The 115343-nt window shown below is 66.3% G+C and carries 101 protein-coding genes, 1 tRNA gene and 1 pseudogene (2 of these 103 only partly in view); 45 read left to right on the top strand and 58 right to left on the bottom strand.

Annotation, left to right across the window (positions count from 1 at the left end; genetic code table 11):
- From lexA to ASF16_RS09495, 3 genes are all read left to right on the top strand, one after another.
- A protein-coding gene (lexA, locus tag ASF16_RS09505; protein WP_056165640.1) for a transcriptional repressor LexA crosses the window boundary here: on the top strand, positions 1-594 show its 3' portion. Its footprint begins 81 nt before the window's first position; the window shows 594 of its 675 coding nt (coding positions 82-675); the start codon falls outside the window, past its left edge; the stop codon is at positions 592-594.
- 485 nt (positions 595-1079) lie between these two features.
- Positions 1080-1235: a hypothetical protein gene (locus ASF16_RS26085; RefSeq protein ID WP_156372012.1), complete on the top strand. Its 156-nt coding sequence runs from the start codon at positions 1080-1082 to the stop codon at positions 1233-1235.
- A gap of 300 nt (positions 1236-1535) precedes the next feature.
- The gene (locus ASF16_RS09495) at positions 1536-2543 is read left to right on the top strand and encodes a D-2-hydroxyacid dehydrogenase family protein (RefSeq protein WP_056165636.1); all 1008 of its coding nucleotides are present in this window, start codon (positions 1536-1538) and stop codon (positions 2541-2543) included.
- 362 nt (positions 2544-2905) lie between these two features.
- Here the strand turns inward: ASF16_RS09495 and ASF16_RS09490 are convergent, their stop codons facing one another.
- The 4 genes from ASF16_RS09490 to ASF16_RS09475 form a co-directional block, all read right to left on the bottom strand.
- Positions 2906-4033 carry a branched-chain amino acid ABC transporter substrate-binding protein gene (locus ASF16_RS09490; protein WP_056165634.1) on the bottom strand — a complete coding sequence of 376 codons (1128 nt, stop codon included), beginning with the start codon at positions 4031-4033 and terminating at the stop codon, positions 2906-2908.
- 130 nt (positions 4034-4163) lie between these two features.
- On the bottom strand, positions 4164-4481 hold the full coding sequence (locus tag ASF16_RS26710; RefSeq protein WP_235507311.1) for a hypothetical protein: 318 nt from the start codon (positions 4479-4481) through the stop codon (positions 4164-4166).
- Between the two features lie 446 nt (positions 4482-4927).
- The gene (locus tag ASF16_RS09480; protein WP_056165632.1) at positions 4928-5362 is read right to left on the bottom strand and encodes a DNA polymerase III subunit chi; all 435 of its coding nucleotides are present in this window, start codon (positions 5360-5362) and stop codon (positions 4928-4930) included.
- A 21-nt stretch (positions 5363-5383) separates the two neighbouring features.
- A complete protein-coding gene (locus ASF16_RS09475) occupies positions 5384-7009 on the bottom strand; it encodes a leucyl aminopeptidase (RefSeq protein WP_056165631.1) in 1626 nt (541 codons plus the stop codon).
- A 45-nt stretch (positions 7010-7054) separates the two neighbouring features.
- Here ASF16_RS09475 and lptF point away from each other — a divergent pair, with 45 nt between their 5' ends.
- The 6 genes from lptF to ASF16_RS09445 all read left to right on the top strand — a co-directional run bounded on the left by lptF (position 7055) and on the right by ASF16_RS09445 (position 12416).
- The gene (gene lptF / locus ASF16_RS09470; RefSeq protein WP_056165630.1) at positions 7055-8161 is read left to right on the top strand and encodes an LPS export ABC transporter permease LptF; all 1107 of its coding nucleotides are present in this window, start codon (positions 7055-7057) and stop codon (positions 8159-8161) included.
- A complete protein-coding gene (gene lptG, locus ASF16_RS09465; protein WP_056166470.1) occupies positions 8158-9264 on the top strand; it encodes an LPS export ABC transporter permease LptG in 1107 nt (368 codons plus the stop codon). The genes lptF and lptG overlap by 4 nt, the downstream gene beginning before the upstream one ends.
- 29 nt (positions 9265-9293) lie before the next feature.
- The gene (locus ASF16_RS09460) at positions 9294-9671 is read left to right on the top strand and encodes a sirohydrochlorin chelatase (RefSeq protein ID WP_056165628.1); all 378 of its coding nucleotides are present in this window, start codon (positions 9294-9296) and stop codon (positions 9669-9671) included.
- 71 nt (positions 9672-9742) lie between these two features.
- Positions 9743-10684, top strand: a complete 942-nt coding sequence (locus ASF16_RS09455) for a CysB family HTH-type transcriptional regulator (protein ID WP_056165626.1) — start codon at positions 9743-9745, stop codon at positions 10682-10684.
- A gap of 153 nt (positions 10685-10837) precedes the next feature.
- A complete protein-coding gene (locus ASF16_RS09450) occupies positions 10838-11989 on the top strand; it encodes a pyridoxal phosphate-dependent aminotransferase (protein ID WP_056165624.1) in 1152 nt (383 codons plus the stop codon).
- Positions 11990-11999: 10 nt separating this feature from the next.
- A complete protein-coding gene (locus ASF16_RS09445; RefSeq protein WP_056165622.1) occupies positions 12000-12416 on the top strand; it encodes a hypothetical protein in 417 nt (138 codons plus the stop codon).
- Between the two features lie 114 nt (positions 12417-12530).
- Here ASF16_RS09445 and ASF16_RS09440 read toward each other — a convergent pair whose 3' ends face one another.
- The 3 genes and pseudogenes from ASF16_RS09440 to ASF16_RS09430 all read right to left on the bottom strand — a co-directional run bounded on the left by ASF16_RS09440 (position 12531) and on the right by ASF16_RS09430 (position 15555).
- Positions 12531-13382, bottom strand: a complete 852-nt coding sequence (locus ASF16_RS09440; protein ID WP_056166468.1) for a DMT family transporter — start codon at positions 13380-13382, stop codon at positions 12531-12533.
- Positions 13383-13539: 157 nt separating this feature from the next.
- Complete coding sequence (locus ASF16_RS09435) at positions 13540-14493, bottom strand: LysR family transcriptional regulator (protein WP_056165620.1); 954 nt, start codon at positions 14491-14493, stop codon at positions 13540-13542.
- An 88-nt stretch (positions 14494-14581) separates the two neighbouring features.
- A pseudogene (locus tag ASF16_RS09430) lies at positions 14582-15555 on the bottom strand (quinone oxidoreductase).
- Between the two features lie 487 nt (positions 15556-16042).
- On the opposite strand from ASF16_RS09430, the gene kdpF reads away from it, so the two are divergent.
- Genes kdpF through ASF16_RS09395 form a run of 7 tightly spaced genes read left to right on the top strand, consistent with a single transcriptional unit; the run spans position 16043 to position 24487 of the window.
- On the top strand, positions 16043-16141 hold the full coding sequence (kdpF, locus tag ASF16_RS09425; RefSeq protein WP_235507310.1) for a K(+)-transporting ATPase subunit F: 99 nt from the start codon (positions 16043-16045) through the stop codon (positions 16139-16141).
- Positions 16138-17931, top strand: a complete 1794-nt coding sequence (gene kdpA / locus ASF16_RS09420; protein ID WP_056165618.1) for a potassium-transporting ATPase subunit KdpA — start codon at positions 16138-16140, stop codon at positions 17929-17931. The genes kdpF and kdpA overlap by 4 nt, the downstream gene beginning before the upstream one ends.
- A 28-nt stretch (positions 17932-17959) precedes the next feature.
- On the top strand, positions 17960-20026 hold the full coding sequence (gene kdpB / locus ASF16_RS09415; RefSeq protein ID WP_056165616.1) for a potassium-transporting ATPase subunit KdpB: 2067 nt from the start codon (positions 17960-17962) through the stop codon (positions 20024-20026).
- Between the two features lie 32 nt (positions 20027-20058).
- Positions 20059-20772: a potassium-transporting ATPase subunit KdpC gene (gene kdpC, locus ASF16_RS09410; protein ID WP_082516821.1), complete on the top strand. Its 714-nt coding sequence runs from the start codon at positions 20059-20061 to the stop codon at positions 20770-20772.
- A complete protein-coding gene (locus ASF16_RS09405; protein ID WP_056165614.1) occupies positions 20769-20978 on the top strand; it encodes a hypothetical protein in 210 nt (69 codons plus the stop codon). Before kdpC ends, ASF16_RS09405 begins: the two co-directional genes overlap by 4 nt.
- Complete coding sequence (locus tag ASF16_RS09400; protein WP_056165612.1) at positions 20956-23757, top strand: DUF4118 domain-containing protein; 2802 nt, start codon at positions 20956-20958, stop codon at positions 23755-23757. Before ASF16_RS09405 ends, ASF16_RS09400 begins: the two co-directional genes overlap by 23 nt.
- A gap of 10 nt (positions 23758-23767) precedes the next feature.
- A complete protein-coding gene (locus tag ASF16_RS09395) occupies positions 23768-24487 on the top strand; it encodes a response regulator (RefSeq protein ID WP_056165610.1) in 720 nt (239 codons plus the stop codon).
- 52 nt (positions 24488-24539) lie between these two features.
- Here ASF16_RS09395 and ASF16_RS09390 read toward each other — a convergent pair whose 3' ends face one another.
- On the bottom strand, positions 24540-25511 hold the full coding sequence (locus tag ASF16_RS09390) for a YafY family protein (RefSeq protein ID WP_056165608.1): 972 nt from the start codon (positions 25509-25511) through the stop codon (positions 24540-24542).
- A gap of 97 nt (positions 25512-25608) precedes the next feature.
- Between ASF16_RS09390 and ASF16_RS09385 the strand changes: the two genes are divergently transcribed.
- On the top strand, positions 25609-26217 hold the full coding sequence (locus ASF16_RS09385) for a glutathione S-transferase family protein (protein ID WP_056165607.1): 609 nt from the start codon (positions 25609-25611) through the stop codon (positions 26215-26217).
- A gap of 170 nt (positions 26218-26387) precedes the next feature.
- Here the strand turns inward: ASF16_RS09385 and rng are convergent, their stop codons facing one another.
- From rng to ASF16_RS09350, 7 genes are all read right to left on the bottom strand, one after another.
- Positions 26388-27875 carry a ribonuclease G gene (rng, locus tag ASF16_RS09380; protein ID WP_056165604.1) on the bottom strand — a complete coding sequence of 496 codons (1488 nt, stop codon included), beginning with the start codon at positions 27873-27875 and terminating at the stop codon, positions 26388-26390.
- 175 nt (positions 27876-28050) lie between these two features.
- Complete coding sequence (locus ASF16_RS09375) at positions 28051-28665, bottom strand: nucleoside triphosphate pyrophosphatase (RefSeq protein ID WP_056165602.1); 615 nt, start codon at positions 28663-28665, stop codon at positions 28051-28053.
- Positions 28666-28769: 104 nt separating this feature from the next.
- Positions 28770-29237, bottom strand: a complete 468-nt coding sequence (rlmH, locus tag ASF16_RS09370; RefSeq protein ID WP_056165599.1) for a 23S rRNA (pseudouridine(1915)-N(3))-methyltransferase RlmH — start codon at positions 29235-29237, stop codon at positions 28770-28772.
- Between the two features lie 55 nt (positions 29238-29292).
- Entirely contained in the window at positions 29293-30240 is a 948-nt protein-coding gene (gene rsfS / locus ASF16_RS09365; protein ID WP_056165597.1) for a ribosome silencing factor, read from the bottom strand.
- Between the two features lie 216 nt (positions 30241-30456).
- Positions 30457-31437: an oxygen-dependent coproporphyrinogen oxidase gene (hemF, locus tag ASF16_RS09360; protein ID WP_056165595.1), complete on the bottom strand. Its 981-nt coding sequence runs from the start codon at positions 31435-31437 to the stop codon at positions 30457-30459.
- Entirely contained in the window at positions 31437-32717 is a 1281-nt protein-coding gene (gene purD, locus ASF16_RS09355; RefSeq protein WP_056165593.1) for a phosphoribosylamine--glycine ligase, read from the bottom strand. The genes hemF and purD overlap by 1 nt, the downstream gene beginning before the upstream one ends.
- Positions 32718-32943: 226 nt before the next feature.
- A complete protein-coding gene (locus ASF16_RS09350) occupies positions 32944-33663 on the bottom strand; it encodes a YebC/PmpR family DNA-binding transcriptional regulator (RefSeq protein WP_056165591.1) in 720 nt (239 codons plus the stop codon).
- A gap of 238 nt (positions 33664-33901) precedes the next feature.
- Between ASF16_RS09350 and ASF16_RS09345 the strand changes: the two genes are divergently transcribed.
- The 3 genes from ASF16_RS09345 to ASF16_RS09335 all read left to right on the top strand — a co-directional run bounded on the left by ASF16_RS09345 (position 33902) and on the right by ASF16_RS09335 (position 37529).
- Positions 33902-35440, top strand: a complete 1539-nt coding sequence (locus ASF16_RS09345) for a helicase HerA-like C-terminal domain-containing protein (RefSeq protein WP_056165589.1) — start codon at positions 33902-33904, stop codon at positions 35438-35440.
- Positions 35441-35767: 327 nt separating this feature from the next.
- Positions 35768-36610, top strand: a complete 843-nt coding sequence (locus ASF16_RS09340) for a hypothetical protein (RefSeq protein ID WP_056166458.1) — start codon at positions 35768-35770, stop codon at positions 36608-36610.
- Positions 36611-36638: 28 nt separating this feature from the next.
- Positions 36639-37529 carry a LysR substrate-binding domain-containing protein gene (locus tag ASF16_RS09335; protein ID WP_156372011.1) on the top strand — a complete coding sequence of 297 codons (891 nt, stop codon included), beginning with the start codon at positions 36639-36641 and terminating at the stop codon, positions 37527-37529.
- A gap of 63 nt (positions 37530-37592) precedes the next feature.
- Here ASF16_RS09335 and ASF16_RS09330 read toward each other — a convergent pair whose 3' ends face one another.
- Positions 37593-38546, bottom strand: a complete 954-nt coding sequence (locus ASF16_RS09330) for an EamA family transporter (protein ID WP_056165586.1) — start codon at positions 38544-38546, stop codon at positions 37593-37595.
- Between the two features lie 369 nt (positions 38547-38915).
- On the opposite strand from ASF16_RS09330, the gene ASF16_RS09325 reads away from it, so the two are divergent.
- The 12 genes from ASF16_RS09325 to ASF16_RS09270 all read left to right on the top strand — a co-directional run bounded on the left by ASF16_RS09325 (position 38916) and on the right by ASF16_RS09270 (position 51235).
- A complete protein-coding gene (locus ASF16_RS09325; protein ID WP_056165584.1) occupies positions 38916-39764 on the top strand; it encodes an enoyl-CoA hydratase-related protein in 849 nt (282 codons plus the stop codon).
- Between the two features lie 443 nt (positions 39765-40207).
- Positions 40208-41200, top strand: a complete 993-nt coding sequence (locus tag ASF16_RS09320) for a threo-3-hydroxy-L-aspartate ammonia-lyase (protein ID WP_056165583.1) — start codon at positions 40208-40210, stop codon at positions 41198-41200.
- A gap of 215 nt (positions 41201-41415) precedes the next feature.
- Entirely contained in the window at positions 41416-42060 is a 645-nt protein-coding gene (upp, locus tag ASF16_RS09315) for a uracil phosphoribosyltransferase (protein WP_056165581.1), read from the top strand.
- A gap of 247 nt (positions 42061-42307) precedes the next feature.
- Positions 42308-43318, top strand: coding sequence for a BMP family protein (locus ASF16_RS09310; RefSeq protein ID WP_056165579.1), 1011 nt, complete (start codon positions 42308-42310; stop codon positions 43316-43318).
- Between the two features lie 312 nt (positions 43319-43630).
- Entirely contained in the window at positions 43631-44533 is a 903-nt protein-coding gene (locus ASF16_RS09305; protein WP_056166455.1) for a 5'-methylthioadenosine/S-adenosylhomocysteine nucleosidase, read from the top strand.
- A 203-nt stretch (positions 44534-44736) separates the two neighbouring features.
- On the top strand, positions 44737-46278 hold the full coding sequence (locus ASF16_RS09300) for an ABC transporter ATP-binding protein (protein WP_056165576.1): 1542 nt from the start codon (positions 44737-44739) through the stop codon (positions 46276-46278).
- Positions 46279-46489: 211 nt separating this feature from the next.
- On the top strand, positions 46490-47551 hold the full coding sequence (locus ASF16_RS09295; RefSeq protein WP_056165574.1) for an ABC transporter permease: 1062 nt from the start codon (positions 46490-46492) through the stop codon (positions 47549-47551).
- Positions 47552-47653: 102 nt separating this feature from the next.
- The gene (locus ASF16_RS09290; RefSeq protein ID WP_056165572.1) at positions 47654-48577 is read left to right on the top strand and encodes an ABC transporter permease; all 924 of its coding nucleotides are present in this window, start codon (positions 47654-47656) and stop codon (positions 48575-48577) included.
- Entirely contained in the window at positions 48578-49216 is a 639-nt protein-coding gene (locus ASF16_RS09285) for a LysE family translocator (RefSeq protein ID WP_056165570.1), read from the top strand. It abuts the gene before it with no gap.
- Positions 49217-49219: 3 nt separating this feature from the next.
- Complete coding sequence (locus tag ASF16_RS09280; protein ID WP_235507309.1) at positions 49220-49876, top strand: DUF4230 domain-containing protein; 657 nt, start codon at positions 49220-49222, stop codon at positions 49874-49876.
- 132 nt (positions 49877-50008) lie between these two features.
- Positions 50009-50482 (top strand): hypothetical protein, encoded by a 474-nt coding sequence (locus ASF16_RS09275; RefSeq protein ID WP_056165568.1) that lies wholly within the window; start codon positions 50009-50011, stop codon positions 50480-50482.
- A 15-nt stretch (positions 50483-50497) separates the two neighbouring features.
- Positions 50498-51235: a helix-turn-helix domain-containing protein gene (locus ASF16_RS09270; protein WP_056165566.1), complete on the top strand. Its 738-nt coding sequence runs from the start codon at positions 50498-50500 to the stop codon at positions 51233-51235.
- Positions 51236-51289: 54 nt separating this feature from the next.
- Here ASF16_RS09270 and ASF16_RS09265 read toward each other — a convergent pair whose 3' ends face one another.
- Positions 51290-51691, bottom strand: a complete 402-nt coding sequence (locus ASF16_RS09265; protein WP_056165564.1) for a VOC family protein — start codon at positions 51689-51691, stop codon at positions 51290-51292.
- Positions 51692-51943: 252 nt separating this feature from the next.
- On the opposite strand from ASF16_RS09265, the gene ASF16_RS09260 reads away from it, so the two are divergent.
- Positions 51944-53218, top strand: coding sequence for an amidohydrolase family protein (locus ASF16_RS09260; protein WP_056165562.1), 1275 nt, complete (start codon positions 51944-51946; stop codon positions 53216-53218).
- Positions 53219-53254: 36 nt separating this feature from the next.
- On the opposite strand, the gene ASF16_RS09255 is transcribed toward ASF16_RS09260, so the two are convergent.
- On the bottom strand, positions 53255-55369 hold the full coding sequence (locus ASF16_RS09255) for an NAD(P)/FAD-dependent oxidoreductase (RefSeq protein ID WP_056165561.1): 2115 nt from the start codon (positions 55367-55369) through the stop codon (positions 53255-53257).
- A gap of 150 nt (positions 55370-55519) precedes the next feature.
- A complete protein-coding gene (locus ASF16_RS09250; protein WP_056165558.1) occupies positions 55520-57049 on the bottom strand; it encodes a winged helix-turn-helix domain-containing protein in 1530 nt (509 codons plus the stop codon).
- A gap of 150 nt (positions 57050-57199) precedes the next feature.
- Here ASF16_RS09250 and ASF16_RS09245 point away from each other — a divergent pair, with 150 nt between their 5' ends.
- The 3 genes from ASF16_RS09245 (at position 57200) to ASF16_RS26075 (ending at position 59724) form a co-directional block, all read left to right on the top strand.
- Positions 57200-57727, top strand: a complete 528-nt coding sequence (locus ASF16_RS09245; protein WP_235507308.1) for a hypothetical protein — start codon at positions 57200-57202, stop codon at positions 57725-57727.
- A gap of 249 nt (positions 57728-57976) precedes the next feature.
- On the top strand, positions 57977-58276 hold the full coding sequence (locus ASF16_RS26080; RefSeq protein ID WP_156372010.1) for a hypothetical protein: 300 nt from the start codon (positions 57977-57979) through the stop codon (positions 58274-58276).
- A gap of 44 nt (positions 58277-58320) precedes the next feature.
- Positions 58321-59724: a hypothetical protein gene (locus ASF16_RS26075; protein WP_156372009.1), complete on the top strand. Its 1404-nt coding sequence runs from the start codon at positions 58321-58323 to the stop codon at positions 59722-59724.
- 181 nt (positions 59725-59905) lie between these two features.
- Here ASF16_RS26075 and ASF16_RS09235 read toward each other — a convergent pair whose 3' ends face one another.
- The 7 genes from ASF16_RS09235 to ASF16_RS09205 form a co-directional block, all read right to left on the bottom strand.
- Entirely contained in the window at positions 59906-60568 is a 663-nt protein-coding gene (locus ASF16_RS09235; protein ID WP_082516819.1) for a DUF1569 domain-containing protein, read from the bottom strand.
- A 210-nt stretch (positions 60569-60778) separates the two neighbouring features.
- Positions 60779-61951: a GGDEF domain-containing protein gene (locus tag ASF16_RS09230; RefSeq protein WP_056166447.1), complete on the bottom strand. Its 1173-nt coding sequence runs from the start codon at positions 61949-61951 to the stop codon at positions 60779-60781.
- A 489-nt stretch (positions 61952-62440) separates the two neighbouring features.
- The gene (locus tag ASF16_RS09225) at positions 62441-63730 is read right to left on the bottom strand and encodes a hypothetical protein (protein ID WP_056165553.1); all 1290 of its coding nucleotides are present in this window, start codon (positions 63728-63730) and stop codon (positions 62441-62443) included.
- A 102-nt stretch (positions 63731-63832) separates the two neighbouring features.
- Positions 63833-64597, bottom strand: a complete 765-nt coding sequence (locus tag ASF16_RS09220) for a hypothetical protein (protein WP_056165551.1) — start codon at positions 64595-64597, stop codon at positions 63833-63835.
- Between the two features lie 145 nt (positions 64598-64742).
- Positions 64743-65321 (bottom strand): hypothetical protein, encoded by a 579-nt coding sequence (locus ASF16_RS09215; RefSeq protein WP_056165549.1) that lies wholly within the window; start codon positions 65319-65321, stop codon positions 64743-64745.
- On the bottom strand, positions 65318-65638 hold the full coding sequence (locus ASF16_RS09210; RefSeq protein WP_056165547.1) for a J domain-containing protein: 321 nt from the start codon (positions 65636-65638) through the stop codon (positions 65318-65320). Before ASF16_RS09210 ends, ASF16_RS09215 begins: the two co-directional genes overlap by 4 nt.
- Before the next feature lie 89 nt (positions 65639-65727).
- On the bottom strand, positions 65728-66441 hold the full coding sequence (locus ASF16_RS09205; protein ID WP_056165546.1) for a YebC/PmpR family DNA-binding transcriptional regulator: 714 nt from the start codon (positions 66439-66441) through the stop codon (positions 65728-65730).
- A gap of 312 nt (positions 66442-66753) precedes the next feature.
- On the opposite strand from ASF16_RS09205, the gene ASF16_RS09200 reads away from it, so the two are divergent.
- Together ASF16_RS09200 and ASF16_RS09195 are read left to right on the top strand one after the other, a co-directional pair.
- A complete protein-coding gene (locus ASF16_RS09200) occupies positions 66754-67983 on the top strand; it encodes a nucleoside recognition domain-containing protein (protein ID WP_056165544.1) in 1230 nt (409 codons plus the stop codon).
- Between the two features lie 8 nt (positions 67984-67991).
- Positions 67992-68459, top strand: coding sequence for a lysozyme inhibitor LprI family protein (locus ASF16_RS09195; RefSeq protein WP_162241064.1), 468 nt, complete (start codon positions 67992-67994; stop codon positions 68457-68459).
- A gap of 382 nt (positions 68460-68841) precedes the next feature.
- Here the strand turns inward: ASF16_RS09195 and ASF16_RS09190 are convergent, their stop codons facing one another.
- From ASF16_RS09190 to sbcB, 8 genes are all read right to left on the bottom strand, one after another.
- Positions 68842-69795, bottom strand: coding sequence for a ZIP family metal transporter (locus ASF16_RS09190; RefSeq protein ID WP_082516817.1), 954 nt, complete (start codon positions 69793-69795; stop codon positions 68842-68844).
- A gap of 100 nt (positions 69796-69895) precedes the next feature.
- Entirely contained in the window at positions 69896-70519 is a 624-nt protein-coding gene (locus ASF16_RS09185; protein ID WP_056165540.1) for a superoxide dismutase, read from the bottom strand.
- A 91-nt stretch (positions 70520-70610) separates the two neighbouring features.
- Entirely contained in the window at positions 70611-71111 is a 501-nt protein-coding gene (locus ASF16_RS09180) for a hypothetical protein (RefSeq protein WP_056165539.1), read from the bottom strand.
- Positions 71112-71820: 709 nt separating this feature from the next.
- A complete protein-coding gene (locus ASF16_RS09175) occupies positions 71821-72585 on the bottom strand; it encodes a CPBP family intramembrane glutamic endopeptidase (protein WP_056165537.1) in 765 nt (254 codons plus the stop codon).
- Between the two features lie 22 nt (positions 72586-72607).
- Entirely contained in the window at positions 72608-73279 is a 672-nt protein-coding gene (locus tag ASF16_RS09170) for a permease (RefSeq protein ID WP_156370496.1), read from the bottom strand.
- A 191-nt stretch (positions 73280-73470) separates the two neighbouring features.
- Positions 73471-74802, bottom strand: a complete 1332-nt coding sequence (locus tag ASF16_RS09165) for a protein kinase (RefSeq protein WP_056165532.1) — start codon at positions 74800-74802, stop codon at positions 73471-73473.
- A gap of 51 nt (positions 74803-74853) precedes the next feature.
- A complete protein-coding gene (locus ASF16_RS09160) occupies positions 74854-76101 on the bottom strand; it encodes a cystathionine gamma-synthase family protein (RefSeq protein ID WP_056165530.1) in 1248 nt (415 codons plus the stop codon).
- A gap of 146 nt (positions 76102-76247) precedes the next feature.
- Complete coding sequence (gene sbcB, locus ASF16_RS09155) at positions 76248-77693, bottom strand: exodeoxyribonuclease I (RefSeq protein ID WP_056165528.1); 1446 nt, start codon at positions 77691-77693, stop codon at positions 76248-76250.
- Between the two features lie 280 nt (positions 77694-77973).
- Here sbcB and ASF16_RS09150 point away from each other — a divergent pair, with 280 nt between their 5' ends.
- Positions 77974-79455 carry a lytic murein transglycosylase gene (locus ASF16_RS09150; RefSeq protein ID WP_369817132.1) on the top strand — a complete coding sequence of 494 codons (1482 nt, stop codon included), beginning with the start codon at positions 77974-77976 and terminating at the stop codon, positions 79453-79455.
- 57 nt (positions 79456-79512) lie between these two features.
- Here ASF16_RS09150 and ASF16_RS09145 read toward each other — a convergent pair whose 3' ends face one another.
- The 4 genes from ASF16_RS09145 to dnaE form a co-directional block, all read right to left on the bottom strand.
- Entirely contained in the window at positions 79513-79770 is a 258-nt protein-coding gene (locus ASF16_RS09145) for a DUF2789 domain-containing protein (RefSeq protein WP_056165526.1), read from the bottom strand.
- A gap of 418 nt (positions 79771-80188) precedes the next feature.
- On the bottom strand, positions 80189-82537 hold the full coding sequence (gene clpA, locus ASF16_RS09140; RefSeq protein WP_056165524.1) for an ATP-dependent Clp protease ATP-binding subunit ClpA: 2349 nt from the start codon (positions 82535-82537) through the stop codon (positions 80189-80191).
- Between the two features lie 57 nt (positions 82538-82594).
- Positions 82595-82963, bottom strand: a complete 369-nt coding sequence (clpS, locus tag ASF16_RS09135; protein ID WP_056166438.1) for an ATP-dependent Clp protease adapter ClpS — start codon at positions 82961-82963, stop codon at positions 82595-82597.
- Positions 82964-83042: 79 nt separating this feature from the next.
- Positions 83043-86588 carry a DNA polymerase III subunit alpha gene (dnaE, locus tag ASF16_RS09130; RefSeq protein ID WP_056165521.1) on the bottom strand — a complete coding sequence of 1182 codons (3546 nt, stop codon included), beginning with the start codon at positions 86586-86588 and terminating at the stop codon, positions 83043-83045.
- A 218-nt stretch (positions 86589-86806) separates the two neighbouring features.
- Between dnaE and ASF16_RS09125 the strand changes: the two genes are divergently transcribed.
- Entirely contained in the window at positions 86807-87604 is a 798-nt protein-coding gene (locus tag ASF16_RS09125) for an outer membrane protein assembly factor BamD (protein WP_056165519.1), read from the top strand.
- On the opposite strand, the gene ASF16_RS09120 is transcribed toward ASF16_RS09125, so the two are convergent.
- Positions 87567-89618 (bottom strand): ATP-dependent DNA helicase, encoded by a 2052-nt coding sequence (locus ASF16_RS09120; RefSeq protein ID WP_056165517.1) that lies wholly within the window; start codon positions 89616-89618, stop codon positions 87567-87569. The genes ASF16_RS09125 and ASF16_RS09120 overlap by 38 nt on opposite strands.
- Before the next feature lie 304 nt (positions 89619-89922).
- Here ASF16_RS09120 and ASF16_RS09115 point away from each other — a divergent pair, with 304 nt between their 5' ends.
- Positions 89923-90729, top strand: a complete 807-nt coding sequence (locus ASF16_RS09115; protein ID WP_056165515.1) for a PP2C family serine/threonine-protein phosphatase — start codon at positions 89923-89925, stop codon at positions 90727-90729.
- 174 nt (positions 90730-90903) lie between these two features.
- Here ASF16_RS09115 and ASF16_RS09110 read toward each other — a convergent pair whose 3' ends face one another.
- The 5 genes from ASF16_RS09110 to ASF16_RS09090 all read right to left on the bottom strand — a co-directional run bounded on the left by ASF16_RS09110 (position 90904) and on the right by ASF16_RS09090 (position 98726).
- The gene (locus tag ASF16_RS09110) at positions 90904-91641 is read right to left on the bottom strand and encodes a hypothetical protein (protein WP_056165513.1); all 738 of its coding nucleotides are present in this window, start codon (positions 91639-91641) and stop codon (positions 90904-90906) included.
- Positions 91638-92735 carry a cell division protein ZapE gene (gene zapE, locus ASF16_RS09105; RefSeq protein ID WP_056165510.1) on the bottom strand — a complete coding sequence of 366 codons (1098 nt, stop codon included), beginning with the start codon at positions 92733-92735 and terminating at the stop codon, positions 91638-91640. The genes ASF16_RS09110 and zapE overlap by 4 nt, the downstream gene beginning before the upstream one ends.
- 84 nt (positions 92736-92819) lie before the next feature.
- On the bottom strand, positions 92820-94247 hold the full coding sequence (lpdA, locus tag ASF16_RS09100; protein WP_056165507.1) for a dihydrolipoyl dehydrogenase: 1428 nt from the start codon (positions 94245-94247) through the stop codon (positions 92820-92822).
- A gap of 258 nt (positions 94248-94505) precedes the next feature.
- Positions 94506-95789, bottom strand: a complete 1284-nt coding sequence (gene odhB / locus ASF16_RS09095) for a 2-oxoglutarate dehydrogenase complex dihydrolipoyllysine-residue succinyltransferase (RefSeq protein WP_056165505.1) — start codon at positions 95787-95789, stop codon at positions 94506-94508.
- 57 nt (positions 95790-95846) lie between these two features.
- Complete coding sequence (locus ASF16_RS09090; protein WP_056165503.1) at positions 95847-98726, bottom strand: 2-oxoglutarate dehydrogenase E1 component; 2880 nt, start codon at positions 98724-98726, stop codon at positions 95847-95849.
- A gap of 242 nt (positions 98727-98968) precedes the next feature.
- On the opposite strand from ASF16_RS09090, the gene ASF16_RS09085 reads away from it, so the two are divergent.
- Complete coding sequence (locus ASF16_RS09085; RefSeq protein ID WP_056165499.1) at positions 98969-100033, top strand: AI-2E family transporter; 1065 nt, start codon at positions 98969-98971, stop codon at positions 100031-100033.
- Positions 100034-100206: 173 nt separating this feature from the next.
- The gene (locus ASF16_RS25375; RefSeq protein ID WP_082516815.1) at positions 100207-100812 is read left to right on the top strand and encodes an IPTL-CTERM sorting domain-containing protein; all 606 of its coding nucleotides are present in this window, start codon (positions 100207-100209) and stop codon (positions 100810-100812) included.
- Positions 100813-100932: 120 nt separating this feature from the next.
- Here ASF16_RS25375 and ASF16_RS09080 read toward each other — a convergent pair.
- From ASF16_RS09080 to tolB, 5 genes are all read right to left on the bottom strand, one after another.
- Positions 100933-101008 (bottom strand) — tRNA-Lys (locus tag ASF16_RS09080).
- A 49-nt stretch (positions 101009-101057) separates the two neighbouring features.
- Complete coding sequence (locus ASF16_RS09075) at positions 101058-101876, bottom strand: ThiF family adenylyltransferase (protein WP_056165497.1); 819 nt, start codon at positions 101874-101876, stop codon at positions 101058-101060.
- A gap of 5 nt (positions 101877-101881) precedes the next feature.
- Positions 101882-102673 (bottom strand): tol-pal system protein YbgF, encoded by a 792-nt coding sequence (gene ybgF, locus ASF16_RS09070; RefSeq protein WP_056165495.1) that lies wholly within the window; start codon positions 102671-102673, stop codon positions 101882-101884.
- On the bottom strand, positions 102673-103215 hold the full coding sequence (gene pal / locus ASF16_RS09065) for a peptidoglycan-associated lipoprotein Pal (protein ID WP_056165493.1): 543 nt from the start codon (positions 103213-103215) through the stop codon (positions 102673-102675). The genes ybgF and pal overlap by 1 nt, the downstream gene beginning before the upstream one ends.
- A gap of 44 nt (positions 103216-103259) precedes the next feature.
- Positions 103260-104579 (bottom strand): Tol-Pal system beta propeller repeat protein TolB, encoded by a 1320-nt coding sequence (gene tolB, locus ASF16_RS09060; RefSeq protein WP_056165491.1) that lies wholly within the window; start codon positions 104577-104579, stop codon positions 103260-103262.
- Positions 104580-104816: 237 nt separating this feature from the next.
- Between tolB and msbA the strand changes: the two genes are divergently transcribed.
- Positions 104817-106607, top strand: coding sequence for a lipid A export permease/ATP-binding protein MsbA (gene msbA, locus ASF16_RS09055; protein WP_056165489.1), 1791 nt, complete (start codon positions 104817-104819; stop codon positions 106605-106607).
- 136 nt (positions 106608-106743) lie between these two features.
- Here the strand turns inward: msbA and ASF16_RS09050 are convergent, their stop codons facing one another.
- From ASF16_RS09050 to mltG, 6 genes are all read right to left on the bottom strand, one after another.
- Entirely contained in the window at positions 106744-107508 is a 765-nt protein-coding gene (locus tag ASF16_RS09050) for an ankyrin repeat domain-containing protein (protein WP_082516814.1), read from the bottom strand.
- Positions 107505-108311: a TatD family hydrolase gene (locus ASF16_RS09045; protein ID WP_056165487.1), complete on the bottom strand. Its 807-nt coding sequence runs from the start codon at positions 108309-108311 to the stop codon at positions 107505-107507. The genes ASF16_RS09050 and ASF16_RS09045 overlap by 4 nt, the downstream gene beginning before the upstream one ends.
- A 153-nt stretch (positions 108312-108464) precedes the next feature.
- On the bottom strand, positions 108465-108824 hold the full coding sequence (locus ASF16_RS09040; RefSeq protein ID WP_056165485.1) for a PilZ domain-containing protein: 360 nt from the start codon (positions 108822-108824) through the stop codon (positions 108465-108467).
- Positions 108821-109858, bottom strand: coding sequence for a DNA polymerase (locus ASF16_RS09035; protein WP_056165483.1), 1038 nt, complete (start codon positions 109856-109858; stop codon positions 108821-108823). Before ASF16_RS09035 ends, ASF16_RS09040 begins: the two co-directional genes overlap by 4 nt.
- Positions 109855-110529, bottom strand: coding sequence for a dTMP kinase (tmk, locus tag ASF16_RS09030; protein WP_056165481.1), 675 nt, complete (start codon positions 110527-110529; stop codon positions 109855-109857). Before tmk ends, ASF16_RS09035 begins: the two co-directional genes overlap by 4 nt.
- Positions 110526-111512 carry an endolytic transglycosylase MltG gene (gene mltG / locus ASF16_RS09025; protein ID WP_369817131.1) on the bottom strand — a complete coding sequence of 329 codons (987 nt, stop codon included), beginning with the start codon at positions 111510-111512 and terminating at the stop codon, positions 110526-110528. The genes tmk and mltG overlap by 4 nt, the downstream gene beginning before the upstream one ends.
- 45 nt (positions 111513-111557) lie before the next feature.
- Between mltG and ASF16_RS09020 the strand changes: the two genes are divergently transcribed.
- Positions 111558-112472, top strand: a complete 915-nt coding sequence (locus ASF16_RS09020) for a folate-binding protein YgfZ (protein ID WP_056165477.1) — start codon at positions 111558-111560, stop codon at positions 112470-112472.
- A 107-nt stretch (positions 112473-112579) separates the two neighbouring features.
- On the opposite strand, the gene ASF16_RS09015 is transcribed toward ASF16_RS09020, so the two are convergent.
- The 3 genes from ASF16_RS09015 to ASF16_RS09005 all read right to left on the bottom strand — a co-directional run.
- Positions 112580-113437, bottom strand: coding sequence for a YbgC/FadM family acyl-CoA thioesterase (locus ASF16_RS09015; protein ID WP_056165475.1), 858 nt, complete (start codon positions 113435-113437; stop codon positions 112580-112582).
- A gap of 33 nt (positions 113438-113470) precedes the next feature.
- Positions 113471-114391: an alpha/beta hydrolase gene (locus ASF16_RS09010; RefSeq protein ID WP_082516855.1), complete on the bottom strand. Its 921-nt coding sequence runs from the start codon at positions 114389-114391 to the stop codon at positions 113471-113473.
- A 117-nt stretch (positions 114392-114508) separates the two neighbouring features.
- On the bottom strand, positions 114509-115343 hold the 3' portion of the coding sequence (locus ASF16_RS09005) for a 2-keto-4-pentenoate hydratase (protein ID WP_056165471.1). 44 nt of this gene lie beyond the right edge of the window; only the last 835 of its 879 coding nucleotides appear in the window; the start codon falls outside the window, past its right edge — the gene reads right to left on this strand; its stop codon occupies positions 114509-114511.

Genomic DNA, 115343 nt, shown 5'->3' with positions numbered 1-115343 from the left:
CCCCCCACCCGCGCAGAAATCGCGGCCGAGCTGGGCTTCAAGTCGGCCAATGCCGCTGAAGAGCATTTGCAGGCACTAGCCCGCAAGGGTGTCATCGAGTTGGTCAGCGGCACATCGCGCGGCATTCGCCTGCGCAGCGACACGGTGCGCTCCATCAACGCGGCACGCGGCAACCAGTTCAGCCTGCCCATTCCGGGCCTGTCGCAGCTCGTGCTGCCCTTGGTCGGCCGCGTGGCGGCGGGCTCGCCGATTCTCGCGCAAGAACATGTCGACCAAACCTACAGCGTGGAAAACAGCCTGTTCCACCACAAGCCCGACTATTTGCTCAAGGTGCGCGGCATGTCCATGCGCGACGCCGGCATCATGGACGGCGACCTGCTGGCCGTGCAGTCCACCCGTGAGGCGCGCAACGGCCAGATCATCGTGGCCCGCCTGGGTGAAGACGTCACCGTCAAGCGCTTGCGCCGTACCGCTACCGCCATCGAGCTGCTGCCCGAGAACCCCGACTACCCGGTCATCGTGGTCCAACCCGGCGAGCCTTTCGAAATCGAAGGCCTGGCCGTCGGCTTGATCCGCAACACCATGCTCATGTAGAGCATTCCCTTAGACCGCACCGCAGGTGGCGGGCGTTTGGTGTGCCGGTAACGTCGGTACGCCAGCCCTGCGGTGCCCGGTTGTCATTGCAATCCTGCCTATGTCCAACCCCCGACCTTCGGAGTTTTCACATGGGAATTGCCTTGTCCACCCTCTCTTCCGCCCTGCCCCATTCGCTTCAACAACTGGCGCGCTGGTTGCACAACCTTGTCCGCCTGGAAGAAGCACCACGCGTGGGCGCTGCGACATCGCCCCCCCCCGGTCAAAGCCACCAGCCGAGCGACCAGCACACAGCTGGCGACAAAGGCGGCATGGGCAGTCAGCGCCCTGCCGGGTCCCCGGGTCTGCGCCCGCTGCGCGGCAATTGGCCGTTCACCGTTCAACCGCCCGCACCTGAGCCCAAGGCGGTGGTGGCTCGCCCCTCGCTTGCGGCCAACCGGTCTTCTTTTCTCGGCACAGCTGGGGGCAGCAACCGCGACGCATTCATGGCGTCGATCGCATCCGGCGCATTGCCTCAGCGTTCGTCCTCTGCAGTGCGCAAGGTGTCCCATGCCAGCGGCCGGCTGGTGATCGCTGGCCGCATGGCCGATGTGTGTGCAGAGCTGGACCGCATGGCCGCCTGCGAGGCATTGCAGGCCTGACGCTACGTCACAGTCGGAATGCACGTGCGGGCCGAACTTGGGGCCGGGCCCGCATGTGGGCAGTACAGGCCGGATGTGCTGGGTGCTGCCCTGCGCACGGCTGAACGCTTTCACGGCTGCATGACTGCATGACTGCATGACTGGATGACTGGATGGTGTAGCCAATGTGCCGCTGCTGCAGCGACTCTGTGCGGCGTGCCAACGGCGAAGACCACAATCCGTCACCAAAAGCTGACCTTTTGGCGCACCGCAACACCTCCCGGTGCAATGCGGCGCTTCCTGCCAAGGCACAATGTCGGGATGAACATCGTGATTCTCGACGACTACCAGGATGCAGTGCGCAAGCTCCATTGCGCCTCCCGGCTCGACGCATACACAGCCAAGGTCTACACCAACACCGTCAAAGGGCTGGGACAGCTTTCCGTGAGACTCAAGGATGCGGACATCATCGTCCTGGTCCGAGAGCGCACGCAGATCACGCGGCAGCTGGTGGAAAAGCTCCCCCGGCTGAAGCTGATTGCACAAACCGGCAAGGTAGGCAGCCACGTGGATGTGGCCGCCTGTACCGAGCGCGGCATTGCCGTGGCAGAAGGCATCGGATCGCCGGTGGCGCCAGCGGAGTTGACCTGGGCACTGGTGATGGCTGCCATGCGCAGGCTGCCGCAGTACATCTCCAACCTAAAGCACGGTGCCTGGCAGCAGTCGGGCCTCAAGGCGGCGTCCATGCCGCCCAACTTCGGCCTCGGCACGGTGCTGCGTGGCAAGACCCTGGGCGTATGGGGTTACGGCCGCATTGGCCAGCTGGTGGCGGGCTACGGGCGCGCCTTCGGCATGAACGTCCGCGTCTGGGGCCGCGAGGCATCGCGCGCTCAGGCGCTCACCGATGGCTATCAGGCAGCCACGACCCGAGAAGAGTTCTTTGCACAGTGCGATGTGATCTCGCTGCACCTGAGGCTCAATGATGAGACCCGCGGCATCGTCTCGCTCGAAGATCTATCGTGCATGAAGCCCACAGCACTGCTCGTGAACACGTCGCGCGCAGAGCTGATCGAGCCGGACGCCCTGATCGCCGCACTCAATCGCGGCCGGCCTGGCATGGCTGCGGTCGACGTTTTCGAGAGCGAGCCGATATTGCAAGGGCACGCCCTGCTGCGGCTCGAGAACTGCATCTGCACGCCGCACATCGGGTATGTGGAACAAGACAGCTACGAGCTCTACTTCGGTGCTGCGTTCGACAACGTGGTGAATTTCATCAAGGGCACGCCCACCAACATCGTGAACCCCGGTTCGCTGCAAGTGCGCCGTTAAGCCATCGAGGCAAGCCAGACTGGCGCCGAGAGCCCTGGCCTGTGCTTGGCTCGTGCCTCTACCACTGGCGCTTGCACCACCACTGGCGCTTGCACCCCTCAGGGTTAGGTATCCTGCGGCCGTACACACACCCTGTGGACTTGAGGTAGGAAGTCGCTCTGGATGCGCGCAGCACCAGAGCATTCTGGCGCTGACTCAGCGTTGCTCGAGCACCGCAGTGCAAAGCAACTCCGTGCACCCCGTCAGACTTGCTGGCCTATCACCAACCACGCCCCTTGAATAAAAAAAGGCTTCCTTGCAGGAAGCCTTTTTGCTTTTGACGCAGCACCGAAGCGCTGCACCAAAAAGGAAGCCGCTCTGAATTACAGAGGCGTCTTCTTGCCGTCCTTGTAGTTGTACAAGGTGATGGCAGGGTTCTTGATTTCGCCGTTGGGTTCGAAGGCGATCGTGGAGGTCACGCCCTTGAAGTTGGACTTCAGCAGCTCGGGGGTGTAGACCTTAGGGTCCACCGAGTTGGCGCGCTTCATGGCGTCCACGATCAGGTACGTGGCATCGTAGGTGTAGGGGCTGTACACCTGGAATTGGTTGGGGTACTTGGCATCGTACTTGGCCTTCCAGGCCGTGCCGCCAGGCATCTTGGCCAGCGAGGAGCCGCCTTCAGCGCAGATCACGTTGGCCAGGGTCTTGGCACCAGCGGCCAGCTTGGCGACTTCCGACGTGCAGACGCCGTCACCACCGAAGTACTTGACGTTGCCCATGCCCAGCTGTTCCATCTGGCGCAGCATGGGGCCGGCTTGAGGGTCCATGCCGCCGAAGAACACGGCGTCGGGGTTCTTGGCCTTGATGGCGGTCAGGATCGCCATGAAGTCAGTTGCCTTGTCGGTCGTGAACTGCTCGTCCACCACCTTCATGCCCTTGGCAGCTGCGGTCTTCTTGAACACGTCTGCCACGCCTTGGCCGTAAGCGGTACGGTCATCGATGATGGCAACCGTCTTGAGCTTCAGGGTGTCGACAGCATAGAACGCCAGGCCAGCGCCCAGGGCGTTGTCGTTGGCGATGATGCGGAACGTGGTCTTGTAGCCTGGCTTGGTCAGGTTGGGGTTGGTGGCAGCACCGGTCACGTGCGGGATGCCGCAGTCGTTGTAGACCTTGGACGCAGGGATGGTAGTACCGGAGTTGAGGTGGCCCACAACGCCTGCAACCTTGGAGTCGCACAGCTTTTGTGCGGCTGCGGTGCCTTGCTTGGGGTCGGCAGCATCGTCTTCGGCCTGCAGCTCGAACTTGATCTTCTTGCCACCGATGGTGATGCCTTGAGTGTTCAGCTCTTCAATGGCCATGCGGGCGCCATTTTCGTTGTCCTTGCCGTAGTGGGCTTGGGCGCCGGAAACCGGAGCCACGTGGCCGATCTTGACCACCTGCTCTTGTGCAGAGGCCACACCAGCAGCAGCTGCGATAGCAGCAACCACGGTCAGTTTCAACTTCAATTGCATATCAATCTCCAGTAAAGATAAACGCTGAGAATGTTCTTGTGTCTCAACGCAGGGGAACATATCGCAATTTACGGGCCAGATCATTAGGGAACACGATTAAATGTGGGGGAAACCACAGGGGAATACCCTGTTAACCCTTTGGCTTCCCAGGCGCTCCACTCGCCAACTCATCGGCCACGGCCTCGTACACCGCGTGGCGAACCACTGATTCGATCTCTTCGCGCAGGCGCGGCAGCACCGATCTTGTCTGTTCTTGCACCACTGTGGCGATCGCTTCGCGCAGACGTTGATCCAGCACAACGTCCACGCGCTGCATCACGCGATGCACCATGTATTCCTCAAAGCCATCGGGCAATGCACGGGCGGCAGGTGCCGCAACTGCAGTCACTGCGCGCGGCGCGGCGGCGGGTGACGGCACCGCATCCACGGCAGGCAAGCGACGGGTCAACACCCCTGCGTTGGCAGCGGCGCCCAGCGGGCTCGCTGCAGCATTCACCGGCGCAACTGGCGGTGATGCCGCCACGTGCGACGCACCAGACACAGGCGCTGGTGGGGGTGAAGGTGAAAGTGCAGGCGCCACTGCAGGAGCAGTTGCAGCGGCAGGTGCTTTCACCGCGCCCGGCAACGGTGCGTGCGCCTGCGCAGGCCGCTGGGCCATCACCGCGGGCGGTTGTGCACTCGGCAAGGGTGGGCGCACTGCAGACACCTGCACTGCGGGCGCACCGCCTCCAGCAGCGGGCCGCACCACCGGAGGCAAGGGCGACAACATCACCGTGGTGCGCCCGGCTGCAACGGGTGCAACAGGTGCCCCGAGTGCAGGCACGGAATCCGGCGTTTGCACCACTTCGGTGAGCGTGGGAACAAACCGAGGCGGCGTGCGGGGAGGTTGTGCCATCAGCCTGCCTTCAGCACCAGGTCGTGGCGGGTGATAGCGTAGCCGCGCGATGCATAGTGCTTCCAGCGCGCGCGCGCTTCAGCGCGGTCCGTCTCATCCTGCGCGCTGACCACTTCGACCAATCGGTCAAACCGGCCAAAACCTTCCGGCACTCCCGCGTGCAGATTGAGCAGCACCTCATGGTGTGCAGCGGTGCGTGCATCGGTGGCCAGCAGCACAGGAGATGCGTGCACCAGTTCTTCGTCCGCATCGTCCCGGCAGTGCGCCACGAAGTCCTGGGGCGCCAGAGCCCAGAGCATGCGGTCCAGCGCCACCAGGGTGTCGGCGGGCGCCGAGATCACCAACCGTGCTCCGCTGCGCTGCACCTTGCGTGCAAACCGGCAGGCGTAAGCCAGCTTGTCCGGCGCATTGAAGTGAAAAGCGACTTCGGTCATGGGGCTGTGGCCTTGAACGACTCAGACGCCACCGGCCTGGGCCGCGCGCCTGGCCGCGGCAGGCTTGGCGCCTGCAGCGCGTGCGGGCGCTGCAGCACCCATAGCAGCGGTAGCTGATGCAGTCTTGACTCCCTTGACTCCCTTAGCGGCGCTGGCGACCTTGGCCACCTTGGAAGTCTTGGACGCCTTCGCATTGGCACTGGGATTCGCGCCGGCCGCATCCAACAGGTACTGCACCAGAAGGCCCACAGGCCGGCCTGTGGAGCCCTTGGCCGCCCCGCCCTTCCAGGCTGTGCCGGCGATGTCCAGATGGGCCCACGGCAGGTCGCCCACGTACTTCTGCAAGAACTTCGCCGCCGTGATCGCGCCGCCTGCACGGCCCGCCACGTTGCCCATGTCCGCAAAATTGCTCTTGAGCCCGTCGGCGTAGTCGTCGTCGAGCGGCATGCGCCAGCACAGGTCCTGCGCCGTGTCGCCCGCAGTTTGCAGCGCGTTGGCCAGCGCATCGTTGTTGGCAAACAGGCCGCTGCGCACGCCGCCCAGGGCGATCACGCAAGCACCGGTCAAGGTGGCGATGTCCACCACAGCGGCGGGCTTCAAGCGCGCGGCGTAGGTCAGTGCATCGCACAGCACCAGACGGCCTTCGGCATCGGTGTTCAGGATCTCGATGGTCTGGCCGCTCATGCTGGTAACCACATCGCCGGGCTTGACCGCGCGGCCGTCGGGCATGTTCTCGCAGGCCGGAATCAGGCCGACCACGTTGATGTCGGGCTGCAGCTCGCCCAGCGCGCGGAACACGCCCAGCACGCTGGCGGCACCGCACATGTCGAACTTCATTTCGTCCATCTCGGCCGCGGGCTTGATGGAGATACCGCCGGTGTCGAACGTGATGCCCTTGCCCACCAGCACCACCGGGGCCTTTTCCTTGGCGGCGCCGCTATAGCGCAGTTCGATGAACCGCAGCGGCTCTTCGGACCCCTGCGCCACGGCCAGGAAGGCGCCCATGCCCAGGCGGGCCACTTCTGCCGGGCCGTGCACCTTGCACTGGATGCGCGGCTGCTTGGCCAGGGTCTTGGCGGCGTCTGCCAGCAAGGTGGGCGTGGCGTGGTTGGCGGGGCGGTTGCCCCATTCCCGCGCAAACTCGACACCCGCCACCAGCGCCACGCCGGTATCAAAAGCGTCGCGCACGTCGGCCGCGCTGTGCACGCCCACCACGCAGCGGCTCAGGGCGCGCGCCTCTACCTTGGACTTGGTGGTGGTGTAGACATAGCTGGCCTCGGCCACGGCCTGCACGGCGGCGTTCACCGCGCCCGCTTGCGCCTTGGCAGCAAAGCACACCACCACGCGCTTGGTCTGCGGTGCCTTGATGGCGCCGCCCACGGCCAGCAGCGCCTGGCGCACGGCACGGGCAGCCCCGTCGCCGGCGCCCAGCAGCACCACCCGGCGGGCGGCGGTGCCAGCCGGCTGGTAGAGCTGCAGGCTCTTGCCCGCCTTGGTGGCCAGATCTCCGTTCTTGAGCGCCTGCGCAGCCAGGGCGGACAAGGAGTCCTTCCCGGGCTTGAACCCCTCGGGGATGAGAGCGATCAGCAGATCGCATTTTTCCGACGCGGCCGCAGTGAGTTCAAGGGTCTTGAGATCAAAGTTCATAATCGATGTTTTCCTTTTTCAGCGTGCTCTACAGGCTGCGAGCCAATGTTATTCGATTCATCCATCCGCAAGGAGCTGGCGCGCAGCTTTGGTGCGACGCTCGTGGTGCTGGTGACCGTGGTCATGACCATGATGCTGATCCGCACCCTCGGCCAGGCCTCCCGGGGCAGTGTCAGTCCATCCGATGTGATGCTGGTCATGGGCTTCACCGTCCTCGGGCAGCTGCCCACCATCCTGAGCCTGAGCCTCTTCATCGCCGTGGTCGGCACGCTGTCGCGCATGTACCGCGACAGCGAGATGGTCATCTGGTTCGCCAGCGGCCGCGGCCTCATCAGCCTGCTCAAGCCCCTGGTGCGGTTTGCCTGGCCGGTGATGGCGGTGGTCGCCGTTCTTTCGCTGCTGGTCTGGCCCTGGGCCAACTCGCAGATCCAGGAACTCAAGACCCGCTACGAGCAGCGCAGCGACATCGACCGCATCGCGCCGGGCGAATTCCAGGAATCCTCCAACGGCAGCCGCGTGTTCTTCATCGACAAGGAAAGCGCGGACACGCAGACCGGCAACAACATCTTCATCGCCGCCACCGACGGCACGCGGGAGTCCGTGACATCGGCGCGCAGTGCGCGGCTGGAGACCCAGAACGGCGAGCGCATGGCCCTGCTGACGGACGGCCAGCGCCTGGAGACCACGCGCGACAAACCCGGCGTGAAGGTGAGCGAGTTCTCCGAATACGGCACCCGCATCGGCTCGGCGCCCTCGGGGTCGGCCGAAGAACTGTCTGTCAAGACCCGCGCCACGCATGAACTGGTGATGAACCCCCTGCCCGCCTTCCAGGCCGAATTGGGCTGGCGCATCGGCCTCGCGCTTGCGGCCCTGAACTTCGTGGTGCTGGGCCTGGCCGTGGCCAGCGTCAACCCGCGGGCCGCGCGCAGCACCAGCCTGGTGTTTGCGCTCTTTGCCTTCATCGTCTACTACAACCTCATGACCCTGGGGCAAAGCTGGGTCGGGGCCGGCAGGCTCGGCCTGGCCAGCTTCATGGTGCTGCTGCACGGCGGCATGCTGATGGCGTCGCTGCTGGTGCTGGCCGCGCGCCACAACCAATGGACCATCCGCCGGCTCTGGCAGGCCGGTCCGAAGCCCCGGAGCGCCCCATGAAAACCATCCGCCGACTCATCCACCGCGAAGCCCTGCTGGCCGTCACCTTCGTGACCGCAGGGTTCCTGGCCCTGTTCTTCTTCTTCGACCTGGTGGACGAACTGCGCTGGGTGGGCCGCGCGGGCGCCGAGGGTTACCAGCTCTCCCACGCGTTCCTGTTCGTGGTGCTCAGCATTCCCAGCCACCTGTACGAGCTACTTCCCATCACGGTGCTCATCGGCACCATCTTCGTGATGGCGCGCCTGGCGCAAAGCTCGGAGTTCACCATCATGCGCACGAGCGGCATGGGCCCGTGGCGGGCGCTGCGCACCCTGCTGACGCTGGGCGGCGTGTTCGTGCTGTTCACGTTCGCGGTGGGCGACTACATCGCGCCGCTGACCGACCGAGCGGCCCAGCTGGTGAAGGTGCGCTACCTGGGCCGCCTGACCACGGGGGCCACCGGTGCGTGGCTCAAGGAGCGCCAGGAAGACCACTCCTTCGCGGTGAACGTGCGCGCACTCACCCCGAACGGCGGCATGCTGGACGTGCGCATTTTTGAATTCGACGGCAAGGGCCGCCTGGCATCGCAAACACGTGCCGCCTCCGGGCAGTTCGGGCCCGATGGCGCCTGGGAGCTTGAAAAGGTGCAGCGCAGCAAGTTCGAGCAGCGCGGCACCGACGGGGCCCGGGTCGAGCACCTGGACACCCCCACGCTGCAGTGGCCCACGCGCATCAGTGCCGACATGGTCGCTGCCTCGCTGCTCAAGCCCGACCGCATGGCCACCATCGACCTGTTCCAGTACATCCGGCATCTGGACGCCAACGGACAGTCCGCCCAGCGCTACGAGATCGAGTTCTGGCGCAAGGTGTTCTACCCGCTCTCGTGCCTGGTGATGGTGGTGCTGGCCCTGCCTTTTGCCTACCTGCATTTCCGCTCGGGCGGCATTGCGGGCTATGTGTTCGGAGGGGTGATGGCGGGCATCAGCTTCTTCCTGCTCAACAACGTGTTCGGCTACGCAGGCAACCTGCAGAACTGGTCGCCGTGGCTGACTGCCGCCGCGCCCGGGCTGATCTACTCCGTGTTGTCCCTGGCCGCCTTCGGCTGGCTGGTGCTCAGGCGCTAGCTGGCCCCCTTGAAACACACCACCCTGCCATGAGCCTCAGCGCCATCATCCTGTTCGCCCACGGATCACGCGACCCCCTGTGGCGCGCGCCCATGGAGGCCGTCGCCACCCGCATTGCCGCCGCCCACCCCGAGCGGCCCGTGGCCTGCGCGTACCTGGAGCTGTGCAGCCCCAGCTTGCCCGAGGCCGCTGCCCAGCTGGTAGCGCAGGGTGCCGCGCAGGTCACTGTAGTGCCGATGTTTCTGGGCACGGGCAAGCACGCGCGGGAAGACCTTCCGGTGCTGGTGCAGGCGCTGCGCAGCGCCCACCCCGCCACGCAATTCCATGTGCAGCAGGCCATCGGCGAAGACCCGCGCATGACCGCCCTGATGGCAGACATTGCCTGCGAGAGCCCGGCCGAGCGATAAATCCGGCAGGGTCGTCTGATTTCTTTAGATGGTTGCAGCATAATGATGCAACTCTTTAGGCGATATCAGATATGAATCTGCACCAATTCCGTTTTGTGCAAGAGGCCGCGCGGCGCAACCTCAACCTGACCGAGGCGGCCAAGGCCCTGCACACATCCCAGCCCGGTGTCTCCAAGGCCATCATCGAGCTGGAAGAAGAATTGGGCGTGGACATTTTCGCGCGCCATGGCAAACGCCTCAAGCGCATCACCGAGCCGGGCCAGCACGTGCTCAAGAGCATCGAAGTCATCATGCGCGAGGTGGGCAACTTGAAGCGCATCGGCGAGCAGTTCAGCGCGCAGGACAGCGGCACGCTCAGCATCGCCACCACCCACACCCAGGCCCGCTACGTGCTGCCGGTGCCGGTGGCCCGCCTGCGCGAGGCCTACCCCAAGGTCAACATCAGCCTGCACCAGGCCACGCCGCACGAAGTGGCCCGCATGATCATCGACGAGGTGGCCGAGATCGGCATGGCCACCGAATCCCTGGCGGACTACCCCGAGCTGGTCACCCTGCCCTGCTACGAATGGCAGCACGTGCTGGTGGTGCCCACCGACCACCCGTTGGCGCAAAAAGAGCGCATCGGCCTCGATGACCTGGCCCACGAAGCCCTGATCACCTACCACCCCTCGTTCACCGGCCGCGGCAAGATCGACCACGCCTTTGCCGCCCGCAAGCTGCAGCCGCGCATCGTGCTCGAAGCCATCGACTCGGACGTGATCAAGACCTACGTGCGCCTGGGCCTGGGCATCGGCATCGTGGCCGAGATGGCCATGCGCGACGACCCGCTGGGCGACCTGGTGGTGCGCCCCGTGGGCCACCTGTTCGGCCAGAGCGTGGCGCGCGTCGCCTTCAAGCGCGGCGCCTACCTGCGCAACTTCGTCTACAAGTTTGCCGAGCTGCTCAGCGACCGCCTGAGCCGCGAACTCATCGCCCGCGCGATGACCGGCCATGTCAACGACTACGAACTTTGAAACACCCCCTGAGCCGCTTCGCGGCTTCCCCCTCCAGGGGGACGCCGCCGGTGGCCTGGCAAAGCCAGTTCCACGGCGTCCGCTGGCTTGGCCTGCTCCGCGGCCTTCGGGCCGACAAACGCCGCGCTGATTTCCCATGATTGACACCACGCGATGAGCACTCCGTCCTTCCCCAGCAAGTTGCCCAACGTGGGCACCACCATCTTCACCGTGATGTCGGCACTGGCCGCAGAGCACCAGGCCGTCAACCTGGGCCAGGGCTTTCCCGACTTTGAATGCGCCCCCGAGCTGGTGAACGCCGTCACGGCGGCCATGCAGGCCGGCCACAACCAGTACCCGCCCATGCCCGGCGTGCCGGTGCTGCGCGAAGCCGTGGCCCGCAAGATCGAAACGCTGCATGGCCGGGCCTACCACCCCAACACCGAGATCACCATCACGGCCGGCGCCACGCAGGCCATCATCACCGCCATCCTGGCCGTCGTGCACCCGGGCGACGAGGTCATCGTGCTCGACCCCTGCTACGACAGCTACGTGCCCAACATTGAACTGGCGGGCGGCAAGGCGGTGCGCGTGCCGCTCACGCCCGGCAGCTTCCGGCCCGACTTCGGCAAGATCAGCGCGGCCATCACGCCCCGCACCCGCGCCATCCTCATCAACAGCCCGCACAACCCCAGCGCCACCATCTGGACGGCCCAGGAGATGCGCCAGCTCGAAGACCTGCTCGCTCCCACCGACATCCTGCTCATCAGCGACGAGGTGTACGAGCACATGGTGTTCGACGGCGCCGAGCATGAAAGCGCCGCGCGCTTTCCGGGCCTGGCGGCGCGCGCGTTCATCGTGTCGAGCTTTGGCAAGACCTTCCACGTCACCGGCTGGAAGGTCGGCACCGTGGCGGCCCCTGCAGCGCTGACGGCCGAATTCCGCAAGGTGCACCAGTTCAACGTGTTCACCGTGAACACGCCCATGCAGCACGGCTTGGCCGCTTACCTGCAAGACCCGGCGCCTTACCTGCAGCTGCCCGCGTTCTACCAAGCCAAGCGCGACCTGTTCCGCCAGGGCTTGGCGGACTCGCGCCTGAAGCTGCTGCCCAGCAACGGCAGCTACTTCCAGTGCGTGGACATCTCTGCCGTGAGCGATTTGAACGAATCCGACTTCTGCCAGTGGCTCACCCGCGAAGTGGGCGTGGCGGCGATTCCGCTGTCGGCGTTCTACGGCGACGGGTTCGACCAGCGCGTGGTGCGCTTTTGTTTTGCCAAGAAGGACGACACGCTGCGCGCCGCGCTGGAGCGGCTGCGCAAGTTGTGAGACGCGGACCGTGGCTGCACTGAATTTCTCGGCTCCGCGCATCGTCGCGCCGACGCCATCCAACAAGCTGTTGCCGTTTGAAAAGGCACTGCTCGACGCCACCGCTGCCGCACTGCCCCCGGCGGACGGCCGCTTGCTGGCGCAGCAAGTGCTCTGCATCAACAACATCCGCCGCGTGTCGGACTGGAAACAGATCGAGCTCTACAGCAAGCGCTGGCTCTGGCACCGGTGGCCAGGGGGCGTGTTGTTTGCCCGTAAGGACAAGTTTCGCCTTGCCACGGTGTCGTGCCGGTTCGGCGTCAAAGACGCGCACGTCGATGTCTGGGCGGTGGATGGCCATGTGTCTGCGCTCAGCGCCTCCACCGGCCTGAGCGGCTTGTCCATCGCCGGGCCGCTGAGCATCCTGGCGGTAGATCCGGGCGTTTAGAAAAACCGCACCTCATAAAAAAGGGCTGTACCGCGCTCCCAATGGTCGCCAGCAGCTACCAAATAGATAGCAAACACCTGCACAGACCCGCAGGTGCCGGCAGCGCCGGCCCCCTCACCGGCCAGTCTGCCTGGCCAGCCACACCCCCGCAGCCGCCAGCGCCATGCCCGCCAGCGCCCAGCCGCTGAGCGTCTCTCCAAACACGGCCCAGGCGATCAGCGCGGTCGTGGGCGGGGTCAGGTAGAACAGGCTGGCCACGTTCACCGCGCCGCCGCGGCGGATCAGCAGATTCAGCAAACTGACGGCGCCCAGGGACAGCACCAGCACCAGCCAGCCCAGCGCAAAGAGAAACTCGCCGCTCCACTGCACGGCCATGGTTTCCGTCGCGTACGCCAGCACCGCCATGGCCACCACGCACGGCAGGTACTGGATGACCGAGCCGGTGCGCAAATCGAACGCCGGGCAAAAGCGCTTTTGGTACAGCGTGCCGGCCGTGATGCCCAGCAGCGCCACCACCGCTGGCAGCAGCATGCCCACCAGCGCGCCGCCAGGCACCGTGGCCACCTTGCCGGCCACCACCAGCGCCACGCCGGTAAACCCCAGGGCCAGGCCCGCCCACTGCGCGGGCCGCACCTTCTCGCCCAGCAGGGCACCCGCCACCAGCGCCGTCAACAGCGGCTGCAGCCCCACCACCAGCGCCGTGATGCCCGACGGCAGCCCGTGGCCGATGGCGATGAACACCCCGCCCAGGTACACCCCGTGCACCAGCAGGCCCGACACGCCGATGTGCAGCCACGCCCTGCCCGACGGCGGCCACGGAGCCCGCACCAGCGTCACCACCGCCAGCATCAGCACGGCGACGATTGCGAAACGAATGGCCAGAAAGGTGAGCGGCTCCACATACGGCAGCCCCAGCTTGGCGCCGATGAAGCCGGTGCTCCACAGCGCGACGAAGAGCAAGGGCATAAACGCGTCGAGGGTGCCGGGTGTGGCGGGATGCTGCTGGGGCTGGGGCTTGGCCTGGGTCATGGAATATCAATGAAAGAAAAAGCACAGGGCGGCATCTGCGCCCGAGGGAAGAAGAAAAAGTCGATAACGCAACGCCGCAAAGCAGCACGGCCGTTCACCGCAGCGCGTCCACGGCAGCGTCCGCCTCAGCCAGGGCCTTGCCCGCCCGCGCCGCAAACCAGTCCACGACCCACGTGCGAAAGGCCGCCATCGCCGCCGTGCTGAACCGGGCCGAGGGCCGCACCAGGTAGATCCCCGCGTCGGCATTGAGCTGCCACTGCGGCAGCACCTGCACCAGTTGGCCCGATGCGATGCCGGGGTTGATCAACCAGTCGCCACCCGCCAGGATGCCCACGCCCAGCAGGGCAGCCGCAAGCAGCGCCTCATTGTCGTTGCTGACCAGCGAGCCGCGCACCACCACGCTGTGGCTCGCGCCCGGCTGCGTGAGCTGCCATTCCGGGTACGACTGCAGGCCGGTGAAGCCCAGGCAGTTGTGCTGCGCCAGGTCTGCGGGCAGCTGCGGGGTGCCGTGCTTTGCCAGGTAGGCCGGTGCCGCCGCCATGATGCGGCGGTGGCTGCACAGCCGCGTGGCCACCAGCCGGCTGTCGGCCAATTGGCCGATGCGGACCGCGGCGTCGAAGCGTTCGCCCACGATGTCCACCAGCCGGTCGGCGTACTCCAGCTCCAGCGTGACCTCTGGATGGGCCAGCGCAAACTCGGCCACCATCGGGCTGAGCAGGCGCCGCCCCATGGCGGCAGGCACCGATATGCGCAGCCGCCCGCGCACCTGCGCTGCACCGTCGGCCGCTTCTTTCTCCGCCTGTGCGATCAAATCCGTCGCCTCGCGCACCTTCTCTACCAGGCGCTGGCCGGCGTCCGTCAGGTGCAGTTGGCGCGTGGTGCGCTCGACCAGCCTCACGCCCAGGCGGCGCTCCAGCGCGTTCAGGCGCTTGGACAGCACCGAGGGGTGGCGCTGCAGCGCGCGGCCCGCCGCCGCAAACGAACCCGCGTCGCTCAGGGCAAGAAGGGTGGCCAGTTCATCGGCGTGCTGGCTGTCGGGCAGGTCCATCGGGTGTCAAAAGCGCCATGGGGGAGCAAAGAGGTTAAGAACCTGTTCAAGATCTTTTCAGGGTCCCCGAAAAGATCTTGAGCAAGTTCTAAGGAGCCAGGATGATCGCACCTTGCGAGCGCCCCTGCTCCAGGTCGGCGTGCGCGGTGCCCACATCGGCCAGCGCGTAGCGGCGCCAGATGCGCGGCGTGATGATGCCGGCCGCCACGGCGTGCAGCACGTCCTGGGCGCGCTCCTGGTACTCCGCCGCCGTGGCCGTGTGCGCGGCCAGCGAGGGGCGCGTGAGGAACAGCGAGCCCTTGGCATTGAGCGTGCCCACCTCGATGGGCGCAGGCACGCCGGAGGTGGCGCCAAAGGACACCAGCAGGCCGCGCGGACGCAGGCTGTCGAGCGAGGCTTCCAGCGTGGCCCGACCGATGGGGTCGTACACCACGTCGGCCCCGCTGCCGTGGGTGGCCTCGCGCACCTGGCCCGCCAGCGTGGCGGGGTCGAACACGAACACCGCGTCGCAGCCCGCCGCCCGGGCGCGCTCCACGGTCTCGGGCCGGGAGACCACGCCCATCACAAAGGCGCCCAGGTGACGGGCCCACGCGCACATCAACTGGCCCAGTGCGCCGCCGGCCCCGTAGATCAGCACCTTCGAGCCTGGTGCTACCGGATACGTCGTCTTGAGCAGATACTGCGCCGTGATGCCCTTGAAGAGCACCACCGCCGCCTCGTCGAGCCCCAGCGCATCGGGCAGCCTGACCAGCCGCTCGGCCGGGAACAAGCGCGCGCTGGCATAGGCCCCCAGCGGCCCGGTGGCGTAGCCACACGGTCGCCCACCGCCACATTCGCCACCCCCGGCCCCACGGCCACCACGTGCCCAGCGCCCTCCAGCCCCAGGCCGGACGGGAACGCGATGGGCACCGCACCCTTGCGCTGGCTCACGTCCAGCGGGTTCACGCCGATGGCCGCCTGCGCGAGCCACACCAGGCCGGGGCCGGGCACTTCGGGCTCCGCCACCTCCAGCCGTAGGGCGTCGGGCCCGCCGGCGGCATCGATCCGCACTATCTGGTGCATGGGGTGCATGGGTTTTTCCTTGTCGTTGGGTTCCATGCCGCAAGCGTAATTTCGGGTGCCGCGCCGAACAATCCGGGCAGGTGCATTTGACCCGTGCATGCGGTGCAGCAACGGGGCTGCCGGGGCGAGCGCGCGGTCTGCGGCGCCTAACACTCTCGCGCCGAGCACCATTTGTGCATAAAAACTGTCCCTACCGCTGGATCAGCAAGCGCCAGCAGCTACATTTTTAATAGCAAACACTCACAACGACCCGTAGCCCCTCCCAGCCGCCGCACCCTCCGTCTTGATGCGTTCTTGATACCCCGCCCTGCACTCTTGCGGGCATCTTGATGCGCCGATTCCTAGCATCGGAGGCATGCCGCAAGGCTTTCAAGGAGAAGGACATGGACTGGATTTTTATGGTGGCTGGCGGCCTGCTGTGGCTCGCGGTCTACGGGCTTGCCCGGGGCTGTGCCCGGCTGCAGGCGCGCGGTCAGGGGGGGCGGTCATGATGACGAGCGGCTGGATGATCCTCGCGGCCGTGCTGGCCTTGGCGCTGCTGGTGTACCTGGTCGCAGTGCTGCTGCGCCCGGAGGACTTTTCATGAGCACCGGTGCCTGGCTTCAACTGGCAGTGTTCATGGCACTGCTGCTCGCACTGGCATGGCCCCTGGCCCGTGCCATCGATGCGGTGATGAGCGGCCGCTTTGCGCTCGGGCGCCGGCTGGAATCGCCGCTGTTCAAGCTGGCGGGCGTGAACCCTGCGGAGGACAGCGGCTGGCTGCGCTATGCGCTCGGCCTGCTGCTGTTCAACGGCCTGGGCCTGCTGGCCGTGTATGCGCTGCAGCGCCTGCAGGGCGTGCTGCCGCTCAACCCCCAGGGCATGGGCGCGATCACGCCGGACTCGGCCTTCAACACCGCCATCAGCTTTGTCAGCAACACCAACTGGCAGGGCTACGGCGGCGAGAGCACCATGAGCTACCTCACGCAGATGCTCGCGCTCACGGTGCAGAACTTTTTGTCGGCCGCCACCGGCATCGCGGTGGTGGTGGCGCTGGTGCGCGGCTTTGCGCGGCATTCAGCCCAAGGGATCGGCAACGTGTGGGTGGACCTGACCCGCGCCACGCTGTGGGTGCTGCTGCCCCTGTCGCTGGTGCTGGCCGTCGTGTTTGCCGGCCAGGGCGTGATCCAGAACCTGTCGCCCTACACCGAGGTGCACACGATCGAGCCCTTGAACTACGAGGCGCCCAAGGTCGACGCCGCCGGCCAGCCCCTGCTGGACGCCCAGGGTGCGGCCGTGACGGAGCCCGCCACCCAGGCCACGCAGACGCTGGCCATGGGCCCCGTGGCATCGCAGCTGGCGATCAAGATGCTGGGCACCAACGGTGGCGGCTTCTTCAACGCCAATTCGGCCCACCCGTTCGAGAACCCCACGGCCGCGAGCAACCTGCTGCAGATGCTGGCGATCTTCCTGATCCCCGCGGCGCTGTGCCTGGTGTTCGGCCGCATGGTCGGCGACGAGCGCCAGGGCTGGACCATCCTGGCCACCATGAGCCTGCTGTTCGTCGTGGCCGTGATCGCCACCACCACGTTCGAGCAGCAGGGCAACCCGCTGCTGGCATCGCTGGGCGTGGACCAGGCGGCCAGCAGCCTGCAGGCGGGCGGCAACATGGAAGGCAAGGAGACGCGGTTCGGCATCGTGACGTCCGCCCTGTTCGCCGTCATCACCACGGCGGCCAGCTGCGGCGCGGTGATCGCCATGCACGACAGCTTCACGCCCCTGGGCGGCATGGTGCCGCTGGCGCTGATGCAGATGGGCGAGGTGGTGTTCGGCGGTGTGGGCTCGGGCCTGTACGGCATGCTGGTGTTCGCCATCATGGCGGTGTTCATCGCCGGGCTCATGATCGGCCGCACGCCCGAATACCTGGGCAAGAAGATCGAGTCGCACGAGATGAAGCTCGTGTCCATCGCCATCCTCGTCACCCCGCTGCTGGTGCTGCTGGGCACTGCCGTGGCGGTGATGACCGAGGCCGGCCGCACCGGCGTCCCCAACCCTGGCGCCCACGGCTTCTCCGAGGTGCTGTACGCCCTGTCGTCCGCCGCCAACAACAACGGCAGCGCGTTTGCCGGGCTGTCTGCCAACACGCCGTTCTACAACACGCTGCTGGGCGTGGCCATGTGGCTCGGGCGCTTTGGCGTGATCGTGCCGGTGCTGGCCCTGGCCGGCTCACTGGCAGCCAAGAAGCGCACCGCCGCCACCGACGGCACCCTGCCCACCCACGGCCCGCTCTTCGTGGCGCTGCTGGCCGGCGTGGTGCTGCTGGTGGGCCTCTTGAACTACGTGCCGTCGCTGGCGCTGGGGCCCGTGGCCGAGCACCTGGCGCTGTGGGTTCGCTGAACGGACAACAAGAAAAAAGGAAACTGCCATGAGCCGCACAACATTGACCCTGTTGGACCCCGCCCTGGTGCGCCCCGCGCTGCTGGAGGCTTTCAAGAAGCTGGACCCGCGCGTGCAATGGCGCAATCCGGTGATGTTCGTGGTGTATGTGGGCAGCGCCTTCACCACCGCGCTGGCGGCCAGCCAGCCGCAGGCCTTCACCGCCGCCGTGGCACTGTGGCTGTGGGTCACGGTGCTGTTCGCCAACTTCGCAGAGGCCATGGCCGAGGGCCGCAGCAAGGCCCAGGCCGCGTCGCTGCGCGGCCTGAAGAAGCAGACCTGGGCCAAGAAGCTCGAAGGCCACTTCGACCGCACCACCCCGCGCACCGACATGACGTGGCTGCCGCTCGAAGCCGACAACCTGCGCAAGGGCGACATCGTGCTGGTGGAGGCCGGCGACACCGTGCCGGCCGACGGCGAGGTGATCGACGGCGTGGCCTCGGTGGACGAAAGCGCCATCACCGGCGAATCCGCCCCGGTGATCCGCGAATCGGGCGGCGACTTCAGCGCCGTGACCGGCGGCACCCGCGTGCTGTCCGACTGGATCGTGGTGCGCGTGGCCGTGAACCCGGGCGAGACCTTTGTCGACCGCATGATCGCCATGGTCGAAAACGCCAAGCGCCAGAAGACGCCCAACGAGATCGCGCTGACCATCCTGCTGGTGGCGCTGACCATCGTGTTCCTGGGCGTGGTGGCCACGCTGCTGCCGTTCTCCATCTTCGGCGTGGCCGCCACCGGCCAGGGCCAGCCCGTGGGCCTGGTGGTGCTGGTGGCGCTGCTGGTGTGCCTGATCCCCACCACCATCGCCGGCCTGCTCAGCGCCATCGGCGTGGCGGGCATGAGCCGCATGATGCAGGCCAACGTGATCGCAACCTCCGGCCGCGCGGTGGAGGCCGCAGGCGACGTGGACGTGCTGCTGCTGGACAAGACCGGCACCATCACCCTGGGCAACCGCCAGGCCAGCCAGTTCATCTCGGCCCCCGGCGTGACCGATGCGGGCCTGGCCGACGCTGCCCAGCTCGCCTCGCTGGCCGACGAAACGCCCGAGGGCCGCAGCATCGTGGTGCTGGCCAAGCAGAAGTTCAACCTGCGCGAGCGCGACATCGAAGCCCTGGGCGCACAGTTCGTGCACTTCACCGCGCAAACCCGCATGAGCGGAGTCGATCTGCCCGGCCCGCGCCTGCTGCGCAAGGGCGCGGCCGACGCCATCCGCAAGCATGTGGAGGCCCTTGGCGGGCGCTTCCCCACCGCCGTGCAGACCGCGGTAGACGACGTATCGCGCCGCGGCAGCACGCCCCTGGTGGTGGCCGACGGCGCCCATGTGCTGGGCGTGGTGGAGCTCAAGGACGTGGTGAAGGGCGGCATCAAGGAGCGCTTTGCCGAACTGCGCCGCATGGGCATCAAGACCGTGATGGTGACCGGCGACAACCGCCTGACGGCCGCCGCCATTGCCGCCGAGGCCGGCGTGGACGACTTCCTGGCCGAGGCCACGCCCGAAGCGAAACTGCAGCTCATCCGCAGCTACCAGGCCGCCGGGCAGCTGGTGGCCATGACCGGCGACGGCACCAACGACGCGCCCGCCCTGGCCCAGGCCGACGTGGCCGTGGCGATGAACACCGGCACCCAGGCCGCCAAGGAGGCCGGCAACATGGTGGACCTGGACAGCAACCCCACCAAGCTCATCGAGATCGTGGAGACCGGCAAGCAGATGCTGATGACGCGCGGCTCGCTGACCACCTTCAGCATCGCCAACGACATCGCCAAGTACTTCGCCATCATCCCGGCGGCCTTCGTCACCACCTACCCGCAGCTGTCGGCGCTCAACTTCATGCAGTTGGCGAGCCCCAGCTCGGCCATCCTGTCGGCGGTGGTCTTCAACGCCCTGGTCATCGTGTTCCTGATCCCGCTGGCCCTCAAGGGCGTGCGCTACCGCGCCGTGGGCGCCGCCGCGCTGCTGCGCCGCAACCTGGCCCTGTACGGCCTGGGCGGCGTGGTCGTGCCCTTCATCGGCATCAAGGCCATCGACATGGTGCTGGCTGCCGTCGGCATGGTTTGAGCCCCTGCCACCCATCTTCTGGAGATACCCTCATGACCACCGCATCCACCACTGCATTCACTACTGCATCCCATACAGCATCCCATACTGCATCCACCGCCGCCTCTGCCGCACGCAGCGCCGCCCCGGCAACCCCGTCATCTGGGCTGCTGCGGCCTGCCCTGGTGCTGTTCATCACCCTCTCGGTCGTCACCGGGCTGCTGTACCCGCTGGCCGTCACCGGCGTGGCGCAGGCCGCGTTTCCTCAACAGGCCAACGGCAGCCTCATCGTGCGCAACGGCCAGGCCGTGGGCTCCGAACTCATCGGGCAGTCGTTCACCGCACCGGGGCACTTCTGGGGCCGCCCGTCGGCCACGGCGCCCATGCCGTACAACGCAGCGGCCTCGGGCGGCTCGAACCTCGCGCCCACCAACCCGGCCTTGACCGAAGCGGTGCAGCAGCGCGTGGCGGCCCTGCGCGCAGCCGACCCCGGCAACACCGCACCGGTGCCCGCCGACCTCGTCACCACGTCGGCCAGCGGGCTCGACCCACACATCAGCGCGGCCGCAGCGCTCTACCAGGCAGGCCGCGTGGCGCGTGAACGCGGGCTGCCCGCCGACCGCGTGCAGCAACTGGTCGAGCAGCACACCGAACGCACCTGGGGTGGCTTTCTGGGCGAGCCGCGCGTGAACGTGCTGCAGCTCAACCTGGCGCTGGACGCCCTCGCGCCCACCGCAGCCGCAGCCACCACCACCAGCAAGCCATGACCGACATGCTGACGGCCCTGCTGCTGGCCGTGCTGGTGATCGCCGTGCCGATGCTGCTGGCCTGGCTGCTGACTCGGCAGCGCGCGGCGCCCGCTACCCCGCCGGCAACCCCGTCGCTGCACGACAATGCAGCACTGCCCCACCGCCACCACGCCAACGACTTTGCCCACCCCCTGGACCGGCATGCACGACGCAATCCGCCCTGATCCCGACGCCCTGCTCCAGCAGATGCACAGCGAAGACGCGCAGGCCCACCGGGGCCGGCTCAAGATCTTCTTTGGCGCCTGTGCGGGCGTGGGCAAGACCTACGCCATGCTGTCGGCCGCCCGCGCCGCCCAGGCGCAGGGCCTGCCCGTCATCGTCGGCGTGGTCGAAACACACGGCCGCACCGACACCGAGGCCCAGGCGCAGACCCTGCAGCGCCTGCCGCTGCGCCAGATGCCGTACCGCGACCGCACGCTGCCCGAGTTCGACCTGGATGCCGCCCTGGCCTGGGGCGCGCAGCACCCCGACGGCCTGGTGCTGCTGGACGAGCTGGCGCACAGCAACGCACCCGGATCGCGCCACCCCAAGCGCTGGCAGGACGCCCAGGAGCTGCTGGCCTCGGGCATCGACGTGTGGTCCACGATGAACGTGCAGCACCTGGAGAGCCTGAACGACATCGTCAACGGCATCACCGGCATCCGCGTGTGGGAGACCGTGCCTGACAAGTTCTTCGACGACGCCGACGAAGTCGTGGTGGTGGACCTGCCGCCCGACGAGCTGCTGGCGCGCCTCAAAGCCGGCAAGGTCTACCTGCCCCAGCAGGCCGAGCGCGCAGCCGGCCACTTCTTTCGCAAAGGCAACCTGCTCGCGCTGCGCGAGCTGGCCCTGCGCCGCACGGCCGACCGGGTGGACGACGAAATGCGCGCCTACCGCCGCGCCAGCGCCGCACGCACCGCCACCTTCACCCCCGTGTGGCCCAACCGCGAGGCACTGCTCGCCTGCGTGGGCCCCGGCGAAGGCGGTGAGAAAGTGGTGCGCAGCTGCGCCCGCCTGGCCGCCCAGCTGGAGCTGCCCTGGCATGCCGTCCACGTCGAGACACCCGCCCTGCAAAAACACAGCGCCACCGTCCAGCCCCGGGTGGAGCGCACCCTGAAGCTGGCGCAGGAGCTGGGCGCGAGCACCTATGCGCTGTCGGCGCCCGAGGCCGCGCTCGCACTGGTGCGCCACGCGCGCGAGCACAACCTGGCACGGCTGGTGGTGGGCCGGTCCGCCAAGCGCTGGCCCTGGCAGAGCACCATGGCCGAGCAGATCGCCCAGCAGGCCAGCGACCTGGACCTGCTGCAGGTGGGCGACGCCGGCCCCTCAGCCCGCCAGCGCCCGGCCGCTGCAGCGCTGGCGTCGGACGACACCGCCAGCCACCGCTGGTCATGGCCGGGCTACATCGCCGCGGCGCTGATCTGCGGCGTCACCGCACTGCTGGTGACCCCGCTGGTCGAAGTGCTGGAGCTGACCAACATCGTCATGCTCTTCCTGCTGGTGGTGGTGGGCGTGGCCCTGGTCTACGGGCGCGGCCCGGCGGTGCTGGCGGCCTTTCTGGGCGTGGCGTTCTTCGACTTCTTCTTCGTGCCGCCGCGCTTCAACCTGGCGGTCAGCGATGCGCAGTACCTGGTCACCTTTGCAGTGATGCTGGTCGTGGCCCTGGTGGTTGGGCAGCTCACCGCCGGGCTCAAGGTGCAGGCCGAAGCCGCCACGCGGCGCGAACACCGCGTGCGCAGCCTCTACGACATGGCGCGGGACCTGTCGGCCGCGCTGCTGCCCGAGCAGGTGGCCGAGATCGGCGCGCGCTTCCTGGTGGGCGAATTCGGCGCGGGCTCGGCACTGCTGGCGGCCGACGACGACAACCACCTGCAGACCCTGCCCGGCGCCACCGCGCCGGTGGACCTGGGCGTGGCGCAGTGGGCCTTCGAACGCGGCGAGCCCGCGGGCCGGGGCACCAACACCCTGCCCTCGGGCCCCACGCTGGTGCTGCCCCTGAAGGCCCCCATGCGCGTTCGCGGCGTGCTGGTGGTGGCGCCGCCCGACGGGCAGGCCCTGGGCACCGAGCAGCGTCGCCTGCTGGAGACCTGCGCCTCGCTGCTGGCCATCTCGCTCGAACGCATCCACTACATCGACGTGGCGCAGAAGAGCACGGTGCAGATCGAGTCGGAGCGGCTGCGCAACTCGCTGCTGTCCGCCATCTCGCACGACCTGCGCACGCCGCTGGCCTCGCTGGTCGGCTTGGCCGACACGCTGGGCATGCTGCAGCCGCCGCTGCCCGCCGCGCAGCAGGGGGTGGCCCAGGCCATCGGCCAGTCCGCCCAGCGCATGAACGCGCTGGTCAACAACCTGCTGGACATGGCCCGCCTGGAGGCCGGCGCGGTGCAGCTCAACAAGGCCTGGCAGCCGCTGGAAGAAACCGTGGGCAGCGCCCTGGCCGCCGTGGGCCCGTCCCTCGCAGGCCGGCCGGTGCAGGTGCAATTGGCGCCCGACCTGCCCCTGCTGCACCTCGACGCCGTACTGATGGAGCGGGTGCTGGTGAACCTGCTGGAAAACGCTGCCAAGTACACGCCACCCGGCTCCGCCATCACCATCGGCGCCCAGGCGCACAGCGATACCGCGGCCCTGACCATCACCGACCAGGGCCCGGGCCTGCCGCGCGGCCGGGAAGAACTGCTGTTCGAGAAGTTCGAACGCGGCAGCCGCGAAAGCGCCACCCCCGGCGTCGGCCTGGGACTGGCCATCTGCCGCGCCATCGTGCAGGCGCACGGCGGCACCATCCATGGCGACACGGTGATGGATGCGGCAGGCGGCCTGGCCGCGGGCGCGCGCTTTACCATCACCCTGCCGCTGGGCACGCCACCGTCCGACAATGGCAGCGACGAGACCGGTGCCGATGACGCGGCGGCCCAGGCCGAACCGACCACCGCCGGTGCATCCGACCCCGCCCCACTGCCCCATTGACGCACTCACCATGACCGAGCTGGCCACCCACATCCTCATCGTCGAAGACGAAGCCGACATCCGCCGCTTCGTGCGGCTGACGCTCGAGACCGAAGGCCACACCGTGCACGAGGCCGCCACCCTGCAGCGCGGCCTGATCGAGGCCGGCACGCGCCGCCCCGACCTGGTGGTGATGGACCTGGGCCTGCCCGACGGCGACGGCGTCGACCTGATCCGCGAACTGCGCACCTGGTCGACCATGCCGATCATCGTCCTGTCGGCCCGCAGCGCCGAGGCGAGCAAGATCGCCGCGCTCGACGCGGGGGCGGACGACTATCTCGTCAAGCCCTTCGGCTCCGGCGAGCTCACGGCCCGCGTGCGCGCCCAACTGCGGCGCAGGCAGACGCCTGCGGGCGCAGCGGCCCAACCACTCATCACTTTCGGCGACATCACGGTCGATCTGGTCCGCCGCACAGTCGAGCGGCGCACCGGCGACATCGGCGAAACCGGCGCAGAAGCCCTGCACCTCACGCCCATCGAATACAAGCTGCTCACGCACCTGGCGTCCCAGCCCGACCGCGTCATCACCCACCAGCAGCTGCTCAAGGCCGTGTGGGGCCCCGGCCACGCCGAGGACACGCACTACGTGCGCGTGCACCTGGCCAACCTGCGCAAGAAGGTGGAAGACAACGCGTCCATGCCCCGGCACCTGGTGACCGAGGCGGGGATCGGGTACCGGTTCGTGCCGTAGCGACCGTAGCGACCGCAGCGGGCCTGTAGGCGGGCTCGGCAGCCTGGATCGCTCAGCGTCCGCCAGCCTGCGAAGCCGTGCACCGCAAGGCCCGCTCGCCGGCCACCCGCAACCGCTCCGTCAAAGAGACCGGCGCGAGCACCTCGAATTCGACATCCTGTGCCATCAGCCAGTACACCAGCGAGTCGCTGGCAACGCAGGCCAGCTGGCAGCGTTGCCCCGCCTCCAGCGATGTCACCACGCCCGCAAATTGCGGGATGCGGCGTGACATGACGGCGTAGGGCGCATGCAGCACGACGCGAGCCTGCTCGGCATGCGGCGGTGCCGAGATGGAGCGCGCCACATAGCCCTTCAGATCACCGCCATCGGGCGATGCCCGCGGCGCGAAATGCGCGCCCACCTGCGGGTCGCCCACGATGCGGTCGATGCGGAAGGTGCGCCAGTCGCCCCGCACGCAGTCCCAGGCCACCAGGTACCAGCGCTCGCCGGTGTGCACCACGCCCTGCGGCTCCACGCTGCGCTGCGCGCTGCGGCCCTGGGCGTCTTCGTAGTGGAACGCGGTGCGCAGCTGGTCGCGGCAAGCGGTCGCCAGCGTGGCCAGCACCGAGGCCTCGACCACCGGGCCGATGCGGTCCAGCGGCACGATGACCGAGCGCAACGCATCCACCCGCTTGCGCAAGCGCGCAGGCATGGCCTGCTCCAGCTTGACCAGCGCCCGCAGCGCAGGCTCTTCAATGCCGCCTACCGCGCCCGCCGTGGCGGTGCGCAGCGCAATCGACACGGCCAGGGCCTCGTCGTCGTCCAGCAGCAAGGGCGGCAGCGCCTGCCCGGCCCGGAAGGCGTAGCCGCCCGCCACGCCGCTGCTGGCATGCACAGGGTAGCCCAACTGGCGCAGGCGGTCCACATCGCGCCGCACGGTGCGCGGGTGCACCTCCAGGCGCTCGGCCAGCTCGGGGCCCATCCAGTGGGTGCGGGTCTGCAGCAGGGAAAGCAGCCGCAAAAGACGCGTCGATGAACTCAGCATGGCGCCACTGTACTTTTTATTGAGGACCGAAACTGTCCGCAATGGTTTCTACAGTGGAGACACCTTTTCTTCCACAACCACCTCAAGGAGTTTTCCCATGTCCATCGTTCTCTACTGGCACCCCATGTCGAGCGCCAGCCCCATCGCCTGCGCCCTGGCCGAACTGGGCGTGCCGCATGAACGCGTGAAGGTCGACATCCGCACCGGCGAACAGCACCGCCCGGAGTACCTGGCCCTCAATCCCAATGGCAAGGTCCCCACCCTGACGGTGGACGGCGCCCCGATGTTCGAGACCCTGGCCATCCATATGTGGCTGGGCCACCGCTTTGGCATCGAGCGCGGTCTGTGGCCCGCGGCGGGCACGCCCGAGGCGCTGCAGGCGCTGTCGTGGTGTGCATGGTCGTATGTGACCTACGGCGCCTTGATGGTGCGCCTGAATGTGGCCACGCGGGGCGACGAGGCTTTGCACAGCGACATCCATGCGCAGGCCGCCAAGGCGGGCCTGAATGACCTGCTGGCGGTGCTGGACGCGCGCCTGGCCAAGCAGCCCTGGATGCTGGGCGCCGACTACTCGCTGGTGGACCTGGTCGTCGGCTCGGTGCTCGGCTACAGCGTGTTTCTGGGCGCACCGGTGAGTGAGCACCCGCACGTGCAGGCCTGGCTGGCGCGGGTGCAGGCGCGGCCGGCGATGCAGATCGAGTCGTAAGACGGATTGGCGGTCGCTCCGCCGATCCGCCGGGACGAGCCGTTCAACAGACTGGCCGAAGCGTCGCGCGGCGCTTCGACACGCTCAGTGTGAACGGTCTCTTTTTTCAAGAAGCGCTGTGGCAGCGCCGACCGTCAGTGTTTGCGCAGGCCTGTGATGATGCAGCGGCGCTACAGCAGCACGATGTCGTACTGCTCCTGCCCCACCGCGCTCTCGGCCTGCAGGGAGATGGGCTTGCCGATGAAGTCCGACAGCCCGGCCAGGTGCTGGCTCTCTTCGTCCAGGAACAGCTCCACCACGCGCGCCGAGGCGACCACGCGGAATTCGCGGGGGTTGAACTGGCGGGCTTCGCGCAGGATCTCGCGCAGGATGTCGTAGCAGACGCTGCGCGCGGTTTTCACGCTGCCCTTGCCCTGGCAGGCTTCGCAGGGCTCGCACAGCATGTGGGCGAGCGACTCGCGGGTGCGCTTGCGCGTCATCTCCACCAGGCCCAGTTGCGAGAAGCCGCCCGCCATGGTCTTGACCCGGTCGCGCGAGAGCTGCTTCTTGAACTCGGTCAGCACCGCGTCCTGGTGGCCGGCCTGCACCATGTCGATGAAGTCCACGATGATGATGCCGCCCAGGTTGCGCAGCCGCAGCTGGCGCGCAATGGCCTGCGCCGCCTCCAGGTTGGTCTTGAAGATGGTGTCGTCGAAGTTGCGCGCACCCACGTAGCCACCGGTGTTCACGTCGATGGTGGTGAGCGCCTCGGTCTGGTCCACGATGAGGTAGCCGCCCGACTTCAGGTCCACGCGCCGGCCCAGGGCCTTGGCGACTTCTTCGTCGATGGAGTACAGGTCGAAGATGGGGCGCTCGCCCTTGTAGTGCTGCAGCTTGGGGGCGGCCGCGGGCATGAATTCCTGCCCGAAGGCGCGCAGGCGCTGGAACTGCTCCAGCGAATCCAGGCGGATGGTCTGCGTGTGGTCGCCCACCAAGTCGCGCAGCACGCGCTGCAGCAGGTCCAGGTCCTGGTGCAGCAGCGACATGGCGGGCAGCTTGAGCGATGCCTCCTTGATGCGCGCCCAGGTCTTGCGCAGGTAGGCGATGTCTTCGGCCAGTTCTTCGTCGGTGGAGTCTTCGCCATTGGTGCGCAGGATGAACCCGCCGCCACCGCCCGTGGACTTGTCGCCCACCAGCGCCTGCAGGCGTGCGCGCAGCGCGTCGCGCTCGGCGCCGGGGATCTTCTGCGAGACGCCCACGTGGTCGTCCTGCGGCAGGAACACCAGCAGGCGCCCGGCGATGCTGATCTGCGTGGACAGGCGCGCGCCCTTGGTGCCGATGGGGTCCTTGATGACCTGCACCATGAGGGACTGGCCCTCGAACACCTGCTTTTCGATCGGGATCTGCGGCTCGGTCTTGCGGGCGAATGCTGGCGGCTCGCCGTCGGGCTGACGGTGCCACACATCGGCCACGTGCAAAAAAGCCGCGCGCTCCAGGCCAATGTCGATGAAGGCGGACTGCATGCCCGGGAGCACCCGCGACACCTTGCCCAGGTAGACGTTGCCGACCAGGCCGCGCTCCAGCGTGCGCTCGATGTGCAGCTCCTGCACCGCGCCGTGCTCCACGATGGCCACGCGGGTTTCCTGGGGAGACCAGTTGATCAGGATGTCTTGTTGCATGGCGTTGTCGTTATGTTTGGTTATGGTCGCTGCCGGGCTTTGGCTCCGTTCACGCCCCCACCATCACGTCTTTGCCGGTCCGCCGAGCACTGGTGGCTTTGTGGGGGCCACAGCTGTCGGGCGGGCTCAGGGGGCGGGAGAAACGCGGGGGTTTGCCGGGTGCGTCAAAGCGCCACTAGACGGCAAAACCGGCTGCGCGCAGCAGTTGCGCCGTCTCGTACATGGGCAGCCCCATGATGCCCGAATAACTCCCTGCCAGGTGTTCCACATACGCGGCCGCGCGGCCCTGGATGCCGTACGCGCCGGCCTTGCCCAGCGGCTCGCCGGTGGCCACATAGGCATTGATCTGCGCCGCCGTCATGGGCGCGAAGGTGACGCGCGACACCGACAGCGCCGCAAGCCGCTTGGTGCCCACCTGCAGCGCCACGGCCGTGAGCACGCGGTGCTCGTGCCCCGCCAGCTCGGCCAGCATGCGCGCGGCGTGCGCGGCGTCGTCGGGCTTGCCGTAGATGGTGCGGCCCAGGGCCACGGTGGTGTCGGAGCACAGGATGGGCGCATCGGGCAGCTGGCGCCGTGCGCGCCGCGCCACGGCAGCGTCGAGCTTGAGGCCGGTCACGCGCTCGACATAGGCCGTGGGCGCCTCGCCGGGCAGCACGGCCTCGATGGCTTCGGCGTCCTCGGGCTCGTCGCCATCGACATTGGGCAGCAGCAGTTCATGGCGCACGCCCAGCTGTTCGAGCAGCTGGCGCCGGCGCGGGCTCTGGGAGGCGAGGTAGAGGAAGTCAGGCATGAACGGATTCGATCAAAAATCGGCCCCAGCGCTGATCCATCAAGCGCTGGCAGCTATCACATCAATAGCAAACGGCAGGAGGGCCATGGTGCGCTCCAACCTGCTCATTCGCGGTGGTAGGGGTGGCCTGCGTTCACCGACCAGGCACGGTAGAGCTGCTCGATGAGCAGCACGCGCACCATGGCGTGGGGCAAGGTCAGGTCGGACAGGCGGATGCGCTCGTGCGCGCCCTGGCGGAAGGCCGGGTCCAGCCCGTCGGGGCCACCGATGACCAGCGCCACGTCGTCACCGCCCAGCTGCCAGCCCTTGAGCCGCTCGGCCAGCGCCTTGGTGGTGAGGTTGGTGCCGCGCTCGTCCAGCGCCACCACGCGCGTGCCGCGCGGAATGGCCGCCTCGATGCGCTCGCGCTCGGCGGCGTAGAGCGTCTCCAGCGTCTTGGAGCCCCTCGGCTCGGTCTTGACGGCCTTGAGCTCCACCTTGAGCTCGGGCGGGAAACGCTTGGCATAGTCGTCGTAGGCCGTCTGCGCCCAGTCGGGCACGCGCTGGCCCACCGCCACGATCAGCAGTCTCATGGAATGCGTTACCGAAAAGGGTTGCGCCCGTCAGCTCAGCCGTGCTGCAGGGCCATCAAGCCCGGCCGCCGCTGCGCGAAGGGGACTTCTTGGCTGCGGGCTTGGCGCCTGCCCTGGCCGGGGCGCCGGCGGCAGACCGGGGGGCGCCGCGTGCGGGTGCTGCGGCACCCTTGGCGCCGGTCGACTTGGCGGCTGCGGGCTTCTTGGCGCCGCCCGGCTTCACGACCACGGTCTTGATCGGGGTCTTGGGGGCCGATGGCTTCTTGGCGGCTGCGGTGCTGCCTGTGGTCTTGGCGGTGGTCTTGGTTGGGGTGGTCTTGGCCGCTGGCTTGCTGCCGGCGCGGGCTGCGGGCTTGGCTGCGCTGGTCTTGGCGGCAGGCCTTGCCGATGGCTTGGCAGATGGCTTGGAAGATGCCGACTTGGCGGGCGCTGCGGGGGCGGTCTTGGCCGCCGTCTTGGCCACGGCCTTCACGGTGGCCTTGCCGGAGCGTGCAGCCACAGTCGGAGCTGCAGCAGCCTTCTTGGCCGGAGCCTTCGCAGCGGCCTTGGCACCCGACTTGGCGGCCTTCTGGGCCGACTTCTTTTCGGCCAGATCGGCGGCGGCGCTGGACACCGGCTTGGCGGCCCCCAGCTTCAGGCGCACGGGGGTTTCGCCCCACAGTTCTTCCAGGCGGTAGTACTGGCGGATGGCGGGCTGCATGATGTGCGCCACGGCCGGGCCGCAGTCGACGATGATCCATTCGCCGTTGTCTTCGCCTTCGATGCGGGGCTTGGAAAAGCCCGCTTCCTTCACCGCGTCGCGCACGCTGGCGGCCAGCGCCTTGGTCTGGCGGTTGGAGGTGCCCGATGCCACGATCACCCGTTCAAACAGCGGCGAGAGATTCTCGGTGTTGAAGACCTGGATGTCTTGCGCCTTGACGTCCTCCAGCCCATCGACGATGGCGCGCTGGAGCTTGGTAACGTCTTTCTTGGCGGCGGATTCCGATTTGGTGGAGGTGGTCATCAGGTGGTGAATAGAGAGGGAATGGAATCAATATAGCGTGCAACGCGGCGCACAGCCAGTGGGGCTGCGCCTTGGGTGTTGCGCCGGTGTCGCGCCGGGGCGCTGCGGCAGTTCGCGGTGTTTTTGGCCTCTGGCGCTTTTGCGAAAAGCGCACACAGCTATTGAAATTATAGCTTTCGCGCCTTTCGGGCCATCTTCAGCACCATCTTCCGGGCGTCAGGCACCTGCCTGCGCCCCGCTGCCCAGCCAGTCGCGCCGCACCAGGAACCGCTGCGCCAGCTGCGCTTCGGCAGAGTCGGCGGCGTCCGAGCGCTGGTACGACCAGGCCACCAGCGGCGGCATCGACAGCAGGATGGACTCGGTGCGCCCGCCGGACTGCAGGCCGAAATGCGTGCCCCGGTCCCACACCAGGTTGAACTCGACATACCGGCCGCGGCGGTAGAGTTGAAAGTCCCGCTCGCGCTCGCCGTAGGGCATGTGCTGGCGCTGCTCGACGATGGGCAGGTAGGCCGACAGGAAGGCGTCGCCCACCGACTGCGTCATGGCCAGGCTTTGCGCGAAGCCCAGCTCGGAGAAGTCGTCGTAGAACACCCCGCCCACGCCGCGCTGCTCGCTGCGGTGCTTGAGGTAGAAATACTCGTCGCACCACGCTTTGAAGCGCGGGTACTTGTCGTCACCAAAGGGCGCCAGCGCGTCGCGGCAGGTGCGGTGAAAGTGCACCGCGTCGTCCTCGAAGCCGTAGTACGGCGTCAGGTCCATGCCCCCGCCGAACCAGCAGGTCGGCGCCTGGCCCGGGTGGCCGGCAGCGATCATGCGCACGTTCATGTGCACCGTGGGCACATATGGGTTGCGGGGGTGGAACACCAGCGACACGCCCATGGCCTCGAACGGCGCGCCGGCCAGCTCGGGCCGGTGCTGCGTGGCCGACGGCGGCAGCTGCGGGCCGCGCACGTGGCTGAAGCCGCAGCCCGCGCGCTCGAACACGCGGCCGTTCTCCAGGATTTTGGTGATGCCGTCGCCCTGCAGCGGCTCGCCGGGTGCCTTGCGCCAGGCGTCGGCCAGGAAGCGCGCGCCGCCCTGCTCCTGCGCGCCTTCCACGGCCTCCAGCGCAGCGGTGATGCGGGCCTGCAGGCCCTGCAGGTAACCGCGCACCTGCTCTACCGTATCGACCGTGTTCAGGCTTTGTGCGCCCGCCATCAGCTCTTCAGCGCCCGGAAGCCGATGTCGCGGCGGTACTGCGCGCCGTCGAACTGGATGCCGCGCGCCACGTCGTACGCCCGCTGCTGCGCCTGCTTGACACTGTCGGCCAGCACCGTGACGCACAGCACCCGGCCGCCGGTCACGCTGACCACGCCGTCCTGCAGCTGCGTGCCGGCATGGAACACCACCGCATCGTCCGCGTCCTGCGGCAGGCCGGTGATGGCGTCGCCCTTGCGCGGGTTTTCAGGGTAGCCGTGGGCGGCCATGACCACACCCAACGCGGTGCGGCGGTCCCACTGCAGCTCCATCTGTTCGAGCTTGCCGTCGGCCGCAGCGGCCATCACGTCGCTGAAATCGCTTTTGAGGCGCATCAGGATGGGCTGGGTTTCGGGGTCGCCCATGCGGCAGTTGAATTCGAGCGTCTTGGGGTGGCCCTTGGCGTCGATCATCAGCCCGGCATACAAAAAGCCGGTGTACGGGATGCCGTCCTTTTCCATGCCGCGGATGGTAGGCAGGATGATCTCGCGCATGGCGCGGGCGTGCACGTCGGCCGTCACCACGGGCGCGGGCGAATACGCACCCATGCCGCCGGTGTTGGGGCCTTCGTCGCCGTCTTTCAGGCGTTTGTGGTCCTGGCTGGTGGCCAGCGCCAGCACGTTCTTGCCGTCGCACAGCACGATGAAGGACGCTTCTTCGCCTTCGAGGAACTCTTCGATCACCACGCGCGCCCCGCCCTCGTTGTGCTGCACGCCGTACTTGTTGTCCACCAGCATGAAGTCCACCGCGTCATGGGCCTCTTGCAGCGTCATGGCCACGACCACGCCCTTGCCCGCCGCCAGGCCGTCGGCCTTGATGACGATGGGCGCGCCCAGGCGGTCCACGAAGGCGTGGGCGGCTGCCGGGTCGGTGAATGTGTCGTAGTCGGCCGTGGGGATGCCATGGCGGCGCATGAAGGCCTTGCTGAAGGCCTTGGAGCTTTCGAGCTGGGCGGCCGCCTGCGTGGGGCCGAAGATCTTGAGGCCATGCGCGCGGAATTCATCCACCACGCCAGCGGCCAGGGGCGCCTCGGGGCCGACCACCGTGAGGGCGATCTTTTGCTCCTGCGCCCAGACGCGCAGGGCCTGCACGTCGGTGATGGCCACGTTCTCCAGCTTGGCGTTGAGCGCAGTGCCGCCATTGCCAGGCGCGACGAACACCTTGGTGACCTTGGGGGACTGGGCCAGTTTCCAGGCCATTGCGTGTTCACGGCCGCCGCCACCAATCACAAGTACTTTCATAGAACCTTTGTGAACCTCTGGCGCAGCGCTGGGCCACGGACAGGGTTCGGGGAAAAACATCTCAATCGCAGTTATTCAAAATTCTTTGCGCCGGACCATGGGCTCCAGCAACCGGCGCGGCCCCATCACCAGGGCACCCGTGGAACTGGCTCCGCCAGGCCACCGGGTGCGTCCCCCTCCCGCGCAGCGAGAGAGGGGGAAGCGGCGCAGCCGCTCAGGGGGAGCTTCACAGTGCCGCGTTGTGATAGACCTCTTGAGCGTCGTCCAGATCTTCCAGCACGTCCAGCAGTTTTTGCATGCGCACGGCGTCGTCGCCGGTCAGCTCGATGGTGTTTTCAGCCCGCATCGTCACCTCGGCCAACTCGGGCGTGAGGCCAGCGGCCTGCAGCGCATCCTTGACGGCTTCGAAGTCGGCAGGGCTGGTCAGCACTTCGACGGCGCCGTCCTCGCCGGTCACCACATCGTCGGCACCGGCCTCCAGCGCCACTTCCATGACTTGGTCCTCGTTCGTGCCCGGCGCAAAGATCAGCTGGCCGCAGTGCTTGAACTGGAACACCACCGAGCCTTCGGTGCCCATGCTGCCGCCGTGCTTGCTGAAGGCGTGGCGCACTTCGGCCACGGTGCGCACACGGTTGTCGGTCATGGTGTCGATCATGATGGCGACGCCGCCGATACCGTAGCCCTCGTAGCGGATTTCCTCGTACGTCAGGCCTTCGGCATTGCCGGTGGCCTTGTCGATGTTGTATTTGATGCGGTCGGCGGGCATGTTCGCCCCCTTGGCCTTGTCCACCGCCAGGCGCAGGCGGGGGTTGGCAGACAAATCGCCGCCGCCGGAACGGGCAGCCACGGTGATTTCGCGAATGATGCGGGTCCAGATCTTGCCGCGTTTTTCATCCTGCCGCCCCTTGCGGTGCTGGATATTCGCCCATTTGCTGTGTCCTGCCACGAGAAGTCCTTTTGTATTGATTTAATCTAGCCATGCTTGTTGGGCCCGGTGCAGCGGCAAACCGTGTCTTTCGCGCCACGGCGGCAGTGCAAGCCCCGCCGCCAGCGCCTGCAGAGGCCGGGTTTGGCGCCCCTCAGGCGGCGCCAAATCCACCTGTTTTGTCTCTGTAGCGCCCTGCCCGAACAAGTCATCTGCCGATTTTACTTTTTGCCGACCCCGCTCCCCGAGGAAACCCGAAATGGCCGAACCCCTTCTGATCGCCAAGCACGACACCATCGAATGCCACCTGCTGCCGAGCCTGGCCAACCGCCACGGGCTGATCACCGGTGCGACGGGCACCGGCAAGACGGTGACGCTGCAGACGCTGGCCGAAAACTTCTCGCGCATCGGCGTGCCGGTGTTCATGGCCGACGTAAAGGGCGACCTGACCGGCGCCAGCCAGCCCGGCAAGATCGGCGACAAGCTGGCGGCCGTGCTGAAAGAGCGTGGTCTTGAGCTCCCCACACCCCTGGCCTGCCCCACCACGCTGTGGGACGTGTTCGGCCAGCAGGGCCACCCGGTGCGCGCCACGGTGTCCGACATGGGCCCGCTGCTGCTGGGCCGCATGCTAAACCTGAACGAGACGCAGCTGGGCGTGCTGAACATGGTGTTCAAGATCGCCGACGACAGCGGCATGCTGCTGCTGGACCTGAAAGACCTGCGCGCGATGCTGACCTTCGTGGGCGACAACGCCAAGGAGTTCACCACCGAATACGGCAACGTGAGCGCCGCCAGCGTGGGCGCCATCCAGCGCGGGCTGCTGCAGATCGAGCAGCAGGGCGGCAGCGCGTTCTTCGGCGAGCCCATGCTCAACATCCAGGACTTCATGCAGACCGTCGATGGTCACGGTGTCGTGAACATCCTGGCGGCCGACAAGCTCATGAATTCGCCGCGCCTGTACGCCACCTTCCTGCTGTGGATGCTGTCCGAACTGTTCGAGCAACTGCCCGAGATCGGCGACCCCGACCAGCCCAAGCTGGTGTTCTTCTTCGACGAGGCCCACCTGTTGTTCAACGAGGCGCCCAAGGTGCTCATCGAGCGGATCGAGCTGGTGGTGCGCCTGGTGCGCTCCAAGGGCGTGGGCGTGTACTTCGTCACACAGAACCCGCTCGACATCCCCGACAGCGTGCTGGCCCAGCTGGGCAACCGCGTGCAGCACGCGCTGCGCGCCTTCACCCCCCGCGACCAGAAGGCCGTCAAAGCCACGGCCACCACCATGCGGCAAAAGCCGGGCCTCGATATCGAGACCGCCATCACCGAGCTGGCCGTGGGCGAGGCGCTGGTGAGTTTTCTGGACGCCAAAGGCCGCCCCAGCGTGACCGAGCGCGTGTTCGTGCTGCCCCCGGGCAGCCAGCTCGGCCCCATCACACCGCAGCAGCGGCAGGCGCTGATGGCCAGCTCGCTGGTGGCCGGCGTGTACGAGACCACGGTGGACCGAGAGTCAGCGTATGAAAAGCTCAAGGGCCGGGCCGAAAGTGCCCCCGACGCGCCGGCCGGTACGTCTGCAGTACGCACAAGCGGCGGCACCCCGGTGGGCACGGCGGGCGGGGGAGCCCAGCCGCAGGAAGGCAGCTTTCTCAACGACCTGCTCTTTGGCACCACCGGCCCGCGCGGCGGGCGCAAGGACGGCCTGGTGCAGACCATGGCCAAGTCGGCCGTGCGCACGGTGGGGACCAGTGTCGGCAAGGAGATTCTGCGCGGCGTATTGGGCGGGATCTTCGGCAGCAAGAAGAGGTGACACCCCCTGAGGCGCTGCTCGCCTTCCCCCCTCTCTCGCTGCGCGGGAGGGGGACGCACCCCGGTGGCCTGGCGAAGCCAGGTCCACGGGTGCACTGGCCTGGGGCGCGCCAGTCATGACGGTCTTGGACAAAGGGATCTCGCCGGGGGCACATCAGGGGTGAAGATAGTGCACTGCAGAGGCCTCTACCGCTTATCCAACAAGCGCCAGAAGCTATCAATTCAATAGCATTCAACATCCTCGCCACACCCCCCCAAATTCTTCTCCCGGCGTGCGTGCAGGCATGGCACCATGCGCGCACAAAACAACACACAACAGGAGGATGGGATGGGACGCATCGACAACCTGCTCGTGCGCTGGGGGCCCCGCACGGTGCTGCTGGCCAGCGGTATCTGGGTGCTGGTCTTTGTGGGCATGTTCGCCGGGCTGTGGCGCATGCGCTGGACGTGGGCGGTGTATGTGATCGCCACCGTGGTACTGACAGCCATCGTCATCCAGTGGACCAACGTGGTGCGCGAGCGCTATGTGCGCGAAGCCGCCCTGCCCCAGTTCTTGAAGCGCAAGCTGCGCGAGGCGTATCCCCACCTCAACCAAAAGGACTGCGAACTGGTCGAGCGCGGGCTGCGCCAGTTCTTCATGGCCTGCATGCGCAGCAGAAAGCAGTTCGTCGCCATGCCGTCCAAGGCGGTGGACGCCATGTGGCACGAGTTCATCCTGCACACCCAGGCCTACAAGACCTGGTGCGAGCGCGCGCTGGGCTTCTTTTTGCACCACACCCCCGCCGAGGCCCTGGGCGCCCGGGCCAAGAACAACGACGGCCTGCGCCGCGCCTGGTACTGGGCGTGCAAGGACGAGGGCATCCACCCCAAATACCCCTCGCGCCTGCCGCTGCTGTTCGCGCTGGACGCCAAGCTCGCGATTGCCGGCGGCTTTACCTACGTGCCCGACTGCAGCGACATCATCCGCAAAAGCGATGCCGGGGGCGACGCCGGCGGTACCTACTGCGGCACCCACTTTGCCGATCACAGCTACAGCGGCAGCTCGGGCGACTTCGGCGGGGCAGAAAGCTCCAGCTCCCACTCCAGCAGCAGCAGTGACGGGAGCAGCGGCGACGCAGGTGGCGACGGGGGCAGTTGCGGCGGTGGCTGCGGAGGCGGCGGCGGCGACTGACGCGGCGCGCGCAGGTAACCTCGCCCCCATGCACTCCATCCCGCCGCTGCCCCTCATCGCCGCCTTCGACGCGGTGATGCAGTGGCGCAGCTTTCAAAAAGCGGCCGACGCGCTCAGCCTGTCGGCCAGCACCGTGAGCCACCGCGTGCGCGAGCTGGAAAAGACGCTGGGCGTGCCCTTGTTCACCCGCAGCACCCGGTCGGTGGCGCCCACGCCCGAGGGCCTGCACCTGCACCAGCAGACCAAGGCCGCGCTGCAGGCCCTGCAGGACACGTTTGCCGGCTATGCACACCAGCAGCGCAGCGTGGTGCGCATCAGCGCCCTGCCCTCGTTCGCGCGGCTGCGGCTGGTGCCGGCGCTCGCGCAGTTGCAGGCCACCGGGCAGGCGCCCGGCATCGAGATCCAGACCAGCACCGACCTCGCCGACGTGGACCAGGGCGACGCCGACATCGCCATCCGCTTCGCCCGCAGCCGGCCGCACGCTTACCACTGCGAAAAGCTGCTGGACGACGTGTGGTTCCCGGTGGCGGCGCCGGGCTACCTGCAGCGGCTGGACGTCCCGGCCAGCGAGCGCGCGCTGCGCAGGGGCACGCTGCTCACCCACACCCGGCAACCCTGGCAGCCGTGGCTGGCACAGGCAGGCATTCGCCTGGCGGCGGCGCAGCACGCCATGACCTTCACCGACACCGCGCTGCTCATCGACGCGGCCCTGGCCGAACAGGGCATTGCGCTGGCGCGGCAGTCGCTGGTGCACGACCTGCTGGCGTCCGGCGCGCTGGTGCGGCTGTCGGACGTGGCGCTGCCCGCCGAGCAGTCGTACTACCTGCTCGCGTCCGAGCGCACCGTCATCACCCCGCGCGGCCAGGCCGTGATGGACTGGATCCGGCAATTGGCACGTCAGGGCAACGCGGCGCCATAGCGCCGGCCAACGCCGGCCACCTGTGCCGCAGAAAGGGGAATACGCGGGCCAGCTGCCCAGGTGTCACCCCGTCTTTACCATCAACACGATGCCCGCCAGCACACCCGCCATCGCCACGGTCTTGTGGCGGATGAAGCGCTCCTGCAGCAGCCAGGCGCTCAGGCCGAACACCATGACCAGGTTGGTCCGCCGCAGCACCGAGATCACCGAGATCATGGCCCCCTCGACCTGCACCGCGGCCAGGTAGATGTACTCGGCCAGCACGTATGCCACCGCAATCGCCCCCACCGGCCAGACAGCGGGCCACGCCGCACTCCAACCCGGCCACCGCCCTCGCAAGCCACGTCCGCCCAGCCCCGGCAACACAGACGTCACCACCCACGGCAGCAGACACAGCGCCAGCACGCCCCGCTGCACGGCCGACCAGGCCTGCACCGCCGCCAGGTCCAGCCGCAGCTGCGCGACGATGTGCTTGTCGTACAGCGCATTGGCCGACGACAGCAGCGTGGCCGCCACCATGCACAGCACCCAGCCATCGCGGCTGAAGCGGATGCCCTCCTTCTGCCCGATCAGCGAAAACGCCAGGTACGACAGCATGGACACCGCCAGCCCCGCCCACTGCCACGCGCTCAGGTGCTCGCCCAGCAGCACGATGGCGCCCAGCGCCGTCCACACCGGCCCCGACGCGCGCACCCCGGCCGATATCGACAGCGGCAGCGCCTTGACCGCGTAGTACGACAGCACCCAGGTCGCCACCATCATCAACGACTTGGGCAGCAGCAGCGCGTGGGCCTGCCAAGTCAACGGCGCCGGGTGCAGACCCAGCGGCGCCAGGGCCTGGGCCCACAGGCCGCCGCCGGGCACCCACACAAACGGCAGCCACAAGCACGCGCCCAGCACCGACGATGCCACCACCACCGCCAGCACCCCGGTCTCCCGCAGCGCGATCTTGGTCAGAAAGTCATAGGTGCCCAGCACCAGCCCGGCCAGCAGGCCCAGCAGCACCCAGGTGGTCATGCGGCTGCTCCGTCAGCAAGGCATCGAAGGCGCTGCATCGGTGCAACGGACAGGACGAGGGCGGGCGCCGCACGGCGGCATTGGAAGCGATTCACACAAGGCCTTTCTTGCACCAAAGAAAAACCACCGAGGCTAAACACGCGGCCGTTGCGATTGCGGACAGTTGCGCAGCAGTGGCGCGCCACGGCGCAGCAATCGCATGGCAGCCCGGTACAGCGACCGTGTCATGGCTCTGCATCAGCTCTGCTACGCAATCCATAGCACCCGGCGCACATAGGGAAAGCGATAGGCCCGCCTCGATCCCCAAGGCGCCCCCAAGTCACCCACGCGACGACACAGCGCCGCCCGCCGGGTCTACAGTGCCTGCCCATGAACACACCGCCCTTCACCTGCTTTTCGCTCAGCATCGACAGCCACGTCGCCCACCTGGTGCTGAACCGCCCCGAGGCCATGAACACCATGCACCCCACCTTCTGGCGCGAGCTCGATGAGGTGCTGGCCCAGCTGAACAAATCAGGCGAGGCGCGGGCGCTGGTCATCAGCAGCACCGGCAAGCACTTCAGCGCGGGCATGGCGCTGGAGACCTTCGGCGGCGCCATCACCATGGACGACCAGAGCCCCGAAGGCCGCGCCGCCATCTTCGATCTGCTTACCGACATGCAGGCCACCTTCAGCCGCATCGAGAGCCTGCGTATCCCCGTCATCATGGCCATCCAGGGCGGCTGCATCGGGGGCGCGGTGGACATGGTCACGGCGGCCTGCGTGCGCTATGCCACGGCCGACGCGTTCTTCTGCATCCAGGAGATCAACATCGGCATGGTGGCCGACGTGGGCACGCTGCAGCGCCTGCCCAAGCTCATCCCGCTGGGCGTGGTCAAGGAGCTGGCCTACACCGGCCGCCGCCTGAGCGCCGCCAAGGCCCTGGGCCACGGGCTGGTCAACGGAGTGTTCGACACCCACGAGGCCATGGTCGCCGCCGCACTGCAGTGCGCGCAGGAGATCGCCACTAAGCCCCCTGTCGCCATTTGGGGCACCAAGCAGGCCGTGAACTACGCCCGCGACCACAGCGTCGAAGACAGCCTGCGCCAGATGGGCTGGCTGCAAGGCGCCATCTGGAGCAACCAACACGTGCGCGAGTCCGTCACGGCCATGAAGCAAAAGCGTGCAGGCGACTTCCCGGCGCTGACGCCGCTGATACGGTTCAGCGAACAGGGGTGAGGGATGACGGGTGATGGGTGGTGATTGGCGGGCGGCTGTTCGCGGCCGCCGCTGCGCCGGGCAGTTTTGCGGCCCCTGAGGCCCGACCTTTCAAGTCCTCTGAGCGCTTGCCCCACCCGTTCGGGCTGAGCTTGTCGAAGCCAGAGCGCAATACCAGCCCTTCGACAAGCTCAGGGCGAACGGTGGTCAAGCCGCGCGCATTCGCGTGGCACCACGAACCCAAGTGCCTGAAACCCAAAAAACCATTCGGGCTGAGCCTGTCGAAGCCAGGGCGCACCCTCCGACGCCGCAACCACACCCACCCCCATCCAAACACTATCGAATTCATAGCTGCCAGCGCACACCCACCAAGCGGCAGCAGCCATTTTTACCCCCAACATCACCACCAACGGCTATCATGTGCCGACCCGGGGCAGGCCGCGCCCCGCAGCGAGGACGCCACCATGACCGAGCACAGCATGCCCCTGCCCACCTACGACGACGTGGCCGCCGCCGCGCAGCGGCTCTCAGGCGTCGCGCACCACACGCCGGTGATGCGCTGCACTGCCATAGACGAGCAGCTGGGCGCCAAGCTGTTCTTCAAGTGCGAGAACCTGCAGCGCACGGGCGCCTTCAAGTTCCGCGGCGCGTACAACGCGCTGGCCCAGTTCACCGATGCGCAGCGCGAGGGCGGCGTGCTCACCTTCTCGGCCGGCAACCACGCGCAGGCCATCGCGCTGTCGGCGCGCCTGCTCGACATGCCCGCCCTCATCGTCATGCCCGAAGACGCCGCCACCTCCAAAATGGCCGCCACGCGCGACTACGGCGCCCAGGTCGTCACCTACAACCGCCACACCGAAGACCGCGAGGCCATCAGCCGCCAGCTCGCGCGCGAGCGCGGCATGACGCTGGTGCCGCCATTCGACCACCCGCACGTCATCGCGGGCCAGGGCACTGCCGCGCTGGAGCTGCTGCAGGAGGTGCCCGACCTCGACTATCTCTTTGTCTGCCTGGGCGGCGGCGGCCTGCTGGCGGGCAGCCTGCTGGCCGCGCAGGCGCTGGCGCCACAGTGCAAGGTCATCGGCGTCGAGCCTGCCACGGCCAACGACGCCCAGCAGTCGCTGCGCGCAGGGCACATCGTGACCATTGACCACCCGCAAACCATCGCCGACGGGGCGCAGACACAGTCGCTGGGCGTGCTGACCTACCCCATCATTCGCGACCATGTCGAAGACATCATCACCGTGAGCGACGAGCAGTTGATCCAGGCTTTGCGCGTCTTTGCCGGCCGCATGAAGATCACGGTGGAGCCCACCGGCGCGCTGGCCTTTGCGGGCGTGCAGGCCTTCTCAGGCGAAGACACCGGCGCCAAGCTACTGCACGGCGAACGCGTGGGCGTGATCGTGAGCGGGGGCAATGTGGACCTGGCCCGGTACTCGCGGTTTCTGGCGGACTGACCGGGCCCGAGGCTGCAGGCTTGTGGCCGGTGACGTGCTTACGCGTTGCAACCCACAGGGAGACGCGCGCAAAACCCGCGCTGCGATCCACGAGCACCCCCTTAACCACCCCCACCTGGCTCCAGACCACGCCGGTTTCTCAGCCCCCCGGCGAATGGAGGTGAAAATACACCCACCGCCATTCATTCATTTCCCTGCACACCCGAGGCCGCGCCATGAGCACCGCTAGCAACAACAACGTCACCGTCATCACCCACCCCCTGGTCCAGCACAAGCTCACGCTCATGCGCCGCAAGGACGCCAGCACCAACAGCTTTCGCCGCCTGCTGGGCGAGCTGTCCACGCTGATGGCCTACGAGGTCACGCGCGACATGCCGCTGCAGGACTTCGAGATTGAAACCCCGCTGGAGACCATGACCGGCAAGGTCATCGACGGCAAGAAGCTGGTGCTGGTGTCCATCCTGCGCGCGGGCAACGGTTTTCTGGACGGCATGCTCAACGTGGTGCCCGGCGCCCGCGTGGGCCACATCGGCCTGTACCGCGACCCGGCCACGCTGCAGCCCGTGGAGTACTACTTCAAGATGCCGTCCGAGATGCAAGAGCGCGACATCATCGTGGTCGACCCCATGCTGGCCACCGGCAACTCGGCCGCCGCGTGCGTGGACCGCCTGAAGAAGCTCAACCCCCGCTCCATCAAGTTCGTCTGCCTGCTGGCCGCCCCCGAAGGCGTGGCCACGCTGCAAAAGGCCCACCCTGATGTGCCGATCTTCACCGCCGCCATCGACCGCGAGCTGAACGACCACGGCTACATCCTGCCTGGGCTGGGCGATGCGGGCGACCGGATCTTTGGCACCAAGTAAGGGAGCGACCTGGCGCAGCCACGGGGCTCGCGCCACCCTGCCCACGCAGCCAGCCACCCTTGCGGTGGCTTTTTTCATGGGCGCCACGCCCGCCGCACTGATTTTTACCACCTGGTGGCTTTCCTCTGGCAGACTGGCGCGCAGTCTGCCGCTGTGCTGGCACCGACTGGCGCGCTCCTTGCTTGGGAGCCAAGCATCCAAGCACCCTCTTGCTGGCCATTCTTTTCTGAACTGAAGGAACCCCACCATGACCACCCGCCGCATCTTCACCGGACGCCTGCTTTGCACCTCCATGGCCCTCTCGGCCGCCCTGGGCCTTGCGCCGTCGATGGCGGGGGCGCAGGCCAAGATCAAGGTCGCAGCAATCTACACGGTGCCTTACGAGCAGCAATGGGTGAGCCGCATCCACAAGGCGCTGAAGGCCGCCGAGGCGCGGGGCGAGATCGAATACAAGTCGAGCGAGAACGTCTCCAACGCCGACTACGAGCGCGTGATGCGCGAGTACGCCACGGGCGGCAACCAGCTCATCGTGGGCGAGGCCTTTGCGGTAGAGGCCGCCGCCCGCAAGGTGGCCAAGGACTTCCCCAAGACGTCTTTCCTGCTGGGCTCATCCGGCAAGCCGCAGGCGCCCAACTTCAGCGTGTTCGACAACTACATCCAGGAGCCCGCCTACCTGTCGGGCATGGTCGCGGGCGGCATGACCAAGACGAACAAGATCGGCATGGTGGGCGGCTTCCCCATCCCCGAGGTGAATCGCCTGATGCACGCCTTCATGGCCGGTGCGAAGGAGACCAACCCCAAGGTCGAGTTCACCGTGAGCTTCATCAACAGCTGGTTCGACCCACCGAAGGCCAAGGAAGCGACGTTTGCCATGATCGACAAGGGCGCCGACGTGCTCTATGCCGAGCGTTTCGGCGTGTCCGACGCTGCCAAGGAAAAAGGCAAGCTCGCCATCGGCAACGTGATCAACACCCAGGACAAGTACCCCGACACCGTGGTGGCGTCGGCCCTGTGGCACATGGAGCCGAGCATCGACCGCGCGCTCAAGCTGGTCAAGGAAGGCAAGTTCACACCCGAGGACTATGGCCCGTATTCGATGATGAAGCACAAGGGCTCTGAACTCGCGCCGCTGGGCACGTTCGAGAAGAAAGTGCCCGCCGACATCGTGGCCAAGGTCAAGGCGCGGGAGGCCGAGATCCTGGCCGGCAAGTTCACGGTGAAGGTGGACGACAGCCAGCCAAAGTCCACGGCGAAGTAATCGAAGTAATGCCGTCGGCGTTGCGTTGATGGGCGCGGCCAGCGGTGCAGCGCCCGTGACGGTGGTGGACCACCCGCCACCGTCACCCACCGGCCGTGCGCACACCGTTGCCGTCCATGGCGCCGGGCCGCCCTCCACTGCGTTGCCGGCACCGCACCGCATCGCACTTGCGCTAGGCTGCGGCACCTCTGCCCTCTTCAGGACCTGACCATGCCCCCATCCAGCAGCAGCACCACCCCTTCCACCAATCTTCGCACCACCCTCGCCCGGCACGGGCTGCGCCTGCTGGCGGCAGCCACCCTGGCCGCGACCATGGCAGGCTGCAGCACCGCACCCGCCCGGCCATCGGCATCAGGGGCCGCGGTGGTGCAGCTCGATGCCACACCGCGCATCGCCGTCATCTCGGCCTTCGAGCCCGAACTCACCGTGCTGCTGCCGCAGGTGCAGCAGGCGGCCAAGCACCGCATCAACGGTGTGGAGTTCACCACCGGCACCCTGTCGGGCCAGCCCGTGGTGGTGTTCCTGTCGGGCATCAGCATGACCAATGCGGCCATGAACACCCAGCTCGCGCTGGACCGATTCAACGTGAGCCACATCGTGTTCAGCGGCATCGCGGGCGGCGTGAACCCCGGCCTGCACATCGGCGACGTGACAGTGCCTGCCCAGTGGGGCCAGTACATGGAATGGCTCATGGCCCGCGAGGACAAACCCGGCCAGTACAGCGCCCCGGCCTGGATGAAAAGCGAGCTGACCCTGCCCGCCTTCGGCATGATGCACCCCCGCCCGGTGGAGGTACGCAGCGCCGCGAAGCCCGCCCTGACCAAGCAGTTCTGGTTTGCCGCCGACCCCCGCATGCTGGCCGTAGCGCGCAGCCTGGGCACCAGCGTCGCGCTGGACCATTGCCACGCCGACAAGTGCCTCAAGGAGCGCCCCCGCATGGTGGTCGGCGGCAACGGCGTGTCGGGCCAGGCCTTCGTCGACAACAAGGCGTTCCGCGAATACGCGTTCAAGACCTTCGATGCCAACGTGCTGGACATGGAAACCGCCGCCACCGCCATGGTCGCGCACAGCAACGGCGTGCCCTACATCGCCTTCCGCTCGCTGAGCGACCTGGCCGGCGGGGGCGATGGCGAGAACGAGATGGACACCTTCATGCACCTGGCCGCAGCCAACTCGGCCAAGGTGCTGCAGGCGTTTCTGGCCAGTTGGAAGTGATGCCATGAACCCGCAGCGGGCGCAGGGTGCCTGGAGCCCCTCTCCCCCCGCGGGAGAGGGGTTAGGGAGAGGGGGCGCGTGCAGCCGGCGCTGCGCTGGTGCCGATGCCGTACCCACTCTCCCCGGCCCTCTCCCGCGAGGGGAGAGGGAGTGGCGCGCATTGACCATGCGTTGCCAGTAACGCACACCATCGCACCCCCACCATGTCCGACGCCGTCCTGCACCTGAAGAACATCACCAAGCGCTTCGGCAAGCTGGTCGCCAACGACGGCATCAGCCTGACGCTGCAGCGCGGCGAGGTGCTGGCGCTGCTGGGAGAGAACGGGGCGGGCAAGTCCACGTTGATGTCCATCCTGTTCGGGCACTACGTGGCCGACGAAGGGCATATCGAAGTGTTCGGCAAGCCCTTGCCGCCGGGCCAGCCCCGCGCGTCGCTCGGTGCGGGCATCGGCATGGTGCACCAGCACTTCACCCTGGCCGACAACCTGACGGTGCTGGACAACGTGCTGCTGGGCACCGAGCCGCTGTGGCAGCCGTTCTCGCGGCGCGCGGCGGCGCGGGCCAGGCTGCTGGCGGTATCGCAGCAGTTCGGGCTGCCGGTGCAGCCCGATGCGCGGGTGGGCAGCCTGTCGGTGGGCGAGCGCCAGCGGGTGGAGATCCTGAAGGCGCTGTACCGCGGCGCGCGCATCCTGATCCTGGACGAGCCCACGGCGGTGCTCACGCCGCAGGAGAGCGAGGCGCTGTTCGACACGCTGGCCCAGATGGTGGCGCAGGGCCTGTCGATCATTTTCATCAGCCACAAGCTCGCCGAGGTGCTGCGCGTGTCGCACCGCGTGGCGGTGCTGCGCCAAGGCAAGCTGGTGGCCGAGGCACCAGCGCAAGGCACCACGCAGGGCCAGCTTGCGCAATGGATGGTGGGGCATGCCGTGGAGGCCGCTGAACGCCGCCCCGCACGCCAGGTGGGCGCACCGGTGTGCGTGCTCGACCGCGTCAGCACCGCGCCCACCGGGCGCGACCGGCTGCGGGACGTGTCGCTCACCTTGCATGCGGGCGAGATCGTCGCCATTGCCGGCGTGTCGGGCAACGGGCAGGTGGCGCTGGCCGATGTGCTGTGCGGCGTGCGCGCCGTGGCGCAAGGCCATGTCACGCTGCTGGGCACACCCCTGCGCGCCCAGCCCGCGTGGCTGGTGGCCCAGGGCGTGGCCCGCATCCCGGAAGACCGGCACGCGGTGGGCGTGGTGGGCGACCTGCCGGTGTGGGAGAACGCGGTGTCCGAGCGCCTGCGCAGCCGCTGGTTCGCGCAGCCCTGGTTCAAGGGCCTGTGGGTCAAGCGCGGTGCAGCGCGTGCGCATGCCGAGCACCTGGCCCGCACCTTCGACGTGCGCGGCGGCGGGCCCGATGCCCCTGCCCGCGCGCTGTCGGGCGGCAACATGCAAAAGCTCATCCTGGGCCGCGCCCTGCTTCCGCCGCAGGATGCCACCGACAGCGCAGCCGCCCCGCGGCTCATCGTGGCGCACCAGCCCACCTGGGGCCTGGACATCGGCGCAGTGATGTTCGTGCAGCAGCAGCTCATCAACGCGCGCGACGGCGGCGCGGCGGTGCTGCTGATCTCGGACGACCTGGATGAAGTGCTGGCGCTGGGGGACCGCGTGGCAGTGATGCACGAAGGGCACCTGGGCGAGGCACGGCCTGCCGAGGGCTGGACACGCGAGGCCATCGGCTTGGCGATGGCGGGGGTGATATGAAGCTCCCCCTGAGTCGCTTCGCGCCTCGGTGCCGGCGCCCGAGGCACCGGCTCTTCGAGGCCGTCCAAGCCTGCGCAGGCAGGCTTGGAGCCGCGGCCCTCAGCCCCTCTCCTTCGGGAGGGGGGCGCACCCGGTGGCCTGGCGAAGCCCGTTCCACGGGTGCACTGGTTATGGCCACGCCCGTTTCGCGGGCTGCAGACAACGGACAACGATGAGACTCGAAAAACGCAACCACACCTCCCCGGTCGCCTACATCCTGGCACCGGCAGGCGCCGTGGTGTTCACCCTGCTCATCAGCGCGCTGCTCGTGCTATGGGCCGGGGCGCCGGTGGGGCAGACCTATGCACTGCTGCTGCAGGGCGCCTTCGGCTCGGTGTTTGCGCTGACCGAAACGCTCACGCGCGCCACGCCGCTGATCCTGACGGGGCTGGCAGCCGCCGTGGCCTTTCGGGCGCGGTTGTTCAACATCGGGGCCGAGGGGCAGTTGTACGCGGGCGCGCTGGCCGCCGTGGCGGTGGGTGGGATGCACGGCGGCACGGGGCTGGAATGGTCGCCCTGGCTGCTCTTCCCGCTGATGATGCTGGCAGCTGCGCTGGCCGGGGCGCTGCTGCTGCTGGGCCCGGCGCTGATGAAGGCGCGGCTGGGAGTGGACGAGGTCGTCACCACGCTGCTGCTCAACTTCATCATGCTGCTGCTGGTGTCGGCACTGCTCGACGGCCCGATGAAGGACCCGCTCTCGATGGGCTGGCCGCAGAGCGTGGCGTTGCAGGGCGAGCTGGAGCTGTCGCGCCTGGTGCCGCAGACGCGGCTGCACACGGGGCTGCTATGGGCCGTGTCGCTGGCGGTGATGCTGTGGGCGCTGCTGGCGCGCACGGTGCCAGGGTTCGACATTCGCGCGGCGGGCGCCAATGCGCGGGCTGCGGCGTTTGCGGGCGTGCCCATCACGCGCACCGTGGTGCTGGTGGCGCTGCTGTCGGGTGGCCTGGCGGGGCTGGCGGGGGCCATCGAGGTGGCGGGCCGCACGGGCTATGTGACGCTCGACATGTCGCCGGGCTACGGGTACAGCGGCATCGTGATCGCGATGCTGGCAGGGCTGCACCCGCTGGGCGTGGTGGCGGCGGGCGTGTTCGTGGCGGGCGTGCTGGTGGGGGCCGACAGCATGAGCCGCGCGGTGGGCGTGCCCACCTACATTGCGGACGTGATCGTGGCCACGTCGCTGATCGCGGTGCTGGTGGCAGGGCTGCTCACGCAGTACCGGGTGCGCTGGAAGTGAACCCGCCATGCACCCAAAATTCAAACAAAAAATGCCTCTACCGCTTGTCTATCAAGCGCTAGCAGCTATTAATTTGATAGTGACAGCCTGGAGCGCCGCCGCATGACCGAGTTGCTCGATATCCTCGCCAACCCGGCCTTCTGGATCGCCACCCTGCGCGTGGCGACGCCGCTCATCCTGGGCACGCTGGGGGTGCTGCTGTGCGAGCGCGCGGGGGTGCTGAACCTGGGCATCGAGGGGATCATGGTGGCGGGGGCCTTCACGGGCTGGCTGACCGTGTATGCCGGGCACGGCCTGTGGACGGGGGTGATGGTGGCGGCGCTCACGGGTGCGGTGTTCGGGCTGCTGCATGCGTGGCTGACGGTGGGCCTGGCGCTGTCGCAGCATGTGTCGGGCCTCGGCATCACGCTGCTGGCCACGGCACTGTCGTACTACGGCTACCGCGTGAGCTTCCCCAAGGTGAACACGCCGCCCACCATCGAGCCGTTCGCGCCCATGGAGTGGCTGGGCATACCCATCCTGTCGGCGCAAACGCCGCTCACGCTGCTGGCGCTGGTGCTGGTGCCGCTGCTGGCCTGGGTGCTGATGCGCACCCCGCTGGGCCTGGCGGTGCGCATGGTGGGCGAGAACCCGCAGGCGGCCGAGGGCCAGGGCATTCCGGTGGCGGCCACGCGCACCGGGGCCATCGTGGCCGGCTCCGCACTGATGGGCGTGGCGGGCGCCTTCCTCACGCTGTCGGCGTTCAACGCGTTTTTCTTCAACATGGTGAACGGGCGCGGCTGGATCTGCGTGGCGCTGGTGGTGTTCGCCTCGTGGCGGCCGGGCAAGGCGCTGCTGGGCGCTTTGCTCTTTGCCTTATGCGATGCGCTGCAGTTGCGGCTGCAGCAGGCGGGCGATGCGTGGCTGCCGTACCAGGTGTATCTGATGCTGCCGTACCTGCTGTCCATCCTGGCGCTGGTGCTGGTGGCGCGCAAGGCCGCGTATCCTCAGGCCTTGATGAAGCCCTACCGCAAAGGAGAACGCTGAATGCCCACGTTGCAAACCCTGCTCATGTTCGCCGCCGCCTCGCTGGCGCTGGCCGTGATCCGCGGCCCCACCATGCTGCTGGCGCTGGCCAACGGCATGGCCGGCGGCATGCGCCGTGCGGCCTGGGGCATGGCGGGCGCGGGGCTGGGTGCAGGCATCCTGATCGCCGTGGTGGCGGTGGGCCTCGGTTCGCTGCTCAATGCATCGGCCACGCTGTTCAACGCGGTGCGCATTGCCGGCGTGCTCTACCTGCTGTGGCTGGCCGTGCAACTGTGGCGCAGCCCACCGGTGGATGTGCAGGCCGCCGTGGCCCAGGTGCCAGGCCAGCAGACCGTGGGGCGGGCAGCGTTTGCGCGCAGTCTGGGCGTGGCGCTGTCCAACCCCAAGACGCTGCTGTTCTTCGCAGCCTTTTTGCCGCAGTTCGTGGACCCGGCCGAGCCGCAGGCGCTGCAGTACGCGGTGCTGGGCGCGCTCTTCGTAGGGCTCGACACGCTGGTCATGGTGGCTTACGCCGCCGCGGGCTGGCAGGCCGTGCGGTGGCTGTCGCAGCGCGGGCTGCGCTGGCTCAACCGCAGTTGCGCCGTGGGCATGGGTGTGCTTGCGGCACTGCTGGCAGGCTACCGGCGCCACGGCGCCTGAACCGTGGCGGACACCGTCGTCGCCACGCCGCGCCGCAGCCCGCTGGCCGCGGCCATCGCCGGCACCGCCCTGGGCATGGTGCTGGGCGGGCTCGGTTTGTGGGCCGTGCTGCACCGGCCTGCCGCGCCGCCTCCCCCGCCTGCCCTGCTGACGCTGGAGGACATGGGCCATCTGGTGTCGGTCAAGGTGCGGTATGCCAACGTCATCGAGTTCACGCAGCAGATCACGCAGGGCATTCCGTGGACGCAGTGGGAGCTGAAGCTGGGCGGCACGCAGGTGCTGCTGGTGGCCCGCGGCGACTGCCTGGTGGGCGCCGACATGCGCCAGGCCCGCTACGAAGCGGTGGACGCTGCAGCCCGCACCGCCGTGCTGCGGCTGCCTGTGCCCGCCACGCTGTCCGCCCGCGTGGACCACGGCCCGCGCGACCAGGGCGGCTCGTACTTCTACGCGGTGCAGGGCACGGGCATCGAGCCGCTGATCCCGGGCTCGGCCCACCGCACGCAGGCCATCGACACTGCCCTGCAGCGCGCGCAGCAGGATGTGGAGCGCACCTGCCAGGCCAGCAGCACCGTGGCCACCGCCAAGGAAAATGCCGAGGCGGTGCTCAAGCCCTTGTTCGCCGCCACGGGCTGGACGGTGCAGGTGCGCTGGCAGCCTTGAGTGAGCCTTGAGTGAGCCTTGAGTGAGCCTTGAGTGAGCCTTGAGTGAGCCTTGAGTGAGCCTTGAGTGAGCCTTGAGTGAGCCTTGACCCGAACCCTGTGCCATCGCCTCTGCGACAACCCTTCGATACCCATGCACAAACTCTTTCGGCCCGCACTGTGGACCATGGCCCTGATGCTTGCAGCCGCCGGCAACGCCCACGCACTGGGCATGGACTTGCCCTATGGCGCCTTTGCCGCAGAGCCCGATGTGGACTGGGTGCAGGCCTGCGGCGAATGGCCCGCCCCGCCCGGCAAGGATGGCAGCCGCAGGGGCATGTACCGCATCGTGCATGCCACGCGGTACGCCCAGTCGTTCCTGTACATCCAGTGGCTGCGCCGTGACGACACCGACTCCGCGCACGAGGTGAAGACCGTGGGCGTGGCGGCGCTGAACAACGACCACGCCTCCATTTCGCTCAGCCAGATGCGCTGCCAGGCCACGCCGCAGGGCATCCGCTTCACCGCGCGGGCCGAGTCGGGCCATGACGACAGCGTGTTTCGCATCACCATCGACGCAGGCCACCGGCCCGGCGCAATGCGCTACCGCACCACGCCCTTGCGCTGACGGCGCCATCCCGCCATGGATCTTTTGCAGCCGCCGCCCGCCCCGCCTGCCGCAGAGCTGCTGCCGCGCAGCCTGCTGGCCCGCTGGCAGCAAAGCACCACCGAGCCCGGCGCCACGGTGGTGCTGCCCGATGGCTGCTGCGACCTGATCCTGCATGTGGATGCGGCGGGCCGCCCTGCCTGGCAGGTATCGCCGCTGGCCGATGCCGCAGTCACCGTGCCCGGGGCCGCCCACGAGTTCTGGCGCGGCTACCGGCTGCGGCCGGGCACGGTGGTGCAGGCCCCGGCGCTGATCCGCGCTGCGCAGGCCATCTGGTCGCAGGCCGCGCGCAGGGCCTCGTGGAGCAGCCAGCAAGTGCACATCGACACCACCGTGGAGCAGCAGTTGCTCGACGCCATCGACGCGCACACGCACCTGGAGGCGCGCGTGGAGGAAGCCCTGCACACCCTGGCCCACACCGCCACCGTGGCGGCTGCGGCGCGGTCACTGGGGGTGTCGGAGCGCAGCCTGGAACGCCTCACCCGTGCCGCGACCCAGCAACCGCCCAGCTACTGGCGCGCCCTGGCCCGGGTGCGCCGCGCGGCGCAGGCGCTGGGCGGCAGCGAGACGCTGGCCGGCATTGCGGCCGACCATGGCTATGCGGACCAGGACCACCTCAGCCGCGACTGCCTGCGCTGGCTGGGGCAGTCGCCCTCAGCGCTGCGCCGCTCGCCCGGCCTGCTGGCCACGGTGGCGCAGGCGGGCTATGGCTGAGTGCGCTTGCTGCGCATCGGCAGCGTGCGTTGCGTCCTCGGCCACCAACCCGGTTCAGCCCGCGGTGGCGGGCGGCGGCGCCACGGTCGTGCACAGCTCCACCAGCGCATCGTTGATGTCGGCCACGTAGGCCACCGTCTGGCCCCAGGGCATTTGCTCGGGCGCCTGCACCAGGCGCGCACCGGCGGCCACGGCGCGCTGCACGGCGGCAGCGACATCGGCGGTGGTGAAAGCGATCTCGAAGCTGGGGGCCCGGGCGGTGGCGCGCTGCGGGTTCTTGCCCAGCTCGGTCATCAGGCGCAATGACGAGAACGCCAGCGCAGTCGCACCGGTGTCCAGCTCGCCATAGTCGCCAGCCTCGTGCACGAACCGGCGCGTGAGGCCGAACGCGGCTTCGTAGAAGGCAATGGTCTGGGGAACGTCTTCGACGTAGAGGATGGTGTAGCCGAATTGCATGGGGGGCCCTTCTTCAGATTCAGGAAAAGCGTGGAGCATAGGCGTGGGGCGGCCAGGCGTCTTGAAGAAATCCGACACACGCAGGCAAGCCCCGAACACAGCCACGGACCGCGGCCTGTGCGTGGCATGAATGCTGCTGGGCCCACAGCACCGCGCGAGCGCTCTACACTGCACTACACACCCGTGGACAGCGCTTCATGACGGTGCCCCCAGCTTTTTGCCCACCCTGCCCTCCCAGCACTGCCTCACACCATGCTCGACCTGCTCGTTACCCACGCCACCTTGCCCGACGGCCGGTCCGATGTCTCCATCGCGGTGCAGGACGGGCGCATCACCGAAGTGACCGAGGGCCTGCAAGCCCCCGCCCACGAGACCGTGGACGCGGGCGGCCTGCTGGTCAGCCCGCCGTTCGTGGACGCGCATTTCCACATGGACTCCACGCTGAGCTACGGCCAGCCGCGCGTGAACCAGAGCGGCACCCTGCTCGAAGGCATCGCCCTGTGGGGCGAGCTCAAGCCGCAGCTCACGCACGATGCCATCGTGCAGCGCGCCTTGCAGTACTGCGACTGGGCCGTGGCGCACGGCCTGCTGGCCATCCGCTCGCATGTGGACACCAGCGACCCGAGCCTGCTGCCGGTGCGGGCCCTGCTCGACGTGAAGCAGCGCGTGGCGCCGTACCTGGACCTGCAGCTGGTGGCGTTTCCGCAGGACGGCGTGCTGCGCTCGCCCGGCGGCCTCGACAACCTGACCCGCGCCCTGGACCTGGGCGTGGACGTGGTGGGCGGCATTCCGCACTTCGAGCGCACCATGGCCCAGGGCGCCGAGAGCGTGAAGATCCTGTGCGAACTGGCGGCCAGGCGGGGCAAGCGGGTGGACATGCACTGCGACGAGTCGGACGACCCGCTGTCGCGCCATGTGGAAACCCTGGCGCACGAGACGCACCGCCTGGGCCTGCACGGTCGCGTGGCAGGCTCGCACCTCACGTCGATGCACAGCATGGACAACTACTACGTGAGCAAGCTCATCCCGCTGATGGCCGAGGCGCAGTTGGGCGTGGTGGCCAACCCGCTCATCAACATCACGCTGCAGGGCCGCCACGACACCTACCCCAAGCGCCGCGGCATGACCCGCGTGCCCGAGCTGATGGCCGCAGGCCTCACGGTGGCCTTCGGCCACGACTGCGTGATGGACCCGTGGTACGGCGGCGGCAGCGCCGACATGCTGGAGGCCGCGCACATGGGCCTACACGTGGCGCAAATGACCAGCCAGGCTGCCATGCTCCAGTGCTTCGACGCAGTGACGGTCAACCCCGCCAGGCTGCTGGGCCTGGAGGGCTACGGCCTGCAGGCGGGCTGCCACGCCGACTTCGTGCTGCTGCACGCACGCAACCCGGTCGAGGCCATCCGCCTGCGCGCCGCGCGGCTGGCGGTGTACCGCCGGGGCAGGAAAGTCGCCAGCAGCCCGGCGCCCGTGGCCATGCTCGACCTGCCAGGACGGCCGGGCAACGTGGCTTTCCTGGCGGGATGAGTTATCCGCTGAAAGCAGCACGGTGGCCTAAACGGACTAAACCGGCGATGTGGGCGGAGTCGCTGCCGGCACCGGATACCCCACGATGTCTTCCAACGCCGGGTATCCGCTGATGGCATGCGACGCGAGCCGCCCGCCCATGGTGGCACCCTCGGCACTGCCCACGTTCAGGCCGGTGTAGATCCAGTCGCCCGCCAGCACCAGATTGCTGAAACCGGACTCCCAAGCCTTGAGCCGTGCGGCCGTGCTGCCCGGCGGGCTGATCACGTAACGCTCGGACGGGTCGATGTTGGCGCGCCAGAACTGCTGATCGAACCGCTGCACGCCCTGCCCTGCATTGGCCGGGTCGTGGTCCTGCAGCAGGCTGAAATCCATGCCGGTCGGGTCGCCCGGTGGCGAGACCACATTGGTGGTGGACTTGGGCAGCAGCGGTCCCATGCACACCTGCAGGTACTGAATGCACTGCGCCTTGACCCGCGCATGCGCCCGTGCCGGGTAGTCCGTGTCGGTGAGCGGCGGCGGTGGCTCGTAGTCGGCCATGGCGCCCGAGAAGTACCACAGCGACTTGGGCGTCTGGCTGGCCGGCCACGACTCCCACGGCAGCAGATGGGTGAAGTCCACCTGGCCGTCCAGCGGGTTCATGTAGGTGGCGCCGATCACCGTGTCCGTGGGGTTCTTCAGTGGGATGTCCCAGCCCAGGTCGGTGGTACTGCGGTTGAGCCACACCTGCATGGTTTGCGTTTGTACGGTGGGCACTTTCTCGACCATGGTGCGCCAGGCGGGGCGTGCCGCCAGCAGCTCTTTGCACAGGTAAGGCACGGCACCCACCGCGATGGCCAGCACCACCTGGTCGAAGTCTTCGCCGGCCTTCAGGGTCTTCTGGCCCACGTTCTTCCAGGGCGTCCAGTACGACTCCAGGTCGATGTTCTGCTCACGCAGCGCATCGCCTTGCACCAGTTGGTCATAGCCCGGGCCGGAAGGCCACGACGGCAATCCCTCGACCGGCACCAGGGGCTCGTAAGGCGCCTCCGGATTCACCAGCGTCGCCTGCACGCCCAGTTGCACGGCGGCCACCGACTCGCCGTCGGCCGACAGCGCGAGGTTCTCGACCTTGTGGAAGAACTCGAACTGCACGCCGCGCTGGCGCAGCACCAGGTACAGCGGCGCGATCACGGTCTCGCCGGTGCCCGCGGCAAACAGCCAGGCGAATGCGCCCATGTATGCATAGCTGCGCAGCGACCAGTGCAGGTACGCCCCTGCCGCCATGCTGGCCGTGCGGGCCGTGTCGCCCTGCGGGTACTGGTAGGACAGGTTGACGGTGTTGAGCGCGAGCGGGGACGACACCGTCATGACCGACGCGCCGTGGCGGGTCAGCCAGTCGCTGAAATTCTCGTTGTCGATCACATCGAAGCCCCGCTCGATGATGCGGTCGGCCAAGACGCCGCGCACGATGGCCATCAGGTATTCGAGCAGGATGTACAGGCGCCGGAGGTCGTCGTTGCCCTCGATCAACGCCTTCAGCCGGGCGTTCAGCCAGCTCCACACCTCATCAAGCACGGGGTGGTTCTCCGCCAGCTCGGCGTTCTCATCCAGCATGGCAGCCTGCAGGCGCCGCAGCAGGTCCTGCCCAGCGCGCAATTCCAGTTGATGGAGCTCGCTCAGGCCCGGCACGGCCTGGGGGTCGATCAGGCCCTGCGCAGTCTCAACCAGCCCGCCGATCCACTGCCGGATGGTCTGCAGCGAGGAGGAATCGTCCGGGGTGAGCGAGTTGGTCGGCACGGTCATGGGCCAGCGCTTGAAGCCGCCGTTCTCGAACTCCCACATCAGCACGAAGCTTTCAGGGATGAACGCCTGCTCAAACGTGGCGAGCTTGGCGTCGGCGGGGCGGCCCAGCGCCTTGTAGCAGTCGGCCATCAAGGGCAGCGCGTTGTAGTAGCTGCCCAGAAACCCGTGGATGCCGTGCTCTTCGATGCGGTTGTTGGGCCCCCGCTTGGTCGCACATTTGCCGCCCAGCCGCCAGCCCATCTGGTACACGGTGATCTCGTATTTTTGCTGCCAGCCCGGCTGGCTGGTCAGCTCGTAGGCCGCGGTCAGGGCGGCCAAGCCGCCTCCGAGGATGGCGATCTTCTGGGGTGCATTCGTTTCAGGCATGGTTTCCCTCTCCAGTGAATTTCGGGCAGCTTGTTGTGGATAAATGAATGACTAAAAACTAAAAACTAAGGGCTGGCAACTTGCAAATACGGATGACGCATGACGAATGACCGCCGACGGCCAAACCCATGGCCGCGTGGCTGAGCGGGTTCACTCGCTCCAGCCCGCCTGGCGAAGGCAGTGCGTGTACTTGTTGAGATGCGCCTCGGCTGCGAAGGGGTGTCCGGCCTTCAAGGCCTGCATGGTGTAAGGCCCGAATTTCTGGGCCTGCCGCAGGGTTTGCTGGCCATCTTCGACATGGCCGGCGGCTACCTGGCATGCCGCCAGAAGGTAGTGGTTGAAGAACCAGTCCGGCCGCTTGGACAGTGCCTGCAGGGCAAACTTCAGCGCGGCCTCGTAGTCGCGCTCGATGAAGCTTGCCAGGGCCCGCGTGCGCAGCCACAGGCTCAGGTGCGGATCGAGCGGACTGGCCTCGCAGGCCTGCAGCACGTAGCTCGCAGCCTCCTGGGTGCGTCCACAAAACGCCAGCAGGCGCCCCAGTTCGCCCGCAGCGGCGGCCAGTTGCGGATAGATCGACAGCGCGTGTTCCTGCTCGGAGATCGCTTGCGGAAAATTGCGCGAGAACGACAGTACCGTGCCCAGCGTGAAATGCGCGAAGGCGTCGTTGTCATCGTGGCTGACCGCCAGCAGGGCGTGCCGGTTGGCCTCGGCGATGTCCATGCGGGGTGACTCCGACCAGCCTGCCCATACCCGCGACATCAAGATGAAAGCGAGCATGGCCAGGGTCGGCGGATCGTCGGGCTTGGCCTGCAGCGCCTTTTGCGCAAAGTGCTCTGCCTTGTCCATGTGCTCGCGCGTGGTGCGCCAGAAATGCCAGCGCGCGCGCATCAACAGCTCCCAGTGCTCGCGGTCACGGGGTGTGGACTGGCTGCTGGCCCACTCTTCGCGCCGCAGGTAGGCGGGCTCGATGGCACTGACGATGGCGGCCGATATTTCGTCCTGGACCTGAAAGAGGTCGTCCGCCGGCCGGTCGAAGCTCTGCGCCCAGATGGTTTCATTGCGCGGGCCGTCGATGAGCTCTGCGGTCACCCGCAGGCGTTTGCCGGTCCACCGGATGAAACCGGAGACGAGATACCGGACCCCGAGCTCCCGGCTGATGGTGCCGCTCGCAGGCAATGGGTGCCGGTAGCTCACCGACGAGTTGCGGGCTATCACGTACAACCAGCGCGACCGGGAGAGCCGGTTGATGATGTCCTCAGCCATGCCATCGGCCAGATACCCGTCGTCGGACATTCCCGCGGCGACGCCGAAAGGAAGCACTGCCACCGAACGGGACGCACTGGACACCACGGACGGCAGAAGCTCCGACGCGCTGCCGTCCACCACCACCGGCGCAACGTGCGCCACGAACCGGTAGCCCTGCCCCGGGATCGTCACGATCGCCTCGGAGCCCAGCAGCTTGCGCAGTGAGGACACATGCACCTGCAGGTTGTTTTCCTCCACCACCACGCCCGGCCACACCAGGTTGAACAACTCAGATTTGGTCACCAGTGCGCCGGCCTTGTGAACCAGGGCACACAGCACATCGAAAGCGCGCGCTCCCAGCAAGACGGGCTTCCCGTCGGAAAGTAACTGTCGCTCGTGGACCCTCAGCGTGAAGTGGGAAAACGTGAATTCCATGGTCTTGGCCTCTGTTTCTCATCACCTGTGCAATGCACCCCCCAGGTGGCCCGGCGGACTCTACACCAAGAACTTTTTCAGAACTATTAAGTTTTTGCCAGCTTCCCTTAAGGGCAATAAGGCGACGCAAGACAGAGAATTCTTTCACTCATGAAGCGAAAAAAAGAAAACATTTTAAATATTATTAAATCGATATTTAAAATTAATCAAAAGCATCATGAGAAAACGCTGGACCCAGTCACTTCCGACGCCGGCATTACTTTCAGAAAATCCCATTTCCAAGGAAAAACCATGTCTGACTGCAATTGCAACCAAAACAGTGCCAATGACAACTCTGCCCAAGTGCCCAACTTTGCGGAAGCCGGTTTCGCCGAAGGCAACAGCCACGCACAGGCCTTGCAGACCAATGCTGGCGTAGCTGCGCAGCTGGAAGGCGTCCATGCGCTGAAGCTTTCCGTCTGCGTTGGCGCAAGTTACAACGCGTCCACCAACAAGATCTGCTTCACCATTCCGATCTATGGCAATTACTGCGTGACCTCCCCAGTGCATATTCCAGTGGGCGGTCAGATCAAGGTGTGCGCACAAACCTGCGGCAGCTTCATTCCCACCGGCTTGAAGGCCACGATCTACCTGAACGGTAGCGTCATCGCCAATATCACGCTCTTCGGCGCTTGCTGATCTATAAAATTTGATAGGCCTGAAGAAATAAAACAAATTGGCCCATCAAAAATTCATATTTATTACATTGAATACCGAGCACTCTATCAATCAAATACCTCCTCGGATTCTATGAATGTAATGGCCTGTTTCGCGAATGGGCGATGAATTAAAGCTACGCACTGAGCAATGCTCAATTGAAGCGATCGGCAACTGTAAAACAAGCCGCCGATTTTTATTGTTAAATTTCACAAATCGAAGGAATTCAAAATGACTGTTATTGCCGCAGGAACCTCGCTGCCAAAACCCGAATCCGGCCAATCCCATCGGTCCGGACCGAACTTCACGCTCATTAGCGATGATGGTGGACCCATTACCTTGTCACTGCCCTCCGGCATCGTGTTTGATATCAAACAAGACATTTCACTCAAGGAAGACCCGACGCCAGTCAAAGACGCGACGAATGGAACCGTCGTCCCTGGTGGAAAGCTCACCACAGGGAAAAATTACTATATAGCCAATCCTCGGAACGCAACTTCCAACTTCAGCGTTACGCTGAATCAAGCGTAGATTTAGTTTGCGAGTGGGGGAATTCAATCATTTCGGAGATGTACATGCCTTCTACGGAAACGAGCATCAACTTATTGATCGTCAATCGACTGTCGGTATCGCTCACATTTAACAGCCCGACATCTATAATTGGATCTCCCCCCACCCCATCCACTCCGGCTGTAGCATCTAACGGGACGATAAACATCACCGCGAATGGGATGGCTGGCTGCGCAGGCAGCTTTCAGCTTGTCGCTGAAGGCTATGTATTGAGCATAAATTACTCCGTCAATCCTGAGGGCGGACCTGCGAATATTGCCCTCAACTTGCCAATGGGAGTGATCGGCGAATTCGATGCTCCTGGCTACCATGGCACATCGATTACACCTCATCTGAACGTATATAACAGCATACCTTCTGGCAAAGACGGCGGCTGCGTAGTACCGCTGGGTGCGCTGGCAAATCCACCGTTTGAAAATGGCCAAGACTTCTCCAACAGCATGTTCGGGCCCAACATTCGATCTGCATCTCAGATTTCAGCAACACCGAGTGAGCCTTGCAAGAGCGGCTATGTCATGCCCGCAGACTTCACCGGCGGGCAGCTGGCTGGGGCTGTAGCGGTTTTTCTGGATCAATGGCAAGGCACGGAAACCGGCATCTGCAACAGCGACGACATCGCTCTTCTCGATTTTCTTAAAAACTATATTGTGACCGCAAGTCCAAGCGGGCCACTCACCCTCTGGCTTCCCACAATGGCATCAAGCGGAAATGCCGAGCCCATTTCCTACTTGCTCAGCGGTTATATGCCGATGCCATTCATCGATGCTGGAAGTTCCTGGAATTCAGACACCGTCACGTGTTTTTTGACACTTTTACTGGGCGGTGGCCACTTCGTGGCAATCTGCGCAAAAGATGATCTGCCATCGTCGAGCGGTAGTGTCACGCCCATGGATGAGATGCTGAAGTCGAGCGCTTTGACAACAAAGCACGACATTGGTAATTCACACTATACGAGCTTGGTCAACGTGACGGGAACATACTACCTGAATATATCCAGCGATTTTTCCCCACCAGACTGTGGTCTTATTCTCTCGTTTTTAACGGGACGAACGATTAACAATCCGCTGGCGCGCCCAGGGGACTACAACAGCTTTTTCCAACTTGAAGGCTGGCCGTACTCGATCGGCTCAAAGCGTCACACTGCGGACTATGAAACCTACACGCAAACGTTGTGGAACATATCAACGTACGGTGCATGTCCATACAGTGAAAAAAGAGGCACAACGTTGTTTCTGGCACCGGCTGGATGGACGCCCACTGTCTACCAAACCACTCGAATGGCCCCTTATGTAGGAGCCTATGCAAAAAATCCATCCAATCCTGCGCCTCAAGCATGGCTCAATACGCAGCTTATTGAGATTCCGAGTACCGCACCGGCATTGCCCGCGGGATATTTTGACAGCGAGTGACAGCCTGAGCAAAAACCATTGTTCGTAATTCGCTATGCAGGACAGTTGGCTGGGTCGCTGATACTTTCATCGAATGAGCGATGGCCGCAAGGGTGGGCAGCCTGCCTGCCCCACCGAGGTTTTTGGTGCACGTTCCAGGTTGCTTCATCCATCCAAGCTGTCTGCCAAACCGGTCAGTCGCTCAACGAGAAATGCGCGCGTCAAACGCAGACAGATGGTTGGCCAAGTGCATGGCGTGGGCTTGCTCGTACTGCGCACGGCTGAGCACGCCATAGGCAAAATGCGGATGCAGCGGGCCTGGGTGCAGTTCAAACGCTGTCACGGCGGCCTTCAGTCGGGCCAGGGCGGCTGATGCATCCGCTATGGGCGCAGTCAGCGCCGGCGCACCCGGGATGGGCTCTGCCAGGTCATGGCTCATGCGGCCGCGCCAGGCAAACAGGCTGAATGCGGTGGTCCCGGCCGTGCGCTGGAACACCGCCGACTTCGGCTCGGGAAATCCCGCCAACGAAAACTCGATGCTCTGCGCGCAGTGCTCCAGCGTCTGCGACCAGGTCCACGCGGTGGCTGGCTCCAGCGGCTGGACAGACGCGGCGTGCAGGCGGTCTACTTCTTTCATGGCGTCGCTGATGCGGGCGTAGACCAGTTGCCGGTCATGGCTGGGCTGGTACAGCAAGTAGCCCGCCCCGACTGCCACGCCCAGCGTTGCCATGCCTGCGCCCAGCGTCAGCGCCCGGCGGCGGGATGCGGACGGCGACCGTGCCACATCGCCCGGAGGGGTTGCCAGCGGGTGTGAAGGGGCCGCGCCGCCATGTGATGTTCGTGCCGTGCCTGTCTGCTCGCTCATCGGGGTTCTGGGGAGGAATGGGGAGACTGCCATTGTGCGACCGGCCATCGCCCGCCTGCCACGCAGCAAGGTCGGGCAGGCGACACAACCGCGTGTTCTGGAGGGGCGAAGTGCCTTTTCTCCGCCCCCAAGGCCTGTGGCGGCCGCGCGCACATCGGGCACACCGGGCACATCGGGCACATCGGGGCGACAACGTCGCTGCCGCGGGTGCTAGCGCTCCGGCATCTCCACGCGGTTGCGGCCGCGCTGCTTGGCCAAGTACATGGCCTCATCTGCACGCTGCAGCACGGCCTCGCCAGTGTCCGCCACCGCAAACAGCGCCACGCCAACGCTCACCGTGAGCGGCGGGCCGTTGCGGCCCTGCGGCCCCAGGCCCTCTACCAGTTGGGACTCGACCGTCGCGCGCAAGCGCTCAGCCACCGCCGCCGCGCCGGGGCCATCGGCGTTGGGCAAGAAGATCGCAAACTCCTCGCCGCCCAGCCGCCCCATCACGTCTTCCTTGCGCAGGCAGCGGCCCGCTACCTGCACGAAGTGCCGCAGCACATCGTCGCCGCAGTGGTGGCCCCAGGTGTCGTTGATGCGCTTGAAATGGTCCAGGTCCATCACCAGCACCGGCAGCGGCCTCTGCATGCGCTGCGCGTTGCTGATGGCCTTGTCCAGCAGCGTGAGGAACGCGCGGCGGTTGAACACGCTGGTCAGCGGGTCGACCTCGGCCAGGTGGCGCAACTCCCGCGTGGTGAACTCGTGCGTGAGCATCAGCACGCCAAAGCCGATCAGCACCAGCGCCAGCGTGGCCTCCAGCACCACGAACTGGGACAGCACCTCGAGCAGTTCGTCGTTCCACTGAAAGCCTGTGAGCGGCGCCGACAGCTTGAACAGCGCGGGCCGCACCAGCACGAACAGCCCGTGCGCGCCAATCGCCATCCCCACCAGGTAGCGCACCGGCACATTGCGAAACCCGCCGCGCGCGAGCGTGCGCGCCGTGAGCAAAAAACAGGGCCCCGAAAAAAGACCCGCCAGCGCAAACCGCGCCCCCGGCTGCGGGTGCACCACCGTGAAGTACGCCGACAGCGCCAGCAGCAACACCATGCCAACCGCGGCGGCGCCATGCCCCAGGGGACTGCGGCCGACATAGGCACGGCTGCCCATCAGGCAGGTGTACGAGGCCAGTGCGATGGCGCCCTGCGCCAGCAGCACCGACACCACCTCGGGCATGAAGGTGCGCAGCAGCAGTGTGGTGCTGAACACCGTGGCCCCCAGAAACGACAGCACCCACAGGCGCAGGCCAGGAATGTTGCGGTGGAAGTACCACACGGCGTAGAGCACGGAGGTAACCAGCGCAGCCAGCAGGGCCGCCAGAATGACGAGGGTGGGACTGTGCACGTACGCGAAGAAGCTGGGCAGAAAACTGGGGCGGGTGGGCCGCGGGCACGGGCTTGGTCTCCCCTGCAGGCTCGGCGTCTCAGACAGATCGATCATCCGAGAGCGCACGCTGCAGGGCATGAAAGCGGCCTCATGTTAACCGAGCATGACCTCATGCGGATGACAGTGAAGCAAGTCGCTCGCCCCTGTGTGCGGTGCCGGTCTGTGCGATGCGATTCATGCAGTGCGGTTTGATGTCTGCGCAAGGCCGCACCGGGCTGCTGCAGGTGGCTCTAACTCGATACCAGCGCACGCGACCGGCAGTGGGACGCACCGGATGGTGGCGTGGACTCCGACGGCATCTTCATCATTGACCCGAAGGTTCTGTGCGTGCTGGCCCACCTGCGGTCCATGGCTTGGCACCGCTGCATGGCGGCCCAGACCGGCCGTCGCGACCCGGCGCAGCACCCGGGCGCTACGACGTCAGTCTCGTCGGTGTCGTCAGCGGCTTCAGTCGCCCACCACGTTGCACTCCCGGCGCAGCAGCGCCAGGGCGTCGTGCATCTGGTAGTCCATGTCGCTCAGCAAGGTCTTCTCTGCGTCTTGCACAAAGCTGGTCCACAGCGTGTTGTAGTCCTGCCGGTGCACGCCGGGGGCATGGCTGCCGATGAAGTCCGCAGCCAGCGCCGGCTGCCAGCCGGACTTGCGGACCTTGCGCACCAGGCTGGCGGCAGTCTTCTCGGTCAGCAGCGTCTTCTTGGGCACACCCGCAGCCAGGCACAAAAACAGCGTCAGCAGCGAGTGTTCGTCGTCGTTGCCCTGCACCGTTTTCGTCCAGGTCTTGCTGGCAGGCTGCGGGGGCTCTTCGTCGGCATCGAGCGCGTCCAGGCTGCGGTGGTACTCGTCCACCTCGGCCAGCGGGTCGTCCAGCAGAAAGTACCGCGCCCGAAAGGTGCCGGTGGGCCGGAGCAGGTTGCGCAGCGGTGTGGCGGCGTCCAGCAGCTTGGGCAGGTCGGACAGCACGGTGGCGCATTGCGCCTCTACAGCGCCCCGCAGGTCGGCGGGCAGGCCCGCTGGCAGGCGCAGCGTGGCAGGCGCGGCCACTTTCTTCTTGCGCAGGGCCGTGACGATCTTTTCAAAACCGACCGCATTGGGCCATTCGCCCAGGTCTACGGCGCGGGGAGCGAGCGCCTGCATGAGCAGCCCCGTGCGGATCACCGCCTCGGCATCGGCGCCTGCGGCTTCCAGCTCGTCTTCGTCCAGTTCGTACTGCTGCGCCAGCCACCGGGCGGCGCCGATGGCGGTGGCCATTTGTGTGCGGCGCGCGAGCTCGGCGCGGTAGTCGGCGTGGCTGCGCAGCGACCACACGGCCAGCAGCGGGGTCTCGGCATCGGCAAAACCTGCCATGCCGAAGTTGCTGCTTTCGGGCATGGCAATCAGGCGCTTGAGCATGTCGGAGCCACCCTTGGAGCGCGACAGGAAGGAGTTGTCACGCAACGAGACAGCCGCCTCGTGCAGATCGCCCCCGGTGGTGTCCAGCAGGTACAGGCTCACGAGGTTGACCATGCGGTCCCGCGCCTTTTCCAGCTCGGGCCGCAGGAACTCGCTGCCGAAGTAGCGCGCGATCTGCACCATGCCTTTGGGGGCATCGGTGTGGATGGCTGCGAGCCGGTCCGCGCCGATGATGCCGTGCGCTACACCGTAGGCCAGAGCCTTGTCGAAGAACGGGCGGGCATCGTGCAGTTGCAGCGCGCCGGGTGTGGCAGGCGAATCGGTGGGTGGTGTGTGAGGCAATGTCATTCAGGTTTCCATCGCGCTGCGCGTCGTCGCGGTGTCACGAAACTGGCGCGGCCCCAGCCAGGGCCGCCGTGCAAGGGCCGCCCCGCCACAGGGGGTTGTCATCTAGATAGCGGATTCTTCATCCGAGGCGCGGGCAGCCGGCGTGGCTTTGCCGCGGTCGGTCTCGCTGGTTTCGAACTTGCCGTCGTCTTCTTCAGACGGCTCGTCGCCCTCTTCCAGACCCAGATCGAACGCCCGGGCCTTGGCGCGCAGCACCAGCAGGGTTTCGATGAACAGATCGCGGCACTCGTAGCGCAGCAGCCAAGCCATCTGCATCCAGTCGCGGTCGGCGACCTCGTCCTGGTCGACGCGGGGCTGCACATAGCCGGACGCCAGCAGCTCATCGTCGGTCAGCGTGACGCCGTAGTCTTCCACCGCGTCGAACGTGCCGGTGCGGGCAAAGGCCTCCAGGCGGCTCCACTTCTCGGCAAAGTAGTTGGCCAGCGCTTCGGCGCCGCCCTCCAGGTCGCCGATGGCGGTGAGGAAAGCCACCGGGTCCGCGTCGTCGCGGAAGACCACCGCATTGACCATGTTGCGCAGGTGCGTGTGCGTGAGGTCTTTGTACTGCTTTTCAAGCACCATCGCGCGCGCAAACTGCTCGGGCGTGACCAGCAGGTTGACCACCGAAGCCTTGGAGTCGTCGTACTCGCGCATCACCGCCAGGATGTCCTTGGGCGCGAGCTGGTCCAGCACCACCATCAGCGCGCCGTCGCCATCGGTGTCGGCCAACTCGGCCAGCGCCGACTCTGCGCCCACGATGTCCCCCGCCGCAATCAGGCTGGTGGTCTTGGTGATCAGGGCCAGGTGGGTGTTGTTGCTGGTGCTCATGCGTACTCCTTGGTTGTCGCTGCGCCATGCGCAGACCGCTAAAAACTGGCGTGCCGCCATCGCCAGCGCCACCGTGGATCCGGCTTAGCCGGTCCACCGGAGGCGTCCCCCCTCGGGGGGGAAGGCGCGCAGCGCCTCAGGGGGGCTAGTCCTTCCGGTCAAAGCCGACGTCCGACAGCCAGTTGGAGCTGGCCTCGTCCCGGTCGCGGCTGTTTTTCGGGTCCGCCGCGTCGTCTGCACTCAAGGTGTTGAAGTCGTCGTCGTGCTCTGCCGCGTCCTCGCCGTCTTCCGCATCGTCGCCATCACCCTCTGCAGCCTGCGCGGCGGGTGCCAAGCGGGCGTGCAGCAGCGTGTACTCCAGCCCCGCAGCCACCGCCAGAAAGCGCGCGCCCTGCGGCTCGCGCAACACGGTCTGGGCCAGGCTCTGCGCCCAGGGCTCCAGCGTGACGGCGTGGGTCAGGCTGTGCCAGTCGGGAAGTTCGTCCTGGGGCAGGCCCAGAAGGTTCTCGACGGCAGCGGGCTTGGCAAACCGAAAGCCCTGGTGAAAGGCCACCGCGACCATTTCGGGCGCCAGTTCCATCATCTGCACCAGAAAGGCGATTTCGTTGCGCTTTTCGGCCAGGCGCTTACGCAGCACATCCTTGCCCTCGGAGTCGGACACCAGATCATCCAGCTCGGCCTGGTAGGCCGAACGCAGGTCGTAGAAGTAAGGAGAAAGTTTCACTGAGCGGGCGAAGAAGAAGGTGAAGAAGAAGAAGAAGTAGAAAGAATGTCGCGGGCGTAGGCCTGCCAGATCTCCTGCGCGGTCTGCAGCGGGTCGTCGAGCAGGTTGCGGCGGCGGTTGTCGTCGTAGGCCTGGCGGGCGGTGTCGTCAGACAGCACTTCGTAGGCCTTTTGCACCGCCTGGAACCGCTGCGCGGCGTCGGGCGCGTCGTTGCGGTCCGGGTGGTAGAACGACGCCTTCTGCCGAAAGGCCTTCTTGATGTCGGCCAGCGACGCGTTGGGCGCGAGCCCCAGGGCGGCGTAGTGGTCTGCGGTCATGAATCAGGTCCCCAAGATGGCAACGACAAACACGCCGAGGGCAGCGGCCTGCGCAAGGCAGGCGTGGGACCCGGCATCGTGATGGTGGTTCAACCGCCCAGGCTCACGAACACGTTCTGCACGTCGTCGTTGGAGTCGATGGCGGCCAGGAAGGCTTCGACTTCTTCGAGCTGCTCGGCGCTCAGGCTGGCGGGGTTCACCGGGTTCTTGGGCTTGTAGCCCAGCTTGGCCGACAGCACGGTAAAGCCATGGGCTGGCAGCGCGCGGCTCACCAGGTCCAAGTCGGTCGGGTCGGTCCAGAAGGTGGTGGTGCCTTCTTCGTCACCGGCTTCGAAATCTTGCGCACCGGCTTCGATGGCGGCCAGTTCGGGGTCGGCATCGGCGTTGGCGGGCTCGGCTTCGATCATGCCGACGTGGTTGAAGTCCCACGCCACCGAGCCCGAGGTGCCCAACTGACCCTTGCGGAACAGCACGCGCATTTCAGGGGCGGTGCGGTTGACGTTGTCGGTCAGGCATTCGACCATCACGGCAACTTGGTGGGGCGCAAAGCCTTCGTAGATCACGCGCTCGTAGTTGACCGCGTCGGCGCCGGTGCCCGAGCCCTTCTTGATGGCGCGCTCGAGCGTGTCCTTGGGCATGGACACCTTGCGGGCCTGCTCGACCACCAGGCGCAGCCGCGAATTGCCAGCGGGGTCGGCACCGCCGCGCGCGGCCACGGTGATTTCCTTGACCAGCTTGCCAAACAGCTTGCCCTTGGCGTCGGCGACCAACGCCTTGCCTTTTGCCTTCCACTGCGCGCCCATGATGGACCTCTTTTCCTTGGTGTTGGTGTGCGGCGCGCCAGGGCGCCTTGTACGGGGGCTCGTTCATCAGCGCATGAAACCAGCCTTTGCAAAGCCGCCCGCGGTGAACTGAACCGAACCCTATAGGGTACCACTGTGTCCACCGTTGCCCGGTTGCCACGCCGCCAGACCCTGCCCTGCACAAGGAAAGGTAACCTCGCAGGAAGGCAAGCAGACAGGCCGACAGACAGAAAGCAGCGGATGAAGAGTCCGTTGCTCTGCACCCCCGCTCTCTACGCGACCAACCCATTTCCCTGGAATGACGGACTCCTGATGCTCAATATCCTGTGGCTGGGCTTTTTTCTCACGGCGGCCGTGGCCGCGCTGGCGCAATGGCTGGTGGGTGGCAACGCGCAGATCTTTGCCGCGATGGTCGAGGCTCTGTTCACCATGGCCAAGCTGTCGGTCGAGGTGATGGTGCTGCTGTTCGGCACGCTCACGCTATGGCTGGGGTTCCTGCGCATCGCAGAGAAGGCGGGCATCGTCGACGCCCTGGCGCGGTGGCTGGCGCCGCTGTTCGCCAAGCTGATGCCGGGGGTGCCCAGCGGCCACCCCGCCCTGGGCCTGATGACCCTGAACTTTGCCGCCAACGCCCTGGGGCTGGACAACGCTGCCACGCCCATGGGCCTCAAAGCCATGAAGGCGCTGCAGGAGCTGAACCCCGAGCCCGACACCGCCACCAACGCGCAGATCCTGTTTTTGGTGCTCAACGCGTCGTCCCTCACGCTGCTGCCGGTGACCATCTTCATGTACCGCATGCAGCAGGGCGCGCCGGACCCGACGCTGGTGTTCCTGCCCATCCTGCTGGCCACCTCGGCATCCACGCTGGTGGGGCTGGTCAGCGTGGCGGTGGTGCAGCGGCTGCCGCTGTGGAGCCCGGTGGTGCTGGCCTACCTGCTGCCTGCGGCGCTGCTGCTGGGCGGCTTCATGGCGCTGCTGGCCACCCTGAGCGGCGCCGCGCTGGCCCAGCTGTCGTCACTGCTGGGCAACCTGACGCTGTTTGCGCTGATCGTGGCCTTTGTCGCGATTGGCGCCTGGCGCAAGGTGGCTGTGTACGAGGCTTTCATCGAAGGCGCACGCGAAGGCTTCGACGTGGCCAAGAACCTGCTGCCCTACCTGGTGGCCATGCTCTGCGCGGTGGGGGTGTTCCGCGCCTCGGGCGCGCTGGGCTATGTGCTGGACGGCATCCGCTGGTGCGTGACCGCGCTGGGTACGGACACGCGCTTTGTCGACGCCCTGCCCACCGCCCTGGTCAAGCCGTTTTCCGGCAGCGCCGCGCGCGCGATGCTCATCGAGACCATGCAGACGCACGGCGTGGACAGCTTTCCGGCCCTGGCCGCCGCCATCATCCAGGGCAGCACCGAGACCACGTTCTACGTGCTGGCGGTGTACTTTGGGGCGGTAGGCATCCAGCGCGCCCGGCACGCGGTGGGCTGCGCGCTGCTGGCTGAGCTGGCCGGGGTGGTGGCGGCCATTGCGGTGTGCTACTGGTTCTTTGGGTGATGCGCGCCATGTTGAACACCTACCCAACCGCCTGCGGCCGCGTGATGGGCGCTGCGCGGGTCCTTCCTGCGATTGTTATCGGTCTCGTTCTCGGTCTGGGTCTTGCGCTTGCCTCCCCCGCCGCCCTGGCGGCTGACGACTGCGACGGCTATTCGCAGGCCGACAGGCTGGTCTGCCTTCGCCATGCTGCCACGGCCAGTGAGGGCGAGATGGCGCAAGCACGCACCGGGCTGCTGTCGGCCATAGCGCAATGGGACGAGAGCGCCAAGTACCAAGCCATTGCGCGGCGGCAACTGAGCGCTGCCGACCGGGCATTCGCCACGCACCGGGCGGCGCACTGCGACCTGCACAAGTCGCTGGGCGGCGGCGCAATAGGCAGCGGCCTTGAAATGCGCCGGTTGGTGTGCGTGGCCGCGACCAACGCTGCGCGCGCTGCCCAACTGCGCCAAATGGCCGAGCGGCTGGAGCCGCGATGAGCGAGCCGGCTCACGGTTCTGCACTCAGATTTTTGAGGGAAATTAGCCTCTACCGCTCATCCAACAAGCGCCACCAGCTATCATAAATATAGCAACGGCAGATGCAGCCCATGCTGTGCAAGCGGCGCAACTGCAGCGAATGGCTGTGAGGCTGGAGCCGCGATGAGCGATCCAACCCACGGTCTTGCGCTCGGTTTTTTGAACAAAATTTGCCTCTACCGCGCATCTATCAAGCGCCAGCAGCTATCACAAATATAGCAACGGCATATGGCGTGAGGCGCGCGCCGAGAGTTTCAATTCAGAGGCCGAGCACCGAACACACCGCACGCCACGGGTTTACGGCACTGACAGGCCCCTGCCTCCGAGCCCTATCGACGCCCCTTCACCCCAACGCGGTGTCCAGCAGCATCATGATCACAAACCCCACCATCAGCCCCCCGGTGGCCCAGGCCTCATGCCCCTTGCGGTGCGACTCGGGAATGATCTCGTGGCTGATCACGAACAGCATCGCACCGGCTGCGAACCCTAGGCCCCAGGGCAGCAGGCTGGCCGAATAGCTGACCACCGCAGCCCCCAGCACCGCGCCCACTGGCTCCACCAAACCCGAAGCCATGCCCAGCCCCACCGCCAGCGAGCGCCGGTACCCCGCAGCGAGCAGCGCCACGGCCACCACCAAGCCTTCGGGCACATCCTGGATCGCGATGCCGGTGGCCAGGGCACTCGCACGCAGTGCATCGCCGCCGGCATAGGCCACGCCGATCGCCAGGCCCTCGGGCAGGTTGTGCAGGCCGATGGCAAAGACGAACAGCCAGGTGCGCCGCAGGGTGCGCGACGCCTGCGCGCCCTCCACCCCCTTGATGAAATGCTCGTGGGGCAGCAACCGCTCCATCAGCAGCAACACCAACCCGCCCAGCAAAATGGCCGCCCCCACTGTGCCGCCCGCGCCCCAGGCGCCTGCGCCGCCAGCGCGCGCAGCCTGGATGCCCGGAATGATCAGCGAGAACGAACACGCCGCCAGCATCACGCCCGCGCCAAAGCCGAACAGCGTGTCCTGCGTGCGCTCGGACAGCCGCTGCGACAGCATCACCGGCAAGGTGCCCAGCGCCGTGGCCAGCGCCGCGGCCAGCCCGCCCCACAGGGCGCCCAGCACCACAGGCTGGTTGGCAATCCAGGCCCACACCTGGGCAAACGCAGCCACCACACCGAGCAGGACGATGCCCAGGCCGATCCACTGCCGCCAGTGCAAGGCAGCGTCGCTGCGCGCGCCAGGCTCTGCGGACAGCAACGGTTCATCCGCCGTGTCCGGCGACGTCAGGGAGGTGGGCGGGGTGGGCATGGCGGCTCCTGGGGTCAGTCGGGCTGGATCGGTCAGGGGGCGGTACAGAGCGGGTCAATCGCTGGGCTGCGGTGTGGCTGATGCAGGCCGGGCGGGCCTGTCAGGCCCGGGCCAGCGCGTAGCGGCGCCCGACCTCGGCCCAGTCCACCACGTTGTAGAACGCCGCGATGTATTCGGGGCGGCGGTTTTGGTACTGCAGGTAGTAGGCGTGCTCCCACACATCCAGGCCCAGAATGGGCGTGTGGCCGGACATCAGGCCCGCCATCAACGGGCTGTCCTGGTTGCCCGTGCTTTCCACCACCAACTGCCCCGCCTTGGTCACCGACAGCCACGCCCAGCCGCTGCCAAAGCGCGTGAGCGCCGCTTTGGTGAAAGCGTCCTTGAAAGCGTCGAAGCCGCCCAGGTCGGTGTCGATGGCGCGCGCCACGTCGCCCTGCGGCTGGCCTCCGCCCTGGGGCGACATCACGCTCCAGAACAGGCTGTGGTTGGCGTGCCCGCCCCCGTTGTTGCGCACGGGGCCCTGCAGGTTTTCAGGCAGCAACACCAGCCGCGCGACCAGTTCGTCAATGGGCAGGTCGGCATGCGGCGTGCCCTGCAGCGCCGCGTTCAGGTTGTTGATGTAGGTCTGGTGGTGCTTGGTGTGGTGGATCTCCATCGTGCGGGCATCGATGTGCGGCTCCAGCGCGTCGTAGGCATAGGGCAAGGCGGGCAAGGTATGGGGCATGGTGTCCTTGGAAGGCAGACTGGGTTGAAAAAGCTTGGAAGAACGGAATGCAAAGGCTGCGGACGGCGCAGACTCGAAAAGAAAGCGGGACTCAGTGGTGCCCTGCCCCGCCCACCGCTTGAACGGCGTGGGCCGCAGCCAGGGTATGCGTGATCAACGGGTGTGCGCCGTGGGTCTGTACGTGGCGTAACAGCGCTGCGTGCGTCTCCCGGCTATGGCGCCAAGCCGCCTGCTGGAGGGCCACACCATGGCGCGCATCGGCCATCAGGCCCAGCAACAGGGTGTGGGCCCGGCACAGGATCTGTGTCGCCTCTTCGAGCTCCCCCGCCTCAGCCTGCAGGTCGGCCACGTTGAGGTGCGAGACCACCGCCGCGGCAATGCAGTCGTCCTCATGCCCTGCGGGCGGCGTGCGCTCCAGAAGCTGCAGCGACAGGGCAAGCGCCTGGTGCTGGTACGCCATGGCCATGCGCCACTGGCCCAGCTGCTGTGCGGACCGCGCACGCTGCGCGGCATGCTGCCAGCGCGTCAGCGTGGCGGGATGGTGGGGGGTGGCAGCGGGTCGGTGAGGGCGGGGGTGTAAGCCGGTGTCCATGGCAATGCTCCTGGGGGAAGCCTTTTGCGGTGGACGAAGGTGGCGTACTCAGGCATGCAAATGATATGCATTCTCAATTAAAATGTCTAGCGCAGGGATTTGGGAGGCTGGCCGGGCAGTTGCGGTGGCGCCGCATGCGTTGGCGCTGAATTTAGGCGACCTTTGGCGCTGGCAAACCGGACGCTCGCCGTTTGAAATGAGCGGAACTGCCCAGCTTGCCGTGCATGTTCACTTCGTTGAATCCTCAGCCTCAGTCTGAGCGACATTGAGCGGATGTGCTGGACACCACGGAGTACCGGAACTCGGATGTTATGGAGAGGCATGCCGACTCCGGTGAAGAGGGGGCAAACCAAGCCTCCACGTCCACCCCATTCTTTGCATCATGAAAAAATCGGGCGACTCTATTCCAATCCACCACGACGTTATCGTTCGCTCCGCAGAAGATATTGGTGCTGGTATAGCTCTTGCCGGAAGCAACGTAACTTTATTCCACCAGAGGAAACTGGCGTGTGCCTCGACTGACCTTTACGGGGAAGCTGTCAATCCTCGTAAACCGAACCGGTGTACTGAGGTGTGTGCATTTTGTTGTGGGCGCGGGCAGCAATAGAGGGGCCAAGGACGCCCCAATGATCGCGAACGTGGCGATTCCAAAAGAGATGGTGACGATGCGGCGATTCGATGGGGGACGCCTAGGGACCCCTTGCACCTGTCAGCTTGGATAGTACGTGTTGATGACCACCTCCGGCCTTTTGCGCAGAACCAGGACCAGTACCACGAATGCACTCAGATAGGTGGCTCCCAGAGCGGTGAGTGCAGCGCCGGATTGAGTGGCATGCCCCAGGGCATGTGCCAGACTCGAGAAGTCCCACAAGGCGTGGAAGAGCATTGCGACCCAGAGGCTGCCAGTCAACCGGCGCAGCAGATAAAGCGCCGTGCCCGCGCAAAACGCCAGTACCACCTGCAGCAGCGCCGCCGCGCCAAGTCCAAAGAACGCGTTGCTGGCGTGCATGAGGCCGAAGAGCGCGCTTGACCAGAACCACACCCAGGCTTCCGATCCAAGGGCATGGCGCAGGCACACCAGCAAGATGCCACGATGGACCATCTCTTCGCAAAAACCCACGAGCAGCATCGCCCCGGCCAACACCAGGGCATGCTGCAGCCCCATCGATGCCCAGTCGGCACCTTGAATGTTCAGCGCAATGAAGGCGCACATGGGCAGCGCCAGCGCGAGCTGATACATGGGCGCCTGCATGCGGGGTTCGCGGGTGATCTGTGGCCACCATTGCGCCAGCCCGTTGAAAATGCACAGCGCAAACGCCGCCAGGCCCAACGGCAGGATGACACCCCGCAGCAGGTTTGCCGACGTACCCAGCGACGCATAGTCGATGCCAAAGAATGCCCATGCCGCAGCCACCCAGCCTGCATAGGCGAGGTAGATGCCCAGCCCGATAACCCAGTGAGGTTTGAGACGCACGATGGTGAGACCCTTTGCAAACTCAAAAGCTGGCGACCAAGGCCACCACGCCAAGCACGCACGCACCGGACCACACCAGGAGCCCGAAGCCGATGGCCAATGCAGCCAGCCAGCCGATGCCAAGCTTGACGCGGAACCAGGCGGCTTGAACGCCCAGCATCCACATGCACGCCAAAGCGAACGCAATCGCACCTACCGCTGCCGTGCTGCGCTCGTGCAATTGTGTGGCGATGAGGCCCATCGAGACAACCAACGCAAATGGCGAGGTCAGGTAGCACTGCGCGAAGAAAGGCTGGCGCAAAGTGGTGCGCGACGTGAGTTGCCCGCGCGCTCTCAGCAGCAGCACTGCGGCTGACAGCGGAATCAGACTGAAGAGCAGGCTGCGAAAAAGCAGTAGGTTCTGCGGAGAGTTGAGAATCTGGCGGGCAAGGGGGGCGGCATCCGCGGCTTGCGAGACATGCAATGCCGTGCCCACGGCATTGACCAACAGCAACGTGAGCAACAACAGCAAGGGGGGGCTCACCGCACTGTCATAGGCATCGGGCTTGTTCGCAGTCTCTTCCTGCTCAGCGTACTCCATGGCCTGGAGCGGCCTTGAGACGATTCGCAACAGCGTCTTGGGGTAGAAGAACAGCAGAGCTATCGCCTCGAAGACGAACTCCTCAAGACTTCGCAGCAACTTCATCAGATCCATGGTTTGCTTCGCCCCCAAAGCTTGCAACAACTCACCTGCCCAAGTGACCGAGGTTGATGTCCCCATCTGGCCGATAGTACGTGTTCAAAGACAAGGAGCAGATGGCAGATGGCAGAAACGCTGCCTGACAGCCGTCCGCAGCGTCAGGCCCATGGACAGCAGCGCTGCGCACGACACCCCCGCCAGAACTATCACTCGTCGCCCGCCGACCCCGGCGCCGCCACCAGCTCCCACTCCCCCAATTGCTCGTTGGTGGCAATCAGCCGCCCCACCAAGAGCTTGATGAACGCCTTGTCAAACCGCGACTGCAGGTCTTCCGATGCACCCTGCAGCGCGGGGTTGCGCACCTTGAGCACCAGCACTTCGGTCTCTGCCACGGCCGTGGCGGTGCGCATCTTGTCCTCGGGCCGCAGGTAGGTCATCTCGCCCAAGGTGACGCCGGGGCCCAGAGTGCTCAGGGTCCAGCCCTGGCGGCTGACGCTGACCTGGCCTTCGATGAGGATGCAAAACGAGTCGCCGGGCGTGTTCTCGCGCATGAGCACCGTGCCCTGCTCCAGTCGGCGCCAGTGGCCCAGGCGCATCAACTCCCACAGTGCCACGTCGTGAAAATCTCCAAAGAAAGGCAGCGCCCGCAGCCGCGCAAAACGCTCGGCCTCGGTGTCCTGCGACTTCTGGCGCGGCAGGCCCTGGTGGGCGGCCAGCAGGGCCTGGGCAAAGTCCTGCCAGGTGGCAAAGCGGTCGGCTGGCTGCTTGGCCATGGCGCGCAGCAGCACGTCGTCCACATGGCTGGGCAACGAGGCGCGCAGCAGGCTGGGCGGCGTGGGGGTTTCGTTGCTGATCTTGTAGAGCGTGGCGAAGTCGGTATCACCGTCAAACGGGCGGCGGCCGGTGAGCAGCTCGTACACCACCACGGCCAGCGAGAACATGTCGCTGTGATGCGTCAGGTCCTGCTCGCGCACCTGCTCGGGCGACATGTACGACGGCGAGCCCACCAGGCCCGACAGTTGCGTGGCATCGCTGCGCAGCGACAGCGCGGCGCCGAAGTCGGTGAGCTTGATGTCGCCGTCCTGCGCCAGCATGAGGTTGGCGGGCTTGATGTCCCGGTGCACCAGGCCTTCGCGGTGGGCGTATTCAAGGGCGTTGCAGCACTTGAAGGCGATGTCCAGCACCTGGGGCACGGGCAGCAGTGCGTCGGGTGTGGCGTAGGCCGACAGGGGCTGGCCGTCGACGTATTCGAGCACCAGGTACGGCGGTACGGCCTCTTCATCGGCATCGAGCAGGCGCACGATGTTGGGGTGGCGCAGCCGGCCCGACAGCGCCGCCTCGTTGCGCAGCAGCTTGCGGTAGCGCTCGGCCTGCTCGGGCTGCTTCAGCAGATGCGCGTGGGTCTGCTTGATGGCCACCTTGCGGCCCCGAAAGCCGTCCAGCCCCAGGAACACGATGCCGCTGGCGCCCCGGCCCAGCTCGCGCTCGATGCGGTACTTGCCGATGCTTGCCGGGGGCGCGGAGGTTGCAGTGGCCATGGTGTGAACGGGGTTGGAGCCTTCGGAATGGAGCCTGCCGTCAGCGCCCGGTCAGAGACCTGACAGTGCTTGCTCGAAGTCTGCGAGCAGGTCTTCAACCTCTTCCAGGCCCACCGACAGCCGGATCATGCTGTCGGCAATGCCCATGGCGGCGCGCACCTGGGGGCCGGCCTCCCAGAAGATGGTGTGAGCGACCGGGATGATGAGCGTGCGCGTGTCCGCCAGGCCCGTGGCCTTGATGGGCAGCTGCAGGCGGTTGCACACCGGCAGGCAATGGTCGGGGTTGCGCAGCTCGAACGACAGTAGCCACGAGCCGGCCTTGAGGTGTTTTTGCGCAAACGCGTACTGGGGGTGCGATGGCAGGCCGGGGTACAGCACGCGCGAGACGGCCGGGTGCTGCTCCAGCCACTGGGCCAGCGCGAGCGCCGTGGCGCTGGTGCGGTCCATGCGCAGCGACAGCGTCTCGGCGCCCAGCGCGATCTGGTGCGCGGCGTGGGACGACAGGGTGCCGCCCATGTCACGCAGGCCCTTCTTGCGCACCTGCTGCAGGCCCCAGCCCTTGGCGTCGCCCTTGCGGTAGGGCGCAAAGATGTTGGGGTATGTGCTCCAGTCGAACAAGCCGGTGTCGGTGACCGCACCGCCCAGCGCCGCGCCCTGCCCACCAATGCTTTTGGTGAGCGAGTTGAGCACCAGGCCCGCGCCCACCGTGGACGCACGGAACAGGTAGGGCGACGCCACGGTGTTGTCCACCACGTACAGCAGCCCGCGCTCGCGGCAGACAGTGCCGACACCTTCAAGATCAGGGATCTGCGTGCCGGGATTGGCGATGGTCTCGACAAACACCATGCGGGTGTTGGGCCGCACCGCAGCCGCCACGTTGGCGGCGTCGGTCACGTCCACCAGGGTCACCTCGATGCCCAGGTCGGCCAGCGTGCCGAACACGCTGTTGGTGTTGCCAAACACGAACTGGCTGGCCACCAGATGGTCGCCCGCCTTCAGCAGCGTGAGAAAGATGGCGCAGATGCCCGCCATGCCCGTGGCGAACACGATGGTGCCCTGCCCTTTTTCCATCTGGGTGATCTTGGCCTCCAGCGCCGCCGTGGTGGGCGTGCCCTGCCGCGCGTAGTTGAAGCCCCCCTTGGCGGTGCCCTGGAACACGGCGATCAGGTCTTCGACCTTGTCGTAGCCGTACTGCACCGAGGTGTGGATGGCCTTGTGAATGGCCCCATGCTCCGCGCCGCCCTGGCGGTCGGCGTGGAGGATCTCAGTCGTGAAATGGTTGGTCTGCGGTGTCGTCATAAAAGTAAGCGGATTTCTGGGTCAGCTATCGTCACAGGCTCTGAATCTGGCGCGCCCTCAACGCCAGTGCACCCGTGGAACCGGCTTTGCCGGGCCACCGGGTGCGTCCCCCCTCAGGGGGGAAGGCGCGCAGCGCCTCAGGGGGGCTACCGTTCAGGCGCGATGTGCTCCGCGTAATCGTACAGGGCCCCCAGGATGTCCTGCGTGCGGTCGTCTTCAGCGGTCTCCGACAGCGTGTCGATTTCGGTGAACAGCTGCTCCACCGTGCGCGCCCCGCCCTGCCCGTCGAACAAGCAGGCTGCGCGGTGCGCCTCCCACTGCTGCGCTTCTTCAGGCGACAGCGTAGCGGGGAAGTTGCGCGCCCGGTAGCGCCACAGCAGCTCGGCCAGGCGCGGGTCGTCGAACGCGGCGCGGGAGCGGGCCAGCTTCTCGCCGCTCATGGTGCGCAGCTCGTTGAGCAGGCGGCGGTCGTTGTTGCCCACAAAACCGCCGTACAGGTCCTGGTCCACATCGGGCGTGGCCTCGGGCGGGCGGGCAAACACGGCCGGCCAGATGCCGCTCATGTCGGGCAGGCTGCGCGCCACGTTCGCATGCTGCGCGGCCTGCTCCATGTCGATGCCCCAGCGCTGCGCCAGCGCGGGCGTGAGGGTGTTCACGTTGCCCACCACCATGGGCGACTTGTTGAGGTGGATGGTCTTGACCGGCAGGCGCGTGACGCCTTCGGGCAGTGCGTCGGCCTTGCTGAACATGCGCAGGCGGATCTCGTCGACACCCATGGTGGCCAGGGGTGTCGGGTCCTGGGACAGGTCCCAGGCGATGAGTTCGTTCTTGTTGGTGGGGTGGCTGGCCAACGGCCACATCACGCCCAGGCAGCCCCGGTCCGCCGGGAACATGCCCGAGACGTGCAGGAACGGGCGCGCGGTGATCGCTGTGGCCGGCAGTCGCAGTTCGGTGGCCACGCGGTCTTTCTTGTGCAGCGACAGCGCAAAGTCGAACAGCTTGGCGTTGTGCTGGCGGATGAGGCGCGCCAGCGCAATGGTGGCGCGCACGTCCGACAGGGCATCGTGCGCGGCTTCGTGCAGCAGGCCGTTGGCTTTGGAGAGGTGCTCCAGCTTGAAACTGGGCGCGCCGTCTTCCTTTTTGGGCCAGGTGATGCCGTCGGGCCGCAGAGCATAGGTCATGCGGACCACGTCCAGCAGGTCCCAGCGGCCGCACTGGTTCTGCCACTCGCGCGCATACGGGTCGATCAGGTTGCGCCAGAACATGAAGCGCGTGATCTCGTCGTCGAAGCGGATGGTGTTGTAGCCGACACCGATGGTGCCCGGCTGCGCAAACTCGGACTCGATGCGGGCGGCGAACTGGTGCTCTGGCACGCCTTGTTCCAGGCACTGCTGGGGCGTGATGCCGGTGATCAGGCACGATTGCGGGTCGGGCAGGTAGTCGTTGGCCGGCTGGCAGAAGATGTTCAGCGGCTCGCCGATCTCGTTGAGGTCGGCATCGGTGCGGATGGCCGCGAACTGCGCGGGCCGGTCGCGGCGCGTGTTGGCGCCGAAGGTTTCGTAGTCGTGCCAGAGAAAGGTGTGTGAAGCCATGGACAGAAGACGGTGGGCAGTCGGTAGCTAAAGGACGGGCAGCGGGCCCGTCGCGGTGGGCCAAATGTAACCCGATTTGAGGCATTTTTGGCCGCTACCGCTTGCTATTCAAGCGCTGGCAGCTATCAAATTAATAGTGAACTGCCGAGCCGTTCGCCACACCGTCACTGCATCGCCATCGCGCTTGCCATGATTGCCTGGCCCTGCTCCGTCACCACCGCATTCACGCGGTGATACACCTCCAGCGCAGCGGAGGCCCCGTGGGACGGGACAATGGTGCATGACCCGCACCACGCTTGTTTCTTCCGACTTCTCGCGCAGCGCACGGACAAAAATGCCTGCTGCACTCTTGACGTTGACCGCCGCATTGGCCCTAGCGGGCTGCGCCGCCCCTGTCCACGGCGGGCGGCCCGCTGTGGCACAGGCACCTGCGCAGACGGTGCAGGCCTCGACGCCGGCAACAGGTAAAGCGCCCGCTGCAACTTCGGTATCGGCCGTATCGGCGGTATCGACTGCGCCTTCAGCCACCGCCACATCTGCCACCTCACCCAGGCCAGTCGCCACCCCCCCTGCCCCGGCCAGTTCTTCCGACGCGGACCACATCGCAGGCTTTGCCGTGTGGAACAGCTCGTTTCAGGCCCAGGCCCTGCAGGCAGGCATACGGCCCGACACCGTGCGCAATGTGTTGGCCACCGCGCAGTGGCAACCCCGCGTGGTGGAGCTGGACCGCGCCCAGCCCGAGTTCACCCGCACCCCGTGGGCTTACCTTGACAGTGCCGTGTCGCCGCAGCGTGTGGCGCAGGGCCAGGCCAAGCTGGCCGAGCATGCGGCGGCGCTGCAGGCCGCGTCGGCACGCTACGGCGTGCCTGCGGCGGTGATTACCGCCATCTGGGGTATGGAAAGCAACTACGGCAGCAACTTCGGCACCTTCCGGACGGTGGATGCGCTGGCCACCCTGGCCTACGAAGGCCGGCGCCGCGCCTGGGCGCAGAACGAGCTGTTGGCGGCCCTGCGCATCATCGACCAGGGGGACATCGCCGCAGACCGCATGATCGGGTCCTGGGCAGGCGCCATGGGGCACACGCAGTTTCTTCCGTCCGTGTTCTTGCGCCACGCCGTCGATGCCGACGGGGACGGCCACCGCGACATCTGGGGCAGCGTGCCGGACGTGGCTGCATCCACGGCGGCATTCCTGGCTGGCGAGGGCTGGCGGCGAGGCGAGATCTGGGGCGCTGAAGTGAAGCTGCCTGCAAGCTTCGACCACGCGCGCACGGAACTCAGCGTGCGCCAGAGCTCTGCCCAGTGGGCGGCAGAAGGTGTTCAAACCATGGACGGGCAGGCTTTGCCGGCGCTGGAGGCTGCCTCGGTGCTGGCACCGGCGGGCGCCCGCGGCCCTGCATTTTTGGTGGGCCACAACTTTCGCACACTGCTGCGCTACAACAATGCCGTGACCTACGCGCTGGGCGTGGCCCAGTTGTCACAGCAGATCGAAGGCGGGGCGGCCATCCTGGCAGTGTGGCCCCGCGACCTGCCCGCGTTGTCGCGTGAGCAAGTGCAGGCGCTGCAGATGGCGTTGAACGAGCGGGGGTTTGACACGGGCAGCCCTGACGGAGTGCTGGGCCCGGCCACCCGCGCGGGCCTCAGGCGCTATCAGCAAAGCGAGGGCCTGGTGGCCGACGGGTACGCAACGACCGAGTTGCTGACCCGCCTGAAAGGTTCGGCAGGCCCAGCGGCGGCATCTACCGCAATCCCCGCCCGATAGCCGGTAAATGCGGCAAAAGGGACGCTGCGGACAAGCCGCAGCGCCTGATGCATTGGGTCAGAGCCCTGTGCTGCGCTTGACGGCGTCAGAGTGCAGGGCTTCGCTCAGCTGGTCGACGATCATCGCCCATGGCGCGTCGGCCTTGAGCTGCTCCACCAGAAACTGGCGCTGCGCATCGCTCCAGTATTCCGCTTCGCCCAACGCCACTTCGGTGGGCAGCTGGTGGCTTTTAATAAAGTCGGCGATTCCCTGCTCGCTCTCATCGAGGCCCAGCTGCAGGAAAAGGTTGGTCATGGTGGGTTCAGTGGTGATCATGGGCAAGGCTCCTTGTTGTGAATACGCTGGCAACAAACGGTCAGTGAATGACCTCCAGCGATGCGTGTGTTGAACATAGCAGCTTGTGCTGTGGCTTAAAGCCCGACTCTGCCCGCCCAGGGCGGTTTTCTGCAATTTGAGCTTTTGCCTCAAGGTCTCCGCATGGAATGTCTTGCGCGCAGTAGAGCCGACGGCTGACAGACGCGCGTGTGTGCAAACACTGCCATCGCCCCACCTCCCCCCAAAGAAAAAGCCAGCCATCTCGATGATGGCTGGCTTGATCGAAAGACGTACCGAGCGGCTTGACGGGCCGCCGATGCCATGTGTGGCTCTGCAGGGTCCGCTCTGGAAGCCTGTCCGGATGATCAGGTGACTACCAAGTTACCCATCATTAAAGGGTCACCTGGCCGCCGCCTCCTCAGTCGGCCGTCGCCTCTTCCGGCTCGGTCGGCTCGGACTTGGCCGAACGTTCCTTCTTGGTCACCGGCTGGATATCCAACAGCACCTCGGGAGTTTCCACGCCCTTGTCGTCGGTCTTCACCTCGATGTCGACCGTCAGGCGTCCACCGTCCGTGAGGCGGCCGAACAGCAGTTCGTCGGCCAGCGCGCGGCGGATGGTGTCCTGGATCAGGCGCTGCATCGGACGCGCGCCCATCAGCGGATCGAAGCCCTTCTTGGCCAGGTGCTTTCGCAGCGTGTCGGTGAAGGTGACTTCCACCTTCTTCTCGGCCAGTTGCGTTTCCAGTTGCAGCAGGAACTTGTCCACCACGCGCAGGATGATCTGCTCGTCAAGCGCCTTGAAGTTGACGATGGCGTCCAACCGGTTGCGGAACTCGGGCGTGAACAGGCGCTTGATGTCGCCCATTTCGTCGCCCGCCTGCCGCGGGTTGGTGAAGCCAATGGTCGCCTTGTTCATGGTCTCGGCGCCAGCGTTCGTGGTCATGATGATGAGCACGTTGCGGAAGTCGGCCTTGCGGCCGTTGTTGTCCGTCAGCGTCCCATGGTCCATGACCTGCAGCAGCACGTTGAAGATGTCCGGGTGCGCCTTCTCGATTTCGTCGAGCAGCAGCACCGCGTGCGGCTTCTTCGTGATGGCTTCGGTCAGCAGGCCACCCTGGTCGAACCCGACGTAGCCCGGAGGCGCGCCGATCAGGCGGCTCACGGCATGGCGCTCCATGTACTCCGACATGTCGAAGCGGATCAGCTCGATGCCCATGATGTAGGCGAGCTGCTTGGCCGCTTCGGTCTTGCCGACGCCCGTGGGGCCGCTGAACAGGAACGAGCCGATCGGCTTGTCGCCCTTGCCCAGGCCCGAGCGCGCCATCTTGACGGACGACGCCAGCACTTCGAGTGCCTTGTCCTGGCCGAACACCACGCTCTTGAGGTCACGCTCCAGCGTCTGCAGCTTCCCGCGGTCGTCGTTGGAGACATTGGCCGGCGGAATGCGCGCGATCTTGGCCACGATCTCTTCGATCTCGGCCTTGCCGATGGTCTTCTTGCGCTTGCTCGGCACCATGATGCGCTGGGCAGCACCGGCTTCATCGATGACGTCGATCGCCTTGTCGGGCAGATGGCGGTCATTGATGTACTTGGCGCTCAACTCGGCCGCGGCTTGCAGGGCGGCCGCAGCGTACTTCACGCTGTGGTGCTCTTCGAAGCGCGACTTAAGGCCCTTCAGGATGTCGATGGTTTCCTGCACCGTGGGCTCGACCACGTCCACCTTCTGGAAACGGCGCGACAGCGCGGCGTCTTTTTCGAAGATGCCACGGTATTCCGTGAAAGTGGTCGCGCCGATGCACTTGAGCTGGCCGCTGGACAGCGCCGGCTTGAGCAGGTTGGATGCATCGAGCGTGCCGCCAGAGGCTGCACCCGCACCGATCAGGGTATGGATCTCGTCGATGAACAGGATGGCGTTGGGCTTGTCCTTGAGCGACTTGAGCACGCCCTTCAGACGCTGCTCGAAGTCGCCGCGGTACTTGGTGCCCGCCAGCAGTGCGCCCATGTCGAGCGAATACACCACGGCCTCGGCCAGGATTTCCGGCACGTCGTTTTGCGTGATGCGCCAGGCCAGGCCCTCGGCAATCGCCGTCTTGCCCACGCCGGCTTCACCCACCAGCAGCGGGTTGTTCTTGCGGCGGCGGCACAGGATCTGGATCGTGCGCTCGACCTCGTAGTGGCGGCCGATCAGCGGATCGATCTTGCCTTCCTTGGCGGCCTGGTTCAGGTTCTGGGTGAACTGCTCCAGGGGCGACGCCTTTTCGCTGCGCTCGCCGCCACCGCCCTCTTCGCCTTCAGCCTGGTTTTCGGCCTTGGCGGGTTCTGGCGGCTCGCCCTTCTTGATGCCGTGGGCGATGAAGTTCACCACGTCCAGGCGCGTCACACCCTGCTGGTGCAGGTAGTACACGGCGTGCGAATCCTTCTCTCCGAAGATGGCCACCAGCACGTTGGCGCCGGTGACTTCCTTCTTGCCGTTGCCCGTGGACTGCACGTGCATGATGGCGCGCTGGATCACACGCTGGAAGCCCAGCGTGGGTTGCGTGTCCACCTCATCAGTGCCTGCCACCTGGGGCGTGTTGTCTTTAATGAAGTTCGACAGCGATGAGCGCAAATCATCGATGTTGGCCGAACATGCGCGCAGCACTTCCGCTGCGCTGGGGTTATCGAGCAGTGCCAGCAGCAGATGCTCCACGGTAATGAATTCGTGGCGTTGCTGGCGGGCCTCAACAAAGGCCATGTGCAAGCTGACTTCCAGTTCCTGGGCAATCATGTGAACTCCTTTGTGCTTGCGTGGAAGGGATAACTTTAGATCGGGACAAAAGACCTGTTATTCAACAGGCTCACTGACACATTGCAGTGGGTGGCCCGCCTTGAGGGCGGCGTCAAGCACTTGTTCCACCTTGGTGGCTGCCACGTCGCGGGAATACACCCCGCAGACGCCTTTGCCATCGAGATGAATTTTCAACATGATCTGGGTCGCTTGTTCACGGTCCTTGCTGAAGAACTCCTGCAGAACCACGATGACGAACTCCATGGGGGTGTAGTCGTCATTGAGCATGACCACCTGGTACATCTGCGGCGGCTGGGTCTTTTGGGTGCGTCTTTCGAGCACGACCGAACCGCCATCATCCCGCGCTGGCCGTATGACGGGCGGCGCGGTGGGGGGTGAAGGTGGTTTAGTTGCCATGAAAATCATTCTAGCCATCCGCGCGGCCTGCTGCCGCGAGAGAAATCTGGCGTTGATCCTGTTTTTTTCAAGGTCATGCCCCATCGCCTTACCCGTGGTCGTACACCACGGTCGCCGAACCGGTGCCCACCTGGGCCGTCCAGGCGGCCAGCGCGGCGTCGGTGGGGTAGAAACGCGCGTTTTCACCGAGTTGCAGTTCCGCCACGGCAGCAGCCCCCTCGGCGGCGCAGCGTACGCCCATGCGCACCTTGAGGCCGTGCACCAGCGAGTCGCCCTCGGGTATTTCCTCGCGGCGCGGCGGAAACTCGCGCACCAGGCGCGGCACGTCCGGCCCCTTGTCGCCTACCTGCACATGCAGGTATTTGCCAAAACGGCAACGCGCCCCGGCCAGGTCCCACACCTGCTGGACCTTCACCCGCAGCCCGCCGCTGAAATGATCGAGCTGCAAGCGGCCCATCATGACCACGAACTCGTCTTCCTTGAGCTGGTTGCGGTAGGTATTGAGCAGCGCCTCGTCGGCCGATGCCTCGATGACGGCGGACTTGTCGTCAAGCTTGAACAACGCCAGCTTGCCGCGCTGCCCGTTGATGACGCGAAAGTCGCTGATGATGCCGGCGAGCACCTGGGACTCGCGGCTGTCGAGCAATTCTTCGATGGACGTGCGAACGAAGCGCCGCACCTCGGTGGCGACCTCGTCGAACAGGTGGCCCGACAGGTAGAAGCCCACCGCGGTCTTCTCGAGCGTGAGCCGTTCCTTGATGCCCCAGGGCAGCGCGTCGACAAGTTCGGGCTCCTGCGTGCTGGAGCCGTGCGCGTCGTCGCCCATCATGTCAAACAACCCGCCCTGGTTCACGTTGGCCAACGTGGCAGCAGCAAAGTCGAAGGCCCGGTCGATGGAGGCGACCATCGCGGCGCGGTTCATGTTGATCGAGTCGAACGCGCCAGCCTTGATCAACGCCTCCACCGAACGCTTGTTCATGCGCGCCTTGTCCACGCGCAGGCAGAAATCGAACAGGCTCTTGAACGGCCCGGTGGTGGAGCCGTTCGGCCCTTCGCCCCGGCCTTCACGCGCCGCCACGATCGCCTCGACGGCCTGCTGGCCCGTGCCTTTCACCGCGCCCAGGCCGTAGCGGATGATCTTGTCGGTCACAGGCTCGAAGCGGTACTTGCCACGGTTCACGTCCGGCGGTTCGAAGGTGATGCCGAAGTGCTTCACCGCATCCTCGAACAGCACCTTGAGCTTGTCGGTGTCGTCCATTTCCACCGTCATGTTGGCGCAGAAGAACTCGGCGGTGAAGTGCACCTTGAGCCAGCCGGTGTGGTACGCCAGCAGGGAATACGCGGCGGCGTGCGACTTGTTGAAGCCGTAGCCCGCAAACTTCTCCATCAGGTCGAACACTTCGTCGGCCTTGGCTTGGTCGATGCCGTGGGTGGCCAGGGCACCGGCGCGGAACTTCTCGCGGTGCTCGGCCATTTCTTCGGCCTTCTTCTTGCCCATGGCGCGGCGCAGCAGGTCGGCGCCGCCCAGGCTGTACCCGCCCAGGATCTGCGCGGTCTGCATCACCTGCTCCTGGTAGACCATGATGCCGTAGGTCTCGCTGAGCATGTCGGCCACGGCGGGGTGCGGATACTCGACGACCTCCTTGCCGTGCTTTCGGTTCACGAAGCTGGGGATCAGGTCCATGGGACCGGGGCGGTACAGCGCATTCAGCGCGATCAGATCTTCCAGGCGGCTGGGGCGCGCCTCTTTCAGCATGCCCTGCATGCCGCGGCTTTCAAACTGGAACACGGCCTCGGTCTTGCCCTCGGAGAACAGCCGGTAGGTCGGTCCGTCGTCCAGCGGAATGTTCTCGTACGCAAAGTTCTCCTGGCCCTTGTGGCGCTTCATGATGAACTCGCGCGCAATCTCCAGGATGGTGAGCGTGGCCAAGCCCAAGAAGTCGAACTTCACCAGGCCGATGGCTTCCACGTCGTCCTTGTCGTACTGACTCACGGCCGACTCGCTGCCGGGCTGCTGATACAGCGGGCAAAAATCGGTGAGCTTGCCCGGCGCGATCAGCACGCCCCCGGCATGCATGCCGATGTTGCGGGTCATGCCTTCCAGCTTTTGCGCCATCTCGATAATGGTCTTGACGTCTTCTTCCTTGCGCAGGCGCTCGTAGAGCATGGGCTCGAGCTCGAGCGCGTAGTTGTTCTTGTCGCCCTCCTTCTTCACCTCAGGCGGGTACGCCAGGGTGTACGACATGCCGGGCTTGCCGGGCACGAGCTTGGAGATGCCGTCGCAGAACATGTAGCTCATGTCCATCACACGGCCCACGTCGCGGATGGCCGCCTTGGCCGCCATGGTGCCGAAGGTGGCGATCTGGCTCACGGCGTTCTTGCCGTACTTGTCCTTCACGTAGTCGATCACGCGGTCGCGGTTGGACTGGCAAAAGTCGATGTCGAAGTCGGGCATGGACACCCGCTCAGGGTTCAGGAAGCGTTCGAACAGCAGGTTGTATTCCAGCGGGTCCAGGTCGGTGATCTTGAGCGCATAGGCCACCAGCGAGCCCGCACCCGAACCACGACCCGGCCCCACTGGGCAACCGTTGGCCTTGGCCCACTGGATGAAGTCCCCCACGATGAGGAAGTAGCCCGGGAAACCCATCTTGAGGATGGTGCCAAGCTCGAACTCCAGGCGCTCCACATAGCGCGGGCGCTCCTTGTCGCGCTTGGCCTCGTCGGGGAAGAGGTGCTTCAAGCGCGCTTCCAACCCTTCGAACGACGCAAACCGAAAGTATTCGTCGGCCGGCATGCCGTTGGGCGTCGGAAAATCGGGCAGTTGCGGCTTGCCCAGCACCAGCGTCAGGTTGCAGCGCTTGGCCACTTCCAGGGTGTTGGTGATGGCCGTGGGCACATCGGCGAACAACACCTGCATCTCGGCACTGGACTTGAAATACTGCTCGCGCGTGAACTTGCGCACCCGGCGCTGGTTGGCCAGGATCTCGCCTTCGGCAATGCAGATGCGCGCTTCGTGGGCCTCGTAATCCTCGGCCGTCGCGAACTGCACCGGGTGCGTGGCCACCACGGGCAGGCTCAGCCGTGCAGCCAGTTGCACGGCGGCTATGACATGGGCCTCGTCGTCCGCACGGCCGGCGCGCTGGATCTCCATGTAGAAGCGGTGGGGAAAGATACCCGCCAGTTCCAGCGCCAAGTTGGCGGCCCCGGCGTCGTCCCCCTTCATCAGCGCCTGGCCCACCGGCCCGGCCTGCGCCCCCGCCAAGGCAATCAGGCCCTCGCCCAGTTCACGCAGCCAGTCCCAGGTGCACACGGGCACGTTCTTGACGATGTTGCGCGTCCAGGCGCGCGCCAGCAGTTCGCACAGATTCAGGTAGCCCTGCTTGTTCTGCACCAGCAGCACGATGCGCGCCGGAGGGCCGGACTCCGAGGCGACGTTGACTTCGGCCCCGATCAGCGGCTTGACACCTTTACCACGCGCTTCCTTGTAAAACTTGATGGCGCCGAAAAGGTTGTTGAGGTCGGTGATGGCCAGAGCGGGCTGGCCGTCCTTGGCGGCAGCCTTGGCCACCTCATCGATTCGGTTGGTACCGTCAACGACGGAAAACTCGGTGTGCAGGCGCAGGTGAACAAACATAGGGGGCCATTGTAAAAAGTCCGGCGGCCTGCCCGGCAGAAAACTCGCGATACCCACGCATCTGGGGGTGGTGCCGCGCCCAGTACAATGCCCTTTTGCCTCCCAGGCCCCAGGCCGGATCGAGACCGGCTGGCACAGGGCAGTCCTCGCCGCGACAGCGGCCAGCGCTCTGGCCAGCCAGGCACACTCTGTTTCTTTTTTGCTGAAAGCCTCTTTCGATGCTGCGTGCTCCACTGCCCCTTGTCTCCGCCTTGCTGGTCGCTGGTCTGCTGGCAGCCTGCTCCACCACCACCGACGACAAGACGGCCGGCTGGAGCCCCAACCGCATCCATTCGGAAGCCAAGGATGAAATGAACAGCGGCGCCTACGACAAGGCGATCCCGCTGCTCGAAAAGCTCGAAGGCCGCGCTGCGGGTACGCCGCTGGCGCAGCAGGCCCAGCTGGACAAGGCCTACGCGCACTACAAGGCCGGCGAAAAAGCCCAGGCCATTGCCACGCTGGACCGCTTCATGAAGCTGCATCCAGCCAGCCCGGCCCTCGACTACGCGCTGTACCTGAAGGGGCTGGTCAACTTCAACGACAACCTGGGCCTGTTCTCGTTCATCTCGCGCCAGGACCTGTCCGAGCGCGACCAGAAGGCCGCCAAGGATTCGTTCGAGTCGTTCAGCGAATTGGCCACGCGGTTCCCTGATTCGCGTTACGCGCAGGACGCACGCCAGCGCATGACCTACATCGTGAACTCTCTGGCCCAGTACGAAGTGCACGTGGCACGCTACTACTTCCAGCGCGGCGCCTATGTGGCTGCCATCAGCCGGGCACAAGTGGCCCTGGCCGACTACCAGGGCGTGCCGGCCCTCGAAGAAGCGCTGTACATCCTCATCCAGTCGTACGACGCACTGGGCATGACCCAGCTGCGCGACGATGCACGCCGGGTGATGGACACCTCGTACCCGCAGAGCGCTTATCTGCGCGGTGATGTCAAGGGCAAGTCGGATCCGTGGTGGAAGGTCTGGTAAGCGCGACCAGCGCTTCATTGAATTCCTGGTCCGATTCCAGCCGCCGCATGGGTGGCAGCGCAGCCAGCAATCGCTTGCCATAGCCCATGGTGACCAGGCGTGTGTCGCCCACCACCAGAATGCCCCGATCGGTCTCACGCCGAATCAACCGGCCAGCGCCCTGCTTGAGGGCGACCGCGGCCTCCGGCAGCGCATAGGCCTTGAAGGCCTTGCCGCCGGATTTTTCGATGCGCTGGGTGCGCGCCTCGACCAAAGGGTCCCCGGGGGGCGGAAACGGCAGTTTATCGATGACCACCAGCTGCAAGGCGTCGCCGGGCACGTCGAACCCCTCCCAGAACGTGGCGGACGCCACCAGGATGCAGCCGGGCTGGCCATGGTCCGATCCCTCGCGAAAGCGCTCCATCAGGCGGCGCTTGGGCCCGTTGCCCTGCACCAGCACCTCCAGCGCGCCGGTGGCACCCCACCTTGCGGTCAGCGCATCGCCGATGGTGCGCAGCGCCTTGAGCGTGGTGGTGAGCACCAGGGTGCGGCCGCCCAATACCTCCGCTGCGTCGCCCACCCAGCGTGCCAAGGCGCCACTGTGGGCCGGGTCCGCCGGGGACGGTAGATGCCGCGGCACATACAGCGCCGCCTGCACCGCGTAGTCGAACGGACTGGCCACCCGCAGGATGGTCGCGTCCTGCAGACCTGCACGCTCAGTGAACCAGGTGAGTAAGTCATCGTCGCCCAGTGTGGCCGAGGTAAAGATCCACGCCCTGCCCGGGCCGGCTTCTTCGGCCGGTACCGGCCATCCATCAGGGTCCGATTCCTCTTTCGGCGCCGCCAGCAGCCGCGTGCGCATGGCCTCGGCAATGTCCAGCGGCGACTCGATCAGCCGCAATTGGCCGCCTGTGTCGACCCAGCGCACGGCGTCGGTCTGCGCGGGCCCGGCAAACCGGGCCAGGCGCGCCAGCAACTCCGAGCCCCGTTCGTACAGGCGCACAAAATCCGGGGCAATCTCGCTCACGGTGTCAAGGGCTTCCTGCGCGTCGGCACAAGCCTGGCCCACGCGGTGCAGCGCGGCGCTCCAGCCCGCCTCGCGCACACCTTCGGGCGCCTCGTCGGTCCACCGCAGCCGCTGCGCACCACGCAACTCCCCCGTGACCAGAACCAGATCGCGCGCGGCATGGTCCACATGGGCGGCCAGGCCCTGCCAGTCGGCCAGCCCGCGGGCGTGCTGCAGGCCCGTGGCCAACAGGTCGCGACCAAAATCCGTGATCTGCCCGGTGGAGAGCTGCAACCCGAGAAACTGAACGCCTGTCTCATTGATCTGATGCGCTTCATCAAACACGACCACACGCACCGAAGGCAGCAGCTCTGCCATACCGGACTCGCGCACCGCTACGTCGGCAAAGAACAAATGGTGGTTGATGACCACGATGTCCGCAGCCAAGGCTTCGCGGCGGGCCAGGTGCACGTGGCATTCCCGAAACCGCGGGCACTGCGAACCCAGGCAGTTCTCGCGGGTGGAGGTGACCAGCGGAATCACGGGCGAACGGTCGTCCAGGCCCGTCAGTTCGGACAGGTCGCCCGAGCGCGTGCTGCGGGACCACTCCTCGACCTTGGCCAGAACGCGGGCCACGCCGCGCTCCTGCCCCAGCGCATCGTGACGGGCTTGCTCCATCCGGTACAAGCACAAATAACTTCCGCGCCCCTTGAGCAGCGCCATGCGCACCGGCAAACCAAGGGTCTGGGCCAGCAGCGGAAGGTCGCGCGCAAACAGCTGGTCCTGCAGCGCCTTGGTGGCGGTAGACAGCAACACGCGCTCGCCGCTGAGGAGCGCGGGGACGAGATAGGCGAAGGTCTTGCCCACCCCCGTGCCGGCCTCGACCACCAGCGCACCGCCCTCCTCCATCGTCCTCGCCACGGCGGCTGCCATGCGGGTCTGCCCGTCGCGGGGCTGAAAATGCGGGTCGGCCCGCGCCAGCACCCCGAACGGCGCGAACACCTCCTGCACCATGTCGGCCAGAGCCATCAGCAAGGCTCCTTCAGATCGCCAACCGCTACGCGCGGCAACGCATGGACGCACGCAAGCAGACCAACGACTTTCAGCGGCGGGCGGCGGTGGGGGAGGAACACTGTCGCTTCAGCCAGTGCGCACAACGCGGCGAAGCGAATACACACCGGAGGGTCAGCGAACCACCGGCGGAACGTGAAAAATGGAGGATTCAAGGCAAAGCAGCCATGGGTTGGCAAAAATGCCACAGGCGGGCAGATAATAAGCGTTTGGCCCACGCTCTGCGACGGCCGTTCCTGCACGCGCCCACACAATCCACAGCATGACCAAAGCCTTTCGCCTCATTGCGTCCACCGGCATCCACAAGGGCGACCGGGAGTACCAGCAAGACCAGGTGGCACTGATCTCGCACGAACGGCACAACGGCTGCGTGCTGGGCGTCATCGCCGACGGCATGGGTGGCCGCAGCGGCGGGCGCAAGGCATCCGACCAGGTCATGATGACCGCGCGCCAGTTGTTCGAGCGCTACTCGCCCGACACGGACGACCCGGTGTCCATGCTCAAGAGCATGGTGGAAGAAGCCCACATCGTCATTCGCCTCACGGCCATCTCGGCCGAGCAGGAACCGCACAGCACGATCGCGGCCTTCCTCATCAACCCCCGCGGGGACTGCCATTGGGTGCATGCGGGCGATTCGCGGATTTACCACTTTCAGGGTGCGCGCATGGTGTTTCGAACCAGCGACCATTCCTATGTGCAGGCGCTGGTGGACCGCGGTGAACTCACCGAGGCCGAAGCCAACAACCACCCCCACTCGAACATCCTGGTGGGCTGCCTGGGCACCGAGAGCGACCCTCCCATCACCACCCACGTGATCCCCCAACTGCAACCCGGCGATACGCTGATGGCCTGCAGCGACGGCGTGTGGCACTACTTCTCGCCCACGGAACTCGGGTCGGTGGTCGATTCGCTCTCGCCCCGCGAAGCGACGGAGTTCCTTATCGAGAAGGCCCGTTCGCGGGCGCGCGGAGGCGGCGACAACCTGTCGCTGGTGATCGTGAAGATGGAAGCGTTGGTGGAAGAAAAGAAGGTGCCGCGCCTCCACCCGGCCGAGGCAGGCCGCCCCTGAGGGGCGCGTGGGCACGGCAAGGTCGCGACCTCGTTACCTGCCGCTCTGCCCCATGCGCGAATCAGATGAGGCGCGGCCACGGTATAGCCCCCGCACGCTCCATCAGCTCTCATACAGCTACATTAGCGCTCATACAGCTGCATCATCGCTACCAACTCCGGCAGTCCGACCCGTTCACGGAGCAGCAGGTACGGGCGGCAACGGTGCTGCAGGCTTGCGCCCCTGGGCTGCTGCATCCGCTTGGGCCTTTTCGACACGCGCACGGCGCTCTTCGGCCGCGCGCAGCGCCTCGGCATGCTTGGCCCGGGCCTGTGATGCGCGCACAGCGTTTTCTGCAGCGCGGCTTTGTTGTTCCTGGGCGTTCTTTTGCACATTGCTGCGCTGCTGCTGCGCCCGCACATCTGCCTCATGGTCCCGCTGCGCCTTGGTGGCTTGCGGGTCGGCTGCCGGCTTGCGCAGCACGGCATCGGGGCCAGCGCCTGCAGGCGTGTTGGCCGGTACAGGGCGCTGCTTCTCTTCGATGGATTTTCGGCGATCTGCCGCTTTTTCCTTGCGCTCGGCATCGTTGAGTTCGATTTCCTGTGCGCGCAGCCGGGTCTCCACATCGCGCACCTGCGCCCGCACGGCCTTCAGGCAGTCCTCCGCTGCGAAGCGCTGGTAGCACGCCGCCTCATCCTTCACCTGCTGGGCTTTCACCGCTTCACGCTCGTGGCGAATGCGATCGCGCTCGGATTTGCGGTGTGCGGCAGCCGCGGCATGGGCACTGCTCTGGCCCTCGGCGGACGCAGGGGCGGATGCGGCGGCGGCAGGTGCCAATGCGGGAGCCGGCGTCCCCGCTGCAGATTGCGCCCACACGCTGGCGCCGGGTGCGCAGGCCAGCAGTGCAGCCAGGGAGAGGCCCAGGTATTTCATGTCAGCCCAGTGTCCACGTTGCGGCGCTCCAGCGCCAGGAATTCCTTGGACTGCATCTCGTTGAGCCGCGACACGGTGCGCGGAAACTCGTGCGCCAACGGCCCTTCGGTGTACAGCTGCTCAGGCGGCACGGCGGCCGACAGGATGAGTTTGACGCGGCGGTCATACAGCACGTCGACGAGCCACGTGAAGCGCCGCGCAGGCGACGCCATGCTCACGGGCATGTACGGCACGTCCGAGAGCAGCACGGTGTGGAACTGCGTGGCGATTTCGAGGTAGTCGTTCTGCGAGCGCGGGCCGCCGCACAGCGTCTTGAAATCGAACCAGACCACACCGCCCGCCTTGCGCCGGGCGCGGATCTCCCGCTGCTCGATGTGCAGCAGCGGGTCTTCGTCGTGCACTTCGGCCAGCTTGTCGAACGCCTCGCCCATCTCGGCATCGGCCTCGGGCCCGAGGGGCGTGTGGTAGAGCCTGACCTGCTCCATGGTGCGGCGGCGGTAGTCGGTGCCGTTGTCGACGTTGACCACTTCCAGCCGCTCGTTCAGCAGCGCAATCGCCGGCAGGATGCGGTCGCGGTGCAGGCCGCCCGGGTAAAGCTCGTCGGGCATGAAGTTGGAGGTGGTGACGAACCCCACCCCGTTGTCGAACAGCGATACCAGCAGCCGGTGCAGGATCATCGCGTCCGTGATGTCCGCAACATGGAACTCATCAAAGCAGATGAGCTTGTAGCGCTTGGCGATGCGCTCGCCCAGCACATCCAGCGGGTTCACCGTGCCCTGCAGGCCCACCAGCTCACGGTGCACTTCGCGCATGAATTCGTGAAAATGCAGGCGCACCTTGCGCTTCAAGGGCACGGCGTTGAAGAAGCACTCCATAAGGAAGCTCTTGCCCCGCCCCACCCCGCCGTACATGTACACGCCACGCGGAATGTCCGGCCGGTTGATGAGCTTCTTGAGCGCATTGGAACGCCGCTCCTTGTACTGCGCCCATTCGTCGGCGCAGCGCTGCAGCGCATCCACGGCCCGCAACTGCGCGGGGTCGCTTTGGTAGCCTTTGGAGGCCAGTTCGGCCAGGTAAGCCTGTTTGACAGTCACGGGATGGGCACCACTCTGATACTATGAATTTGATAGCGCCTACCGCTTGCCTGGCAAGCGGTAGGGCCGTTTTTTATTCAAATATCAGAAGTTGAGGGTACGCTTGTCCACGGCCAGAGCCGCTTCCTTGGTGGCTTCGCTCAAGCTGGGGTGTGCGTGGCAGATGCGTGCGATGTCTTCGCTGCTGGCCTTGAACTCCATGGCCACCACGGCTTCGGAGATCAGCTCGCTGGCCTGTGGGCCCACGATGTGCACGCCCAGGATTTCATCGGTGTCGGCATCGGCCAGCATCTTAACCATGCCGGTCGTGTCGCCCAGCGCCCGTGCGCGGCCGTTCGCCAGGAACGGGAAGGTACCGGCCTTGTACTTGACGCCGTCGGCCTTGAGCTGCTGCTCGGTGCGGCCCACCCAGGCGATCTCGGGGCTGGTGTAGATGACCCAGGGCACGGTGTTGAAGTTGACATGGCCGTGTTGGCCGGCAATGCGCTCGGCCACGGCAACGCCTTCTTCTTCGGCCTTGTGCGCCAGCATCGGTCCGCGCACCACGTCGCCCACCGCCCACACGCCGGGCAGGTTGGTCTTGCAGTCTGCATCGACGACGATGGCACCGCGCTCGTCCAGGGCCAGGCCCACGGCTTCGGTATTCAGGCCGATGGTATTGGGCACGCGGCCGATGGAGACGATGAGCTTGTCCACGTCCAGCGACAGGGCTTCGCCCTTGGCGTTGGTGTAGGCGATGGAGACGCCCTTCTTGCCGGTCTTGATCTCGCCGACCTTCACACCGAGCTCGATCTTCAGGCCCTGCTTGTCGAAGGCCTTCTTGGCTTCCTTGGCGATCTGCTCGTCCACCGCACCCAGGAACGTGGGCAGGCCTTCGAGAATGGTCACTTCAGCACCCAGGCGACGCCACACCGAACCCATCTCCAGGCCGATCACGCCCGAGCCGATGAGGCCGAGTTTCTTGGGCACGGCGCCCACGCGCAGCGCGCCGTCGTTGGACAGCACGAACTCTTCATCGAACGGCGTGCCGGGCAGCGCACGGGCGTTGGAGCCGGTGGCGATGATGATCTGCTTGCCCGTGATGGACTCTTCAGCGGCGCCTGCCACCTTGATCTCGTAACCACCTTCGGCGGCTTTGACGAACGAGCCGCGGCCGTGGAAGAAGCTGACCTTGTTCTTCTTGAACAGGTACAGGATGCCGTCGTTGTTCTGCTTCACGACGGTGTCCTTGCGGGCGATCATCTTGGCCACGTCCATCTTGACGTCGCTGGCCGTGATGCCGTGCTCGGCAAAGTGCTTGTTGGCGTGCTCGAAATGCTCGGACGACTGCAGCAGCGCCTTGGACGGAATGCAGCCCACGTTGGTGCAGGTGCCGCCCGGTGCGGGGCCGCCCTTTTCGTTCTTCCACTCGTCGATACAGGCCACGTTGAAGCCCAGCTGGGCAGCGCGGATGGCGGCGATGTAGCCGCCGGGGCCGCCACCGATGACGATCACGTCGAATTGTTTGCTCATGTCGGTCTCACTCAATCAATCGTTCATTGGAAAAAAACCCACCGGCGGAATTGGCACAAGCCAGCCGCACGAGTGGGTCCATCAGATGCATCTCAAAGGGCGCTACGCGCCACTCCCAACGGCCTCTGAGACGCACGGCGCCCTACCAGCGACCGCCGCGCAAGGGCCGCCCCGCCGCGCTGGCGGTGTCCCCCTTCCCGAATTGCGCAGCAATTCGAGAGAAGGGGGAAGGCGCGAAGCGACTCAGGGGGTTGCATCTCAAATATCGAAGAGCAGGCGCGATGGGTCTTCCAGGGCGTCCTTCATCGCCACCAAGCCCAGCACGGCTTCGCGGCCGTCGATGATGCGGTGGTCGTAGGACATGGCCAGATAGTTCATCGGGCGCACCACGACCTGGCCGTTCTCGACCATGGCGCGGTCCTTGGTGGCGTGCACGCCCAGGATGGCGGATTGGGGTGGGTTGATGATGGGGGTGGACATCATCGAGCCAAAGGTGCCGCCGTTCGAGATAGAGAACGTGCCACCGGTCATCTCTTCAATGCCCAGCTTGCCTTCGCCAGCCTTCTTGCCGAATTCGGCAATCTTCTTTTCGATGTCGGCGAAGCTCATCTGGTCTGCATTGCGCAGGATGGGCACCACCAGACCACGGGGCGAGCCCACGGCGATACCGATGTCGAAGTAACCGTGGTAGACGATGTCGTTGCCGTCCACCGATGCGTTCAGCACGGGGTACTTCTTGAGGGCGTGCACGGCGGCCTTCACGAAGAAGGACATGAAGCCCAGCTTGGTGCCGTGTTCCTTCGTGAAGGAGTCCTGGAACTTCTTGCGCAGGTCCATCACGGGGGCCATGTTCACTTCATTGAACGTGGTCAGGATGGCGTTGGTCGACTGCGATTGCAGCAGACGCTCGGCCACACGGGCGCGCAGGCGGCTCATGGGCACACGCTGCTCAGGGCGACCGCTCAAGTCTTCCTTGGGAGCAGGGGCCGACACCTGCGGCAGCGCCTTGGTGGGCACGCCGGTAGGGATCGTGCTGGGGGCTGCCACGGCAGCCTTGGCGGTACCGCCAGCGCCACCAGCGACTGCGCCGAGCACGTCGCCCTTGGTCACGCGGCCATCCTTGCCCGTGCCGGCCACGGCCGATGCGGACAGGTTGTTCTCGGCCAGCAGCTTGGCTGCGGCAGGCATCGCCACGTCGCCCTTGGAGCCGCCAGCAGCGGCTGGGGCTGCTGCCACGGCAGCGGCAGGTGCTGCGGCAGCAGCAGCAGGGGCTGCAGCGGGTGCAGCAGCACCGGCCTTGCCTTCGGTATCGATCTTGGCGATGAGCTGGTCGGCCACCACCGTGGCGCCGTCGCCCTGGACGATTTCGGTGATCACGCCGGCGGATGGTGCGGGCACTTCCAGCACCACCTTGTCGGTTTCGATCTCGATGAGGATTTCGTCCACGGCCACGGCATCACCGGCCTTCTTCTTCCAGGTCAGCATGGTGGCTTCTGCCACGGATTCGGACAGCTGGGGGACTTTGACTTCTACGATAGCCATATCAATTCTTTCGGAATGGGGTTCTGTTCTGTTCTGTGCAATCGGGGGTTGCCGGCCTTACTTGGTCAGGACAAAACCCTTGAGCTTGGCAAACGCGCCATCCACCAGCGCCTTTTGCTGCTCCTGGTGCAGGTGCGAATAACCGACGGCAGGCGATGCCGATGCCGCGCGGCCGGAGTAACCCAGCTTCTGGCCTTCGAGCATGTTCTCGTGGATGTTGTGCTGGATGAAGAACCAGGCGCCCTGGTTTTGTGGCTCGTCCTGGCACCACACGATGTCCGTGACGTTGGGGTACTTCTTGAGCTCGGCAGCAAACGCCTTGTGCGGGAACGGATACAACTGCTCGACACGGATGATGACCACGTCGTCGTCTTCACGCTCGGTGCGCTTCTTCACGAGGTCGTAGTACACCTTGCCAGAGCAAGCGATCACGCGCTTGATCTTGGCGGCCTTCTTGGCGATGGCTTCGTCCTGCTCCGGGATCACCGTCTGGAAGCTGCCCTTGGTGAACTCGGACAGCGGCGAGGTCGCGTCCTTGTTACGCAGCAGCGACTTCGGCGTCATGATGATCAGCGGCTTGCGCAGATCACGCACCATCTGGCGGCGCAGGATGTGGAAGATCTGGCTGGCCGTCGTAGGCTGCACCACCTGCATGTTGGCATCGGCCGACAGCTGCATGAAGCGCTCCAGGCGCGCCGAGCTGTGCTCAGGGCCCTGGCCTTCGTAGCCGTGGGGCAGCATCAGGGTGATGCCGTTCACACGGCCCCACTTCACTTCGCCCGAGGCGATGAACTGGTCGATCACGACCTGCGCGCCGTTGGCGAAGTCGCCGAACTGGGCTTCCCAGATCACCAGGGTGTTGGGGTCGTTCGATGCGTAGCCGTACTCGAAGCCCAGCACCGCCTCTTCGGACAGGATGGAGTCGATCACGACGAACGGAGCCTGGTTCTCGCTCACGTTCTGTAGTGGCACGTAGGTACCGATGTCCCACTTCTCGCGCTTTTGGTCATGGATGACCGAGTGGCGGTGCGTGAAGGTACCGCGACCGCAGTCTTCGCCCGACAGGCGCACCGGGAAGCCACTGGCCACCAGCGATGCGAAAGCCATGTGCTCGCCCATGCCCCAGTCCACCGGGATGTCGCCACGGCCCATGGCAGCGCGGTCGTCGTACACCTTCTTGACCAGCTGGTGCGGCGTCACGCTTTCAGGGATGGTCGTGATCTTCTCGGCCAGGCGCTTCCACTCGGCCAACGGGATGGCGGTGTCGCCAGCGTCCGTCCACTTCTTGCCCAGGAACGGGCTCCAGTCCACTGCGTACTTGCTCTTGAAGTTGGTCAGCACGGGGTCGATGGTGTGCTTGCCCGAGTCCATGGCGGCGCGGTAGGCCTTGACCATGTCGTCGCCCAGCGTCTCGCCCAGGCCTTGCGTGGCCAGTTTGTCGGCATACAGCTTGCGCGTGCCGGGGTGCTGGCCGATCTTCTTGTACATCAGCGGCTGCGTCAGAGCAGGTGTGTCCTGCTCGTTGTGGCCCAGCTTGCGGAAACAGATGATGTCCACGACCACGTCCTTCTGGAACTCCATGCGGAACTCCAGAGCGAGCTGGGTGGCCAAGACCACGGCTTCAGGGTCGTCGCCGTTCACGTGCAGCACGGGCGACTCGACCATCTTCACGATGTCGGTGCAATACAGCGTCGAGCGGGCATCGCGCGGGTCGGACGTGGTGAAGCCGATCTGGTTGTTGATGATGATGTGCACCGTGCCGCCCGTGGAATAACCACGGGTCTGCGCCAGCGCCAGGGTTTCCTGGTTCACGCCCTGGCCGGCAAAGGCCGCGTCACCGTGCACCAGCACGGGCAGCACCTGCTTGCCGAACGGGTCGGCACGGCGGTCCATACGGGCGCGCACCGAGCCTTCGACCACCGGGTTCACGATTTCAAGGTGGGACGGGTTGAACGCCAGCGACAGGTGAACCGGGCCGCCAGGGGTGGTCACGTCGGAGCTAAAGCCCTGGTGGTACTTCACGTCACCCGATGGCAGGTCTTCGGGCGCCGTGTGGTCGAATTCGGCGAACAGGTCCTTGGGCATCTTGCCCAGGGAGTTGACCAGCACGTTCAGGCGACCGCGGTGGGCCATGCCGATCACGATTTCCTGCACGCCCTTGGCGCCGGCAGACTGGATCAGCTCGTCCATCGCGGCGATGAAGCTTTCACCGCCTTCGAGCGAAAAGCGCTTTTGGCCGACGTACTTGGTGTGCAGGAAGCGCTCCAGGCCTTCGGCGGCCGTCAGGCGGTCGAGGATGTGCTTTTTCTTCTCGGCGCCGAAGCTGGGCTTGCTGCGAATGGTTTCCAGCTTTTCTTGCCACCAGCGCTTCTGGTTCTGGTCGGTCGCGTACATGTACTCGACACCGATGGAGCCGCAGTAGGTTTCGCGCAGGGCATTGATCAGCTCGCGCAGCGGCAGGGATTCCTTGCCGAAGAACGTGTTGCTGGTGTTGAACACGACTTCCTGGTCGGAGTCGCTGAAGCCGTAGAAAGAGGGTTCGAGTTCGGGGATCGCGGGGCGCTCTGTGCGCTTGAGCGGGTCCAGATCGGCCCAGCGCTGGCCCACGTTGCGGTACGCGGCGATCAGCTGCTGAACGGCGGTGCGCTTGCGGCCCAGTTCGGAGTCGGCGCCTGTGGCGACAACGACCTTGGTGCCACCTTGCTTTGCGCGCTCGGCAAAGGCATTGATGACGGGGAGGTGCGGAACATCCTTGGCATTGCTGCCGTCCACGGCAGGCACATTTTGCAGTGCGTCAAAGTACTCGCGCCAGTTGTCTGGCACGCTACCTGGGTTGGCAAGGTAGTTTTCGTACATCTCTTCGACATAGGGCGCATTGCCGCCGAAGAGGTAGGTGTTGCCTTGGTAGGCTTGATAGACGGATGTCGTATCGCTCATATTCCGCTGACCTCCGCTTTCCTTGGGAAAGCATTAGTTGGTTGAGAAACCTTCCGCGACACGGCTGAACCGATTGGCGGATGCGACAGTGGCTAGGGAAGGGCCTGGTTGCGGGCGCCATTGTGCCACCGAACCGCCAACTACCCAACTTTGCGGGTCTTGCAACGGCCAAAAAAGCAGAGTCCCCCGTAGCGTGGCACCCGGCTCGCTTACAGTGCGTGTATTCCTTCGCTACGCACAACATGACGCCCGCCAACCTCCAGTCCAAAGCCTTCCTGCTGCTGTTGATCCTTGTCACCGTGGCCTTCGGGGCCATCCTGTGGCAGTTTCATGGGGCCGTCTTCTGGGGCGTGATCCTGGCCATCCTCTTTGCACCGCTGCACCGCAAACTGTTGCGGCGCATGCCCCGGCGCACCAACCTAGCGGCGCTGAGTACGCTGGCGCTTTGCCTTGTGATCGTGATCCTGCCCATGACGGCCATCACGATTTCGTTGATACAGGAAGCCACGGTGGTGTATGAGCGCATGCGCTCCGGGCAGCTCAACTTCGGGCTGTACCTGCAGCAGATCATCTCGGCCCTCCCTTCCTGGGCCGTGAACCTGCTGGAACGCCTGAACCTGACCTCGGTCACCGAGTTGCAGGACAAATTCTCGTCCGTGGCCGTGCAAGCGAGCCAGTTCGTGGCAGCCCAGGCCCTCAGCATTGGCCAGAACACCCTGGAGTTCGTGGTGAGCTTCGGCATCATGCTCTACCTGTTGTTCTTTCTGCTGCGCGACGGCAACCGGCTGGCCTTGCGCATCGGCCAGGCCACGCCGCTGGACGAAGCCCACAAGCGCCAGCTGGTCGACAAGTTCACCACAGTGATCCGTGCCACGGTCAAGGGCAACATCGTCGTGGCGGCATCGCAGGGTGCGCTGGGCGGGCTGATCTTCTGGATCCTTGGCATCCAGGGCCCTGTGCTGTGGGGCGTTCTGATGGCCTTCCTGTCGCTGCTGCCGGCCGTGGGCGCAGGCCTGATCTGGCTGCCGGTGGCCATCTACTTCCTGGCCACGGGTGCCGTGTGGCAAGGTGTGGTGCTGATTGCGTACGGCGTGTTCGTGATCGGCCTGGTGGACAACGTGCTGCGCCCCATCCTGGTCGGCAAGGATACGAAGATGCCCGACTACGTCGTGCTGATCTCGACCCTCGGCGGCATGGCCTTGTTCGGCCTGACCGGCTTTGTCATCGGGCCGGTGATTGCAGCGCTGTTCATCGCCACCTGGGATTTGTTTGCCCCCAGCGCTGGCAACCGGCCTACCCCTCCCTGATTCCACCTTGCACACCGCCGAGGCAGACCCTCACTGCCCCGGCCTTCGCAGTCCGTGAGTCGGGAGTTCGGGAGTTCGGGAGTTCGGGAGTTCGGGAGTTCGGGAGTTCGGGAGTCAATAAGAGCTTCGCCCACTGATGCCTACGTGCTAAAAACAAAGGCTAAGGGGAATCCATGAAGTTATCGAAATTTGCCGCGGCAGCGCTATTGACGGCATGTGGCCATTCTTATGCCGCCTACACGCTGACCATCGCTCAGAGCGGGCCGGACGTCGTTGCCACCGGGAACGGGTCTCTCAACACATCAGGCGCGACGTTCGCTGCAAGCGTCCCATCACCGGCATTCGTCATCCCCAACATCGGCGCGGCACTCGTGGGAGCAGCGCCAGCCAGCATCTACGCCATCACCACGGTGGGCCCCGCTGATTTCGGAACGGGCTCCAGCGCCGGGGCCTCCAGCACCACGGGTGACGCAGCAGGTTTCACCGCCGGAGCCTGGATCGCAGTGCCGGGGGGTTATGTCTCCGGCGCAGCTTTGACCCCATCGACCACCACATGGACTGGCACCACCATTGCAGCCCTGGGCCTCACCGCCGGCTCCTACACCTGGGTGTGGGGCGCCGGCCCCACCTTCGACTCATTCACAGTGGTCGTGGCTGCATCCGCCACTCCCACCAGCATTCCTACCCTGTCCGAGTGGGCCGTCATCGGACTATCGGCCGGGATAGCGCTTTGTGGATTGGCTCGCCTGCGCCAGCGGGGCACTGCACGCCGCATTTGAAGCGGCCCATTCAGAGCACGGTCCGAACCGATCGGATTGCAAGCTGGAGTCGAGAGTTGATGTGTGTCGACTGGGCCAAAAACAAAAAAGGCCCTGTATTGCTACAGGGCCTTCTGATCTTGGTGGGACGTGCGGGGGTCGAACCCACGACAAACGGATTAAAAGTCCGCTGCTCTACCAACTGAGCTAACGTCCCATCTCTTTGCAGCAACTTACTAATGGAACAATTGCTGCAAAGCCTCGGATTATAGCGTCTTTTTCGGCAGCTTTTTCGGGGACCCTGCAGCCAGTTGATCCAGAACCCAACCAGCAGCGCATTGACCGAAGGTCGCGGTCACCGCGACGACGGAACCGTAGCCGTGGCAATTCAATGAGCCGTCGCCGTCGATATTGCACGAGGCGTCCGGCGCAGCGACTGACTCTCGGCTGAACACGCAGGTGACGCCGATCTTCTTGCCCTCGCGCGGCGCGCGGTGCTCCTTGCGCAGGCGGTAACGCACCTGGGCCAGCAAGGGGTCATGGGTGGTGTTCGCAAGGTCATCCACATCGACCTTGTGCGCGTGGCGCTTGCCACCCGCCGCGCCGACCACAATGTGCAGCACACCGTTGTCGCGCGCCCAAGCGGCCATGGCCGTCTTGGCCTTAACTTGGTCGCAGGCATCGACCACGGCATCCACCGCATGCGGCAGCAAACCCGGCCAATTCTCCGGAGTAGCAAAGTCGTCAACGCAATGCACCGTGCAGGCCGGGTTGATCTGCGCAATGCGCTGCTGCATGGCCACGACCTTGGCCTGTCCGACGGTGGCGGTCAGGGCGTGGATCTGGCGGTTGATGTTGGACTCAGCGACATGGTCCATGTCCACCAGGGTGATCTGCCCCACCCCGCTGCGCGCCAAGGCCTCAGCGGTCCAGGAGCCCACGCCGCCGACGCCGATGACGGCCACATGGGCCTGGCGGATGCGGGCGGCACCCGCAACGCCATAGAGCCGCTCCAGCCCGCCAAAGCGCCGCTCCAGCTCGGCAGCCGGAACAGCGTCCGGCGAAGCGACGACCTCGGGGATCATGGTGCTTACTTCAGGCGCGACAGACGCTCTTTGGCTGCCATGGCAGCTTCAGACTGAGGGTAGGCTTTCACCAGGTCCTCCAGCGTCTTGCGGGCGGCGCGCGTGTCCTTGAGCTCGATCTGGCAGTTGGCAATCGACAATGCGGCTTCCGGTGCGCGCGCGTGGGTCGGCGCATCAGCCAGCATCAACTTGAAGTTGTTGATGGACTCCTTGTACTCGCGGGTCGCGTACTGCGCATTGCCCAGCCAGAAACGGGCCGATGGCACGAAGCCGCTGCGGGGGTACTGGCGCACAAAGGCCGCAAACGCTGCACTGGCTTCGGGGAACTTGCCCGACCGAAACACGGCCAGCGCTGCTTCGAAATCCCGCTTTTCCGCCGGATCAGCCTGAAACTCTTGGCCGTCCTGCGTGACCTTCACGGGCTCAAACTGCCGCAGGCGCTCGTCCACGCCCTGGGCGATGTCCTTCTGGCGCTTTTGCAGGTCGGCCGCATCGCGCAGCAACTGCTCGTTCTGGCCGCGCATCTTGGACTGCTCCACGCGCAGGGTTTCGATCTGCGTCTGCAGGTCGAGCAGGCTGCGGCGCAGCTGGCTGTTGTCCTCGCCCAGCCTGCGCACCTCGTCGGAAGAGCGCTGCTGGGCGGCCTGCAGGCCGTCGACCCGTTGGCGCATCTCCAGGATGGCACGGCGTGCTTCGTCATCCTCGAACAGCGCTGCGTGGCTTGCCGGCACCAACACTGCCAGCAGCGTCGCCGCTGCCAGCGCCTTGCGGGGGAAGGAAAAAGACAACGCGCGCATCAACGGTAGGACAGTTCAGCGCGGCGGTTTTGCGCGTGTGCGTCTTCCGAATTGCCAGGGGCTGCGGGCTTTTCCTTGCCGAAGCTCACGGCTTCGATCTGGTTGTCCTGCACACCCAGCAGGCCCAGAGAACGGCGCACCGCCTCAGCACGCTTTTGGCCCAGCGCCAGGTTGTATTCACGGCCACCGCGGTCATCGGTGTGGCCTTCGATCATGACCTTGCGGTTGCCGCCCGACTTGATGAAGCGGGAATGCGCTTCGATCAGCGATTGGAATTCTGGCTTGATCACGTAGCTGTCGTAGTCGAAGTACACGACGCGGGCCACGCCCTGTGGGCCTGCCGCGTCACGCGCCGACTGGCCCAGGTCCACACCTGCCACACCGCTTTGCGCCGTGTTGCCGGAATTGGCGCCGCTGTTGGTGCCGGGCATGGTCGACGTCGCGTTCTTGTCTTCGACAGGCACGTCGTCCAGCTTCACACCGGAGCTGCAACCAGCCATGAGGGCGACGATGGAAAGGGCGAGGGTAAAACGTTTGATCATCCAAAATTCTCCTGAAAACTTGATAACTGAAATTGAAAATTAGTTCACTGCTTTTGAAACGGACCCCAGTCCGGTTCGCGGATGTCGCCAGCCTGCCCTGCCAGTCGCGCCTTGATCTTGCCGTCGAGCGTGGTGGTCATGAGCGCTTCGCGGCCTTGCTGCTGGGTCGCGTAGACGATCAGGCGGCTGTTGGGCGCAAAGCTGGGGTTTTCATCGGCCGTCGAGTCCGTCACGGCGTTCACCGTGCCGGTGGACAAATCCATGACGTGGAGCTTGAAGGCGCCGCCCACACGGGAGATGTAGGCCAACCACTTACCGTCAGGGCTCACGCTCGGCGAGATGTTGTAGGACCCGGTGAAGGTCACGCGCTCGGCATTGCCGCCGGATGCGGTCACCTTGTAGATCTGCGGCGCGCCCCCGCGATCGCTCACGAAGTAGATGCTGCGGCCGTCGCCCGAATACACGGGCTCGGTGTCGATGCCCGCGCTCTGCATGAGACGGCGAGGCTCACCGCCGTTGGCGTCGATGGTGTACAGCTGTGAGCCGCCATCGCGGCTCAAAGTGACCGCCAGCGAGCGGCCGTCCGGCGCCCAGGCGGGCGCGCTGTTGGAGCCGCGGAAGTTGGCGATCAAACGGCGGCGGCCCGATGCGACGTCGTGCACGTACACCACCGGCTTGCGCGATTCGAAGGACACATACGCCAGTTGGCCGCCGTTGGGCGACCAGGCGGGCGAGATGATGGGCTCGGGGCTGGACAGTGCCGACTGCGAGTTTTCGCCATCGGCATCGGCCACCCACAGGCTGTAGCGTGGACCGGTCTTGGTGACGTAGGCAATGCGCGTCGAGAAAATGCCGCGCTCGCCGGTGAGCTTTTCGTAGATGAAGTCGGCGATGCGGTGCGCCACCAGGCGCAGATCGCCCTGCGTGACGACAAAGCTCTGACCGCCCAGGTCCTGGCCCTTGACGACGTCCCACAGCCGAAACCGGATGTCGAACCGGCCGTCGGACAGGCGGGTGATGCTGCCGGTGGCCAGCGAATCGGCACTCTTTTGGCGCCACAGGGCGACATCGGGGCGGGCCGTTTCGTCCAGCGCGACGCCTGTGGCGTCGACAGCGCGGAACTGGCCGCTGCGCTCCAGGTCGGCCTGCACGATGGCGGCGATCTTCTGGGGAGCTTGCGCTTCGCCCCGGAACGGCGCTATGGCGATGGGCAATTGGGTGAGGCCCACACCAGTGACCTCGACGCGAAACTGCGCAAGGGCCGGAACGGCGGGTGTGGCGATCAACGCGGCCAGTACATGGCGGCGCAGGGGTTGCGGCAAAGCCGCGGGAGTATTTTGAGAGGAGATTCGATCTGTGGTCATTGGCATCCAGCAGTGGCCGAACAAAGACATTGAACAGGCTTCAGGCAACCCCGAATGTTACACACTGCTGGAAAACCCCTGTGACAAACTGTGCCAGTGCTGCACTTGTTGCTCATTTTTTTGATGTTGGGCCCTGCCGCCGCACCGGGCAGCTACTTGGCAGCCACCAGACAGCCACCCGCTGGCCACCGCCCATTCCCCGGCCGCCCGCAGGCGCAAACGTAGAATTGGCCGCACATGCAAGCCCCCCACCCAGCCTCCGCGCCTGCCAGCCCCCCCGCCGCTCCCCCTGCCAGCCTGACCACACGCCTCAAACGGTTATCCGTTTATTTTGGCAATCAACGGCTCGCCTGGACCCTGGCCATCGTCGCCACGCTCGTGGGCGCGGTCACCGAGCCGCTCATCCCTGCCCTGCTGCAGCCGCTGCTCGACCGCGGCTTTACCCAGGGCACGCTGCAGCTGTGGATGGTGCCGCTGGCCATTTTGGGCATCTTCTTCGTGCGGGGCGTGGCGCAGTTCGTGGGGCAGTACGCCCTGGCCCGCATCGCCAACGAAGGCATGCTGATACTGCGCCAGTCTTTGTTCGCCAGGGTACTGGCGGCAGAAATGGGACTGTTCACGCGCCAGTCGGCCAGCGCGCTGTCCAACACCGTGGTGTACGAGGTGCAGACCGGCGCCACGCTGCTGGTGCAGGCGCTGATGGGGCTGTCGCGCGACGGATTCACGCTGGTGGCCCTGCTGGGCTACTTGCTGTACCTCAACTGGCAGCTCACGCTGATCGTGGCAGTGGTGGTGCCTGGCGTGGCCTGGATCATGAAGACGCTGTCCAAGCGGCTGTACCACCTGACCAAGAGCAGCCAACAGGCCACGGACGAGCTGGCCTACGTGGTCGAAGAAAACGTGCTGGCCCACCGCATGGTGCGGCTGCATGGCGCGCAAGAGGGCCAGGCGGAGCGTTTTGCGGGGCTGAGCGGCAGCCTGCGGCGCCTGGCCATCAAGTCCACCATCGCATCGGCCGCGATGACGCCCCTGACGCAGTTGCTGGCAGCCGCCGCGCTGTCGGTGGTGATCTGCATTGCGCTGTGGCAGAGCCGCGGCGCAGTGGACACCAAGGACGTCACGGTGGGTGGCTTCGTGTCGTTCATCACGGCCATGCTGATGCTCATCGCACCCATTCGGCGCCTGGCCGACGTTGCCAGCCCCGTCACGCGCGGAGTGGCTGCGCTGGAGCGCGGGCTGGCCCTGCTGGGTGATACGGGCGCCGAAAGCGGCGGGCAGTTCCGCACCGACCGCGTGAAAGGCGAGCTGGCACTGAACCGCGTCACGGTGTCCTTCGGATCCGACCATGCGCCGGCGCTGGACCAGGTCAGCCTGCGGGTCGCCCCCGGTGAAATCGTGGCCCTGGTGGGGCCGTCGGGCGCGGGCAAGACCACGCTGGTCAACCTGCTGCCGCGGTTCGTGATGCCGTCAGCCGGCGAGATTCTGGTGGACGGGCAGCCGCTGCCGGACTGGGACCTGGGCTCGCTGCGATCGCAGTTCGCGATGGTGAGCCAGGACGTGGTCATGTTCAACGACACCATTGCCGCGAACGTGGCGCTGGGCCACGCCGTGGACGAGCAGCGCGTGCTCGACTGCCTGGAGGCCGCCAACCTGGCCGCCCACGTGGCCGCCCTGCCCCAGGGCATCCACACGGTGGTGGGCCACAACGCCACGCAGCTGTCGGGCGGGCAGCGCCAGCGGCTGGCCATTGCACGGGCGCTCTACAAGGACGCGCCCATCCTCATCCTGGACGAAGCCACCTCGGCGCTGGACACCGAGTCGGAGCGCCTGGTGCAGGACGCGCTGCAGCGCCTGATGCAGGGCCGGACCACGCTGGTGATTGCACACCGCCTGTCCACCATCGAACATGCCGACCGCGTGGTGGTGATGGAACGCGGGCGCATTGCCGAGCAGGGAACACATGCCGAGCTGATGGCGCAAGGCGGGCTGTATGCGCGCCTGCAGTCACGGCCGTCAGAAGCCGCCTGATTACCTGATAGTCAAAAATGATAGCTACTGGCGCTTGCCAGACAAGCGGCAGGGGCTACTTTGGCTGATATTTCGTAGCCCACAAGCCCACCAGCCCGCAGCTACCCACTACCCACTACCCACTACCCACTACCCACTACCACTTGCCGCGGTTGGGCTGGCGGCGCCGCAGCGCTTCGGCGATCTTTGCCGCCGAGTCCGTGCGGCTTGCCCGCATCGCAAAGTCGGTGGCGGTCAGCCCCAGCTGGTTCTTGAGCGTGGGGTCTGCGCCTTCGTCCAGCAGCAGTTGCACCGACTCCAGCGACGCGTAGTGCGCCGCCATCATCAGCGGCGTGGTGCCGTTCGGCGATGCGGCGTCGATGTAGGCATGGTTCTCCAGCAACAGCGCGATGATCTGGCGGTGTGCAGCCGAGCCGGCGGATGCCGCATAGTGCAGCGGCGCCCAGCCGGTTTTGTTCACGTCGGCATCACGGGCGATCAAGGCCTTGACGATGTCGACCTGGCCCTTGATGGCGGCCAGCATCAGCGGGCTTTCGTCCTGGGTGTTGCGCACCTCGACCTTGATGTTGCGTGCCGCCATCAGCGCCGCAACGGCCTTGAGCGAGTCGCTCTGCAGCGCAATCAACAGGCCCGCCTGGCCCTTGGCGTCGCGCGTGTTCGGATCGAAGCCGCGGCGCAGCAGGGCCGTGATGGCATTGCCGTCGTCCCGCTGAATGGCCGAGAAGAAATCTTCGTAGGCCCCGGCCTGGGCCCAGGGGGCGAACAGGGCTGCAGCCAGGCCCGCCAGAACCTTGCGGCGGTGCGTTCGTGTGGGGTTTGCGGCCCCAGCAGCGGCTGCGGTGGTGATGATGGTGGTGATGTCGATGGCGGGCGATGCGCCGTCTGCGTGCACGATCGTCATGCGGTGACCCCCTTGAACAAGGTTTCGAAATTGCGGCTGGTGGCCTCGGCCACCTCTTCCACCGCGATGCCCTTGGTCTGGGCCACCTGCTGGGCCACGTACGGCACATAGGCCGGGCTGTTGGTCTTGCCGCGGTAGGGCACGGGTGCCAGGTAGGGGCTGTCGGTCTCGATCAATGTGCGGTCCAGCGGCACGTAGGCCACCACGTCGCGCAGCTCCTGCGCGGTCTTGAAGGTGACGATGCCCGAGAACGACAGGTAATAGCCCAGGTCCAGCGCCGCGCGGGCCACCTGCATCGATTCGGTGAAGCAGTGGAACACGCCCCCGGCGATGTTGCCGGAGCCGTCCTCGCCCTCCTCCCGCAGGATGGCCAGCGTGTCGTCCGATGCGCTGCGGGTGTGGATCACCAACGGCTTGGCGCAGGTACGCGCTGCGCGGATGTGGTTGCGAAAACGGTCGCGCTGCCACTCCAGGTCGGCAATGCTGCGGCCGCCCTTGCGGTCTTCCATGCCGTAGTAGTCAAGCCCGGTCTCGCCGATCGCCACCACCCGGGGCAGCGCGGCGCGGGTCAGCAGGTCCTGCACGGTGGGCTCCTGCACACCCTCGTTGTCGGGGTGCACGCCCACCGTGCTCCAGAAGTTGTCGTGGGCCGTGGCCAGGGCATGAACGCCCTCGAACTCCTCCAGCGTGGTGCAGATGCACAGGGCCCGGTCCACCTGCGCCTGGGCCATGGCCTGGCGGATGGCGGGCAACTGGCTCAGCAGTTCCGGAAAGTTGAGATGGCAGTGCGAGTCGGTGTACATGCGGTATCAGGAAAACGAAGCGGTAACAAACGGGGCGGACCGGTGAGTTGCCGGGCAGCCAAGCTAGTGCGACCACCCTGGCGCGCGTAAGTTCTGCCCCCAATAAAAATGCCGACACGCCTGCGCGGGTCGGCACCGGGCACGCAGGCCGTGTCAGATGGTCTGGGTCGGACGGTCGGAGCCCAGGGCCGTGCCCAGAAGCTCTTCGATCTTGACCTTGAGCTGGCGCGACTTTTCGTCCCGGGGAAACTGGATGCCCACGCCCTGCGTGCGGTTGCCCGCTGCGCGTGCCGGTGTCACCCAGGCCACGCGGCCCGCCACGGGGTAGCGCTGCGTATCGTCCGGCAGGGTCAGCAGCACATAGACATCATCGCCCAGCTTGTAGTCGCGCTGGGTGGGGACAAAAATGCCCCCTTCGGCAAAAAAGGGAATGTAGGCCGCATACAAGGCCGCCTTTTCCTTGATGGCCAGCTGCATGACGCTGGGGCGGGGTGCGGTGGAGGGACTGCTCATGGGTGGGTGCCTGGGGCTGGTTGTCTCGAGTGTAGGGTGTTTCTCGCCTGCGCCACAAGCGCCTCCAGCATGAGCCCTGCGTTGAACGGATGCTCTGCCGTGCGCGCCTCTTTGGCCAGCGCGCGCGACCAGCGGGTGAGCGCGCCCAGCGGCGGCACGGCCTTGGGCAGGTCGGCAGGCGCAAAGTAGCGTGGCGCGGCGCCCACGCTCGCGGCCATCAGGTCGTGGCAGAGCTTTTGCAGTGCATCGATGGCCTGGGCGGGCGCCCAGTCGCCCAGCGCGGTGACGTCGCCCTTGGCCATGGCCTGGGGCAGCGCAGACCACGCCTGCGGGCTGCGGCCGGACTGGGCCCATGCCAAGGCATCGTCGGGCCTGCCGCCTGCGGCGCGCAGGAAGGCCTTGGCCGCATCGTCGGCCACGCCCTGCCCGCGCAGCCACTGCAGCATCTCGGCCTCTGCGGGCCAGGCCATCGCGTGGCCCAGGCAGCGGCTGCGGATGGTGGGCAGCAGCTGGTGCGCTGCCTCGCTGGCCAGCACAAAGCGCACATCGCCCGGCGGCTCCTCCAGCGTCTTGAGCAGCGCGTTGGCCGTGATGTGGTTCATTTGCTCGGCCGGGTACACCAGCACGGCCTTGCCGCGGCCCCGGGCCGAGGTGCGCTGCGAAAACTCCACCGCATCGCGCATGGCCTCCACGCGGATCTCGCGGCTGGGCTTGCGTTTCTTGTCGTCGATGTCGGCCTGTGCCTTTTCGGACAGCGGCCAGCCCAGCGCCATCATCTGCACCTCGGGCATCAGCACGCACAGGTCGGCATGGGTGCGCACCTCGATGGCGTGGCAGCTGCTGCACTGGCCACAGGCACCGTTCGGGCCAGGCGCGTCGCACAGCCAGGCGCGCACCAGTTCCAGCCCCAGCGTGTACTGGCCCAGGCCCGACGGGCCCTGCAACAGCCAGGCATGGCCGCGCTGCGCCAGCAGGCTGGTGCGCTGGGCGGCGATCCAGGGGGCCAGTGCGGCGGATGGAGCGTCGGTGCTCATCGCGGGCCTCCTTGCGACGCCACCATGATCGCCAGCCACCCTTTGCGCACGAACACGCTGGTGAGCTGCTGCCACACGCGGTGGCGGTCCTGCGCGGCGTCCAGCCGGGCAAAGCGCTGCGGCCCAGCGGCTGCGCGGTCGGCATAGCCCTGCGATACGCGGCGGAAGAACTCGACGGGCTGGGACTCGAAACGGTCCGGAACGCGTGCACCCGCCAGGCGCTCTGCGGCCACTTCGGGGGGCAGGTCGAACCACACGGTCAGATCCGGTTCGCGCATCAAACTGGCGTCTGGCGCAAGCCCCGTCTGCGCCAGGCGCTCCAAAGTCGATAGCACGCCCACATCGAAGCCACGGCCTGCGCCCTGATAGGCGAACGTGGCGTCGGTGAAGCGGTCGCACAGCACCACCTCGCCCCGCGCGAGCGCAGGTTCGATCACATGGAGCAAATGGTCGCGGCGGGCGGCAAAGATGAGCAGAGACTCGGTGAGCGCATCCATGGGGTCGGCCAGCACCATTTCGCGCAGCTTTTCGGCCAGGGGCGTGCCGCCGGGCTCGCGGCTCACGGTGACCGTGCGGCCCTGCGCGCGAAACGCGGTGGCCAGGCCCTCGATGTGCGACGACTTGCCCGCCCCGTCGATGCCTTCGAAGCTGATGAACAGGCCCTGGGTCATTGCCCGCCTCTCTGGTACCGGTTCACGGCGCGGTTGTGTTCTTCGAGCGACGCGCTGAAGTGGCTGGTGCCGTCGCCCTTGGCCACGAAGTACAGCGCACGCGTGGCCTCGGGCTGCACCGCGGCCACCAGCGCGGCTTTGCCGGGCATGGCAATGGGTGTGGGCGGCAGGCCGGCGCGGGTGTAGGTGTTCCAGGGGGTGTCGGCCAGCAGGTCGCGTTTGCGCAGGTTGCCGTCGAACTTCTCGCCCAGGCCGTAGATGACGGTGGGGTCGGTCTGCAGCAGCATGCCCACGCGCAGCCGGTTGGTGAACACGCCGGAAATCTGCCCACGGTCGCTGGCGCGGCCGGTTTCTTTTTCGACGATGCTGGCCAGAACGAGTGCCTCGTCGGCCGACTTGAGCGGTGTGTCTGGCGCGCGCTGGGCCCAGGCGGCTTCGAGCTTGCGGTCCATCGCGTGCATTGCGCGGCGCAGCAGGGCGATCTCGCCGGAGCCTTTGGCATAGGCGTACGTGTCGGGGAAGAACCGGCCCTCTGGTGCTACGCCCGGGCGGCCCAGTTGCGCCATCAGGGCTTCGTCGGTCAAGGCCGCGGCGTCGTGCTTGATCTGCTCTTCCTTGGCCAGCGCCTGGCGCACCTGGCGCCAGTTCCAACCCTCCACCAGGGTCAGCGCCCGCAAAGACTCTTCACCCCGCACCAGCTTGTTGAGCAGGCTGCGCGGCGTGGTGCCGGGGGGGATTTCGTAGTTGCCGGCCTTCATGGCGCGGTCCTGCCCAGAGAAGCGGAACCACGCGTACAGCAGCCGGGCATCGGTCTGCGCGCCCGCGGCCACCACATCACGTGCGATGCCGCGCGGCGTGGTGCCAGGCTCGATGGCCAGCTCCAGCGGCTCGCTGCCCATGGCAAGCGGCTGGTGCAGCCACCAGAAGGCGGCGCCACCGGCACCGATGAGAACCACCAAGATCAAAGCAAGTAGACGTCGCACAACCCTGATGAATGTATGTGTAGAACCGGGCATCATAATTCAGCGATGACCCACCCTCTGAACGGCATTGCCCCTCTGTCCCACCTGGGCGTGATTCGTGTCGCAGGCGACGACGCCGCCAAGTTCCTGCACGGCCAGCTCACCCAGGATTTCGCCCTGCTGGGCGACGACCAGGCCCGCCTGGCGGCCTTTTTGTCGGCCAAGGGCCGCATGCAGGCCACCTTCATCGGCTTCAAGCGCAGCGCCACCGAGATCCTCCTGCTGTGCAGCCCCGACCTGCTGCCCCCCACCCTCAAGCGCCTGTCGATGTTCGTGCTGCGCGCCAAGGCCAAGCTGACGGATGCGACGGCCGACTTCGCGCTGTACGGCCTGGCGGGCGATGCCGTCACGGCCCTGCCCCAGGGCGCACAGCCCGCCTGGACCAAGGCGGACGTGGGCGCCGCGTCGGTGGTGCACCTGTACCCCGCCGACGGCCAGCCCCGTGCGCTGTGGGTGGCGCCGGTGGCCGACCCTGCGCCCACGGGCACAGCCATCGACCCGGCCGTGTGGGCCTGGGGCGAGGTCCGAAGCGGCGTCGCAACGTTGACCACCCCGGTGGTCGAAGCCTTTGTGCCGCAGATGCTGAACTACGAATCCGTGGGCGGCGTGAACTTCAAGAAGGGCTGCTACCCCGGCCAGGAAGTGGTGGCGCGCAGCCAGTTCCGCGGCACGCTCAAGCGCCGGGCCTACGTGGCCCACGCTGCCTCTGCAGTAGCCGTCGGGGCCGAGGTGTTCAGCACCAACGACCTGGAGCAGCCGTGCGGCACGGTGGTGCAGGTTGCGGCGGCACCGGCGGGGGGTTTCGACGCCATCGTGTCGCTGCAGATCGCAGCCGCTCAGGACAGCCTGCAGGTGGGCGCGGCGGACGCCGTGGCGCTGTCGTTGCAGCCCCTGCCTTACGCACTGCTCGACGATATTTGATAAAAAATCAGCTCTACCGCTTGCCTGGCGAGCGGTAGCAGCTCATATTTTTATAGCATCCACAGGCACCGCACCCAGCCGTGACACGGCCGTGCCCATGCGGGGCACTACAGCCGCTGCGCCATGGCGATATGGGCAATGCCGGCCTCCTCGTACGGCTGGCCCACCACCGTGAACCCGGCGCGGCGATAAAACCCTTCGGCGCTGCGCTGGGCGTGCAGTTGCACTTCGGTGTCGCCACGCGCTTTGGCCGCGCCCACCAGGGCATCCAGCAGTTGCCGGCCCCAGCGTCCGCCGCGCACGGACCGGTCCACCGCCATGCGGCCGATGCGGCCGACGCCGGGCTCGGGCTGCAGCAGGCGCCCCGCGGCAATCGGCATGCCCAGGCGGTTGTAGAGCACCGCGTGGCGCGCCGAGATATCGAGCGCATCGGCCTCGATATCGGCGGGAATGCCCTGCTCGCGCACGAACACATCGGTGCGCACGCGGCCTGCATCACGGCCCAGCGTGTTCCAGTCGCCGGTCTTGACTTCGGCCATGTCGTGGCCGGCCTCGAAGCCGTCGAAGATGGCGCGCAGCGCGGGCGGCACGGGCCGCGAGGTCTGCGTGGCCGGGTCGGCGAACACATAGACCAACTCGGCCGAGATCAGCAGCCGGTCGCCGCTGAAGATGCCCGCCTGGAACAGGCAGGACGAGGTGCCGATGCGCGCGCACTTCAGGCCCACCTCCAGCGTGTCGTCGAGCCGTGCCGACGCGTGGTATTCCACCGTCGCCTTCTTCACGTACATCTCGCCGCCCAGGGCGTGCATGCTGCTCTCGTAAGGCAGCCCCAGCGCCCGCCAATAGTCGGACATGGCGGTGTCGATGTACATCAGGTAGTGGGCGTTGAACACGATCTTCTGCATGTCCACCTCGGCCCAGCGCACGCGCAGGCGGTGGAACAATCGGAAATCACTGCGTTGCATGGTGTCGTTGTCTCCAAGGATTGTTATGAAGGGTCAGTCCAGGCCGAAGGCGCTGCGCAGTGCTCGCGCCGCATCGGCATGGGCCTGGCGTGCCTCAGGGATGGCGCGGCCCATCTTGATGAATTCGTGCGTCACACCGCGGTAGATTTCCAGGTCTACCGGCACGCCCGCCAGGCGCAGCTTGTCGGCATAGTCCACGCCTTCGTCCACCAGCGGGTCGCACTCGGCCAGGCCCACCCAGGCGGGCGCCACGCCATCCACATCGGGCGCGAGCAGCGGTGCAAAGCGCCAGTCCTCGCGCTCGGCGCGGCTTTGCACGTAGTGGCCGAAGAACCAGCTGATGGCGGGCTCTTCCAGCACCAAGCCGCGCGCAAACGTGGTGTGCGATGGCGTGTCCTGGTGCGCGGCACAGCCGGGGTAGAACAGCATCTGCAGTGCCAGCGGCAGGCCCGCATCGCGCGCCAGGATGGCGTTCACCGCGGCGAGCGTGCCGCCCGCGCTGTCGCCGCCCACGGCCAGGCGGGCGGTGTCTGCGCCCCATGCGCCCCCCTGCGCAGCCAGCCAGGCCAGCGCATCCCAGGCGTCGTTGCTGGCCACCGGAAAGCGGTGCTCGGGCGCCAGCCGGTAGTCCAGCGACACGACCATGCACCCCGCCAGCCGCGCGAGTTCACGGCACAGGATGTCGTGCGTGGCGATGTTGCCGATGGTGAAGCCGCCGCCGTGCGTGTACAACAGCAGCGGCAGGCCCGCGTCCGTGCTGGGGGCGTACAGCCGCACGGGCAACGCATACCCGTCGCGGGCCGGGATGGTCAGGTCTTCGACGCGTGCCAGCGGGGCCTTGGGCACCTCCAGCACATCGGCACCGGCCTGGTAGGCCACACGGGCATCCTGGGGTGATCGGGTGTGCAGCGGCGCATGCCCGGCGCGGGCCATGCGCTCGAGCACGCTGCGCATCTGGGGGGTCAGGCGGGTATGGTGGATGTTCAGGTCAGCGGTCAATGGGAAATCTCTGGCAAGGCCGCGCCCTCCCCCGCACGGGCCGGGGCGCGGGCGCATGCAGGGTGTCTTGTTTTACTTGAAGCTCAGGCGCACGGGCGCGGCACCCGGCAGGCCGTCGTACGTGGCCGTCACCGACAGGCCGGGCTTGGGCGGCAGCAGCGGCGAGAAAGAGCCCAGGCTGATGAGGTCGCCCGGCTGCATGGTCAGGCCCTCCTGCTGCAGCGCGCCGGCCAGCCACACGACGGCATTGAGCGGATGCTCCAGAATGTCGCTGCCCTTGCCGCCGCCCAGGCGCGCGCCGCTGGCGTCGGTGAGCGACACGTTCATGTCGGCCAGCGCCTGCAGCATCGCAAAGCGCTCGCCCCGGTAGGCAGGCACCGGCAGCGGCGTGCCGGCCACGCCCAGCCGCGCGCCCACATTGATGGCGCTCACGCCTGCGCCGTTCAGCTTGGGCGGTGCCTGCACCAGCAGGTCGGGCAGTTCGATGAAGGGGATGACCTGGTCCACCGCGTCGAGCACCTCCATGGGCGTCTTCGCGTGGTTGATGGCGGCGCTTTTCACACGCACCAGCATGTCCGCTTCATACAGCGGACGGGCACCGAAGGCCGTGTCCACCGAGGCACCGCTTGGCAGGATCATGCCCTCGTAGAGCTTGCCCCACACGGGCTTGTCGGTGTTGAAGCGCTTTTGCACGGCGGGGTTGGTCAGGCCTGCCTTGTAGCCCACCACCTTGCCCAGCCGCTGCGCCAGCAACTGGTTGACCTTGCCGCGCGTGCAGGCGCCGTCGGCGTCGGACAGGTTCTCCAGGTCCGCGGCGGGCGTCTTGGCCAGGTAGTTGGCGACGAGTTCCGAGGCCTGCGCATCGGTCAGGCACTCGGCCTGGGCGACTGTCGCAAAAGCGACGGAC

The organism is Acidovorax sp. Leaf78, assembly GCF_001422735.1.
Taxonomy (GTDB): Bacteria; Pseudomonadota; Gammaproteobacteria; order Burkholderiales; family Burkholderiaceae_C; genus Acidovorax.
The sequence above is the reverse complement of the archived record's forward strand: the minus strand, read 5'-3'. Positions and strand labels throughout refer to the sequence as shown.

Coding starts and splice junctions, on each gene's coding strand:
- ASF16_RS09235 (WP_082516819.1), bottom strand. CDS start 60,568: ATGAGCGAGCAGACAGGCACGGCACGAACATCACATGGCGGCGCGGCC.
- rng (WP_056165604.1), bottom strand. CDS start 27,875: ATGCAACAAGACATCCTGATCAACTGGTCTCCCCAGGAAACCCGCGTG.
- purD (WP_056165593.1), bottom strand. CDS start 32,717: ATGAAAGTACTTGTGATTGGTGGCGGCGGCCGTGAACACGCAATGGCC.
- ASF16_RS09255 (WP_056165561.1), bottom strand. CDS start 55,369: ATGCCTGAAACGAATGCACCCCAGAAGATCGCCATCCTCGGAGGCGGC.
- ASF16_RS09020 (WP_056165477.1), top strand. CDS start 111,558: ATGACCCACCCTCTGAACGGCATTGCCCCTCTGTCCCACCTGGGCGTG.
- ASF16_RS09495 (WP_056165636.1), top strand. CDS start 1,536: ATGAACATCGTGATTCTCGACGACTACCAGGATGCAGTGCGCAAGCTC.
- ASF16_RS26080 (WP_156372010.1), top strand. CDS start 57,977: ATGACTGTTATTGCCGCAGGAACCTCGCTGCCAAAACCCGAATCCGGC.
- ASF16_RS09390 (WP_056165608.1), bottom strand. CDS start 25,511: ATGCTGAGTTCATCGACGCGTCTTTTGCGGCTGCTTTCCCTGCTGCAG.
- ASF16_RS09185 (WP_056165540.1), bottom strand. CDS start 70,519: ATGCCCCATACCTTGCCCGCCTTGCCCTATGCCTACGACGCGCTGGAG.
- ASF16_RS09245 (WP_235507308.1), top strand. CDS start 57,200: ATGAAGCGAAAAAAAGAAAACATTTTAAATATTATTAAATCGATATTT.
- ASF16_RS09290 (WP_056165572.1), top strand. CDS start 47,654: ATGACCGAGTTGCTCGATATCCTCGCCAACCCGGCCTTCTGGATCGCC.
- ASF16_RS09090 (WP_056165503.1), bottom strand. CDS start 98,726: ATGAGCGATACGACATCCGTCTATCAAGCCTACCAAGGCAACACCTAC.
- ASF16_RS09460 (WP_056165628.1), top strand. CDS start 9,294: ATGAGCCTCAGCGCCATCATCCTGTTCGCCCACGGATCACGCGACCCC.
- kdpC (WP_082516821.1), top strand. CDS start 20,059: ATGACCACCGCATCCACCACTGCATTCACTACTGCATCCCATACAGCA.
- ASF16_RS09150 (WP_369817132.1), top strand. CDS start 77,974: ATGACCCGCACCACGCTTGTTTCTTCCGACTTCTCGCGCAGCGCACGG.
- ASF16_RS09125 (WP_056165519.1), top strand. CDS start 86,807: ATGCTGCGTGCTCCACTGCCCCTTGTCTCCGCCTTGCTGGTCGCTGGT.
- ASF16_RS09115 (WP_056165515.1), top strand. CDS start 89,923: ATGACCAAAGCCTTTCGCCTCATTGCGTCCACCGGCATCCACAAGGGC.
- hemF (WP_056165595.1), bottom strand. CDS start 31,437: ATGGCGGGCGCACAAAGCCTGAACACGGTCGATACGGTAGAGCAGGTG.
- ASF16_RS09160 (WP_056165530.1), bottom strand. CDS start 76,101: ATGACGACACCGCAGACCAACCATTTCACGACTGAGATCCTCCACGCC.
- ASF16_RS09335 (WP_156372011.1), top strand. CDS start 36,639: ATGCACTCCATCCCGCCGCTGCCCCTCATCGCCGCCTTCGACGCGGTG.
- ASF16_RS25375 (WP_082516815.1), top strand. CDS start 100,207: ATGAAGTTATCGAAATTTGCCGCGGCAGCGCTATTGACGGCATGTGGC.
- ASF16_RS09325 (WP_056165584.1), top strand. CDS start 38,916: ATGAACACACCGCCCTTCACCTGCTTTTCGCTCAGCATCGACAGCCAC.
- ASF16_RS09040 (WP_056165485.1), bottom strand. CDS start 108,824: ATGAGCAGTCCCTCCACCGCACCCCGCCCCAGCGTCATGCAGCTGGCC.
- ASF16_RS09190 (WP_082516817.1), bottom strand. CDS start 69,795: ATGCCCACCCCGCCCACCTCCCTGACGTCGCCGGACACGGCGGATGAA.
- ASF16_RS09045 (WP_056165487.1), bottom strand. CDS start 108,311: ATGTACACCGACTCGCACTGCCATCTCAACTTTCCGGAACTGCTGAGC.
- ASF16_RS09250 (WP_056165558.1), bottom strand. CDS start 57,049: ATGGAATTCACGTTTTCCCACTTCACGCTGAGGGTCCACGAGCGACAG.
- ASF16_RS09400 (WP_056165612.1), top strand. CDS start 20,956: ATGCACGACGCAATCCGCCCTGATCCCGACGCCCTGCTCCAGCAGATG.
- ASF16_RS09330 (WP_056165586.1), bottom strand. CDS start 38,546: ATGACCACCTGGGTGCTGCTGGGCCTGCTGGCCGGGCTGGTGCTGGGC.
- ASF16_RS09260 (WP_056165562.1), top strand. CDS start 51,944: ATGCTCGACCTGCTCGTTACCCACGCCACCTTGCCCGACGGCCGGTCC.
- ASF16_RS09480 (WP_056165632.1), bottom strand. CDS start 5,362: ATGACCGAAGTCGCTTTTCACTTCAATGCGCCGGACAAGCTGGCTTAC.
- pal (WP_056165493.1), bottom strand. CDS start 103,215: ATGATCAAACGTTTTACCCTCGCCCTTTCCATCGTCGCCCTCATGGCT.
- tolB (WP_056165491.1), bottom strand. CDS start 104,579: ATGACCACAGATCGAATCTCCTCTCAAAATACTCCCGCGGCTTTGCCG.
- lpdA (WP_056165507.1), bottom strand. CDS start 94,247: ATGAGCAAACAATTCGACGTGATCGTCATCGGTGGCGGCCCCGGCGGC.
- ASF16_RS09010 (WP_082516855.1), bottom strand. CDS start 114,391: ATGCGCAGCGTGCTCGAGCGCATGGCCCGCGCCGGGCATGCGCCGCTG.
- tmk (WP_056165481.1), bottom strand. CDS start 110,529: ATGACCCAGGGCCTGTTCATCAGCTTCGAAGGCATCGACGGGGCGGGC.
- lptF (WP_056165630.1), top strand. CDS start 7,055: ATGTTATTCGATTCATCCATCCGCAAGGAGCTGGCGCGCAGCTTTGGT.
- ASF16_RS09345 (WP_056165589.1), top strand. CDS start 33,902: ATGGCCGAACCCCTTCTGATCGCCAAGCACGACACCATCGAATGCCAC.
- ASF16_RS09300 (WP_056165576.1), top strand. CDS start 44,737: ATGTCCGACGCCGTCCTGCACCTGAAGAACATCACCAAGCGCTTCGGC.
- ASF16_RS09180 (WP_056165539.1), bottom strand. CDS start 71,111: ATGGACACCGGCTTACACCCCCGCCCTCACCGACCCGCTGCCACCCCC.
- ASF16_RS09310 (WP_056165579.1), top strand. CDS start 42,308: ATGACCACCCGCCGCATCTTCACCGGACGCCTGCTTTGCACCTCCATG.
- dnaE (WP_056165521.1), bottom strand. CDS start 86,588: ATGTTTGTTCACCTGCGCCTGCACACCGAGTTTTCCGTCGTTGACGGT.
- clpA (WP_056165524.1), bottom strand. CDS start 82,537: ATGATTGCCCAGGAACTGGAAGTCAGCTTGCACATGGCCTTTGTTGAG.
- kdpA (WP_056165618.1), top strand. CDS start 16,138: ATGAGCACCGGTGCCTGGCTTCAACTGGCAGTGTTCATGGCACTGCTG.
- ASF16_RS09455 (WP_056165626.1), top strand. CDS start 9,743: ATGAATCTGCACCAATTCCGTTTTGTGCAAGAGGCCGCGCGGCGCAAC.
- ASF16_RS26085 (WP_156372012.1), top strand. CDS start 1,080: ATGGCGTCGATCGCATCCGGCGCATTGCCTCAGCGTTCGTCCTCTGCA.
- ASF16_RS09170 (WP_156370496.1), bottom strand. CDS start 73,279: ATGGATCTGATGAAGTTGCTGCGAAGTCTTGAGGAGTTCGTCTTCGAG.
- ASF16_RS09405 (WP_056165614.1), top strand. CDS start 20,769: ATGACCGACATGCTGACGGCCCTGCTGCTGGCCGTGCTGGTGATCGCC.
- ASF16_RS09285 (WP_056165570.1), top strand. CDS start 48,578: ATGCCCACGTTGCAAACCCTGCTCATGTTCGCCGCCGCCTCGCTGGCG.
- odhB (WP_056165505.1), bottom strand. CDS start 95,789: ATGGCTATCGTAGAAGTCAAAGTCCCCCAGCTGTCCGAATCCGTGGCA.
- ASF16_RS09200 (WP_056165544.1), top strand. CDS start 66,754: ATGCTCAATATCCTGTGGCTGGGCTTTTTTCTCACGGCGGCCGTGGCC.
- ASF16_RS26075 (WP_156372009.1), top strand. CDS start 58,321: ATGCCTTCTACGGAAACGAGCATCAACTTATTGATCGTCAATCGACTG.
- ASF16_RS09305 (WP_056166455.1), top strand. CDS start 43,631: ATGGCAGGCTGCAGCACCGCACCCGCCCGGCCATCGGCATCAGGGGCC.
- ASF16_RS09270 (WP_056165566.1), top strand. CDS start 50,498: ATGGATCTTTTGCAGCCGCCGCCCGCCCCGCCTGCCGCAGAGCTGCTG.
- ASF16_RS09265 (WP_056165564.1), bottom strand. CDS start 51,691: ATGCAATTCGGCTACACCATCCTCTACGTCGAAGACGTTCCCCAGACC.
- ASF16_RS09340 (WP_056166458.1), top strand. CDS start 35,768: ATGGGACGCATCGACAACCTGCTCGTGCGCTGGGGGCCCCGCACGGTG.
- rlmH (WP_056165599.1), bottom strand. CDS start 29,237: ATGAGACTGCTGATCGTGGCGGTGGGCCAGCGCGTGCCCGACTGGGCG.
- ASF16_RS09075 (WP_056165497.1), bottom strand. CDS start 101,876: ATGATCCCCGAGGTCGTCGCTTCGCCGGACGCTGTTCCGGCTGCCGAG.
- ASF16_RS09450 (WP_056165624.1), top strand. CDS start 10,838: ATGAGCACTCCGTCCTTCCCCAGCAAGTTGCCCAACGTGGGCACCACC.
- ybgF (WP_056165495.1), bottom strand. CDS start 102,673: ATGCGCGCGTTGTCTTTTTCCTTCCCCCGCAAGGCGCTGGCAGCGGCG.
- ASF16_RS09050 (WP_082516814.1), bottom strand. CDS start 107,508: ATGACGATCGTGCACGCAGACGGCGCATCGCCCGCCATCGACATCACC.
- ASF16_RS09490 (WP_056165634.1), bottom strand. CDS start 4,033: ATGCAATTGAAGTTGAAACTGACCGTGGTTGCTGCTATCGCAGCTGCT.
- kdpF (WP_235507310.1), top strand. CDS start 16,043: ATGATGACGAGCGGCTGGATGATCCTCGCGGCCGTGCTGGCCTTGGCG.
- ASF16_RS09220 (WP_056165551.1), bottom strand. CDS start 64,597: ATGAGCACCAGCAACAACACCCACCTGGCCCTGATCACCAAGACCACC.
- kdpB (WP_056165616.1), top strand. CDS start 17,960: ATGAGCCGCACAACATTGACCCTGTTGGACCCCGCCCTGGTGCGCCCC.
- ASF16_RS09475 (WP_056165631.1), bottom strand. CDS start 7,009: ATGAACTTTGATCTCAAGACCCTTGAACTCACTGCGGCCGCGTCGGAA.
- rsfS (WP_056165597.1), bottom strand. CDS start 30,240: ATGACCACCTCCACCAAATCGGAATCCGCCGCCAAGAAAGACGTTACC.
- ASF16_RS09435 (WP_056165620.1), bottom strand. CDS start 14,493: ATGGACCTGCCCGACAGCCAGCACGCCGATGAACTGGCCACCCTTCTT.
- ASF16_RS09145 (WP_056165526.1), bottom strand. CDS start 79,770: ATGATCACCACTGAACCCACCATGACCAACCTTTTCCTGCAGCTGGGC.
- ASF16_RS09205 (WP_056165546.1), bottom strand. CDS start 66,441: ATGGGCGCGCAGTGGAAGGCAAAAGGCAAGGCGTTGGTCGCCGACGCC.
- lptG (WP_056166470.1), top strand. CDS start 8,158: ATGAAAACCATCCGCCGACTCATCCACCGCGAAGCCCTGCTGGCCGTC.
- ASF16_RS09440 (WP_056166468.1), bottom strand. CDS start 13,382: ATGCCCTTGCTCTTCGTCGCGCTGTGGAGCACCGGCTTCATCGGCGCC.
- clpS (WP_056166438.1), bottom strand. CDS start 82,963: ATGATTTTCATGGCAACTAAACCACCTTCACCCCCCACCGCGCCGCCC.
- ASF16_RS09120 (WP_056165517.1), bottom strand. CDS start 89,618: ATGGCTCTGGCCGACATGGTGCAGGAGGTGTTCGCGCCGTTCGGGGTG.
- ASF16_RS09085 (WP_056165499.1), top strand. CDS start 98,969: ATGACGCCCGCCAACCTCCAGTCCAAAGCCTTCCTGCTGCTGTTGATC.
- ASF16_RS09035 (WP_056165483.1), bottom strand. CDS start 109,858: ATGAGCACCGACGCTCCATCCGCCGCACTGGCCCCCTGGATCGCCGCC.
- upp (WP_056165581.1), top strand. CDS start 41,416: ATGAGCACCGCTAGCAACAACAACGTCACCGTCATCACCCACCCCCTG.
- ASF16_RS09375 (WP_056165602.1), bottom strand. CDS start 28,665: ATGCCTGACTTCCTCTACCTCGCCTCCCAGAGCCCGCGCCGGCGCCAG.
- ASF16_RS09195 (WP_162241064.1), top strand. CDS start 67,992: ATGTTGAACACCTACCCAACCGCCTGCGGCCGCGTGATGGGCGCTGCG.
- ASF16_RS09210 (WP_056165547.1), bottom strand. CDS start 65,638: ATGACCGCAGACCACTACGCCGCCCTGGGGCTCGCGCCCAACGCGTCG.
- ASF16_RS09395 (WP_056165610.1), top strand. CDS start 23,768: ATGACCGAGCTGGCCACCCACATCCTCATCGTCGAAGACGAAGCCGAC.
- ASF16_RS09385 (WP_056165607.1), top strand. CDS start 25,609: ATGTCCATCGTTCTCTACTGGCACCCCATGTCGAGCGCCAGCCCCATC.
- sbcB (WP_056165528.1), bottom strand. CDS start 77,693: ATGGCTTCACACACCTTTCTCTGGCACGACTACGAAACCTTCGGCGCC.
- ASF16_RS09275 (WP_056165568.1), top strand. CDS start 50,009: ATGCACAAACTCTTTCGGCCCGCACTGTGGACCATGGCCCTGATGCTT.
- ASF16_RS09110 (WP_056165513.1), bottom strand. CDS start 91,641: ATGAAATACCTGGGCCTCTCCCTGGCTGCACTGCTGGCCTGCGCACCC.
- ASF16_RS09225 (WP_056165553.1), bottom strand. CDS start 63,730: ATGACATTGCCTCACACACCACCCACCGATTCGCCTGCCACACCCGGC.
- ASF16_RS09015 (WP_056165475.1), bottom strand. CDS start 113,437: ATGCAACGCAGTGATTTCCGATTGTTCCACCGCCTGCGCGTGCGCTGG.
- ASF16_RS09320 (WP_056165583.1), top strand. CDS start 40,208: ATGACCGAGCACAGCATGCCCCTGCCCACCTACGACGACGTGGCCGCC.
- msbA (WP_056165489.1), top strand. CDS start 104,817: ATGCAAGCCCCCCACCCAGCCTCCGCGCCTGCCAGCCCCCCCGCCGCT.
- ASF16_RS09165 (WP_056165532.1), bottom strand. CDS start 74,802: ATGGCCACTGCAACCTCCGCGCCCCCGGCAAGCATCGGCAAGTACCGC.
- ASF16_RS09295 (WP_056165574.1), top strand. CDS start 46,490: ATGAGACTCGAAAAACGCAACCACACCTCCCCGGTCGCCTACATCCTG.